Here is an 89,856-nt window from a genome sequence, read left to right on the forward strand (position 1 = left end):
CTGCAGCAGCAAACGCCGGCGGATGGTTTGCGTGTCGTTCATGTCCTTGTCTCCTCGATGGTGGTCAGACGGTGAGATAGCCCCCGTCCACGGGCAGGGTGATACCGGTGATGTAGGCCGCGGCGGGCGAACACAGGAAGGCCACGGCCTCGGCCACGTCGGCCGGCACGCCCCAGCGGGCCAGCGGCGTGCGCTCCATGATCCGGCGGCTGGCCGCAACGTCGGCCTGCAGGTCGGCCGAAAGCGGGGTGCGGATCCAGCCCGGTGCCACCGCGTTCACCCGCACCTTGGCGGGCGCATAGGCCTGCGCCAGCGAGCGTGTGAGCTGCACCACGCCGCCCTTGCTGGCGGCGTAGGCGGGCCGTTCGGCGCTGCCGAAGGTGCTGAACATCGAAGCGATGCTCACCACGCAGCCCTGCGCGTGGATCAGCCGCGGCGCGGCGGCCTTGCAGACGCGCATCAGCGAGGTGAGGTTGACCTGCAGCACCTCTTGGAACACGTCCAGTTCGTATTCGTGCCGGTCTCGGCTGATGCCGGCGCAGTGCACCAGCATGTCCAGCGCGGTCCGGCCGGCGAACAGGCCCGCGAAATCCTGGGTCTGCGTGACGTCGAAGGCCTCGCAGCGCACCCGTGCGTGGCGTGGCGCGTATTCGCCGTGCGGATCGAGGCCCACCGCCGTGACCTGCGCGCCGAGCTGCGCCAGCCGCACGGCGGTCGCCGCACCGATGCCCGAGGTTCCTCCGACGACCACGGCGCTGCGGCCGACGAACAGATCGGGCAGGAAGCTCACGCGGCGTCCTCCGCCAGCGCCGCCTGCGGTGTGACCAGCACCTTGACCTGAGCCTTGTCCTGCAGCAGCGCCTCGAACCCGCGCGGCACCGCTTCCTCCAGGCTCACCACGCGGGTGACGATCGCGGCGGGATCGAACTCGCCGCGTGCGGTCCAGTCGATCAGGGTCGGAAAGACGTCGCGGTAGCCGACGCTGGTGGACAGGCGCAGCTCGCGGTTGACCATGTCGAAGGCATCGAAGCGCGCCTCCCCCATCAGGCCGACGAGCATCACCTCGCCGCCCTTGCGCACGGCGCGCAGGCAGCCGTCCAGCGTGGCCTGGCTGCCCACCGCCTCTAAGGCCACGGCAGCGCCGCGCCCGCCCGTGGCCGCCAGCACCGCCTGTACCGGGTCCGCCTGGCGCGCATCGACCGTGTGGCTGGCGCCCAGCGCGCCGGCCCGCTCCAGCCGCTGCGCATCCACATCCACGGCGACGATGCGGCCGGCGCCGCATTTGCGCAGCAGCGCCACCAGCAGCAGGCCGATGGGGCCGAGGCCGAATACCACGCAGTCGTCCCCGGCCTGCAGGCTGCTGCGCCGCAAGGCATGCAGGGAGACAGCCGCCGGCTCGAACACCGCCGCCTGGCGCAAGCTCACCGCCTCGGGCAGGACATGCGCGGCGTACGCGGGCACCACGGCGGTGTCGGCCATGCCGCCGTCACCCATCAAGCCGATGAAGCCCATGTGGCGACACAGGTTGTAGCGGCCGGCGCGGCATTCCTCGCACTGGCCGCAGCGGTACTCCGGCTCGATGGCCACTGGCGTGCCGACGTTCACGCCCGGCTGCGCGCTTTCGACCACGGTGCCGCAGAACTCATGGCCCAGTGTCAGCGGCGCCTTGCGCTGCGAAAGCGGGTGCGGGCTCTCCACGGGAATCGCATGCGGCCCGTTCGCGTATTCGTGCAGGTCGCTGCCGCAGATGCCGCAATAAGCCACCGACACGCGCAGTTCGCCCGGCTGCAGCGAAGGCTCGATCAGCTCCGTCAGGCGCAGGTCGCGCGGCCCGTGCCAGCGCAAAGCTCGCATCTGTCGCTCTCCCTTCAACCGCGGAACAGCGTATCGACGTAGGCCGCGCCGATGCCCACCTTGTCGTAGTGCGCGCGGCACAGCGCGATGTAGTCGTGCACATCGAAGTGCCCCACCGAATTGCCCTCCTCGTCCAGCCACAGCAGCGGGCCCTTGACGATGAAGAACACCCGCATCGGGTCGGGGTGGTGGTGCGCCACTAGCGTGTGGCCCTCGCCAGGCGTCTCGTACACGAAGTCGCCGGCGGTGGCGACCCAGTCGTGCTCCAGGTAGCCCCACTTGCCGGAGATGGTGTAGGCAAACACCTCGTGGGGGTGGTAGTGACGGTTGACCAGGCCGGGGCCGCTGGCGTACAGCACGTCGGCCCACATGTTTCGTCTGGGCGAGATCCACAGCGGCCGCGAGGAGACGGTGTCGCTGAAGGGAACGTAATAGCGCAGGTCGCTGGTGGGCGCATCGGCGATGTGCACTTCCGGTTGAGCGTCGGGCTTGAACACGTCCTTGATCGGGGCGATATCACGCCAAAATTCGGGGGAAAGCGAGGTGGGCGGCATGATGTCTCCTGCGGTTGTCATCGATGGCGGCAACTGTAGGCAGGGGCCCCGCCTTGCGCTTTCGTGCGCTGGACAAGCTGTTTTCCTGATCCCGACAACCGGTGCCCGGTTCATGGTTTTCCCTAGCGCCCCCCTGTGGCCGGCAACAAGGCGCACTGCTAGCATCGATGCTCGACCTGCTGCCCTGTGCAGACATCAGAAGGCAGAATGCACCCCTCGCTCGTGCCCGTCGTCGAAGCATCGACAGACTTCGTTCCCCCCTCGCAGCGGCTGGAGTACTGGGAGTCGCACAACGCCAACGAGCTGATCGGCCTGCGCTGCTCGGCCTATTCGCCCCAGGGCCTTCGCGCCCGGGAGCGCAACTTCGATCTGGCCACGCTGCGCATGGCCGAGATCAGCGGCAACGAGCATGTGGTGGAACGCGCCGAGCCCATGCTGCGACGCCACCCCAAGGATTCGGTTTTCGCCTGCATCCTGCTCAAGGGCGAAGCCTTCTTCTACCAGGCCGGACGCTGCGTGCCGGTGCAGGAGGGCGACCTGATCCTCTATCCCACGACCCTGCCCTACCTGTACGGCTTCACGCGCGAGATGCGGCAGGTGCAAGTGGACATCAGCGCAGACCGGCTGTTCGGCGGCGGGCGGCTGCGGCGTCTTGAGGCCCCCGTCAAGTTCGAAGCCGGATTGCGCAGCGGGCGGCTGCTCGCGTCCACGCTGCGGGAGACGATGCTGGATTTCATGAACCAGCCGCTGGCCGAGCATGCGGAAGGGGCCGCCTCACAGGTGCAGACTCTCATGGAAGCGCTGCTCACGCTGGGCTCGCCGGCGGCACGGATGAACGAGTCGGCCGCGGTGCGGCTGCTGCGCGCCGAGGCTTTCATCAGCGAACACTTGGGCGAGCCCGAGCTGGATGCCGCGGCGGTGGCCCGGCAGATGGCCATGTCGGTGCGCAACCTCGACCGCCTCTTCGAGCAGCACGGTTGCACTGTGACGCAGTGGATCTGGCGGCAGCGCCTGCTGGCGGCGCGGCGGCAGCTCGAGGACCCGGCGCGCGCCGGCGTGACGATCGGCGAGATCGCGCTGGCCTGCGGGTTTTCGACCCAGGCGCACTTTGCCAGCGTGTTCAAAGCCGCATACGGTTTGACGCCGACACAGTTCCGGCGCGATTTGGCTGTCCCCAAAGCGCCCGGGCCCGCGGAGTAAGCTGCGGGTTGCCTTGGGAGGACAGGAAGCCGCGCGTAGGCCGAAAAAGGCCGCTGCGGACTTGCCAAAGCACTTCGGCTGGGAGAATCCCAAAGTAGTTCTTTTCACAGGCCCGTCAGCCTCGCACATGACGTCCATCGCGCTTGTTGGCGCCACTGGCAATCTCGGCCGGCACGTCGCGGCGCAAGCCCTCGCCGCAGGATGGCGCCTGTCTGTCGCTGTTCGCAGCCGAGCGCGGCTGCTGCCCGAGATCGCGGCGCATGCCCAGGTGTCGGACATCGATCTCGCATCCGCCGCTTCAGCGCAGATCGCGTCGTTCGCCGCTGGCCACGATGTGTTCGTGTCCTGCGCTGGCGTGGTGACTGAAGGAGAAGCCTTTGTCGATCTGGTGGAGCGCATTGCCACCGCTCTGGAGTCAGTTGGCGAGAACGAACGGCCGGTGTGCTGGTTCCTCGCGGGTGCGGCACTGCTTCCGCTCGACAACAGCGGCAGGCTAGGCGTAGATCTTCCAAGGGTCCGCAGCACCTACTGGCCTCATCGAAAGAACTACGAACGTCTGCAGCGGTCCCCACTCGACTGGCGCCTTCTGTGTCCGGGGCCAATGGTCGAAGAGCCGGCCATGGGACTGAAACACCTTCGCATCAGCCTCGATGCGCTGCCCGCGCCGCTCCCGCCGATCACCCAGGCTTTGCCGGCACCGCTGGTTCTTCCGATGTTTGCGATGAAGATTCCAGAGATGATCATTCCCTATGCAGATGCCGCATCTGTCATGCTCGCGAACGCCTCGCCGGAGAACTCAATGGCGAGGCGGCGGGTCGGGGTGGCCTTGCCCGCAGGCATGAAGGGCAAGAAGGCGCAGTGGGCAGCCCAGGCGAGAGGTGCAGGCTGAGCCCTCGGTCGACGCCAGCTGCCAGCTTGCCGCGGGAGTGCCGATGGCGTGCATCTCCGGCATTTGGAACGGCGCCTCCTCACGTCCCCAGAACAGCAGAACGCGGGGCGCCAGCACCGAGCACCATCGCGGTACGCGGCGCCGCGCTCACCCAGCGCCGGCCAGCTCCGGGGTGAAGCCCGCCTTGGTCAACTCGAGCTTGTATTGCTCCCAGCCGGAGCCGGGCACGGTCTCCTCCGCGCGCGAGCGAATCTCTCGCAGGCGCGAGCGAACCGCCAGCGCCGCATCGGCCGCATCGCCGACGAACACGCCCTGCGTCATCGTCACGTGCGCGCACTCGAAGCTGCCGGCGCCGGCCAGCAGGATCATTCGGGTGGGCGCGTCGTCGCCAACCAGCGCGATCAAGCCAGGACTCACCCTCTCCGGCGCAAGGCCCGCGAGTGCGTCTTGCGGCAGCACGCCCTCGGTCATGCCGGTGGCAGCGCTGGGCGCCAGGCAGTTCACATGGATGCCGTGCTTCTCGCCTTCCAGCGCCAGCGTCTGCATGAGGCCGACCAAGGCCATCTTGGCCGCGCCGTAATTGGCTTGGCCGAAGTTGCCGTACAGGCCGGACGACGAGGTGGTCATCACGATGCGGCCGTGCTTCTGGGAGCGCATGCGCTCCCAGACGGCCTTCGTGCAATGCACCGCGCCCATCACGTGGACCTCCAGAACCTTCCGAAAGTCCTCCAGCGCCATCTTGGCGAAGGACTTGTCGCGCAGGATGCCGGCGTTGTTCACGAGGATGTCCACGCGGCCCCACTTGGCGGCAGCGGTCGCGACCATCGCCTCCATCTGCGCGGGGTCGCAGACATCGCCGCCGTCCACCAGCGCCTCGCCCCCTGCGCGGCGGATCTCGTCGGCCACGGCGCGCGCGGACGATCCTTCCTGGTCGCCGCGCAGGTCGTTGACGACCACGCGCGCGCCGTGGCGGGCCAGTTCGAGCGCGTGCGCTCGTCCCAGGCCGCCACCGGCGCCGGTGACGATGGCCACCCGGTTGTGCAAATACTTCATGTCCAGTTCCTCAGAAGAATGAAAGTCTCAAGTATGGGAATAGAGGACGGTACCCTTGGCGAAGCCCTTGGCCCGGAAGATCCACGATCCCTCCCCCCCGTCCGCGTCGTTGGTCAGGATGACCATCTCGTTCGTCCCTGGCACGAAGCCAACGCTGGTCGAGCGCATGTTGTGCCCGCTGTCTCGCTTTGGCAGCAGGATCTGGCCGATGGCGATGCCATTCGGGTTGAACGCCAGGACTCGGCCTTGCGAATACATGGCCACGTACACGTTGCCATCGGAATCGGATCGCATGGAATCCGGCGCGAACCCGCTGAAGTAGTAGGGAACCGCCGTGCCGAACGGCGCGATCTTGGTCGCGTCCGCCATCTCCACCTTGTGAAGACGCCCGGCGCTCAACTCCGTGGCCCAGAGCACCTTGCCGTCAGGGCTCAGGCAGACACCGTTCGCGATCGCCATGTGCTCGAGAATCGGCGTGATGGTCTTGAAGTCGGGGGAGACGTAGTAGACGCCGCCGATGGGGTTGGTCGTGCTGCCCCGGAAGTCCGTGAAGTAGAAGCCGCCATTGGCGTCGAAAACGAGGTCGTCGGGCAAGTAGCCTGCACTGGCCGGGACGATGGTCGTCAGGCCACTGCCGTCGGGATTGATCCAGAAAACACTGCCCGTATCGACGAAGTTGCCCAAGCCAGCCACGAAGATGCGCCCATCCTTGTGGATCGCCAGCCCGGCCGCACCACGGTTGTTGGCGGGCAACACCGTGCTCAGGGACTTGGTGGGCGACAACTTGAAAATCGTGCCACCGAAGACATCGACGAACAGCAGATTGCCATCGCGGTCGAACGACGCACCTTCGAGCTGCAGGCCCTTGTCGGAAACCTGAAAGTACGGCTCGGCCGTCACGGTGGGAAGGCCGCGTTCGTTCTGCGGGATCGGGAACGGCCCCTGGATATCGGGCGTGTAGACCAGACCGGACCCGGTTGCCGTGGCCGCGACCGGGGCCGAGGCATAGCCCCCGCCGCCGCAAGCTGCGAGGGATGCGCCAACGCCGAGCAGGCCGGCATAACCGACAACACGCCGAAGGCACGCTCGGCGATCCATCGAAGCCGAGCCGAAGGAGACGCCCGCAGGGGGACGACGAATGATCATGTTTTCTCCTGTGATGGTGAAGATCCGTGCCGGCATTGGTTCTCCTCCGGGCCCGGCACGGGGTACCGCCGGCTCAGCCGGCTCTGGACTTGCCCGGGTTCGGAGCAACCGGCGGAACCGGCCGAACCAGCTGGCAGGACGTGGGGGTGCTCGCCATCCATGCGCATGGACACGTCGGCGTCGATGCGGAAGTGCCAGAAGCTGCACTTCTCGTTGGTCAGCGCCGGATCGATCGCGGCCTGGTTGGCATAGATGACCTCGCAGCCGGGATTTGCCTCGTTGTGCCTGGCCACGGCCTCGGAGATCGCCAGAGCCACCGCCGAGCCGTTGCCCTGCACGATGAAGCGCGCGCCACGAGCGATCGCGGCCTGCACCTGCGTCACGGCTTCAGCGGCGCTTCGCTTGCTGTCGAGGCCGAACACCTCGTAGCGGGGTTCGCTGCCGCTCCGACTGCGGTTCAACACGCCTGCGAAGAACTCCGCGGTCTTGAACTGATTGACGCCGGTGACGGCCGCGGGACCCGAGAGCGGGTCGATGACGGCGATCTTCACCGTCTCGGTCTTCTGTGCTGCTGCCATGCTTGCCGCGAGGCAAAGCGCCAGGCCGGCCAGGAGTTGTCGTGAAGCGTTCATCTGGGTGTCTCCTCCGTCATCAGAAAGCCACGGCGCGCGCACCCTTGAGCCCCAGCATCGCGCGCGCCTCGTCGGGCGTGGCGATCTCCAGCGAGAGCTCTTCGAGGATGCGGCGGATCTTTCGCACTTGATCGGCGCAGCTGCGCGCGAGCTGGCCGCGGCCGAGGTACAGGCTGTCTTCCAACCCCACGCGCACGTTGCCGCCCAGCACGGCACCCACCGTGAGCAGGGGCATCTGGTGGCGCCCCGCACCCAGCACCGAGAAGCGGTAGCGGTCGCCGAACAGACGGTCGGCCGTGGTCTTCATGAAGACCAGGTTCTCCGGATCGGGGCCGATGCCGCCCAACACCCCGCCGATCATCTGGATGAACAGCGGCCCCCGCACCAGCCCTTCATCCATGAAGTGCGCCAGGTTGTAGAGGTGGCCAACGTCGTAGCACTCGAACTCGAAGCGCGTGCCGCAGTCCTCGCCCAGCACTTTCAGGATGTGCCGGATGTCGCGAAAGGTATTGCGGAAAATCAGGTCTTCCATGCCCTCGATGTAGGGCTTCTCCCACTCGTAGCGCCACTCACGGATCTTGCGGGCCGCCGGGTGGATGGAGAAGTTCATCGAGCCCATGTTCAGAGAACACATCTCCGGCTTGGCTTGCAGCGGGAAGGCCAGGCGCTCTTCCAGCGTCATGCGCGTGCTGCCACCGGTGGTGATATTGATGACGGCATTCGTCGCATCGCGGATGCGTGGCACGAACTGGTCGAACACTTTGGGGTCCGCCGTCGGCCGTCCGTCGCTGGGATCGCGCGCGTGCAGGTGCAGGATGGCGGCACCCGCCTCGGCCGCTTCGATCGCCTGCTCGGAGATCTGCTGCGGCGTGAGGGGCAGGTACGGCGACATCGCCGGTGTGTGCACCGAGCCGGTCACCGCGCAGGAGATGATGATCTTGTCTTGGGTCTGGGCCATGGTCTTTCCTTCGGCGTCACACCGCCAGCCAGTCCGCCAACAACTGATCGTCCTCGGCCAGCTGCTGCGGGGTTCCTTCGAAGACGATCTGGCCGTGGCCCATCACGCACACGCGTGTCGAGACCTTCAGCGCGATCGCCAGCTTCTGTTCCACCAGCACCACGGACACGCCCCTGCGGTGCATGTCGCGGATGCATTCCCCGACCTGGGCGACGATCTTGGGCGCCAAGCCTTCGGTCGGCTCGTCGATCAGAATCACTTGCGGGTTGCCCAGCAGCGAGCGGCAAATGGTCAGCATCTGCTGCTCGCCGCCGGAGAGGCTGCCGGCCTTGGTGTTGCGGCGCTCCTTCAGGCGCGGGAAGTAGGCGAACATGTCGTCCATCGTCCAACGCGTGACGCCAGGCAGCGCACGCTGCTCGCCCATGCGCAGGTTCTCGTCCACCGTGAGATTGGCGAATACCTCGCGCTCCTCGGGAACATAGGCGATGCCCGCGCGGCAGATCGCGTACGGCCGCGCGCCGGTGATGTCGCGGCCGACCAGACGGATGGCACCGCCGCTGGGCGGCACCAGGCCCATGATTGCCTTCATCGTGGTGGAGCGGCCAGAGCCGTTACGCCCCAGCAGGCTGACCACTTCGCTGGCGCCCACCTCGAAGGTCACGCCGTGCAGGATGTGGCTCTTGCCGTAGTGCGCGTGCACGCCTTCCAGCGTCAGCAGCGCGCTCATGCTGCCACCTCTTCGCCCAGGTACGCTTCCTTCACCGCCGGATTGGCGCGAATCTCCTCGGGCGTACCGGTGGCGATGACCTGGCCGTACACCAGGACGCTGATGCGGTCGGACAGCGAGAACACCACCTGCATGTCATGCTCCACGATCAGCAGCGCGCGGCCGCGCGTCACCTCGCGGATCAGCTGCGCGGTGTACGCCGTCTCCTCGTTCGACATGCCCGCCATCGGCTCGTCCAGCAGCACGACCTTGGGATCGCAAGCCAGCGTCATTGCGATCTCCAGCGAGCGCTGCTGCGAATACGAGAGCTCGCCCGCCAGCGTGTCCGCGCGGTGCTGCAGCCGCACCTGCTCGAGCAGGCGCTCGGTCTCCTCGCGCACCCCGCGGTGCCGGGCGATGAGCGTGACCAGGTGGTATTGCAGCCCGTGGGGCCGCATCACCGCCAGGCGCAGGTTCTCGAAGACCGTGAGCTTGGGGAAGATGTTGGTGATCTGGAACGAACGCGCCAAACCCAGGCGATTGACCTCCTGCGGCTTCTGGCCATCGATACGGTGGCCATCCAACACGATTTCGCCGGCCGTCGGCTTCAGGTTTCCGGACACGAGGTGGAACACCGTGGACTTGCCTGCGCCGTTCGGGCCGATCAGCGCATGCCGCTCGTCGGGCTTCAGCGCGAGGTCCACGCCGCGGATGATCTCGGTTTCGCCGAAGGATTTGCGCACGCCGCGCAGGGTGAGGATGGATGTGCTCATGCGGTGCTCTCTCCGGTAGGCAGGGCGGCGCTCGCGACCGCCGGTTCGGCCGGCTCGCCCGCGCCGATCCCGCGCAGCGTGCGTTGCACGCCCAGCAACACGGCCCCGCCGACTGCGAGCAGCAGCACGGGGACGGCCCATGTCGATGCGGCCGCGGGCAGCCAGCCATGGCCAAACAGCGTGATCGGTGGCCACGCGCCGCCGGGCTGCGCCGCGGCGAGCGCCCGGTAGTCCTGCGAGAACATGCGCTGCAGCAGTTCCACAGCGAACGCGGTGCCCGCCGCCAGCAACACCGCGGCGGCGAGGCAGGCGGCCAGCACGGGCAGGAAGCGCGCCGTGCCGATACGGCGACGCAGGCGGGCCGCCGCACCGAACAGACCGGCCAGCCCCTCGGGCATGAACATCATCACCAGCACGAACAGGAGGCCTTGGTAGAGCAGCCACGACTGGGTGAGGTCGGACACCGCATAGCCGAAGAACGTCATCAGCGCCGCGCCGAGCGCCGGACCGAGGAATACCTTCACCCCCCCGATGTAGGTGTTGAGCACCACGGCCGCTGACAGGTGGGCGTCGAGCACCACGTAGTTGGCCGCTTCGTTGCTTACCACCTGAAGGCCGCCGGCGATGCCGGAGAACATGGCGGAGATCGCGAACACCAGCACCGAGAGGCGGTGCACGTCGTAGCCCAGGAAGGCCAGGCGGTGCCCGTTCTCCCGCAGGCCGAGCGCGAGCCGACCGGTGGGCGTCAGGGTGAAGAAGAACAGGAGCGCCAGGCAGGCCAGCACCCAGGTCAGGGTGAGGTAGTAGACGTGCACGGTCGAGCCGAAATCCAGGCCCAGCGATGGCATGCGCATGGCGGACACGCCCGCCTCGCCGCCGAACCAGCCCTTGAGGTGTGGCGCCAGCGCGTGCAGCAGCTCGGCGATGGCCAGCGTGATCATGGCGAAGTAGGTGCCGGTGCGCTGCGTGGCGAACCAGCCGGCCACGGCGCCGAGCAACAGCCCACCCACGCCGCCGGCCAGCGGCAGCAAGGGCGTGGGTAGCAGGCCCGCGCCGCCCACGGCGTTCATGGCATGCACGGTGGCGAACGCGCCGATGCCGAAGTACGCGGCATGGCCGAAGGACAGCATGCCGGCCTGGCCGCACAGCACGTTGTAGGCACTTGCGAACAGGGCCGCGATCAGCATCTGGATGGCGGCGTTCACCAGGCCTTGGGACAACAGCAAGGGGACCGCCGCCAGCAGCAGCACCGCGATGGCGATGGCGATGAGAAGATGTCGTTGCACGGCGATCAGCCTTTCTCGCCGAGCAGTCCACCCGGGCGCACCAGCAACACCAGCAGCATGAGCGCGAAGGGAATGGTGGCGGCCAGGCTGGACACCTTCAGCGCCAGCAGCCCGCCGACGCCTTGCGCCCAGCCGCGCGCGCCCAGCAGTGCGAAACCGTCGGCCAAGGTCGCGTCCACGGCCACCGCCAGCGAGGTGATGACGCCGATCAGGATCGACGCGAGCATCGCGCCTTCCAGCGAGCCGAGCCCCCCGACCACCACCACCACGAACACCATCACGCCGAGCTCCAGCGCCATGTTGGGGTTGGTGGTGTAGAAGGCGCCCGCCACCGCGCCGGCAAGGCCGGCCAGCGCGGCACCCACGCCGAATACACCCATGAAAACGAGTGGCACGTTGTGGCCGAGCGCCTCGGCCATGCGCGGCCGGTAGATCGCCGAGCGCACCACGATGCCCACCCGCGTGCGGGTGAGCAGCAGGTAGATGACGACGAACATCGCCACCGCCACACCGCCCATCAGCAGCCGGTAGGCCGGATAGTCGGCGCTGCCCACGGTGAAGGCGGCGAAGTCCAGCGACTTCGGGATGCGGTAGTTCACCGGGTAGTTGCCGAAGAACAGCTTGACGCCCTCGGCGATGATGAACGAGAGGCCGAAGGTGAGCAGTAGCTCGTGCGCATGGCCGTGGTGATGCACCCGCCGCAGGAAGAAGCGCTCCACCACGATACCTACCGCACCCACGAGCAGCGGCGACACCAGAAGCGCCCCCCAGAAGCCCAGGGCGCCCTGCAGCGCATACGCGAAATAGGCGCCCAGCATATAAAACGAGGCGTGCGCGAAATTGAGCACGCCCATCATCCCGAAGATGAGCGTGAGGCCGGCCGAGATCATGAACAGCAGCAAGCCGTAGATGACCCCGTTCAGCAGCGAAACGGCGAGCGTGTCCATGGTCTCGTCGCGGCTGCGCTCAGGAAGGACGCTGCATCTTGCAGCTGGCCTGCGCCGGCGTGGCCGCTTCGGCGGCGCTGAACACCTTCACCGGCTTGAAGCCCATGTCGGTGTCGTCGGCCTTGAACTTCGCGTCTTTGGCAACGGTGGACACCACTATCGGCAGCAGGGCCTGGTGGTCGGCCGCGCGCATGCTCATCTCGCCCACCGGCGTCTTCACCTTGGCGGTCTCGATCGCCTTGGCGAGCGTGTTCACGTTGAGCTTGCCGCCCTCAGGCTTGGTACGCTTGAGCGCATCGGCCACCATCGCCAGGCCGAACACGGTCTGCGGTTCGATGAACACCGGCACGTGGCCCGCCTTGGCCTTGTAGTCGGCCACGAACTTCTCGCCCTCGGCGCCCGCCGCCTCGGCGCTGAAGGTGTGGGCGATGAAGTGGCCCAACGTCAGCTCGCCGCCGTTGGCGATGTTGCCCGGCTGGTCCAGGAACACGGTGCCGAAGCGCGCGTTCAGGCCGGCGGCCTTGGTGGCCTTCATCAGCAGCAGCAGGTCGTTGGACCAGTTGCCGGTGATCACGGTGTCGGCCTTGGCGGCGCCGATCTTGGCAACGTAGGGCGCGAAGTCCTGGATCTTGTTGACGTCGTGCAGCGTCTTCTCGACCAGCTGGTAGCCGCCCAGCTGGGCGCTGGCCTCGATGGCCTGCTCCATGTCCTGGCCCCAGGAGTAGTTCTGGTTGATCGCGTACACGCGCGAGCCCAGCGCGTTGGACTGCTTCATCGCCAGCACCAGCGCCTTGGTGCGCACCTGCGCGTTGCCACTGAAGCGGAAATGGTGGAAGTGGCACTTCTCGCCGGTGAGCTCCAGCGCCTCGGCGCCGACGTTCACGTAGATGATCGCCTTGCCGGGGTTGCGCAGGTTGTGCTTGCGCACGTCTTCCGTGATCTGCCCGCCCACCGCGGAGGAGGCGCCCTGCACCACCAGGTGCACGCCGTCGGCGATGGCGGCCTTGAGCTTGTCGGCGGCGCCGGCCGGCCCGCCCTGGTTGTCGTACTCCACCAGTTGTACGGGCTGGCCGTTCCAGCCGCCTTCGGCGTTCATGCGTTCGATGGCGTATCGCGCCGCGGCGCGGTACATCAGGCCCGAGGCCGCCTGGGGCCCCGACAAGGTCTCGATCAGGCCGATCTTCACCGGGTCGGCGAGCGCGCCCCCGCAGGTCAGGATAGCGGCGGCCGCGAGGGCGGCGAGGCGAAGGCTGGGATGGCGTTTCATGCGGATGTCTCCTGGTGGGTTGTCAGAGGTACTCGGTGTTGGCGTCCACGCTGATCGCCTGGCCGCTGACGTTGCGGGCCGCGGGCGAGCACAGGAACAACGTCATGGCCGCCACGTCCTCGGCGGTGACCATGCGGCGCAAGGAGGTCTTGCGGATGTAGTCCTCGCGCATCGTCTCGGGGCTGACGCCTGTGGCCGCAGCGCGTGCGGCGATGACGCCATCGATGCGCCCGCCCTCCACCGTGCCGGGCAGCACGGCGTTGACGCGCACGCCATACGGGCCGAGCTCGATGGCCAAGGACTTCATCAGCCCGACCACGGCCCACTTGGTGGCCGCGTACGGCGTGCGGAAGGCATAGCCGAGGCGCCCCGCGACCGAGCTCATCGCCACGATGCAGGGGTCGGCCTGCGAGTCCTTCAGCATCGGGACGGCGCGCCGCGCGAACAGGAACTGGCTGTTCAGGTTGACATCAACGGTGCGCTCCCACAGCCCCGGCTCCAGAGCCTGGACGGGCCCGGTAGGCCCGGCGATACCGGCGTTGTTCACCAGCACGTCCAGTCCGCCCAGCGTGCCGCGCACGTCGTCGAAGACAAGATTCACATCGCGTTCGATCGAGGCGTCGGCCGCACTGCTGCTGATGCCGGGCACCTCGGCCGCCAGCCGGTCGAGCGCGGCGCGGTCGATGTCACAGACGTGCACGTGAGCGCCGGACTCGTAGAAGGCGCGGGCGATGGCGGCACCGATGCCGCTCGCGCCAGCGGTCACCAGGACCTTGAGGCCGGGTCGTGGCCGGAGCGAGTCGAGAAGGGTGCTCATGCTGTGGGTCCTGCGGTGCGATACGTTGGACATGACTGTCGCGGGCGGGCTCCGCAAAACCTATGTGTCGCCCACACACTGGATGCGCCGATCTGATGTAGGCACCTCACTCGGTAGAAACCCTAGGGAATGTGGGCGCCGCAGCGACTAGCCTGGGCCCCCGGGCTGCTGTCGACGCCTGGAAAGGAGCGATTCAGATGGCCGTGGAGCTCGAGGCGGAACCTGCGCAGGCGATGGCCTGGGACCTCATCCGGATGCTGCACCAGGGTGCCGCCGCGGAGGAGTTCGCCGCGCGCCTGGCCGAGGCCGAAGCACTACCGGAGCGGGAGCCCGCCAAGCCCGGTCTCGTCGAGCTGGTGCGCATGGCGATGGCGCTGCGCAACCGGTTGGACCTGTCCCAACAGCGCGAGAGCGGAATGCTGGCGGTGATCGAATCGGCCCGCGACCTGTCCAGCCGCCTCGACCTGAAGGAGCTGCTGCGCGCCATCGTCTCGCGCGCGCGCAACATGCTGGGCTCGCAAGTGGCGTGGATTTCCGCGTACGACACGGCGCTCGGCGCCTTCCATGTGCTCGCCACCGACGGCGCGCTGGCCGGCGGCACCGGACAGATGGTGGCGCGCAACGACCTGGGCATCGTCAGCGTGGTCTTGAAGACACGCCTGCCCTTCACCACTTCCGACTACCTGAACGACACCCGATTCGCGCATGACGCCACGCTGGACGCGACCTTCCGCGACGAAGGCGTGGCCGCCGTGGTGGGCGTGCCGCTGCTGTGGGAGGGCGAGGTGATCGGCATGCTGTTCGTCGCCGACCGCTACCACCGCACCCACACGGCGCACAACATCTCCATCCTGTCGACCCTGGCCACGCACGCCGCCGTGGCGATCAAGAACGCGAAGGCTTTCGAACAGGCGAGCGCCGCGCTCGCCAGTGCCGAGGCCGCGCACGCGGCGCTGGAGCATCACTCCCGCAAGGTGCAGGCAGCGGCGGAGGCGCACGAGCAGATGACGACGCTGCTGGCGCGCGGCGCGTCGCTGGGCGCGCTGTGCGAGGCGGTGGCGGCCCTGATGGAAGGCAGCGTGCTCGTGCTCGACGAGGCCGCCCAGGTGATCGCCCGCGGCGCCGCCCCCGGTTACGCCAGCGAGGCTGCGACCGGCTACGAGCCGCACGGCGGCCACAGCAGCAACTTGGCCCGCGCGCTGCGGCACAGCCGGCAGGTCGGACGTTCCGTCGTGGCCTACGAATCCGGCGGCGAAACCTGCCACGCCAGCGCCGTGATCGCGGGGCACGAAATCCTCGGTTCGGTGCTGCTGTTCCGCAGCGGCGAACTCGACGAGATGGCGGTTCGCACTTTCGAGCGCGGCTGCGCCATGGTGGGCATCGTGCTGCTGGCCCGTGAGCGCATGGAAGCCAGCCAGAGCCGCGACCAGTCCGCGCTGCTGCGCGCTCTGGTCTCGCCGGTGCAGGACGATCTGCCGGTGCTGTGCGAACGCGCGGCGCGGTTCGGCCTGGACCTGTCGCAGCCCTGTACGCTGCTGATGGTGGATCTGGGTGATCCGCTGGCCAGCCACCTGGCACGGCGGCTGCGGGCAACGAAGGACCTGCCGCAGGCCGTGTTCGACGAGACGGATGGCGTGCTCACGGTGCTGTGCACCACCACGCAGGCGGCGGACGCGCGCCGCATCCTCACAGACCTCGCGCGCGCCAATGCGGATGGCCGGCTGCGCGGCATCCTGTCCCGGCCGGTACCTGAGCCTGCGGGCCTGCCGGCCGCGTTCTCCGTGCTGCGTCGTGCCCTCCCGGTGCTGCGCCGCCTGGGAGTGCAGGGCCGCATCGTCGCTCAGAACGAAATGGCGCTGTACTCAACGCTATTCGAGACACACGACAAAGAAAGCCTAGCGGCATTCCTGCAGGCGACGATTGGTACGCTGACTGCGCACGACGACAAGCGGGGCTCCGAGCTGACGGCGACACTGCTCGCCTACTTCGACAGCAGCCAGAACGCGACAGCAGCTGCGCAGCGCCTGGGCATCCACGTGAACACCATGCGGCAGCGGCTGATCACCATCGAAGACTTGATCGGGCATTTCGGCGACGCGACCCGCTCACTGGAGCTGCACGTCGCGCTGCGCTTGTGGAATCTGACGCGCCCCATGTCCTGAAGCCAACCTTCTCACCGAAAGGGTCAGTCTCTCGGCCACTCCCGCAGCGCGGCATTCACCGCCTGCGGCTGCTCCATCGGGCTCATGTGGCCCGAGTCCTCGGCGAGCACCAGCCGCGAGCCGGCCACCATGGCCTGCATCTCCTCGTGGCGTGCCAACGGGCTCCAGGCATCCTGGCGCCCGCACAGCAGCAAGGTGGGGCGGCGCAGCGCCTGCAGCACGCCCGACCGCTTCGCGGCACAGCTGAATGCGCTGCTTGACCGCCCGGACGCGCGACCGGTCTTCACTGCCCTCATGGCCGCACAAGGACTTTGCCCTCGGAATTCCAGCGTCGAACTCACCTCGCCGTTTCGCGGCTCCGGAGCGTTGCCGTCGATCGACAGCCCGAAGGCCACCATCGATGTTCGGCATGCCGAACATTGCGGAGGTGGACGGAACGATCCCGCCCTCGAAGCCGTACAAAGACTCTGCCCCCGAAGTTTCTACGTCGTCCTGCCACCGCTGCATCCAGGCTGCCGAAACCGAAAATTCAATCCGCTCGCAGAGCACGTCCACAAGGCCGCTGCATGAATTTCCTCACGGCTCCATCAAGCGGAAGACCTCCGCTGTCGATACCCGTTCGAGACTTTCGGTGTTCGGCATGCCGAACACCGAGAAACAGAGCCAGACAGAGAGGTGAATTCGGCACGTAGCGAATTCGGGGCGAACCATCGGATGGGCATCCGCGTCACCCGCGCAGCGCGGCAGGGCCGCCAAGAACAGCCTACTCTCGCAGCGTGAATACCACTGAGAGGTAAGAGACCGGCTGAGTCTGAATGGCCTCGATCCCATGCAGTGCAGTCGCATCGAACAGCAGCGAGTCCCCTGCCCTCACCTCCGCAGTCCTGCCGCCATAGCGGTAGCTGACCTCCCCGGACAGGAAGTACAGGAACTTGAGGCCCGGGTGCTGGAAGGTCACGTAGGGATCGGCACCGGGCAGCAACGTGACCAGGTACGGCTCGACGAACAGGTTGCCCGACAGCAGGTGACCCAGCAGCTCGTAGCGGTAGTCCGCCACTGCGCCGATCCGATCGACCAAGACACCATGTCCTGCACGCACATGGCAAAAGTCCGTGCGCCGCGCCTGATCACTGAAGAAGCGCGACGCCGGCACACCCAGACCATTCGCGAGACGCTCCAAGGTCTCCACCGATGGCGAGACCAATCCGCGCTCGATGCGAGAAAGCATCGAGGCAGAAATCCCCGAGGTCTTGGCCAGTTCGCCGCCAGACACCTCGGCCGCCATGCGCAGCGCCCTCACCTGCGCGCCGATGCGAGCCGCGGACAGGCTGCGCACGACAGGTGCGGGCTGCCGCGGCCGGACACGCGTCACCGACGCTGGCAAGCGCAACGGGCGAGCCGTTGGCAGCGGCGAAGCAAGCTCTCTACGGGCCATCTTGAATCTCGCACATGAGAATGGTCAGTTAGCACCTTGTGCAAAGCATCTGGGAACGAGTGCGACACACAATAACTCGTCATATACTTTGTAGCTCTATGCCATTCTATATGTGGCAATCAGGCGGTGCCAAGCCGCCGCGCTCCCCCTGTTCCGCCACCCAACTTTCCGCGTGCCTTTCGGACTGCGCGGGTCGCGGTAGGCATCCCGCAGGAGGCCTTCGACACAGTCTCATCTCGGACTTATGTCAGCATTCTTGAAAGAGGCGTGAACGTCCCTACGCTCACGAAGATCGATGCTCTGGTTCGGGTTCTGGGCCTGCACCCGTTGACTGTGCTCACGCTCGCCTACGCAAGTTCGCCGTCGTCTGAAGAAATCGGCAAACTCCAAGATCTGGTGGCAGGAGAAATCGCGAGCCTTGGGTTGACGGCGTTCTCGCCAAACTCACTGCCAAGAGGCAAGACTCGCAGCACCAAATAAGAAATTTGGGCATACGCGTCAAACAGATCGAAGATCTTCCCATGACCACAAGCGCTGAGCTGTACCAGCTCAGCTGGGTCATCGAGCAACTCATGGCTGACCCCAGGCGCATCGCGCTTTTAGCTGCACATAGGCCAACTGGTGAAGTACTGGGACTGGGGGACCGGCAAGCTGCGCGAGGCTCGCATCGCGGCGATGAAAGACCGACCGGTCACGCTGCTCGATGAGCAAAGCAAACAGCGCTTCAGCGTGCTGTATGCGGCCGTTGTGCCTGCCGATAAACAGCAGGCAGGCGCGTCACCCTCTCCGGCGACTGCGCCGCCGCTGAAGCCGCCGCCGGAGAACCATCACAAGCAGGACTTCCGCGTCGGCCAGCGCGTGAGCTCTACCGACCAAAGCGTGAGGCGACAGGTCAGCTCGGGTAGCAATTCCGACGAGTCAATGCGCCGCTCAAGATAATTGTCGTCCTCCAGCGTTTGAAGCCACAGTCGGACAGCAACCGGTCGCGCGAGAAGAACCCGAATTCGACATGCCGAGGCTGAAGCAGTCGTTGAATGCAGAGCAGCACGTTCGTCATACATCAATCACCCTTCTTCTTCGCGAACCCAAGCACCTTCATCGGCCCGGTGAGCGTCTGCTTGGCCTTCCAATAGCCCTCCCAGGGGTCCTTGGTCTGGAATGACAGATGCTCGCGTGCAGTGGCGATGGTCCATTGCGCACCGCTTTTCAGCGTGGCAAGGTCGTCCCAGCTGACAGGCACGGACACGCCGAGGCCCGGCCGGGCGCGCGCGGAGAAAGCGGCCGCGGTGGTCGCACCGTGCCCGTTGCGCAAATAATCCACAAACAGCTTGCCGACCCGGTTGGCCGGACCGCTCTTAGCGACGAACCGTGAAGGTATCGCGCGCGCGAGGTGCTGCACGACCGCCTGCGAGAACGCCTTGACCGTGTCGTAGTCGAGTCTTGGCGCCAAGGGCACGACGACATGGAGCCCTTTGCCGCCGCTCGTCTTCAACCAGGACGCCAGGCCCAGCTCCGAGAGCAGCGTGCGCACGAGCGTGGCGGCCTCCTGGACATGCGGCCAACTCGTGCCTTCGCCCGGGTCGAGGTCGAAGATCAACCGGTCCGGCTTGTCGATGTTCTTCGCGAGCGAATTCCATGTGTGGAACTCGATGACGTTCATCTGCGCCGCATTCGCCAGCGCCTGCGCCGTGCCTACCTCGAGCAGCCCCGCGTGCCCGGGCCACAGCTTCTCGTCGAGCTGCTTGACGCCGGGGATGCTCAGCTTGTCGTCATGCTTCTGGAAGAACAACTCGCCTTGGACGCCGGTTGGCCCTCGGACCAGCGAGCAGGGGCGGCCTTGGAGATGCGGCAGCATCCACTCGGCCACCGACTCGTAGTAGCGCACCAGGTCGAGCTTCGTGAGGCCCGTGCTCGGGTCGATGACACGTTCGGCGTTGCTGACCTTGTCCGCTTCGTACCCCTTAGCAGACGTCGGTGCCGCAGGAGGCAAACTCATTTAACGGAGAAAGGGCGGAATTTACAGGCCTGGCTTGACCCGGCTAAGGCCGCGTCACTAGCGCAGCCTCGAGATTAAGTGGGTTCGATGGATTGAGGTGACGAGCCTTACGCTTGAAGCGGTGCTTCCCAGAGGGGAGACGTCATTGTGCCACTGCCAAAAGTGCGCGCGTGGTTCACACGTTCTGAGCTAGGTGCGGGATTGTGTTCTTTACAGGCTTGCACGGACGGCGCCTGAAGAGCGTTCCCCGGCTGTGCCGAAGTAACTCCCACCCTTGAAGTACCAAAGCAGTTTCTCAAGGAATGGGACTGCATCTTCTGGCTTCAGCGCCACGAGTTGCTCATCGGAAATGAGTCCCCTGAACCGGCGGCCGGATGCGGTGAATGCCTCGTACTCGACGTGGTAGCGCAGCCATTTCTGCCCACAGTGAACGCAGGTCTCGACCGAGACATCGCCATAGCGTCCCTCGGTCTCGTCAACGCCCACCGGCGCCGATTTAAAGCTGAGGTAGTGGAATGGTGGGCTGTGGCAAGGACAGTTGGACATGCGGACTCAGAACGGATCGTTTCACCAAGCGGTTAGACCGTGCTTGTCGCTTCCGCCGTCGCGTAGAGAAAACCTCGCCCTGTGCCGGGGTGCGCCACGTGATTTCCGGCGAGAGCGAGGTACTTTGACGGAACAGCCGCTACGGGCGCAGGTGGTGGACAGGCTCTCCGACGGCGAACTGCAAGGCGTGGTGGCTCTGAATACGGCTGGCCGAAGAACTGTTCGCGCATCGATCGAGCTAGCACCTCGGCGAGGAGGCTTGGCACGGCGTTGCCGATTTGACGTTGAACCTCAATCCGACCTCCAGTGACCGTGATGTCTGCCGGGAATGTTTGCAGGCGAGCCATTTCTTGGGCGCTCAGCCTTCGGTTTGACCAATGGAAAGGTCCTGTGGCAGGTCCGGGCTGCGCTTGGATCGTCCATGCCGGCCTGTCCTTAGCGAGCTTCAGCAAGAAATTCCAATAGCGACGTCTCCAACCAAACAGCGGCTCTCCGCCCATACGATCCGTGTGCCACAGGTAGTTCATCCCCTCGGGAATGGACGGCAGGAGGTCGGCCCACTTCCCTGAGATCGTTAAGTCCTCGTCAGAGCGAGGCAAAGCCCCACCGAGCGCGTCCCAGGCTGTCATCCAGCGTTCAAGGCCGGCGCCCTTGTCGCCGACTTCGGCGTGGCTCGGCGGAGGCGCAACAAATCGCTTGCCGTCGCGCGATGCGATGACGAATACGCGCGTTCGGGTTTGTGGGACGCCGTAGTCCGCCGCGTTAAGGGTAATCACGACAGGGCGGTACTTCGACTTGGTTACTGCGTTGATCCGGTCAACGGCCGCTAAGAGCAATTGGAGGCCCTCGTCCTTTCCAGAAAATCCTAAGCCCTCCACGTTCTCCAGCAGGAACGCCTTCGGGCGAACTTCCTCGAGAACCCGAAGGTAGCCCGAAAGCGTGCTTGCCCTTGGATCGTCTAGGCGGAGGCTTGAACCGCTTTTCCACCAACCGCTCTTCGAAAATGGCTGACACGGAGGACCGCCGATCAAAACGTCTACCGCATTGGCCTTTAAGCGCCCAGTCTGCAGAATCTGCTTCGTCGGAGTTGCGAGGAGATCTGCTTCGATGACCGGCCAGTCCCTACTCGCTCGCAGGCTTTCGCAGCACTGATGGTCGAACTCGAGAGCCACACGAGTCTCAAAGCCAGCAGCCTCAAACCCATAGTCAAGACCACCAACGCCAGTAAACAGGCTGAGAACAGAAAGTTGTTTTGTCACGGAGTTGCTACAGCACGGAATACATTGACGGGGTTCACGGCCCACTCCGGACCGACTCGTAAGTTGCTTTGGATTCGACCCGCACAGGACTTGTGATTAGGCAGATCGCTTGTCACGATGAAACGGAATTCCCACTTCTCCGTGATCGAATGGAGGCAGGCAGCCAGAATGTTGAAGTCGTCCGGCCGGTAGTAGCGTGAGCAAGGGTCGCTCTTAGAAGCACGAGTTCGCTGAAAATCGACGCGAGGCGTGCCGTCCTTGGCGACCATGCGCAAGGCGTTCTTGCACTCGATGAACAGCGGGCGACTCCCCCTATACCGTAGGGACACGTCCGGTTGACCTTCCTCGTCCAAGCGCCTGCACTCCTCAACGCCTTCCACCTTCGCCAGCATCGCTTCTAGATGATGTTCAGCGACCCAGCCTCTCACCGCCATCTTCAAGCGCCGAGCACCTTGAATGAGATCAAGGATCGCATCTCCCGACAGCTCCAGTTCTTTCGCGAGAGTGTGTGGAACGACTGTAGTTCGGAGCGCAGGGTTGCCGAGTAATTGCTCAGCGAGTAGTTGTCTGTGACCAGCATCGAGACCCACTGCCAAGCGTTCAAAGCGGACGAAGTCAGCGACTCGTCTTTGGCGAACTCCTACAAGCACCTCTACTGGCTCTCCTTCGCGGCGAGAGCTGTCGCGTTCCCAAGCATGCCATCCGTGTCGAACTACTGCTTCGACCTTCGCCCGCTTGAACTCCAAGCTGATGAACATCTTGGTGCCATCATGGAGCACCGGATCAGCGCCAACCATCACGCCTCGTTCCAAGTCAATGCCAACGAAAATCGTAGTGATCAGTTGAGAGGGATCGCGCTCCAGCGGCAGGATCGCCTTGGCATCACTCCCGTACTTGATCTGAAAGCGGTGCTCATCAGCAGGTCGATTCTTGGTTAGTTTGGAGTTCGCCAAGAATGCATAGGCAAGTACGCCATGCCGCTCGCCCAGTTGGTTCTCAAAAACGATGAAGAACGGGGCTTGGCTTGCGTCGGAGGCCCAAAGAATCGTACAGCCGCTGGCCTTGAGGCCCTCGATCAGAAAGTCCAGTAACGGCGCTTTAGAAGCCTTCTGAACACCCCATTTTTTGTAGTCGAACTCGAGCATAGGCCGTTGGGAGCGGAGTCAGGAAGTGAACGAGTGCTGGATGGATTCCCAGTATACGCGGTTTGCCGTTCCCCGCCGCTTCGGGAGCCAACCTCATTAATCGCTTGACTAACGAGCAAAGCCGCTAGATAAGCGCAACTCTTGGAGGAGGACGGCATGACAGAAGAAAAAAAGGTCAACCATCTCAGCATCTTCTTGATAAAAGATGCCTATGCGACCTATGAAAAGGCGTTGAAAACCGAGGCCTGCGCCTCAGCTCTTTCAATTGCCATCGCAGGACACGGGGAAGGCCAGTTGCTGATAAAAAAAACACCACCCTCGCCGCCGAAATGGTCAGCACTATTCAAGGAGTTCATCGACCCCAAAGACCTTGCAACTCCGGGGATCGCAGCTGCATTCTTCATAGTGGTTGATGGCAAAGCCTTTGTGTTGGCCTTCGGGCAGGGCGGTCGATTTCTCCTGCGGGATGATGTCATCGAAGAGCGATTCGGACTGTTATGCGCGTTGAACGCCGTCGATCCGAAGACGTTTCGTTGTGTCGATGTGCAATCGCTGAACGCCATCGAGAGCCACATGCGGATTCAGTCAGGGCAAGAGACAACGCCGGATCAGTTCGGACTTAGCGTTGAGCAGGACATGCTCAAAGCCATTGTTGGCACGCCCTCAAATCCGGCCCTCGGCAATCGGATGGCAGGGAGTGACGCCTTGGCGGTATCCGTCAGGCTGGACCTCACTGACCTGCCATTTCTTCTGGGTCAGTACCGCCAGCTTTTTGAAGCCGAACTGAACGCTGAGGATTACCAGTGGGTTAACAACATCTCGACTACCAAGAGCGCGGCAATCATCAACGCCCTTGAAGGTGCTCTTCAAGCGCGGCTGGCAGCGGATCAGTTCGATGGCATCTGGCTCTCCATTCCGGAAATTCTCGAATGGACAACAGTCAAAGGGTTCATGTATTCGCCACACGGCAACGGGGTACTTCATCCGGACATCAACATGCAGGGCTTTCGAAAGACTGTTGACGGTCCGGTCAGCCTCGACATTCTTCGTGAGCGGAGAGTTCACTGTGCTGACGCAGATCACAAGAAGGTCTTCAAGTCGTGGTCAGTGTTCAAGTGCCTATACGCAGAGATTGAACTTGATGGCGTCACGCATGTCCTCAATGATGGCAAATGGTTTAGTGTGGCGAAGGATTTTGTTCAACGAACGAAGCAGGACTATGCGGCAATTCCCACATCGAGCCTCAAGCTCCCTGAGTATCAAGGGGGTGGGGAGGGCGAATACAACGCCTACGTTGCGGCGCTTGAGCCCGGTGTTTATGACCTGCTTGACGACAAAAAGAAGGTCATGCACGGCGGCGGTCACGGCCAAGTTGAAATCTGCGATCTGCTTTCGATTAAGCGTGAGTTGATCCACGTCAAGATGTACGGTAAATCCAGTGTGCTGAGCCACCTGTTCGCACAAGGCTTTGTATCGGGACAATTGATCCAGATTGACTCTGAGTTTCGAAAGAAGGTGCGTGCCCAACTATCGCCCACGCATGCGGAATTACTTGACGTCGATCCCAAGCCCGCACATGAATCGTTCACGATTACGTACGCGGTTATTAGCGATTCTCCGGGGGCCGAACTTCATCTACCGTTTTTCTCCAAGGTTAATCTTGTGAATACTCGCAAGGTTCTTCGAGGTTTTGGCTACAAGGTCGAGTTGTTGAAGATTCCCGTGAATGAGGTCTATGCAAAAACGACATTGATTCCTCCGAAAAAGGGCAACAGAAAGGCGTAGGGCGAGAGTTTCTGGCGCTGTCGATGCTCAACCGCGTGAAGGCGAAATAAAACGCACGCGATTCTCGCCTTGAATGCGGCGGCAGCATGGATACTTTAGTGTCTCGGCGCTCGCGGGAGGCCCAGAGGGGCTCTCGTCGCGATCGAAGCAGCTCCCAAGACCAGTGAGATGAGCGAGGCGGCCATGAGCCATCTTGAGGATCTCGCCGGCCGGAGGCCTACAGAGCGGTCAGGCGTTTGTTCGGCGCAATGGTCCGCAACCAGTCTGAGGGGATCTCGGCAAGCGGCGGCCGCGCAGGTTTCTATGCCGCCAGCCTGTGCTCGTAATACGGTCGCTCGCGGTCATCGAGGATCGCGTAAGAAGCCTCAAGATTCGCGCGATTCGGCTTCAGCCAGGCGTCGACGTTCTCCGGCTTGATCGGGATGATGCAGCGGTCGTGGCCAGCCGCCGCGATCTCTTCCGGCGGGTCATCGGTGATCGCCGCGAACGAGAGCAGGTCCGGCTCGCCCGGGCCCGACCACTCCGACCAGAGGCATGCCACAAGCATGTCCTGCTGCGGCCGCGGTCTGAATTCAAGCACTACATCCTCGCCGTCCCGCTTGACGTGCTCGTAGAAGGCATTGACGACCATGATCCCGTGCGAAAAGCCGAAGACGTCCTTCCAGAACCCCTCCAGGTTGTCGCGCCGGGCGTTGTAGGTGCCCGGATAGAGGGCGTCGTATTTCGCGGGCTTGCCGGCGGGGCGGCACTGATAGCGCATCGGCTTGACCACCCGCTGGCCGTCCTCCCAGATCATCACCGGCGCGTACACCCCCGGAAAGATCCGTGCATCACGCGGCTCGGGCTCGGTCCGCCTGAGATCCGCCAGCTTGCCCAGTCCCCATTCGACCTTCGCCGTGGCGATCCGCACGTCCTCCGTCGCCTTCTTCGTCGTCTTGACCTGGAGCTTGCGCTCGGCGTCGCCCAGACGCTTGCGCTGCGTGAAGAGCTCCTGCTCGAGCTTCGTGGCCTGCTCGGCATTGAAGGCATCGATCAGGCCCTTGATCTCCCGCTCTTCATCGGACTCCGGGTTCATGAAGGCCGCATCCATGGCCTTCGGAATCTTGATCCTGGGATTGCCCTGGCGCTCGTAGTACAGCTTGGCAAAGGCCCGCAGCGACAGGACGCCGCCGAACAGGCGGAAGAACCGCTTGTAGTCCGCACGGATCTGGGCTGAGTAGCACATGCGGCCCATTGTGGCGAGGAGGCCGTTCGGCCGGGACCGGGTTTCATCTAGGCGATCGCCGGGGAGATTTTTTCACCTGGCGAGATCGCAGACAGAATTTTGTAAACCTTCTTGCTCACTTCTCTGGCCGGAAGGATACTGTATATCCATACAGTTATCGGAGTCCTTGTGGCCATCCCCCTGTCATGGGCCGATGGCAGCGAAGCGCCCTCGCCCGCTCAGATTTCCTCTCGGCCAGCGCAGCCACGGCGTCCGTCGGTCGTGCTGCCCCACGCCATCGAATCCGCGATCTGGCGCGGCGATGCGCTCGGCACGCCGGTCACTTCGGCCGTGGGCACGGGGTTCGAACGCCTCGACGCCGAACTGCCGGGCGGCGGCTGGCCCTGCCAGTCCCTGACGGAGGTGCTGCAGGTCCAGCCCTCGGTCCTCGAATGGCGCCTGCTGGCGCCCGCCATGCGCACACTGGTCGCGCAAGGCAAGCAGATCGTGGTCATCGGCCCGCCGAAGGCGCCGCATCTGCCGGGCCTGCGCCACCTGGGCCTCGACGAGCGCCACCTGGTCTGGATCGCCGCCGACAAGCCGGTCGAGCGCCTGTGGGCGACCGAGCAGCTCATCAAGGCCAATGCCGCCGGCATGCTCGTCAGCTGGCTGCCGCAGGCCCGCCAAGAACAGATCCGCCGCCTGCAGGTCTGCGCCCAGGGTTGCGACGGCCCCGTCATCCTGTGCCGGCCGGCCGCCGCCGAGCACGAGGCCTCGGCCGCGCCCCTGCGCCTGCAGGTGCGCTTCGGCGTCGACTGGGAGCTGCGCGTCCACCTGCTCAAGCGCAAGGGGCCGCCGCACCAGGGGGAGCTGATGCTCCCCTCGGTGCCCGGCGGTCTCGAGGCCATCCTGACGCCGCGCCTTCGCCATCCGAGCCGCCTGATCGCGGCGCGCCAATCCCGGGAGCTTTCCCATGCTGTGGGCAGCCCTTCTTCCCGACAGCCTGCCGGCCGACCCGCAGCCGCGCACTGAGGCGCTCGATGGCCTCGCGACGTGGTGCCTGCAGTTCACGCCCCGCGTCGCGGTCCTCGAAGCGCTGCTGCAATGCCCAGCCGTCGTCATGGAACTCGAACAGAGCCTGCGCCTGTTCGGCGGCAAGCGCCGCCTGGTCGAGCGCGTGCGCGAGGAATGTCCCGACCTTGGCGTCCGGCAGCTGAGCTGGGCACCCACGGCTCTGGCCGCGCTCGCGGTGGCGAGGGCGGGCTTGTCGAATGGCTTCGCCAAGCCGCTCGCCCAGTTGCTCGATGCGCTGCCCCTCGAAACCCTGACGCAGGTCGCCGCCCACCAGGCGACGCTCGCCCGCCTCGGCTGCCGCACGCTGGGCCAGGTGCGCGCCTTGCCGCGCGGCGGCCTGAGCCGGCGCTTCGACGCCCAGCTGCTCGCGACCCTCGACCAGGCCTACGGCCTTCGCCCGGAGACCTACCCCTGGGCCCAGCTGCCGGAGACCTTCCGCGCCAAGCTCGAGTTGATGGCGCGCGTCGAGCATGCGCCGGCCATGCTGTTCGGGGCGCGCCGCCTGATGCTGCAGATGGCCGGCTGGCTCATGGCCCGGCGATCCGGCGTGACCGCCTTCACCTTGCGCTGGTGCCACGACGCGATGCGCGCCAAGGCCGCCGGCGACGGCGGCGAGCTCACCGTGCGCACCGCCCAGGCCACGCGCGACACCGAGCACCTGATGCGGCTGCTGGCCGAGCACCTGGGCAAGGTCGAACTGCTCGCGCCCGTGGGCGATCTGGAGCTGCTGGCGACCGAGGTGCAGTCGCTGGAGGAGAAGAGCCTCTCGATGCTGCCGGAGGCAAGGCAATCGGGCGAAAGCCTGGCGCTGGTGCTCGAGCGCATCGCGGCCCGCCTCGGTCCCGATCGCGTGCTGCGCCCCGTCATCCTCGAGGACCACCGCCTGGAGTGGATGTGCCGCTGGCGCCCGGCGCCCGAGCCCGCGCCGCGCGCGGCGTGCCGCATGGTCGACGTGCCCCAGCCGACCTTCATCCTGCCCAAGCCGCTGCGGCTCGCGACCCAGCACAACCGTCCGATCTACCAGGGAGTCCTGCAACTGCTCGCGGGTCCGCACCGCGTCGAGGGGGGATGGTGGGACCGCACGACCATCGAGGGCGAGGGGAACACCGGCGCGCAGGAGACCACGCGCCAAGCTTCGCGCGACTACTGGGTGGCCGTGAGCGAGCATGCCGGCGTGCTGTGGATCTTCCAGATGCGCTTGGCGCAGGACGAGACGGCGTGGTTCCTGCACGGCACCTTCGCCTGAGAGACCTCCCATGGACCTGCCCGACTACGCCGAGCTGCGGTGCGTGAGCAATTTCAGCTTCCTGCGCGGTGCGAGCCAGCCGCACGAACTCGTCGAGCGTGCCAAGCAGCTGGGCTACTCGGCGCTCGCCATCACCGACGAATGCAGCCTGGCCGGGGTGGTGCGCGCGCACGTGGCGGCCAAGGACCACAACCTCAAGCTGCTGATCGGCAGCCAGTTCCTGGTCGAGCCGGATGAGCGGGTCGACGGGGATGCGCCGCCGTTCACGCTGACCGTGCTGGCCTGCGATCTCGATGGCTATGGCAACCTCTCGGCTTTCATCACCAAGCTGCGCCGCAGTTCGGAGAAGGGAACGTACAGGCTGCCGCTCGCGGAGATCCGCGGCGCCGAACTCACCGGCTGTGTGGTGCTGGCTTCGCCGAAGCGCATGGCGACGGCTGCCCAGCTGGCTTGCCTCGGGACCTGGCTGCTGCGGGAGTTCCTCGGCCGCTGCTGGTTCGCCGTCGAGAAGCTGCGCCTGCTGGACGACGAGATGTGGCTGCACCGGCTGGGCGAGATCAGCGCGGCCACGGAGATCCCGCTCGTGGCCGCAGGCGACGTGCATTTCCATGTGCGCTCGCGCAAGCCGCTGCAGGACGTGATGACCGCGACGCGCCTGGGCAAGCCGCTGACCGACTGCGGGCTCGAACTGCAGCCCAACGCGGAGCGGCATCTGCGCACCCGGCTGCGACTCGCGCAGACCTACGCGCCCGAACTGCTGGCGGAAACGCTCCAGGTGGCGGCGCGCTGCAGCTTCAGCCTCGACGAGCTGCGCTACCAGTACCCCGACGAGGTGGTGCCGGCGGGCGAGACGCCTGCCGGGTACTTGCGCCGCCTCACCTACGAGGGAGCCGGCCGCCGCTGGCCCGACGGCATCCCGGCCAGGGTGCAGGGGCAGATCGAGCACGAGCTCGCGCTCATCGCCGAGCTGAAGTACGAACACTACTTTCTCACGGTGGCCGACATCGTGATGTTCGCGCGCTCGCGGCACATCCTCTGCCAGGGCCGCGGCAGCGCCGCGAACAGCGTGGTCTGCTACTGCACGGGCGTCACCGAGGTCGATCCGGGCCGCATGAGCGTGCTGTTCGAGCGCTTCATCTCCAAGGAGCGCAACGAGCCGCCGGACATCGACATCGACTTCGAACACGAACGGCGCGAGGAGGTGCTGCAGTACCTCTATGCCAAGTACGGGCGCGACCGCGCCGCCATCACCGGGGTCGTGATCAGCTACCGGCCCAAGAGCGCGATCCGGGACGTGGGCAAGGCGCTCGGGATGTCGCTGGAGACGGTGGACGCGATCGCCAAGGGCCACCAGTGGTGGGACGGGCGGGCGGTGATGCCTGAGCGGCTCCAGGAGGTCGGTCTGTCGGCGGAGTGGTTGCAGGTGCAGCAGCTGCTGCACCTGACCGAGCAGCTGATCGGCTTCCCGCGGCACCTGAGCCAGCACACGGGCGGCTTCGTGCTCACCAAGGGGCCGCTGTGCCGCATGGTGCCGATCGAGAACGCCTCGATGCCCGACCGCACGGTGATCGAATGGGACAAGGACGACCTCGATGCGCTGGGCCTCCTGAAGGTGGACTGCCTCGCGCTCGGCATGCTGACGGCGATCCGCAAGGCGCTGGATTTGATCGGGCTGCGCAAGGGCTGCGTGTTCGGCATGCAGGACATCCCGGCGGAGGACAGCGCTACCTACGACATGATCTGCAAGGCCGACACGATCGGCGTGTTCCAGATCGAGAGCCGCGCGCAGATGAGCATGCTGCCGCGCCTGAAGCCGCGCTGCTTCTACGACCTGGTGATCGAGGTCGCGATCGTGCGGCCGGGGCCGATCCAGGGCGGCATGGTGCATCCCTACCTGAACCGGCGCCAGGGCAAGGAGCCGGTGGTCTACCCCAGTGAGGCCCTGAAGGAAGCGCTCGGCCGTACCCTGGGCGTGCCGGTGTTCCAGGAGCAGGTGATGCAGATCGCCATCCTCGCGGCCGGCTTCACGCCGGGCGAGGCGGATGGCCTGCGGCGCTCGATGGCGGCCTGGAAGCGCAAGGGCGGGCTGGAGCACTACTACGCGAAGATCGTCGACGGCATGACCGCGCGCGGCTACGAGGAAAGCTTCGCGAAGGCCATCTTCGAGCAGATCAAGGGGTTCAGCGAGTACGGGTTTCCGGAAAGCCATGCGGCGTCGTTCGCGCTGCTGGTCTATGCGAGCTGCTGGATCAAGTGCCACCACCCGGCGGAGTTCCTGGCAGCCATGCTGAACTCGCAGCCGCTGGGGTTCTATTCACCGTCGCAGCTCGTGCAGGATGCCAGGCGCCATGGCGTCGAGGTGCGGCCGGTCGATGTGATGTACAGCGACGTGGACTGCACACTGGAAGACTTGGCGCACGAACCGGCCGTACGGCTCGGGCTGCGCATGATCGGCGGGCTCCAGTCGGCCTCGGCCACGCGCATCGTCGACGCCCGCGCGCACCAGGTGTTCGACAGCACGGAAGACCTGGCGCTGCGTGCGCGGCTCGAACTGCACGAGATGAAGCTGCTGGCGGCGGCCGATGCGCTCGCGAGCCTGTCGGGCCACCGGCGCCAGCAGGTCTGGGAAGCGGCGGGGCTGCGTGCAGCGCCCGAATTGCTGCGCGGCGCGCCAGTGGAGGAGGATTTCCTGGAACTCGACGCGGCACCCGAAGGCGAGGAGATCGTGTTCGACTACGCATCGACGGGACTGACCTTGCGCCGGCATCCGCTCGCACTGCTGCGCGAGCGCCTGGCGCGGCGCGGCCTGATGACGGCGCGGGATCTCGACGGGATCAAGAACGGGGGACAGGTGAGCCACTGCGGCATCGTGACCCTGCGCCAGCAGCCCGAGACCGCGAAGGGCACGATCTTCCTGACGCTGGAAGACGAGACCGGCGTGGTGCAGGTGATCGTGTGGAAGAGCCTCCGGGACGCGCAGCGCCAGGAACTGCTCGGTGCGCGGCTCATGGTCGTACACGGCACATGGCAGCGCGAGGGGGCGGTGAAGAACCTGGTGGCGATGCGGCTGGAGGATCTGACGCCCTTGCTGGGGCGGCTGGCGGCGGCGACGGTGAGCCGGGATTTCAGGTAGGGAACACACCAGAGGTGCGGATGGCCTGGTAAAGGTCACAGGGAACTGCGCCCTCACTTCCGATCGTTTGCGCCGAGCCAATGCCGCAGGGTGACCGGCTCCTATGCAGCGAATGCGGACAACCTGAATAAGCTCTGAAGTTCTGCAATTGGTGCAGCAGCAGACGTTGGCATACCCATCAAAGCAATGTTCGCATCGCCCGACAGGCGAGGAGCTTCTCTCACCAAGCCCGTCCAGGGAGGGCGCCCTGCGACCTCGCAAGCTCAAAAAGCTGAGCGAAAACGGTTGATGGGCTCAGCGCGACGTGAACTTGTCGGCCGTGCTGCCTGCAATTTGCCACCCTGCGCGAAGGTCAGCAATTCCCCTCCGGCCCTATACGTTCCACTCGGCTTGTGAGCTCGCCCCGCCTGCCGAACTCGCGATGGCCTGGGCTTTTGCTCTGAAACCGCAGGTCCAGCTCAGTTGCCGAGCACTGCCTGGCTCCAGCAAGCTTGCAGCGTCTTCACCCAACCATCCTGGCAGCACGGTGACCGGCTCGATACACAGATAGTCCCCGCTCATTGGCCGATGCATGACCAAGTGAGGACTGCCGGTGCATGCAACCTCGATCGCGCCTTCGCCGCGGACGCGCAAGCTCGATTGGCCCCTCCAACCGCTGAAAGCCGCAGTCTCGCCGGGTGCCATGTCGAAGACCGGCGCTGACGTGTGCAGCGAGGCGCTCGCCTCTGCGTCCAAGTCGTGCCGAGCAATCGCATCAAAGGTCAGGTCGCGACTGCGGATGGAGCTGTCCGTGGGATGGTACGGGTGCCAGCCCATGCTGAGAGGCATGGGTTCGGTCGAGGCGTTGCGCACCCGCATGACGACGCTCATGCCTATGTCGCTAAGCGAAACGTCCATTTCTGCAGACCATGCCCAAGGCCAGTCGGGCGTGGAGTCCATCTCCAGCTGCATGCAGGCGCGCTCCGCCGACACGTTGAGGAGGCGCCATGTTCTCCTGTGCGCGACGCCATGCTGCACGATGCCGCTGGGTCCCGGCTCCGGCCGCACCAGCCTGTTGCCAAAACGGAAACCCGCGGCGGAAAGGCGGTTGGCAAAGGGCAGCATGGGGAAGGCCCCGGCCTTTGGCCACACGTGCTCGGCAAACGCAGCGCCGTCCCAGGCTTGGAGCAAATCCACGCGCCGAGATGCATCCGACCAAGACAAGGACCCGACGCGTCCACCGGCTGAGGGCGCGAGCGTCGCTCGGTAGGCGCCCGACTGAAGCTCAACCACTTCCATACAGGCCAGATTCACCGACTTCAGTCGAGGCGCGCACCGGAGAGCTCAACGCCTTCCTTCCAACGCGCCATCTGCTGCGTCACAAACTCAGCGAACTCCGCTTGCGTGGTGCGACGCACCTCGAAGCCGAGGGCGCCCAGCTGGTCACGCACTTCTGGCGTGTTCAGTACGGCGTTAATCTCGTCGTGCAGGCGGCTGACGATCTCCGGCGGCGTGCGCGCAGGCACGTGGATGCCGTTCCAGCCTGCACTGCCGGAGTCTGCCAGCCCGAGTTCGGTCAGGGCTGGGACGTTTGGCAGAAAGCTGGAGCGGCCCTGCGTTGTGACGGCCAGGGCGCGCAGCTTGCCGGCCTTGATCTGCGGTGCAACTTCCGGGAAGCCCGACATCATCGCGGGCACGGTGCCGCCCAGCACGTCGTTCATCGCCAGGGCGCCGCCTTTGTACGGTATGTGATTGATGCTCAAGCCCGCCTTCTTGCGCAGCAACTCGAGCGCCAGATGTTGCGCGGAGCCGTTCCCAGGCGTTGCGACCGGCAGCGGTTGAGCGGGGTCGCGCGCGAGCTTGAGGAAAGCCTGCATCGTCGACGCGGATACAGAAGGATTCACGACAAGCACGCTCGGTGTGTTCGCGATCTGCGTCACCGGAACGAAGTCCTTGACCGTGTCGAAGGGCAGCGAACGGTACAAGCTCGGATTGATCGAGAACGGCCCCGAAGAAAGGAGAAGCGTGTAGCCGTCAGGTGCGGCTCGTGCGGCTTCGGCCGTGCCGATGTTGCCCGACGCGCCAGCCTTGTTGTCCACGATGACGGGCTGCTTGAGGCGGTCGCCCAGATTTTTTGCCACCAGGCGCGCTGCGGCATCGGACGAGCCGCCTGCTGGCCAGGGGACGATCAAGCGAATGGTCTTCTCAGGCCAAGCGGCTGCGGCGTGAAGGCTGGCGCCGAAGAGCAGCGCGGCTGCCATGCCTGCGAAAAAGCGTCGGGTCTGCATGTTGTCTCCTTCAGGTCTTATTCGAATCACGCGCTCAAGCCGAGCCGCGTGAAGTATTCCAATGGGGCGTCGTTCTTCTTCATCAAGCGCACGATCTCGCCACAAAGGCGTGCGCGCACGGCTTCGTCCGTGATGGGGCGCTCCTGCCCCGGGTCACTGGCGAGGTCGAACATCACGGTCACCGTATCGTTTTGCGATGCTGGCCCGTGCAGCTTGTAATTGGGCGACTTCGGTGTGGCAGGCACCCGCAGCACGGGTGCGCCCTTGGTGAAGGGCAGCGGCGGCGCAAGTTGCGCTTCCTGCAGTTCCTCCACAGCGAACATCTCCTTCATGTGCATCGGCATGAGCGTGTACTGGTTCAGACCGGCGCGATGCATTTCAGGCGGATACAGGAAGAGCGTGTAGCGTCCGTCGGTCACGTTGACGGCACTGCCGAACACACCGTAGATCGCAGCTTCGCGCACTGTCGTTTCACGCTCCAGGAGCGGCATCACGGAAACGCCAGTCACTTCGGGGGGGATGTCCATGCCGTGCATCTCGAGCAGCGTCGGCATCAGATCCCCGGTCTGCGTCAGGCCTTGCCGCCGCGTGCCGGCCTGGGTGCGGTAGGCCGGATGGTGGATGAAGAGGGGGATGTGCGCCACCTCGTCATAGCAGGGCATCACATTCTTGGACCACCAGGAATGCTCGCCGAGGAGAAAGCCATGATCGGTGGTGACGACCAGTGCGGTGTCATCCCACATGGCGTGCTCGTCCATGTAGTCCAGGAGACGGCCGAGCTCGTGGTCGCACAGCGCAACGATCGCCGCGTAGTTCGCTCGCAGTTCGTCACACTCCTCGATCGTCTCGCTGACCCGCTTATAGGGTGGAAAGTCGAAGATCGGGCCCTTGTAGTCCGTCGGGTAGTCCTTGCGGAACTCCGTGGGCGCATGGAACGGCTCGTGGGGGTCGAACGTTTCCAGATGCAGTAGCCAATCCTGCGCCGTGCGATTGCCGTCCAGGAATTCAAGGCCAGCATCGAAGCAGCGCACCGACGGAAAGTCCTTGTACTCGCGGATCGACTCGCGGTTGATCATGTGTGCCGAGTGCTTGTGGCGACGCTCCTGCGTGACCTGCTTCGGGTGGTACATCTCCCGGAAGCGCTCCCAGGGCGGTTGCACCATGGCCTTCCAGGGGTCGCGTTCCTGCCCTCGGATGAACTCATAGGTGTCGTAACGGTTGTGGTATGTGGCGCCGCCGTCGCCCCAGTAGTGGTAATGGTCGGACACCAGGTGCGAGTAGACGCCCTGCTTGTGCATCAGCGCCGCGAAGGAGTTGTCGAAGGGCTCCAGCGGGCCCCATCCTCGGTGCAGGAAGTTCAGACGACCCGTGTGCATGTCGCGACGCGCGGGCATGCACGGCAGGCTGCCGACGTAGTGGTTGTCGAAGGTCACGCAGCGCTCGGCGAGGCGCGTGAAGTTCGGTGTCTTGATGTTCGTGCCGCCGTACGGCTGCAGGCTGCGCCGATTGAGCGAATCGAACAGGAGAAAGATGGTTTTCATAGGTGTTGCGCCTCATACTAGGTCCGCGTCGTGCATGCAACAAATCGAACATCCTTGCTGAGTTATTGATTCAAATGATTTATCCAAATCCTCGCCACCTGCGTGCTTTTGTCGCGCTTGCAGACACGGGGTCGTTCAGCCTTGCTGCAGAAGCCGTGCACCTGGGCCAGCCGGCGCTGAGTCAGGCGATCGCCAAGCTGGAAGACGTGGTGGGGGTGCGCATGATCGAGCGCACGACACGCTCAGTGCGGCTCACCCCAGCTGGCGAAGAATTTCTCGTTCAAGCGCGGTGGGTGCTCGAGGCGTACGAACGCATGATGCTGCGCGGCACAGAATGGGCACAGTTGCGCCGCGGACGTGTTGAATTGCTGACGGTGCCTTCGATCGCGCACCGGTTGCTGCCCGCTCTGGTGCGAGAGTTCACCACAGCACACGACGGCGTCAGCATCGCGCTCCATGACCACGCAGACCCGATCCTGCGCCAGCGGCTGGAACGCGGCGAAGCGGATCTGGCCATCCTGACCCAAAGCGGACCCGCATCGTCGCCTACGCTCTTGCCCTTCCTGCGGGACCGGTTCCGGGTCGTGCTTCCACGTCACCATCCGCTCGCAAGCAAAAGCACCATCGAATCTTCACAACTGGCGGGCGAGCGCCTGATACTTCTGCGGCGGGGCGCCTTGCTCCGCTCTTACATGGATGCAGCGATCAGCGGCCTTCCGTTCGCACAGGAGCCGATCGAGGTGGATCAGTCCAGCACGCTTGTCGGGATGGTGGAGGCAGGCCTCGGTGTGTCGCTCTTGCCGGCGCTCTCTTGCCCGAGCCCCGCACTGAAATCCGTCGTGAGCCGCCCCCTCGAGCGCCCGGAGGTGTCGCGCATCCTGGCATTTGCGCTGCCGCCGGACCGGGAGCCAATGCCAGCGGTGCAGGCTTTTGTAAGGAGCGCTTTCGACTACCTCGGAGGCAACCTGGACCAGCTTCCGGAGGGCTGCGAGTTGTTGCCCGCGAGCGCGCAGCGCGTCCGAAAGTTCTTGGCCGCTCGCGCCGCCGCTCCCAGCGTGCGCTCGGCCCGGCCGGTCAAGGTATGACTTCGAGCGTCACTGGGACGGAGGTGATGCTCCCCGCCTGGTTGAACACGGTGACCGTGTAGGTCCCCGCGTCGCCCGTCGTCACAGGCGGCAGGCGCAGCGCTGCTGTGGTCGACTCGTTGTAGCCGTTCGGCGACATGACGACTTGGCCATTGCGCTGCCATTGATACCCGAGGCCGATGCCTTCCGCCAAAACGACGAATCCCACGGGTGTCCCTGCGGCCACGCGGACAGACCGGGGTTGTGCAGTGATGATCGGAGCCGTGAGCGGTGTGGCGGACGTGGAGAGGAGCATTTCAGCCCCCGCAAGCACCGTCGACTGGCCTGCCTTGAAGGCAACATACTCACCGCTGCGCAGCTGACCTTTCTTACCGATGGCGACGCCATACCCACCATTGGTGGCGGTGGTACTGAGGCTGAGCGTCACGCGTCCGCTGCCCTCGAACGTTTCCGGCAGGTTCAACGGCACGTTCTCCGGCGCCCATGCAACCGTTCTGGGATCAATCAGCCAACTGTACGAACGGCCCTCGGGCAACTGGAGGCGTGCGAGCAGCGGTGCATCCACATTCGGCTCCTGGATGATTGCGGTGGCTGCGGAGCTGGGCGACTTGTCGGGCGTACGTTGGAAGACCGCGATCAGCACGCTGGCAAGCGGCTCGCCAGCCTCCACTTCCCAGGCTTGGGACACCGACCGAGTGTTGTCGATGCCCAGATTCGCCTGGTATGCCGGCGGCGCCGTTGTTGCGACAGGCTTGGCGAGAGGGAATTCGTGGGTGGGCGCGGTGCTCAATGGCAGGATTCGACCGTTGGCATCGAACTGCAGCGGAACTGTGTACCAGCCGGACAGGGCGAGATTGCTGTCGCCTGGTTGGTTCACGCCGGTCCCCGGTGCGCCCGTGGGGCTGGACCGGTAGTGCGTTCCTGGCAACAGGATGTTCATCTCGCCTTTCTCGTCGGGCAGGACGAACGGTGCCTTCATCTGCGCGAAGCCGGAGTCCGACGACAGTTGCACCGGCTGCAGAGGCGTCACGGCGGAGTCGTCCGCCGGACTCAGCCAAGGACCGTGGGGATCCTTCGCGCGCAAGTAGTACAGCCGCGACGCGAGGCAATTGCCGCAGGTGTTCGTGCCCGTCAGATACCACCAGCCGCGGCGGTAGCTCAAGCCGATTCCCCCGCCGATCACGTTTCCTGCGACGGCAATGTCGGTATGGTCCACGGTCCCGGTCTTCTCCTCGTTGAGGAGCATGGTGTTCAACACACCGTGCGACGTTGCCATGTAAGACTTTCCATCGGGTCCGGTTGCGAGCGCGAAATCGACCGGCCCTGCGTCACCGGATGCAATCGTCGGCTCGAACGGCGTGCTCCATGGTCCGAATGGCGTGGGCGACTGGGCGATGAAGCGCTTGCCCGTTTTTCCTGACGATCCAAGCCCTGCTTGGCCGTTCAGGAACCACATGTTGTAAAGCCCCGTCTTGGGCGAGTAGATCACCCTCGGCTTCTTGACGTAGTAGTGCTCGCCGGACACGGTGTCCTGGATGTACTGATGCCCTCCCGTGAGCTTCCAGTTCATGAGGTCATCGGACACGTACACGGTCAGCCCGCAGTAGCGATACGTCGAGTTCGGAGTCGTTGGAATCAGCGGACCGGTGTTCACGCCCGGTGCGTAGTTGAAGGCTCCGCACGAGAAGGAAGGTCCATACAGGTAGTACTTGCCTTCGAAGTACTGCAAGTCTACCTCGTCGACGGCTTGGATCGCGTTTCCGTCTACGTCCATGCCAATCGCGATCGGGCCGTAGGAAACCGTCTGCGCCGGGGATGCCGGCAGCCCGTTGTCCCCTGCAAGGGGATCATGGGCAATGAAATTGATCAGCGTGGCAAGCTTGGTGCTCGCCACTGCGGGAGGTGGCGCGACCGGCGTTGCGTCGCCACTGCCACTGCCACCGCCGCCACCGCCACCGCCACCGCCACCGCAGCCGGCCAGGATGGCAAATGCTCCCATCGCAGCAATTCTAAAAGGCCACTTCCCCAGCCTATCAGCGTGGGTTGTCTCTATATTCATGAATGTCTCCACGTTTATGTACCGCTGCACCGGACGTGCATCCGCGGCGCCACGCAGGGTATGTGGAGGTCGGCACTCTGTGAATTTGATTCTTCTGTGTGATTTATCGAACTTCTGAATAGCCGCCGATCCGCTCGATTTCTTGGACGGCTTCAGCCTTCAAAATTCAGAGAATCTGGGGGGCAACGCTGGTAGAGCTTCATCCGATGTGGCTGTAGTCAACTTCAGATTTCCGTGCGACGAGCAGCTCACGTCGACCGCTGACTTAAGTTCCACTGACCTGCCCCCTTCTGCCGTGCCATTCATAACGAGGAAGTCCGGTGTTGCAAGATTAATTGATCTCGGTGGTTGTTGAGCTGGATCGAGCTGCATCGCCAGCGCTGGCGATGCAGCTCGGCGAACTTCGACGGAGGCACTCGCTGGCAACTGCTGTGCGGCCTGACCTCGTTGTAGTCCTGGCGCCAGAGCGTGATGGCCGATCGGGCCTGCTGCAGCATCTCGAACCACTGTTCGTTCAGGCACTCGTCCCTGAACTTGCCGTTGAAGCTCTCGATGTAGCCGTTCTGCATGGGCCGTCCCGGCTCGATCAGGATGTGACGGATGCCGTGGACCTGCGCCCAGCCCATGAAGGCGCGACTGGTGAACTCCGGGCCATTGTCGGTGCGCACAGCCAGCGGGTAGCCTCTGAACACGGCCGCTTGATCCAGCAGTCGCGTAACGTATTGCCCCGAGATTCCCCAGTCCACCGAGATGCTCACGCACTCGTGGCTGAAGTCATCGGCCACGGTCAAGCACTTGATGCGCCGTCCCGTGCTCAGGCTGTCGCTGACGAAGTCCATGCTCCACACCTCATTGACCGTCGTGGCCAGTTGCAGCGGCACGCGTTCGTTGGTGGGGCGTTTGACCTTCTTGCGCTTGCGCACCGCCAGGTTGGCCGCGCTGTACAGGCGGTAGACGCGCTTGTGGCTCACGCCCGGGAAGTGTGGGCGCAGCATGTCGTGGATGCGCCGATAGCCGAAGCGCCGACGTGCATGCGCGATCTCGACGATCTTGCTGCTGAGCTCTTGCGTCATGGCATCGGCCTCGGGTGGGTTGCGGTAGCTGTCGCGGGAGAGCCCCACAAGCCTGCAGGCGCGTCGCTCGCTCAGATCGCATTCCCCGATCATGATGGCGACGGCCGCGCGCTTGGCTTGCGGGGCTATCGCTTTACCCCGAAGGCCGTGTTCAGCGCGTGGATGTCCAGGTGCGCTTCGGCCAGCAGCTTCTTGAGTTTGTTGTTCTCGGCCTCGAGCTCACGCAGGCGCCTGGCATCGGGCGCGTCCATCCCGCCGTATTTGGCGCGCCATTTGTAGAAGGTCGCATCGCTGAAGCCGCCCTTGCGGCACAGATCTTTGATCGGCAGGCCGGACTCGGCTTGCTTGATGAAACCGATGATCTGCTCCTCGGTGTATCTGCTCTTTCTCATGTCCGTCATTCTCCAAGTTGACGGACTTCACTGCCATTACGCTGGTACGGTCGGGAGGGGGCAGGTCATGAGCACGAACTGGCTGGACTGCACCGGGTAGCAGCGCTGCAGCAAGCACTCGACCGTCATGCTCTTCAGCAGCGAGGCGGTCAGCGTCTCGTCCTTCATGTGCGCAGGTGAGTGCGGCAGTCGCGCGGCCGGATAGTTGCGGTGTGTCGCGCAAGCGCCGAGCGCCGGCCCGCTGCCAAAACCGAACGAGGATGTGTGACTAGTTGACGGCTACCGAGCTTCTCAATCGGCCTTTGCTTCGGTCCCGAGTTCGCGGTTGCCGCTGACGGGAACGTCCACGGTCAGCGCCAGCGCCTGGTAGCCGTCCTTCTGGGCACGCTCGACGATCTGGCTCGCCATCTCGCGGCGCATGACGTACAGCTGCATCCACTGCACGCCACCCGGTGCGGCGGCGCGTACATCCTCCAGCCGCATGTTGGAAGCGGTCGACAGTGAAAAAGGAATGCCCGCTTCGCCGACCGCGGCCGCCAGCAGGCGGTCGCCTTCCGGTCGGACCAGGCCGTTGAGCCCGGTCGGCGCAATGCCGAAGGGCTGCGCCCATTTCCGGCCGAAGACCTCGACGGAGGTATCGACCTGCGTGGTGTCGCGCAGCACGCGCGGCGTGAGCTCGATGGCCGACAGATCACCCGCATTTCGACGCATGCAATGGCCATCGTCGGCAGATCTTTCGATGTAGTCATGGACGAATCGCAGCAGCACCGCGCAGGCTCTGCGCCGATAGTCTTCGATGTTCAACAGCATGACCGAGGGGCAGTGAGCGTGTCTTGTATCGCTTGCGGCGTCAGGCGTTGGCACGCGTTTCCGCAAGGCGCACGAGAGACAGCAATGTCTCCGTAACAGGCAGCTTGATGTTCAGGGGGCCGGCCAGTGCCACGACGGCGCCGTTGATGCTCTCCACCTCGGTACGGCGACCGGCCAGCACGTCCTGCAGCATGGAGGGCTTGTGGCCCCTGTGCCGGGCGATGGCGTTCGCCACGTTGCCCCAGCATTTGGCGGGATCGACGTCGATGCCCATGCGCAATGCGACAGACAGCACTTCCGTGACGACGTCGTTCGCGAGGCGGCTGCCATCGGGCACTTTGCCGAGTTCGTCGACCGTGCAGCCGGATACGGCGCAGATGCTGTTCAGCGCGGCATTGAAAGCGACCTTCTCCCAGATCGCCGCCCACACGGTGCGGTCCGAGGTGCAATCGAGACCGGCCTTGGTGAGCACTTCGGCCACTTGGGAAACGAAGGGGCGCTCGATGCCGTCGGCCGCCATGAGCCGCACGACGCCCTTGCCGTGCGACTGCACGTGGCCGGGGCCGACCATGTCCGCCGGCCACGTGGTGACACCGATCAGGACGCGCTCCGGCGGCACGAACCCGGCGATCTTCTCGACGTTGCCCAAGCCGTTTTGCAGCGACAGCACATGCACGTCGGGTCCGATCAGATGTCCTACCCCGGACAGGGCCGCACTGGTGTGCAGCGTCTTGGTGAACACCAGGAGCAGATCGGGGAAACCGACAGCATCTTCCGGTCGCAGGGCCTTCAGCGACGTGACCTGCCGTTCGCCGCCGTCGGTCGCCAGGCGAAGCCCCTCGGTGCGGACCGCACCGATGTGCGCGTCGTTCACGTCGATCAGCGTGACTTCGTTGCCCGACTCGGCGAGCAAGCCACCGAACAGGGACCCCATCGCCCCCGCGCCGACGATCGAGATTTTCATGATGACCGCTCCTGTGAAATGTTTTGCGGCGGCAAGACGCCTGTGTAGCCCTGATCTCGATCGCGTCGCAGCAGCGCGTCGCGCCCGGGAATGTGCCGGCGCACAACGAGCAGCGCGACCATGGCGAGGAACATCGCCGAGCCCAGCAACGCCAGATACGCCATGGCCCCGCCCGCCGTGATCACGGCGGCCCCTGCGAAGGCGCTCAGGATGGCGCCGAGGCGCCCGAATGCCAGTGCGGATGCAGTGCCCGTCGCCCTGACGCTGGTCGGGTACATGAATGCGCACAGCGCGTACATGGTGGACTGCACGGCGTTCACAAACATGCCGTGCACGCCGAATCCGAAGATGAGGAGGCTGGTCTCCTTTCCGACGTTCAGGGTCTGCAGGGCGAACGCGCTTGCGGCGGCGCCGGCGCAGCACAGGACCAACGGCCAGCGCGATCCGAAACGGGAGATCGCCACCGCGCAGGCCAGCGCGCCGATCACGCCCCCGAGGTTGTAGGCCGTCAGTCCCGAACCGGCCACACTCATCGAAAGCCCCTCCGAGGCAAGCATCGTCGGCAGCCAGCTGAAGGCGGTGTACACGGCCGTCAGGCACATGAAGAACGCTGCCCAGGTCGCGAGCGTGTCGCGGGCCAGCCCGTTCGAGAAGAGCGCTCCGAAGCCGGCCCGCTTCTCGACGGCCTGCTCGGCCGCATCGACATAGCTGACATCCCGACCCATGGGACGTCCCATGCGTGCGAGCAGCCCGCCCAGTTCGCCCCAGCGCGCCGGGTGCCGTGCAAGGAAGCGCGGCGACTCCGGCAGCGTGAAGAACAGGAGCACCGCCAGGGCCATCGGGAAAGTGCCGCCGATGAAGAACAGCGCGCGCCATCCAAAGGCGGGCAGCACTTGTACAGCGAAGAGGCCTGCAAGCATGCCGCCCAGGGGCACGCAGACGATCGTGGCCGTGACGGCGAGCGTCCTTCGGCGGGCCGGCGTGAACTCGGCCGTGACCGTGGTCGAGCTCGGCAGCGCACCGCCGATGCCCAGGCCGGCAATGAATCGAAGCACCGCCACGGTCAGCACGTCGGGCGCAAGGCCGATCGCGCAGGTGGCCGCGCCGAACAGGAAGACGCTCGCGATGACGGCCATCCGGCGGCCGAAGCGATCGGCGAACAGCCCCGCACAGGCGCTTCCGATGCCCATGCCGATCAGGCCCGCCGCCACCGCAGGGACAAAGGCTTCGCGCGTGATGCCCCACTCCTTGATCATCGAAGGAATCGCGAACCCGATGAGCTGGCCGTCGAATCCATCCATCACGATCGAGAGGGCGGCCAGGAAGACCACGAGCTTCTGCATGGTCGTGTAGGGTCCGTCGTCCAGCAGCCGGCCGATGTCGGCATTGCCCTTGAAGGCTGCAGCGGTGGCGTTCATGGGTGCCCCCGGAAGCCGGCTGCGATCGCCGAAGAGAAGTGATGGTTCATGTCTTGTCTCCAGGTGGAGCGCTCGGCATTGCCTGGCGCTCAGGGGTGTGTCGACTGTCTTGCTTCCGCCTCTTGGTGAGCGGTGGTGCACGGGTCAATGGGCGATTTCGTCGAACGGCAGGCCGACGTAGTTCTCCGCCAATGCGGTCGACGCGGCGCGCGAGCCGGTGACGTAATCGAGTTCCGCGATCTGCACCTTGTGCTGGAATTCGTCGGCACCCGGGAAGCGATGCAGCATCGAGGTCATCCACCAGGAGAAGCGCTGCGCCTTCCAGATGCGCCGCAGCGCGATGTCGCTGTAGCGTTCGAGCAGCTCTTCCCGGCCCGACTCGTAGAACTCTCCGAACGCACGCGCGAGCACCCGCACGTCGGCGACTGCCAGGTTCAACCCTTTCGCGCCGGTCGGGGGCACCACGTGCGCCGCGTCCCCTGCCAGGAAAAGACGGCCGTACTGCATCGGTTCGGTCACGAAGCTGCGCATCCCGACGACGGTCTTGCTGAAGATCTCGCCTTCGATGGGCGCCCAGCCGTCGCGGGTGGCCAGGCGCGCGCGGAGCTCGCTCCAGATGCGGTCGTCCGACCAGTTCTCGATCTTGTCCGTCGGCTCGCATTGAAGGTACATGCGCTGCACTTCGGGCGAACGGGTGCTGACGAGCGCGAAGCCGCGCTCGCTCAGCGCGTAGATCAGCTCGTCGGAAGACGGCGGCGCCTTGCAGAGGATGCCGAGCCAGCCGAACGGATAGAGTCGCTCGAAGCCCTTCAACACGCTCTTCGGAATCGAGGGCCGGCTGACGCCCTGCGTGCCGTCGCAGCCGGCGATGAAATCGGCCTCGATGGTTTGCAGCTCGCCGCCGGGCTGCCGAAAGCGAACGCTCGGCGAGGTGGAGTCCAGCCCGTGCAGGCTCACATCCGACACTTCGAACCGGATGTCGCCGCCCGAGGCCAGGCGCACCGCCACCAGGTCCTTGATGACCTCGTGCTGCGCATAGACCATCACGGCCTTGCCGCCGGTCAGCTCCGGAAAATCGATGCGGCGGTCGATGCCGTCGAAACGCAGGATCGTTCCTTCATGCCGGAAGCCCTCGCGTTCCATGCGGGCACCCGCGCCGATCTCCTTCATGAGATCGACGGTCCCCTGTTCCAGCACGCCGGCGCGGATCGTGGCCTCGATCGCCTCGCGGCTGCGCGTTTCCAGGACGATCGACTCGATGCCCTGGAGGTGGAGGATCTGCGAGAGCATCAGCCCCGCGGGGCCTGCTCCGATGATGGCGACTTGCGTTTTCATGAGATGGACCTTCAGTCGAGGCGGATCTGGTTCTTGCGGATCAGCGCACCCCATCGCTCGCGTTCCGCATGCACATAGGAAGTCATCTGCTGCGGCGTGCCCGGCAGTGCTTCGAGCGACAGGGTTTCCAGCCGCGCCTTCACCGGCGTGGAGGCGAGCGCGGCCTGCAGCGTCCTGTTCAGGGCGGAGACGGTTTCGGGCGGAGTGCCCTTGGGAACGACCAGCCCCTGCCAGGCGGATGCATCGAAGCCGGTCAGGCCCTGCTCGGAGAGCGTGGGGACGTCAGGGAAATTCTTCAGGCGTTCCTTGCTGGCCACGCCGAGCGCCTTGAGCTTGCCCGACACCACGTACTGCTGGACCGTGGCGCTGTCCATGAGCGCGAACGGGATCTGGCCTCCCACGAGGTCGATGACCGCCGGCGCGCCCCCGCGATAGGCCACGTGCTGCAGCGCGAGACCGGTGCGTTCCCTGAACAGCTCGGCCGCCAGGTGCTGGGGACTGCCGGCACCCGCCGATGCGAAGTTCGCACCGTTGGGGTTGGCCTTGGCCCATGCGATGAATTCCTTCAGGTTGTTGGCGGGGTTGCTTGGATGAACGACCAGCAACAGAGGGAATCTGGCGAGCATGCCGACCGGCACGAAGTCCTTCTCCGCGTCGTACGGCAGCTTGGCGAACAGTGCCGGGTTGGCCGCCAGCGTGGCGAAATCGGCGGTGAACATGATGTTCCCGTAGTCCTTCGATTTCGCCACGTAGTCGGCGGCAATGTTCGTTGCGGCACCGGGCTTGTTGTTCACGATGATCGTGCGCTTCAACGACTTGCCCATCTCCTCGGCGATCGTTCGTGCCACGGTGTCGGAGCCGCCGCCGGCGGCATAGCCGACGACCCATTCGATCGGCTTTTGATCCTGTGCGAGCGCCACGGTGGGCGCGGCGGCCAGGGTGATCAGGGCGCAGGCGAGTGCCCGGCGGCTCATCGAACCAAACTTCATTTCTCTTGTCTCCGGTTTTAGGAATCGGGGTGCGGCGGCTTCGCTGCCGCATGCTTTCTCTCGTCCACCTCGGCGCTTTGCCGACGGTGAGATGACGCCCGGCGATGACGCCGGTGCGCCGATGCGCCGATGCGCCGATGCGCTTGTTCGTTTCCTAGAAGGGGTATTGGCGCGGCGTGGTCTGCACCGTCAGCCAGCGCAGCTCGGTGAATGCCTCCACGCCGGCCTTGCCGCCGAAGCGGCCGATGCCGCTGCCCTTGACGCCGCCGAAGGGCATCTGTGCTTCGTCGTGGACGGTGGGGCCATTCACGTGGCAGATGCCCGACTCGATGCGCCCCGCCACCTGGATGGCGCGCGCCACGTCGCGGCCGAACACTGCTGCCGCAAGGCCGTACTCGTTGTCGTTGGCGCATGCAACGGCCGCTTCCACGCCGCGGACCCGAACGATGCCCTTCACAGGACCGAAAGCCTCTTCCCGGAAGATGCGCATTTCCGAGGTGACGTGATCGAGCAGCGTCGCGGGCATCAGCGTGTCCTTCGCCTTTCCGCCGATGACGAGCTTGGCGCCCTTGGCAAGTGCGTCGTCGATCAGTTCGTTGCAGCGGTTGACCGTGCCCATGTCGACCACCGAGCCGAGCACCACCGGTCCCTGTCGCGGGTCGCCCAGCGGAAGGCTCGCAGCCCGGGCGCCGAGCCTGGCGACGAACTCGTCGGCGATGCTCTCGTCGACGACGATGCGTTCGGTCGACATGCAGATCTGTCCGGAGTTGGCGAACGCACCGAACACCGCCGCGTTGACGGCTGCATCTACATCGGCGTCGTCCAGGATGACCAGCGGAGCCTTGCCGCCGAGTTCGAGCACGACGGGCTTGAGGTACTTGGCGCAGGTGGCAGCGATGAGCTTGCCGACGTGGGTCGAGCCCGTGAAGTTGACGCGTCGAACCGCGGGGTGGGCCACCATCGCTTCGACGACGGCGGCGGCGTCCGCGGGCGCGTTGGTCACGAAGTTCACCACGCCCTTGGGCAGCCCGGCCTCCTGCAGCGCCTCGATGATCAGCCCATGCGTGGCGGGACAGATCTCGCTGCCCTTGAGAACGACCGTGTTGCCGCAGGCCAGCGGCGTCGCAATGGCACGCACGGCCAGGATCACCGGCGCGTTCCAGGGAGCGATGCCGAGGACGACGCCTGCCGGCTGCCGCACGGCCATGGCCAGGTTGCCCGGCACATCCGAGGGGATGACCTCGCCGCTGATCTGGGTGGTGAGCGATGCGGCCTCCAGCAGCATGCCTGCCGCGAGATGGACATTGAAACCTGCCCAGATGGCGGATGCGCCGGTCTCGGCGGCGATGGCCTCGGCGAAGGCCTCCGCCTTGGCTTCCAGCGCATGCGAGGCCTTCATGAGCAGCGCCCGGCGTTCGCCGGGGCCGGTGGTCGACCAGGTCTTGAAGGCCTCGGCCGCGGCATCCACCGCGGCGACGGCGTCTTGCGGCGCGGCCGCGGGGGCGGTCGTCGCCACGCTGCCGTCCAGAGGATTGCGCCGCTCAAAGGTTGCGCCGTCGCGAGCGTCCGTGCGCTCGCCATTGATCAACATCGAAATCTTCATCGGCTTGTCTCCGTAGGGTGGTTTGAAAAATGCGTCGCGCGCTGGAACGGGAACGAGCGGCGAGGTCAGGCGACCCGGACCTCCACGACGCCGGGCGCGTCGCTGGCCAGGGCCTCGTCGAGCGCCTTGCGCAGATCGGCCGGGTCGGTCACGCGCACCGCGGTGCATCCCATTCCCTTGGCCAGCGACTGGAAGTCGAGGTCGGGCAGCTCCGTGCCCTGCACGACATCGGTGGGCGAGAAGCCGAACACCGGCGCGAAATCCTGGAGTGCGGCGTACCGCCTGTTGTTCAGGATCACGAAGATGATCGGCAGCCTGTTCTGCGCCGCGCTCCAGAGCGCCTGGATGGAGTACATGCTCGATCCGTCGCCGATCAGGCAGATGACCCGGCTGCCGGGCTTGCCCAATGCAACGCCCACGGACGCGGGCATGCCGTAGCCGAGGCCGCCGCTGTCCATCGTGTAGAAGGTCTCGCTGCGGGTGAACGGCAAGCGGGCCTGCATCACGGGCCGTGCGCTCGGCGCCTCTTCGACCACGATGTGTTCCGGCTTCCTTGCTTGCGCGAGCGTTTGCAGCACATAGGCCACCGACATCAGCGGGGTCGGCTCCGCACGCGGCGCGGCTTTTCTGGCGGGCGGAAGCGGACGCGTCTTCCTCGGCGGCACGGCGAGCAGGTCCAGCAATCCCAGCCGGATGCTGCCGACGGCCGAGATGCCGACGGGCGCCCATGCCGCGGTATCCGGGTCCTCGGTCAACTGGCACAGGGCTGCGCCGGCAGGCACATGAGGACCCGCGCCTTCGACGTGGTAGGCGAAGGCCGGCGCGCCTATGGCGAGGATGAGATCGTGGCCCTCGAGCAGTTCGACGATGCGCTCGCGCATGGCCGGGAGGAAGCCGGCGAACAGGCGATGGTCTTCCGGAAAGCTGCAGCGTCCGGACATCGGCGCGACCCACACGCGGGCGTTGTGGGCTTCCGCCAATGCGACGACTTCGTTCCACGCGCCGTCCCGATCGGCGGCGGCGCCCACCACGAATGCCGGGCGCTCGCTTGCCTCCAGTGCGGTCGAGATCCGGGCAAGGAGCTCGGGCTCCGGACGCGTCCGGGTGCTCACGGCCCGGGTCGGAACCAGCTCGGTGTATTGGTCCCAGTCGTCCACGGGTACCGACACCAGCACCGGACCGCAAGGCGGCATCATGGCCAGGTAGTAGGCCCTGGCAATCGCGAGCGGCACGTCTTGGGCGCGGGCCGGCTCGATGCTCCATTTGACATAGGGCTTCGGCAGTTCGGTGGCCTGGGCCGACGACAGGAACGGGTCGAAGGGAAGGATCGAACGCGCCTGCTGCCCGGCTGTGATCACCATGGGCGTGCGGTTCTTGAAGGCGGTGAAGATGTTGCCCATGGCGTTGCCGACGCCGGCCGCCGAATGGAGATTCACGAACGAAGCGTTCCGGGTCGCCTGCGCGTAGCCGTCCGCCATGCCGACCACGCAGGCCTCCTGCAGGCCGAGGACGTAGCGGAAATCGCTCGGGAAGTCGCGGAACATCGGGAGCTCGGTTGACCCCGGATTCGCGAACACGGAGGTCATTCCGAAGCGGCGCATCAGGTCGAACACGGCCTCGCGAACGGTGATGCTGCTGGCGGCGGTGGCGGGGTGTGCGGGCGTCGCGGCAGCGGCGTGCAGTGCGGATCCGGTCATTGCGTGTTTCTTCCTGCTGTGCACCGCGAACTCGCAATGCTGTCTCGATGGCGGGAGTGTGAAATGGCATCTCCATCTTGAAAATTGCCTTTTCGAGAAAAAGTCATTACCGTTTGGCATGACTTTCGATCTGCAGCAACTCGTCGCCTTCAACGCCATCGTTTCGTCGGGAAGCCTCGGGCGAGCGGCCGACGCGCTCAACATCACCCAGCCCGCGCTGAGCCGCACGATCCGCAGGCTGGAAGAACAGGCAGGGGCGCCACTGTTCGAGCGCCATTCGAAGGGAATGCAGCTCACCGACGTGGGCCGCGCGCTGCAGCCGCATGCGCTGCTGCTGCAGCGCGAATCGGAGCACGCGAGCGAGAACATCAAGGCCATGCTCGGTCTGGCGAAGGGCACGATCCGCGTCGGCGCGGTCGGCAGCATCGCCTGCCTCGTGCTTCCTTCGGCCATCGGCCGGGCCTGCAGCAAGTGGCCGAACCTTCAGGTCCAGATCATCGAAGGCGTCTGGGACCGGCTGGCTGACGCGCTCGTCTCGCACGAGATCGACCTGGCGCTCGGGGTCGACACCGAGGACACGGCAGAGATCGTCGCCGTCAAGGACTGCAGGTGGGAGGACACCAGCTACGTCGTAGCTGGCCGCCACCACCCGCTGCGCAAGAAACGCAAGCTGAAGCTGTCGGACACGCTGGGCGAACGCTGGGCGATCCTTCCGAAGGGAACGGGGCCGTTCGAGCACATGAAGAGCGTGTTCGCGCGGCAGAACCTCGCGCTGCCCAACGTGGTCGTCGAGACGCGCTCGGTCATGGCGCTCAAGAGCCTGATCGGCCACTCGGGCTTTCTCGGCTGGATGCCCGCGCCGATGTACGACGCCGAGCGAAAGGCCGGGCTGATCGATGCCCTCGACATCCCGGGCGCGAGCGACAAGAGAATCCTGACCGCCTTTCGCAGGCGCGCCGGCATGCTGCCAGGCCCCTCCGTCAAGCTGCTCGAGGAGCTTCGCGTGCTGACGGCGGTCTGAAGCGACATGAGGCACGCATCGAGCGAAGATGGTCAGACGACCATGTGCTGCTCGATCCGCTCGCGGCCCAGGGCGGCGAAGCTGCCCTGCAGGACAACCTCTCCGTGGTCCAGGACCAGGACCGTGTCGGCAAAGGCCGCGACGAACTCCAGGTTCTGCTCGACGATGATGAATGAATCGCCACAGGTTTTCCTGCGATTGACCATCGCGGCCATCCGGTCGATGTTTTCCGGCTGTACACCTTCGGTAGGTTCGTCGAGCATCGCGAGCTTTGCCTTCAGCCCCATGGTCCGGGCGAAGGACAACAGCTTGCGCTCGCCGCCGCTGAGCGACCCCGCCCGCTGGTCGAGCCGGCGCTGAAGCAGCGGGAAGTGCTGGAAGACCTCCTCGTACCGATCGGCCTTCCGGTCGTCGAGGTGCAGCCACAGGTTGTCCGCCACCGTCAGCTCGCCGAACACGACGTTCTCCTGGGGCGCGAATGCGATTCCCAGGCCAAGCCGGGCGTGCAGCGGCCTGTCGCCGAGCGCCTGGCCGTTCCAGTCGATGTCGCCGCTGGTGAGCGGCAACTGGCCAGCCAACGCCTTCAGAAGCGTGCTCTTGCCGACACCGTTTCTTCCCACGATGGCGAGCGCATGGCCGGGCCGGACTTCTCCGGACACCCCACGGACCACAACGGTGTCGCCGTAGCCGCATACCAATTCGTTGAAGACCAGAGTCATTTGCGGCCTCCCGCGTACACCGCCCGCACCGCCGCGCTGGACTGGATGTCCGCGAGCGAGCCCTTGTCGAGAAGACGCCCCTGGTGCAGCACATACACATCGCCGCCCATGGCATCCACGGCCGTGATGTCATGCTCGATCAGCAGCGCAGCCGCACCGATCTGGCTCACCAGGGTCTTGATGGCATCGATCATTTGATGAGTCTCGCCGGGCGACAGTCCCGCGCAGGGTTCGTCCAGCAACACCAGCTTCGGCTCCGGAAGGAGCGTCATCGCCAGTTCCAGCGCTTGCCGATGCCCTTGCGCCAGCGTGCCGGCCGGAGCGTCGAGTTGCGACGCGAGGGCGGGAAACTCTTGCAGGATGTCGGCGAGAAGCCCGGTGTGCCATCCCAGCGTGGTCCGCTTCAGCGTGTCGACGGCGGATGCCCGCCCGGCCCAGACAGCCAGGCCCAGGTTCTCCCGCACCGTGAGGTCGGGAAAGACCGACGGCACCTGCATCTTGCGTCCGATGCCCTTGCGCGCCACGCGCCACGCAGACAGCCCACCGATATCGTGGCCGTTGAGCCTGACCCCGCCGCCGAGAAGCGGAAGCCGGCCCGTGATGACGTTGAACGAAGAGGTCTTGCCTGCGCCGTTGGGACCGATGACGCAGCGGATACCGGGCCCGCTGAGGGCAAGGGAAAGCTCGTCAAGGATCGTCACGCCCGACTGGGCCGTCTTCACCCCGTCGAGGGTCAAGGAGACGGGGGCCATGGACGTGGCCGCCTCATGCGCAGAGGGAGCCGGCGAATCCGCGCCGTGGCGCGGGTCGGCCCGGCGTTTCAGCAGACCCGCGACCCCGTTCGGCAGGAACAGCACCACGACGATGAAAAGCGCCGCCACAGCGACCTCCCAGTAGAGGAACTGCTCCCGAAGCTCGGCGGACGCATAGCCGACCACGGTGGCACCGAGCAACGGCCCCAGCGAGCTCCCCTTGCCTCCGACGGCGGCCCAGATCACGAACTCGGTCGAGAGGATGAAGCTCATCGCCTGCGGGGTCACGATGCCCTGGTGCACGGAGAACAAGGCACCTGCCGCCGCGGCGAGCAAGGCGGAGAACGCATAGGCGTTCGCCTTGACCCGGTCCGTCGCATAGCCGAGCAGTTGAAGCCGCTCCTCGTTCTGCGCCACTGCTTCCCAGATCACCCCGATGGGCCGGGCCGCCAGCATCGCGAGAACGAGCGTCGAGACGACTGCGACCGCCGCCACGAGCCAGTACAAAGTCTCGTACCGGGACGTGCCGGGAATGTCGGGAATGTTCGCCATGCCGTTGAAGCCGCCGGTCAGGCCGCTCCATTGCTGCGCCGCCAGGAAGCCCAGCATCGTCAGCGCAAGGGTGATGAGCGAGAAGTAGGGCCCACTGCGCGAGCTTCTGGCGAAGACCAGGCGCGCGATGACGTAGGCGAGCAACGCCGGCGCCACCACGGCGACCGGCAGCGCCAGGTACAGGGCGGGGTTCGACTCCGCGCCCTTGAGCATCCCGCCGAAGAGGTAGGCACCCAGCCCGAAGAAGAGCGCGTGCCCCAGGGGCAGGAATCCGAGGCGTCCCCAGCAGAGGGCCACGCCCTGCGCAGCGATCCCGTAGATCAGGAACAGGGCGATCTGGTACGCCACGAATTCGCTGGACGCGAACGGCAGCGCAACCAGTACCGCGGCCAGGAAGGCCGCCGATTTAGCGTCGCGAAAAAAGGCCATTGGGCTTGAGCCACAGAAAGATGATGGAGAGCATGAGCACCACCGCGTAGCCGCTGGTCTGCCCTGCCACGCTGCTGACGATGGCCTGCGAGCCGCCGATGATTCCGACACCGCCGAACATGCCGCCCAAGGTCCCGAGCCCGCCCACGACCAGCACGAAGAACGCGTCCAGGAGGTAGTCGACGCCGATGCCCGGTTCGATGCGGATCAACGGCGCAAGGAGCACCCCGGACAGGCCGGCGAACACGACTCCGATGACGAACGCCTGCGAAGCGAGCCGGCGGGTGTTGATGCCCAGCGCCTGCGCAAGAACGGGATTCGCCGTCATGGCGCGCACTCGAAGGCCGGCCGCACTGCGCCGATACCAGAGGAAGAGCCCCGCCATCACGACGAGCGCCAGAACGATCAGCGTCAGGCGATAGGCCGGGTACTGCGAACCGAAGACCATCATCGGTTCCGCCAGCGTCGATTCGACGTTCCGGTACTCCCTGCCGAAGACCGCTTCGACCAGCTTTCTCAGAAGCATGGCGAGCGCCCAGGTCGCGAGCAGCGTATCGAAAGGCCGCGAATAGAGCGGCCGTATGAGCCAGCGCTCCACCACGTAGCCGAGCGCGCCGCACACCACCACCGCCAGGGGAACCGCGGCCACCAGCGGCAGCCCCAGTTTCTGCACCGTCACCACCGAATAGGCTCCGAGCATCACGAACTCCCCGTGCGCCATGTTCATGACGCCGAGCAGGCCGAAGACGATCGCCAGGCCCAGCGTCGTGAGTGCGAGCGTGGCCAGTTCGTAGGCCAGGTTCAGGCCGTGCAGCAAGATGTTGCCATCGAGCATGGTCAGACCTTGCAAGTCTGGCCGGCGCCGACGTTCGGGAAGGTCTTCACCACGCGGAAGCCCTTGTCCGTGACGTCGGCCACGTAGATGTCCTGCTCCACGTGGCGCGCCTTGACGGTCACCGCGCCTCTCGGACCACTGTAGGTCGTTCCTTCGGAGGCGGCATCGAGCTTCGCCGGGTCCAGGCTCCCGGCCTTCTTCGCGAGCGCTTCGAGCATCAGGAAGCCTTCGTAGGTCGATTCGGCCAGGCCGTTCAATGCCGGTGCATTCGCGCCGTTGGCCTTGGCATAGTCCGCAGCAAACGCCTTCGCTGCGGACGTGTCGATGTTCGCGAAGTAGCCGGCGCTCGAATAGAGGTTGCGCGCATTGGCGAAGCCGATGCCCGCGAGGGTGTTCTCCTCGATCAGCGTGCCCAGGCGAATCGCCTTGTCCGAAAGGCCGAAGCTCGCAAACGACTTGTTGAAGGTCACCGAAGCGCCGCCGACCAGCGACACGAGCACGGCGTCCGCGCCGCTGTCGCGAATACGTGCAAGGCTCGCATCGAAGTTGTCGACGGTGAAGGGAAGGTACTCGTCCCCGACCACCTTGGCACCGGTCTTCTCGATGTAGGCCCTGGCGGTGGCATTGGTGTTGCGACCCCAGATGTAGTCGTTGCCGATCATGTACCACTTGGTCGGCTTGCGTTCGGCCGCCAGCCATGGGATCACGGGCTCTAGCTGCTGCTGGGGCGTCTCGCCCTTGACGTACGTACCCTTTGCACACTCCCCGCCTTCATAGACGGGCGTGCACAGGTACGGCACCTGGCCCTTAAACAGACCCACGAGCGCACCGCGCACCGCGCTGTCGTGCATTCCGATGACGGCACCCGCCTTCTGGCCCTTCCAGAGCTTCAGCGCGGCCTGGCCTGCTTCCGCGGGAGCAAGGCCCGCATCCCCGTACAGAAGCTCGACCTTGCGGCCCAGCACGCCGCCACGGGCGTTCAAGGCACTGGCGGCCATCTCGGCGCACGCCTTGCACGACGGACCGAACAAGCCGCCGGGACCGCTCTGGGGAATCATCACGGCCACCTTGAGCGGGTCGGCCGCGAAGGCTTTGGGCAGTGCGGAAGCTGCCCCTGCGGCCAGCGTTGCTTGCAGGAAATGACGACGATCCATGGAATGCTCCTTCGGGATTTCAGTTGGGAGTTTCGAGTTGAGCGGCAGGCGGAAGCGCTGACTGGACGGCTTCGGCAATCGCCAGAAGCCGGCGGTCGGAATCGATGGGGCCGTCGAGCGCGAGGCCCACCGGCAGGTTGTTCGCAAGGCCCAGCGGGATGGTTGCCCCGGGCAACGATGCATTGCTTCCGGGGTCTGTATTGCGAATGAATGTCCCGAAGGTCGGCTGCTGCGTGCCGTTCAGGTCGACCGTCTCGTCTTCACCGATGAAGGCTGCAACGCGCGGAGTCGTCGGGAATACCAGCGCTTCGATCCGATGCAATTCGAATGTCCGCTTGTAGAGAGCCTGCATCTGCCGTCTCGCCTGAAGAGCGCTCTCGTAGACGTCTTCGGGAATGCTCCCGCCGGTCAGAAGCGTACCGACCGCACCGCGCACGTCCGGACTTCCGACGGCTGCAATCATCTCCTCGAGCGTCACGCCACGACCGCGCACCTCGAGGTACTCCCGCATGTCACGCACAAACTCGAAGAGCGCCACCGGCAAGCTGACACTGGCACTGAGTTCGCTCAAGGCAGGCATATCGACATCCACGAGCTCGATACCCACTTGCCGCAGTGCATCGAGGGCGGATTCAGCCACCTGTTCAAGTTCGGGCTCCAAGTCATTCCAGAACGGAAGCCTTGGGACACCAAGGCGCAGCCCCTTGAGCGCCACCTTCATTGGTCCGCTCTTCGCGCCCGTCATCACCTCATCGAGAAGAGTGCAGTCCGCAACGGTGTAAGCCAGCGGCCCTGCGGTGTCACGAGTGAGCGAAATTGGTGCGATTCCCTGTGCCGACACGCGTCCCACAGTCGGTCGGAAACCGCTGACCCCGCAGAGGGCCGCCGGGACGCGGACCGACCCGCCCGTGTCCGTTCCGATGGAGGCGGGAACAATGCGCGCACCGACCACGGCGCCCGAGCCCCCGCTGCTGCCCCCGGGAATCCTGGTGCGGTCCCAGGGATTTTTGACGGCACCGGTGACCGCGTTGTTGTTGGTGATGCCGAACGCCAGCTCGTGCATACCCACTTTGCCCGCAATCACGGCCCCCGCCGCCCGCAGGCGGGCGACCAGCTCCGCATCCGCGTTGGGCTTCTTTCCGCTCAATGACGCCGTGCCGGCCCCACAGGCCATGCCGGCTGCCTCGATGTTGTCCTTCAAGGCGATGGGAATACCGAGCAAGGGGAGCCGCTCGCCGGCGGCAAGACGGCTGTCCGCATCGCGCGCTTCTTTCCGCAGTGCTTCGGGATCGAAGCTGACCCACACGTTGAGGTCCCTGCAGGCTTGCGACCGCGCGATGCAGGCCTCGGCCAGATCCAGGCTTGAGACGGACGCTCCATCAAGGAGCTTGCGAATGGCAGACAGAGGAAGGTCGATCGCGTGCATGGTTCGTTCAGCGTTTGGTGACGATTCAATGTACGCAGCGTGGTTTTGTCGGGGACCTATAGAAATCGTTAGGGGCCGCTCGCCGGGCGCTATGTAGGGTCAGACCCGACTGGCGGAAACCACGGCACTGCCTAGCATTGGCGCCCCGCGCATGAACCTTGCTTGGAATCGACCATGCACCTCTCCACCATTCAGACCAGGGCCCTGTCGGACCTCATGCGCCTGGTCGCGAACGCGACCGACGGCGACGAGCTGCGCGAGCGCATGGCGCTGCCGATGCTCGACCTCCTTCGTGCCGACACCTACGTGTCGATGGTGTGGGACGGCGAAAGGCAGCGCTTCGGCCGAACGACCGCGCTCAACATGTCCGAGGAGAACCTGCGGTCCTGGGACGACTACTTCCGCTTCGTGGACCCGCTGACCTACCCCATGATGCAGCGTCGCAAGCCGACCTTGGCAACGCAGGTGCTCTGCCAGAGAGACCTGTCGCGCACGGAGTTCTTCAATGACTTCCTTCGTCGCGACCGTATGTACTGGGGAGTGAATGTCTATTTCTACGATCAAGAGCGGTGCGTCGGGGACGTTCGCATCTGGCGCAATCGGGAGCGGGGGAATTTCGATACGGGAGAAATCGAGATCCTGAACCTCGTTGAGCCAGCGATCACCGCCGCGCTTTCACGGCTGGGCTGGAAGGAAACCGCACCTACCATCGAGGAGGGTGAATCCGCCGAGGCAACCCTTCAGCGCGAGGGACGCTTGAGCAAGCGCGAGGCCGAAGTGGCGTGGCTTGTCAGTTGCGGCTGTCCTGACAAGGAGATCCAGAGCCGGCTCGGCTTGGAATATCCAACGGTCCGCTTCCATCTAGGCAATGCCTTCAAAAAGCTGCGGGTCACCAACAGAGCCGCGCTTGTGGGTCGAGTTCGAGCCTTGCTGGCGCACCAGGAGCACGGAGTTACCCCGACGGGCATCGCGATGCCTGTCGCACCAGCAGAAGACGCAGTAGCCCCTTCTGCACTGCACTCTACGTTCGCTACCTAGCGTCGCAAGTTGATGTCCCTGGAAGTGGTGTAAGTCTTCTTTCACTCGCTGCGCGGCAAGGCGCGTAGGGCGTAGCCCGAAGCGGCTTGCCGCGCAGCGACCGCTCCCTTCGGGGGTGGCCATCGTGAAGTCCGGATAAGTTTGGGGTGCGACCCACCAAACCTGTCCATAAAGGAAATCACAATGACCACCGCCACTATGGCATTAGCCGAGCTCGCCGAGAAGGGAGCCGATGTCGACGTCCTGCGCCAGATGGTGCAATTCATGGCCCAGCGCCTGATGGAACTCGATGTTGAAGGCCGCTGCGGCGCAGCCTACGACGAGAAGAATCCCGCCGAGCGCCTCAACAGCCGCAACGGCTACCGCGAGCGCACCTGGGACGCCCGCGCCGGCAGTGTCGAGCTGAAGATCCCCAAGCTGCGCCAAGGCAGCTACTTCCCCGAGTTCCTGGAGCCTCGGCGCACCGCCGAGAAGGCGCTCACCGCCGTCATCCAGGAAGCCTATGTGCAAGGCATTTCCACGCGTTCCGTGGACGACCTGGTGAAGTCGCTGGGCATGAGTGGCGTCTCCAAGAGCCAAGTCAGCCGGCTGTGCGGCGAGCTCGACGAGCGCGTCAACGCCTTCCTGGGACGACAGATCGAGGGCGACTGGCCCTACCTGTGGGTCGATGCCACCTACGTGAAGACGCGCGAAGCCGGGCGCATCGTGAGCGTGGCGGTGATAGTGGCGGTCGGGGTCAACACCGACGGACAGCGTGAAGTGCTGGGTTTGAAGGTCGGCGCCTCGGAAGCCGAGCCCTTCTGGACCGAGTTCCTGCGCAGCCTGAACCGCCGTGGGCTGCGCGGCGTGAAGCTCGTGATCAGCGACAGCCACGAGGGCATCAAGGCGGCGGCTGCGAAGGTTCTGAAGGCGACTTGGCAGCGTTGCCGGGTGCACTTCATGCGCAACGCCCTGGCGCATGCTGGCAAGACCCAGCGGCGCATGGTCTCGGCCGCCATCGGCACCGTGTTCGTACAGGACTCGGCCGATGCAGCGCGGGCGCAATGGCGCTCGGTCGCCGACCAGCTCCGAGATAAGTTCCCTAAGCTCGGCGCACTGATGGACGACGCGGAGAACGACGTGCTGGCCCTCATGACCTTCCCTCGAGCGCACTGGACGCAGATTTACAGCACGAACCCTCTGGAACGGCTGAACGCCGAGATCAAGCGACGTACGAACGTAGTGGGCATCTTCCCCAACGACGCCTCGATCACGCGGCTCGTCGGCGCCATGATGATGGAGCAGAACGACGAGTGGTCGCTCAACCGGCGCTACATGCAGTTGGAGGGCTTGCAGACCCTGAGCGATACTGCGCCCACTCGGCTGTCCGCAGTGGCACGCTGAGTACCGTGCAGCTCAGCCTTCTCCGGGCTGTGGACCTACACCACGGAATGGGACGCGACCCGTTGCAAATATCAGAATCACATTCGTGGCTCGTGGACGAGACCATATATGGGCAGAAGCGAACTTCGGCTTTATGCCGATTGTGTTGAAAAACTCGCCTCCAAACTTGCTTGCATTGGCGATCGCACAGGGTTTGCAGTCAAGTTGACGAAGCGAGAGCGCGCAGCATGCCTCGCGACTCACCTCACGCGCTCTTCACGATGGCAACACTTTCTCGGAGTTTCAGAGCTTTAACCCGCTTGCCGGACTGGTCGTAACCTGCGATCACGGAAGCAGCATGCCCGTCGCTTTAGTACCCTGTTGGGATCCCGGTGAGGTTTGGAGCAAGATCGTGAACGAAATCGAGATCACACCAAGCCGATTGGATCGCGGCCTTCTTATCGGTCGCCAGTGCATAGCGGCGTTAGCGCAGGTAGTCGCGAGCTTGCCTACGCCGTCCGGCTCGCCATATAACCAACCACCGATAACCACAGGCATGTAAACGCCTGGTTATCGATGACTAGCTTCCCTGGCGTTCGACCTGCGAAAGGCGAACTTCCAGAGAGGGCGAGCCAACGCCCGGAAAGGAGCACGGCAGCATTCAGGCTATCCAGCAGTGACGGACGACAATCATCTTGAGCGACGCCGCTCAAAGTAGTTGACGCCGGGCACCAGCAGTAAGCATTGCAAATGCCCCGAGGCCACAGTCTCAAGGAGCTATCGAAGCGGACGCAGGTGATGTTCCTCACCCACCACGACCACCTCATGCCCCGGGTCGAGCAAGTCTTCGGGTTAGGGGTCAATGTTGTGCAGTTGCAGCGATGATGCCTGAGGGCGCCTGACGCGCCGCTATGCAGCATTTTTGAACGGTTTGCGCAGCTGATGTTGCGCGGAAATGACTTGCGCGGCTAATCAGTTGACTCCGCCAGTGTGAAGTGGCCACTCGGGACAGGCGTCGTTCAATGACTGGTGTTGGCGCTTGCTGCCGTTCAGGTTCTGGACTGTGAGTGACTCAGGTCAGTCTGAAGCAGGCATACCCGAAGGCTGCTAAACGGCTGAGGTCGGCGCGTCTTGCCAAACAAACGGCGGCGGTGTTCAGATGGGATTGGAATCGGCTAGCGAATTCGCAGGGGAACCATCGAATGAGCATCCGCGTCGCCCCGCGCAGCGCGGCAGGGCCTCCAAGGACAGCCTACTCTCGCAGCGTGAACACCACCGACAGGTAAGAGACCGGCGGGGTCCGAATGGCCTCAATCCCATGGAGTGCGGTCGCATCGAACAGCAGCGAGTCCCCTGCCCTCACCTCCGCTGTCCTGCCGCCGTAACGGTAGCTGACCTCCCCGGACAGGAAGTACAGGAACTTGAGACCCGGGTGCTGGAAGGTCACGTAGGGATCGGCGCCGGGCAGCAACGTGACCAGATAGGGCTCGACGAACAGGTTGCCCGACAGCAGGTGGCCCAGCAGCTCGTAGCGGTAGTCCGCCACTGCGCCGATCCGATCGACCAAGACACCATGTCCTGCACGCACATGGCAAAAGTCCGTGCGCCGCGCCTGATCACTGAAGAAGCGCGACGCCGGCACACCCAGACCATTCGCGAGACGCTCCAAGGTCTCCACCGATGGCGAGACCAATCCGCGCTCGATGCGAGAAAGCATCGAGGCAGAAATCCCCGAGGTCTTGGCCAGTTCGCCGCCAGACACCTCGGCCGCCATGCGCAGCGCCCTCACCTGCGCCCCAATGCGCGTCGCCGACGGGCTGCGCGCCGCATGCGTCGATCGGCGCGCCTTTGCGGGCAATGCGGACGTGGGGATTCGTACTGGTCGCGCGGTTGGCAATGGTGACGCTTGATAGATAGCCATGACCGGTTTTTCTATGCAGTGTATATGCCGTCGATTCTAGGGCTGCAAAGAAAGATCGTCAGCATGTATGCCCATTGCCGCCAAGAGATCGAACCTGCAGGCTCCAACGCACAGAGAGCCCATTTCGATCGCACTCGGCAAGCGTCTCAAAGAACTTCGGATAAGAGCAGATAGATCTCAGACCGAACTCGCCTTCGATTGCGAACTTGATCGGACCTACATATCGCTCATCGAGCGAGGACTAGCGAATCCATCGCTGTGGACTCTTGGCACACTGGCATTCGCGTTAAGAACGACAGTCCCGGATCTATTGCAAGGCAATACGTATGTCGTTGAGCCATCCATGGGTGAACAAAGCAGAAAGCGTCGAGTGAATCAGGCCTCCCACGAGTCAAAACTCGCCACCGGCAGCAGGCGTTCGCAGCTGCGTTGACGGCTTTCTCGATGGGTAAGTTGGCGATCGATTGGGGGCGACGCGTATCAACACCATCCTTTGAGGTATGCCTGGCTTTAATCGCACGTGCATTGCGGTGGGCGTTGGTCCGCACCTCATAGACCAGCCGATAGCTCGCGTGTGGGATCAGCTCGCGGGTGCCCGGAATCTGTCCTGTCCGTCCTAGCAGGGGTGCTCGGCCAACCGGCCGACGGCTGCCGAGAAAGTCTCATCCATGCGGATGGCGGCAAGCGGGTTGTCCTGAGCAATGAAGTCGACGATGTAGGCGCGGTCTTGCTCGGCGGACAGGTCACAGGACCCTCATGCGTCGCCGCCGCCGGCTTTGGCCCGCAGTGCAGCGCGACGGGGCAGCAAAGCGAGCCTCGACGCCGGCATCACCGGCGTATTGACCGGATGCGATCTGCGCACGCGCCGTGTCGACCTTGGCACGCAGGAAGGTGTCGCATTCACGGGCGTGCCGTTGACGCTCGATGAACTCACGCATCAATTCGCGCACCACCTGCGACGCCGGGCGGTGGCTGGCCTCGGCCTCGGCCATGAAGGCGTCGCGCAACTCTGGTTCTGGCTTCATGGTGACCATGGCTTCTTTGGACATGACCGGCTCCAGGAACATTGATACCAACGAAGTATCTACAACATCAATACCCTTTTGCCACACTGCCGCCGCTGATACGAGCTCGCCGGTGGCGGCGCGGTGGCGAGGCGCAAATCGATGGGCTCACCGCAAAGCGGCCGCTCCATACCCCCGAGCGCGCCGCCAGACACGCTCGCGGGCACCGACTCGAATTGCCCGCGATGCAATGTGCGCTTCCCCCGGCACGCTGGCCCCTCTGCGCCCGAAGGGTGGTCCTTCGAATGGGCAATTGCTTCCGATGCAAGCATTGCGCACACTCCGAAGCTCCTCGACGATTCGCGCATCACAACGATTCGTCTCGGAGACAATGTCCATGCGCTTCCACGCTTCGCTTCCCGGCTTGCTTCGCCGGCCCCTCTGTCTGGCGCTCTTCTCATGCCTCTGGATGGCTGCGGCCAACGCCCAGGGCAGCTACCGCATCGCGACCGAAGGCTCGTACCCGCCCTGGAGCTTCAAGGACTCGCAGGGAATGCTCCAGGGCTGGGATGTCGACATCGCACGTGCACTGTGCGAGAAGATGAAGGCCAAGTGCGAGATCGTCGCACAGGACTGGGATGGCATCATCCCGGGCCTTGTCGCCCGCAAGTACGACATGATCGTCGCGAGCATGGCGATCACGCCGCAGCGGCGCGAGCGCGTGGCCTTCTCGGCCAAGTACAAGGATACCATCTCGCGCTTCGTCGCCCGCAGGGGAACACCGCCGAACGTCGACCCCGCGGCGCTCAAGGGCAAGACCATCGGTGTCCAGCGCGGCTCGGTCCAGGCAGCCTACCTCGTGCAGAACTACAGGGACGCCGACCTCAAGTTCTACGACACGCCGCAGGCCGCCGAACTCGACCTCGTTGCCGGCCGCGTCGAGTACATCCTCGGCAACATGGTCACCTACCACGTCGGTTTCCTGAAGACGCCCGAGGCCAAGGACTTCGCGTTCGTCGGCCCCGAGCTCAAGGGCGGCATCCTCGGCGAAGGCAACGGCATCGCTGTGCGCAAGGACGATGGGCAGACCCTGGCGAGGATCAACGCCGCCCTTGAAGCGATCCGGGCCGACGGCACCTACGACCGCATCACGGCGAAGTACTTCCCGTTCAAGCTGATGTAGGCGCCGCGACCCCTGATGAACATCCTCCATGGTTTTGGCGGCCAGTTGCTCCTGGGCGCGCTTGCGACGCTGCAGCTCGCGGCCGCCGCGCTGGTGCTCGGCACGCTGCTCGGCGCAGCCGTCTGCGGCCTGCAGCTCTCCGGCCACCGCGTTCTGCGGGCCGCCGGTGACGGCTACGCCGCGGTGGTCCGGGGCATTCCCGACCTGCTGATCGTCTTCGCCGTTTTCTTTGGCGGCTCGCTCACGCTGGCCGCGCTCACCGGCCGCTATGTCGAGATCGACACCTTTCTCGCCGGTGTGGCCGCGCTGGCGCTCTCGTTCGGCGCCTATGCTGCCGAGATCGCGCGGGGCGCACTGATGTCGGTCCCGAAAACCCAGCGGGAGGCCGCAAGGACGCTCGGACTGTCGCGCGCCCAGGCGCTGTGGACCGTCGTGCTGCCGCAGGCGGCCCGCTTCGCGCTCGCCCCGTTCGGCAACCAGTCGATCGTTCTGCTCAAGCAGACGTCGATCGTCTCCATCGTCGGGTGCGACGAACTCATGCGCAAGGCCGCAGAGGCGTCCGGCGCGACGCGCGAGCCGTTCACGATGTATCTCGCCGCCGCCTGCATCTATCTTGCGCTGACCGGCTTCGCCACGCTGTGCCTCGAGTGGGCGGAGCGCCGTGCCGCGCGCCCGTTGGCCGCCTGACCCGATGTTCGACATCACCCTTCTGTGGTCCGTGCTGCCCGCGCTGGTCGAGGGCGCCTGGCTCACGCTCAAGCTCACGGCCTCTGTCATCCTCCTGGGCACGACCTTGTCGATCCCCGTCGCCCTCGGCAGGAACGCGCGGGCCGCCGGTCTGCGCGCGGCGGCCCATGCCTACGTGCTCTTCTTTCGCGGGACCCCCGCGCTGGTCCAGCTGTTCCTGCTCTACTACGGGGCGGGCCAGTTCGACGTGATCCGGCATTCCGTGCTGTGGCCCGTGCTGCGCGATCCCTACTGGTGCGTGGTGATCGCCCTGGGACTGAACTCGGCCGCCTACTCGGGCAAGACGCTGGGCGCCGCACTGGCCGCGATCCCGCGGGGGACGCGCGAGGCCGCCCGCGTCCTCGGGCTCGGCCGCGTCCAGGCCTTTGGCCTGATCGACCTGCCGCTCGCGGTGCGCACGGCGCTGCCGGCCTTCGGCAACGAGATCATCCTGACCTGCAAGGCGACATCGCTCGCCAGCACCGTCACCCTGCTCGAGCTCACGGGCAGCGCCCGCCTGCTCACCGCCGAGACCTACGCGCCTTACGAGATCTTTCTCGGCGCAGGCCTCGTCTATCTCGCCATCAACTACGTCCTGCTGCGCGGCGTCCGCGCGCTCGAGGTCTCGTTGAATCGTCCACACTGAACTAAGCAACCGCATGAGATTCCTCACCCTGGGCCCGGCAGGCAGCAACCACGAATTCGTGACCCGCCGCTACCTCGACTTTCACGGCCTTCGCGACACCGCGATCCTGGACCTGGTCTCCGATTTCGAGCGCGGCGCCGATGCCGTGCTTCGGGGCGAGGCCGATTTCATGATCCAGTGCGCGGTGCATCCCGCCGCGGTGTCGACGGTCGCGAAGTGCTTCGTCGGCCTCCACCTGATCGACACCTTCATCTCGCCGAGCCAGGACCTGGCCATCCTCCAGCGCCACGACGCCGCGCAACCCACGTCCCTCGCGGTCATGCGCCCGACCCTGCCGTACATCGACCGCCGCCAGTGGCCGCAGATCGAATTCGTGGAGACCGTCGCCGAGGTCACCCAGGGCGTGCGAGACGGGAAGTACGCGGTCGGCCTCGGCTATGCCTCTGCCGCGGAAAAACACCCCGAACTCCTGCATGTGAGGCAGTTCATCGGCACGGTCGACGATGCCTGGATGGTCTTCGGACGCACCCGCGTGAGCATGGGACGACTGAGCGCCTGGCGCGAGAGCCCGGCCGCTGATCTCTTTCGGCAGGGGACTTGAGCATGGACATGGCCACCTCCTCTGTCGCCACGATGGTCTCGGTCGCAGGACTGACCAAGCATTTCGGGTCCCACCAGGTGCTCGGCGACGTCGATCTGAGCGTCGCAGCCGGTGAGCGCGTGGTCGTGTGCGGCCCCTCGGGTTCGGGCAAGTCGACGCTCGCGCGGTGCATCAGCGGACTCGAGAGCTACGGAAGCGGCACCGTGTCGGTCAACGGTGTCGTGGTCTCGCCGCGCATGCGCCACGCCGACCTGGTACGGGCCAACATCGGCATGGTGTTCCAGCAGTTCAACCTGTTTCCGCACCTCACCGTTCTCGAGAACTGCACCTTGGCACAGCGATGGGTCCGGCGCCGCTCCCGGCAGGAGGCCCGGCAGACCGCACTCGCGTACCTCGACAAGGTCCGGCTCGCCGAGAAGGCGTCAGCCTATCCGGCTCAGCTCTCAGGCGGACAGCAGCAGCGCGTCGCCATCGCGCGGGCACTCTGCCTGAATCCTTCCGTCATGCTGTTCGATGAGGCCACGTCTGCACTCGATCCGGAGATGGTCAAGGAAGTGCTCGAAACCATGATCCTTCTGGCGCGGGACGGCATGACGATGATCTGCATCACCCACGAGATGGGCTTCGCGCGGGCGGTCGCCGACAAGGTCGCGTTCATGGACGGCGGGCGCATCGTGCAGGCCGGGCCGCCCGGCGAGTTCTTCGGCAACTGCGCGGACCCGCGGATCCAGCGATTCCTCAGCAAGGTCTTCTGACCCGAGGGCTTTGCTCGAAGTTCGTGCGCTCACTCGGCGCAGACGCGGGCCAGACCGCGGTCCAGCCCGATGGCGAACAGCGGCGACAGCCCCTGCGAGTCGACGTGCCGCGCGGTCGCATGCGTCAACCGCTCGCGGCAATCCGGCCGCTCGCGCAGCGACCGGGTCGCGACGAGTTCGTCGATGAACCGGGGGCGGAGCCGATCAAGCGCCGGACGGAGCTCGTTCTTCAGGTCTGCGCGAGGTTCCGCCGGCGCTCCTCCCTCCCGCCGCCAGCGGGCCATGAGCGCGAACTGGACGAGTTTGCTCGCTTCGATCTGGTCGGTGAAGAACGCGGTCACCAGGTCTCCTGGCAAACCGCGCGCGCCCGCCTCTTGCGCAGCCGCCGCAACGACTTCCTGCTCGCGCGGATCGCCCGGCGGATCCGCGACCGGCTGGCGGCTGTCCCATTTGGTCAGCGCCACTTGCCGGGACAGATCGAGCCGCGCCGCGCTCAGGGCCACGAGGGTCGAGAAGCCCTCGGACCGATCGGGTCCGGTGGCATCCGAAGCACAGGCGAGTGTGGCCAGCGTGACGGCCATCGCGCCGGCCGCTCGGAAACAACGAATCAGAACGCGCATGTGCATCGGGAACCTCCGGAAGTCCAGCGACGCGATCCGGGCTGCCTGCCACCGGACCGACCGGAGGCAAAGACTAGTGCGGGGACGATCGCGCGTCGCCTGTCAACATGCACAGTTGCGCACCGCCGGGCGCGCGCAACCGTGCCGCCGCTCCGGCAAGCCTGCGCACCCATGAAGCGACATGCGCCGGACCCACCGGCAACCCGCCTGCAGTCTTGGCTTCTTGCGGCTGACCGCGCGCGTTGCGCGCTCGAAACCAAGGGAGGACTTGATCGGCCTTCACGACATGGCGAAGCACGTCGACTGGATCACCGTGGACCGGAGGATTGGCCTGCAGCTTGATTTCACAGCCACCGTGTGCAAGGCACGCGCTCGCGCCAACGTGGCAGATTCAGCGGACGAACCGATCAGCAAGATCGACAGTGACGGGTGGCAAGCCTTGCTTCAAGGGGACACGGCTGCCCATCGAGCCCGTTCTGTCCTCTCTCGAAAAGGGAATCCTGGAAGATCACGTGCTGGATGAGTATTCGCTCGCGGAGCGAGCAGCCGACCGTCGCGCAGGTTCAGGCGGCGATTTCATGGGGGCGGCGCGCGCACGGGCCCGATGTGTGGCGCATGTGGCGCGGCGGGCGCGACGTTCCGGCATCGATGCAGGCGTTGAATCAAGACTGATCGATACGGCGCGCGGTCCGCACCCCTCTGTTTTCACCCCGACCCTGGTGCGCCGCCGGCCCTCATCCCTTTTCCGTTCCGCCTGCCGCGCGACCGTTCGAGGTCGGCGTGCGGAACGCAAGCGTTGCGGATCCGCCATGTCGATCCGTGAACGCCGGATTCGGGCCACGCGGAATTCGCGCCGGCACGGGCTCCTGGTGCGGCCCGGCCTGGCTGCGAGGCCGGCGTGCGACATCGCCACGCGCCGCCTTCACCCCACCTCGATGCGTCGGCCCCTCACCGCTGCGCGATAGATCCGGACCCGCCAAGCGCAGGCATCTCCCGCGCCAAGATGTACGCGAACGCCTCCTCCGCAAGGCGCGCCGCCGTGAAAATCGCCGTGCGGTCGGCCCTCAGCACCTTCAGCCAGGCGTCGATGTAGGCCGCATGCCCCTCGACCGTGGCGTCGACCAGCCCGCAGTGCCCCAGGAGGAACGCGCTGCCGAGCTCCGCCACCAGTTCCTCGAACGCATAGGCCGCATCGCCGAAACGCCGCCCGAAGCTGCGGTTCAGCCGCTCGGGATGCCCGGTCCAGTGCACCATCTCGTGCAGCGCCGTCGCGCACAGCGCCTCGGCGCTCGTGAACTGCCGCGGCCACGGCAGACGGATCTCATCGAGCGTCGGCAGGTATGCCGCCCGGTCGAACCCGTGCCGGATCGTCGCATTGCAGCCCCCGAGCAGCCGCATCGCCTGCTCCACGGGACCCTGCGAGGCCGCCGGCGAGGCGATGCCCAGGTCCACGACCTCGAGCGGCAGTCCGTCGATCTGCGCCAGGTTGAAGAGCCAGAACGGCCGGCACAGCAGAACCCCGGCGCGTGCACCGGAACGGGCCGTCAGGGCCTCCTCGTCCACGCCGCCTTCCGCGAGGACATCGTCGGTATCGTCAAGGCGCGCCCGTGCCCTGCGCTCGAAGTGCGCGCACAGCACGCCCCGCTCACCCTGGCGGACCTGGGCGCCGAGGCTCTGCGCCTGCCTGTAGGTCAGCCACACATGGGACGCGTAGCCCGCCTCGATCGCCGCCTCCCAAAGCAGCAGCACATTCGCGCCGCGGTAGGGCGCCCCGGTCTTGCCGTTGCGAGGCACCCCGCGCGCCGCCGCCCGCACCCAGCGTTCGCGGAACACGCTGCCGCCCTTCTCCAGCATCGCGATGATCCGGTCCGTCACCATCTGCCGCACGTCCATGCGGTCCCGCCCCCGCACAGCAGCGCCCGCGGATTCGGCAACCCCCTCACCTGCTTTGGGTGAGTCCTCGGGGGGTACGGGGGGAACGCCCGTGGCCGTTTGCGTCCCCGCGTGATGCGGGGTGGCGCTGGACGTTGAATTCGCGTGCATGGCTTGGCCTTTCTGCGGCATGTGCCGCGGTGGTTGAACATCTGCTTTCGGAGCCGCCTCGACGCATGAACAGCGCGCGAAAAGGGCCGATGTCCAGGGACCGCCCGCAAGCCGCAGCCGAGTGCTGCGAGGACCGGGTGAGGACGGTGGCAAAGCCCGCAGCCCTGGACAGCGGCCCGTGCGCGCTATGCGTCGGTCAAGAGGTGGCTTCGAACGCAGAGGCCACACGGACAGGCCGCAGGCACCCGCACGTGACGCCGCGCCGCCCAAGGCGGCGTGCCATCGAGGGCGCTGCGAAGCGCGCGCCTCCAGCCCTGTCGGGAACCGCCGAACGCCGAGGCGAGCGGCCTGGGCGGTGACTGCCGTGCATGCACGGCCACTTGGCGACCCGCGCCGATTCCCCGGTCGGCCGGCCTTCTCCCACCATCGCGCGCATCGGCGTCCAGGCGTCAGCGCCGTCCGCGCACCGCACGCGGGCCAGGCACAGGCAAGATGCGCCGAGCGGCGCAACGGTCGCGCCCCTCGAAGACTGGCGCAATTCGGCCGTCGAGCCCACTGGTCGAAATCAGAGTCGACAGCAGCCTCGGACTTCGTACTTGGTCTCCAGATGCTGCGTTGGCCAACACGATGCTGGATGCGGCCATCGAGACGGTCGCCGACGGCGAGGCCCGGCCCATCGTTCACTCAGATCGCGGTGCCCACTATCGCTGGTCGGGCTGGCTGTGGCGTATCGGAGAAGCGAAGCTCATCCGTTCGATGTCCCGCAAGGGGTGCTCGCCTGACAGCGCCGCATGTGAAGGATTCTTCGGACGGCTGAGAACGAAAATGTTTTACCCCCGGGACTGGAAGGCGACGACCATTGAGTAGTTCATCGAGGTAGTTGATGCCTACATCCGTTGGTACGGCGAGAAGCGGATCAGAATCTCCCTTGGCTCTCGCAGCCCCATCGAATACCGACAAAATCTCGGACTCGCGACATAAAACCAGTCCCAGCTTTTGTCCGCGCCCCCTCAACAGTTTTCCGATGTGTCGGGTCGCACGTACTTGAGTTCGCTCGAGCGCGGCCTGAAGAGTCCGACCCCCAGCAAGGTGAGCGAACTGTGCGAGGCGATGGACGTGCATCCACTCGCTTTGCTGACGCTCGCTTACACCGCCAACGACAGGGGTGCCCGATGGAGCCTGGTCGCGCGCACGACGTGGCTTTGGTGCTCAAGGCATCAGTGGACGCTTATGCGTATCCCGTAGCGCTGGGAAGACGCTGGTTCGAAGCGGCGGCGGATGACCGAAACCGTGCGCGGTGCGCTGAGCACGTGCCTGGAACACACGAACGCAAGGCAATCTCCGTCGCGCGAGCGCGCATCCGCATCGCGGCGCCGGCTGTCGGCCTTGGTTTTCGGCGGTTGCCTACTTCGGTTCAACGGCCGGATGCTTCGACCTGGTGCCCTTTGCCTTCGGATCCGGGCTTGTACGACTATGCTCGGACCCGCCCGCGGGCGCAGGCTTTGGATTGCCTGCCGAAGCTGCAGATCCCTCAGAGCCGCTCGCCGACGGGCTCTGCTGGCGCGCAGCCTCTGGGGTGTCGCCGTTGGTGCTGTCAAGCGACATCAGGAGCTGCCCCCTGCCGGACAGCAACCGGTCGCGCGAGAAGAACCCGAATTCGACATGCCGAGGCTGAAGCAGTCGTTGACTGCAGCGCAGCACGTTCGTCATACATCAATCACCCTTCTTCTTCGCGAACCCAAGCACCTTCATCGGCCCGGTGAGCGTCTGCTTGGCTTTCCAGTAGCCCTCCCAGGGGTCCTCGGTCTGGAATGACAGATGCTCGCGCGCAGTGGCGATGGTCCATTGCGCACCGCTTTTCAGCGTGGCCAGGTCGTCCCAGCTGACAGGCACGGACACGCCGAGGCCCGGCCGGGCGCGCGCGGAGAATGCGGCCGCGGTGGTCGCACCGTGCCCGTTGCGCAGGTAGTCCACAAACAGCTTGCCGACCCGGTTGGCCGGCCCGCTCTTGGCGACGAACCGTGAAGGTATCGCGCGTGCCAGGTGCTGCACGACCGCCTGCGAGAACGCCTTGACCGTGTCGTAGTCGAGCCTTGGCGCCAACGGCACGACGACATGGAGCCCTTTGCCGCCGCTCGTCTTCAACCAGGACGCCAGGCCCAGCTCCGAGAGCAGCGTGCGCACGAGCGTGGCAGCCTCCTGGACATGCGGCCAGGTCGTGCCTTCGCCCGGGTCGAGGTCGAAGATCATCCGGTCCGGCTTGTCGATGTTCTTCGCGAGCGAGTTCCATGTGTGGAACTCGATGACGTTCATCTGCGCCGCATTCGCCAGTGCCTGCGCCGTGCCCACCTCGAGCAGCCCCGCGTGCCCGGGCCACAGCTTCTCGTCGAGCGCCCTGACGCCGGGGATGCTCAGCTTGTCGTCGTGCTTCTGGAAGAACAGCTCTCCCTGGATGCCGCTGGGCCCTCGGACCAGCGAGCAGGGGCGGCCTTGGAGATGCGGCAGCATCCATTCGGCCACCGACTCGTAGTAGCGCACCAGGTCGAGCTTCGTGAGGCCCGTGCTCGGGTCGATCACACGCTCGGCATTGCTGACCTTGACGCTGCCCGCCGCCGCCTTGCCGGCCGGCTTCGACGGCCCCGGGCCCATCTGCTTCGCGGTCTCGCGCACGATGACGCTGGCCGGCTTGTCGGTGCGCAGGGAGACGTACGACGCATGCCGGATCTGCCCCTCGGGCGTCCACTCGGCGAATTCGACCTCGGCGACCGTGACCGGCTTCACCCAACGTTCGCTGCCCGCCACCCGCTTCGACCACCGCCCGGGCTTGCCGGCGCCGGCGGCGAACGGCGGCTTGGGCACTTCGAGCTTGGCGAGCTTGCGCTTGATGTCCTGCGCTTCAGCCGAATCCCAGCCCGTGCCCACGCTGCCGACCGAAACCAGATCGCCGTTCGGCCCGTGCACGCCGAGCAGCAGGCTGCCGATCTGCGGCGATCCGTCGGTCCGGTCGGTGTAGCCGCACACCACGAACTCCTGGCGCTGTTTGCACTTGAGCTTGAGCCAAGTCTCCGATCGCCTGGACACATAGGGGGCGTCCAGGCGCTTGGCGATCACGCCCTCGAGGTTCATCTGGCAGGCCGAGCTGAGGATGGAGGCCGGGTCGGATTCAAAATCGGCGCTGTACCGGATGTGTTCCGTCGCCCGTTCGTCCAGCAGCGCCTTGAGCAACTGGCGCCGCGCGCCGAGCGCCATCTCGCGCAGGTCGTACCCTTCGAAGTACGGAACGTCGAACAGGAACAACACGATCGCGTCGCTGCCGGCGCCGCGGTCGAAGGCTTTTTGCAAGGCGTTGAAACTCGGCAGGCCCTGCTCGTTCAGCACCACGATCTCGCCGTCGAGCCAGGCGGACTTGAGGCCCAGCTGCTTCAGTTCCTGGACCAGCCGCGGCATCCTGGCGGACCAGTCATGGCCGCCGCGGGTGATGATCGAGGCCTTGCCGCGCTGGATCCGGGCCATGACGCGGTAGCCGTCGAACTTGATCTCGTAGACCCACTCGCCGTGGGCCGGCACCCCGGTCGCCAGCGTCGCGAGCTGGGGCGACATGGTGGCAGGCATGGGCGCCTTCTTCGCGCCGGGAACGGCAGATCGCGCACTGGCCGCCTTCTTCGAGCCGGGCGTCGGCGCGCCGGTCTTCACCTTGGCGCGCGGTGAGGAGATTGGCGCCACGGCGCGCAACGGTTTCGCGATGACGCTGTCGGGCAGCGCGGACACGACGTCGTAGTCGGCCTTGGCGCGGGCGAACTCGTCGCGCTTCTTGAACAGCAGCCAGGGCTCCTGCTTCTCGCCGCCCTTGGCGATCTTCACGAGTTCCCAGAGCCCTTCCATCTTCTGGCCATGCATGCGGAAGACCAGCTTTCCCTTGGCGAGGCCCTCGTGCGGATTGCCGACGGGCTCCCACGTTCCGTTGTCCCAGACGATGACCGTGCCCGCACCGTACTGCTTCGGCGGAATCGTCCCCTCGAACGAGCCGTAGGACAGCGGATGGTCTTCCACGTGGATCGCCATCCGCTTGTCGGCGGGGTCGTAACTCGGCCCCTTCGGTACGGCCCACGAGACCAGGACGCCGTCGAGTTCCAGCCGGAAGTCGTAGTGGAGGCGCGACGCATCGTGCTTCTGGATCACGAAGGTCAAGGCCTTGCCAGGCTTGGCGCGCTGCCCGCGCGGCTCGGACGTGACCGCGAAGTCCCGCTTGGCCCAGTACCGGGCAAGCGGGTCAGCGGTGGTGTCGCGAGCGGCCATCCTTGGACTGTGGGAACCGGCAACCGACCTGCAAGACGGTCGCCCGCGCGTTTGGCTGTGGGATTCGCCCTCCAACAGGACCCGCTTCAGTCCGTCCCTGCGCGCCCTTGCACCCCGTCACTTTGACGTCCCGCCGTCGACACCGTCGGCGGATAACGCATGAGCAGGAGACCCACATGGCAGATGACAAGAGCAAACCGGGCGGCCAGGACCGCACACGCATCAACGTGAACGAGGACTACGAGCTGCGGGATTGGTCCAAAAAGCTCGGCGTCACGCCCGAGCAGTTGAAGGCCGCCGTCAAAGCCGTCGGCACCAGTGCCGAGGCGGTCGAAAAGCACCTCAAGGGCAAATAGAGCGGCGGCTAGGCGTCCTCGTCGCCCGGAGGCGCCGGCGCCTCGCGCGTCAGGCGCCGGTAGGCGCTGAAGTGCCGCAACGCGGCCTGGGGATCTTCAAGCTGCTCGTGCAGCCGCCCCAGGTTGTAGTGGGCATCCGCCAACCCGGGGTCGAGTTCGAGCGCGCGGGCATAAGCTTGGGCCGCGGCCGCGAGTTGGCCCGCATCCTCCAGCGCGATGGCGTAGTTGAATTGCACGGGCGCGGAGGCTGCGAGGGTCGGAAGCGCCTGCTCGTACAGCTGGACCGCCTCGGCGCAGCGGTGGCTGTCGCACAGCAGCGCTCCCAAATTCAGGATGGCGTCCACGAAATCGGGTGCTGTCTCAAGGGCAGACCTGTACGCCACTTCGGCGCCTGCCGGGTCGGTCGCCTCCAGCGATGCACCGAGGTTCACGAGGGCCTCGGGGGTCTGGCCGGAGGCGGTGGCGGGGTCGTCGGGGGTCCTCGGATCGATGAACGCGAGCTCCCCACCGTTCGACGTCACCTCGAAATCCATCAGCATCTGCCCGGAGGTCGCTTCCCAGGTGCTGTCCCTTGTCCGCACGGCGACCTCCTCGCCCACGGCGGAGATGCGCAGGCCCGTGAGAGGCAGCTCCCGTGGCAGGGAGGCCCTGAGGCTCTGCAGGGAGCGCAGGATCTTGCGTGGGGGGATGTGTGCCCGTTGGAGGTCGTAGGCCGTGCGCAGAAGCATGACGTCCTGAAATTCGAAGCGATGCTCGTTGCGGCGCCCGCGGGTCGGCGACACGAAGCCTGCACGCACCAGGCGATCGATGATCGCCCTCGAAATGCCCAGCATTTGCTGAACCCGTCGAACGGTGTAGCCTGCGGTCGCCTCGGATTTCACTTCTTCGCTCGTGCGCGGGACGGGGCCGGAGCGGGTGCCGGGGCGCTCACCGGCGCGCGGCGTGCCGACTTGCGCTCCTTCGCTTCCAGCATCGGCGTGACGTTGGTCCGGGTCGACTTGGCGGTCGGCTTGCCCGTCCGGGCGGTGCCCGAAGCTGCCTTGCTGCCGAGGCTGGCCTTCAGCGCATCCATCAGGTCGATGACCTGGCCGCTGGTGGCATCTTCGCTGTGGGCGGAGGCCACGATCTGCTTGCCGGCGATCTTCTCGTCGATGGCCGCGAGGACCCGTTGCTTCTCCTCGTCCTCGAACTGGGTGGGATCGAACGTGTCCTGCGAGATCTGCTCGATGAGCTGGAGCGCGAGCTGCAACTCGGCCGGCGCGACGGTGACTTTTTCGATGTCGAGGTCCCGCAGCGAGCGGACCTCGTCGGCGTACAGGAGCTGCTGCAGGATGAGGCCGTCCTCGACCGGGCGGACCTGGACGACGTGCTGCTTGGCCTTCCAGGCCCATTTCGCGAGCGCGCAGCGGCCGCTCTTGCGCATCGCTTCGGCGAGCAGCGCATAGGGCTTGCCACCGCGCTTGTCGGGAGCCAGGAGATAGGCCTTGTCGTAGAACACCGGGTCGATGGTCTTGATCGGAACGAAGGCCACGATCTCGATGACGTGGCTGCTCCCCTCCTCGAGCGCCTTCAGCTCCTCAGGGGTGAAGAGAACGAAATGGTCCTTCTCGAACTCGTAGCCCTTGACCATCTCCGCGCGCTCGACCACTTTGCGGGTCTTCTCGGAGATGTACTGCTGCTTCACGCGCTCGCCGTTTTTGGTGAGCATGTTGAAGCGGATCTCGCTGGAGCTCTCCGTGGCGGAGTAGAGGCGCACCGGGATCGAGACCAGTCCGAAGCTCAGCGTGAGTGACGCGATAGAACGAGCGGCCATGCGAACTCCTTAGCGCCTTGGAAGGCGAAACGCCACCTGCCCACGACAGGCGAGAGAAGATGCTAGGTCTCGGTGTTGCGGCGCGTCAATAGAGCGGTCTGCTCCATGATTCGTAGGAAAACTTCTGGCCTCGCAGTTGGCGTGGGTGTAACCCTCTCATGCAGAAATCTCGGGTAGGAAACACGGGCTTCTGCTTGGCAGCGAAAACGGCCTGTCGCTGCTCAAGGCTAGACTTCCGAACTCGGCCAGAACCAGCCCTTTAACTGACCACCTCAATCGCAACAATGCTCGAGCTGAAGCCTTCTGAGTTCAATCGCGTTGCCGCCCTTTTTGAGAATCTCCCGTATGGGGCCAGCATTCCAAATTCAGTCATTGCCGGCGTTGGGCATGGCCGGGTGTTCGTGAACGACCCGGCACAGCCGACTGCTGCCCTTGTGTACAACCACGGCGCTTGCACACTCGCAGGGGCAGCCGATGACATTGACTTCGCTGAGCAGGTAGGTCGATGGCTGCTCGAATACTACGGCTCTGATTACTTCATCCTTTACGCCTACCCCGGAGAGTGGGATTCCGCCTTGGACAGCATCTTCGGGAGCGCCGCTAAGAAGCGACGACGCTTGGACTTCGATTTCAATCGTCCAAGATTTGCTCGGCTTGAGGGCTGGGAGAACGATGTTCCGCCCGGTTATGAACTGCGCCGCATCGACGAGCGACTGATGCAACAGATTCGCGATGTTGCCAATCCCTATAGCCGAAGTTATTGGAAATCAGCTGCTGATTTCGAACAACACGGCCTTGGCTTCTGTGCCGTATATCAAGATTCCATCGTCAGCATGTGCTACACGGCCTTTGCGTGGCACGGACATCACGACATCGACATCTTGACTGCTGACAGTCATCAACACAAAGGGCTTGGCACGTTGGTAGCGTGTGCGTTCATCGACCACTGCCTGAGGCATGGGCTGGTCCCCAACTGGGATTGCTGGACCAACAACCGCCCCTCGGTGGCTCTCGCTGAAAAATTGGGCTTCGAGGCGCGGGTGGAGGTTTCAACCTACCATGGGGTGAGGCGCTGACGGCAGTCGGCTGAGAGCTGACATTCCACCCGCTTTGGGGGTAACGCGCATGCGTACGCATTCGACAAGAAGATTGAGGAACAAGATGCGGAGATTCGTTGTCTGGCTTTGTTCGATGGTTGCGGCCGCCTCTTTTGCGCAGGAGGCGCCGCCATGGCGAATGTCGACACCACAAGAGCAGCAACTCGACGCCGCCACTTTCCGGGGCTTCGATGAAGGTATTGCCACGGCTTTGGGCGATGTCCAAAGCGTCGTGGTCATCCTCCAAGGCCGTAAGGTGTACGAGTACTACCGCGATGGCAACCCCGATGCTCTGCGAGACGCGCAATCCGTCACCAAGAGCGCCATGGCCCTTCTGGTGGGGACCGCTCTACAGCGAGGGCAGCTAGCTTCGTTGGAACAGACGGTGGTCGACCTCATCCCTGAGTGGCGCCCTCTCAATTCAGACCCTCGTTCGCAAATCATCACGCTTCGACACCTCCTCGCCATGACAACTGGCTTTGAGATCGACGACCCCACAGGGACTGCTGAGCCACTCGCTCCAGCAGCAGCTTGGACCCGGCCGGTTCGGACAGCCCCAGGCGAACGGTTCGCATACGACAACAGCGGCCCGCTCATGGTTCAAAGCATTCTCGAACGCATCACCAGCCGCCGCATCGCCGACCTGGTGCACGATCAACTCGTCACGCCACTCGACTTACGGGAGCCCCAATACAGTCACAACAGTGCGTGGATGAGAACGGTGGATATGGCCAAGGTGGGCTATCTGCTGCTCCAGGACGGGCGATGGGCAGACCACCAAGTTCTGCCTCCCGGGTTCGTGGCACAGTTGACTAGACCTCAAAGCGCTGGCGGGCCGCCCATTGGCTTGCCGTACGGACTTGGCTGGTGGACTGCAGCCGGGCCGACGTACATCGCGAGCGGCTATGCAGGCCAAGTCATCTGGGTTCACCCGCCGCTGGACCTGGTCGTTGCCGTGAACTCGACGGTCTCGCCTGAGAGCCAACAACGCGGGCAAGCCATGCGGCTCGCACGTGGTCGCATCTTCCAAGCCGCGCAGAAGCGGTTAGCACTGAATGGCAAGTAGTCGGCATGCGGCCCAACAGCAGTCCTTCGAACTCAACTCAGGATTCGCGGCGCTACGCGCCCGGAGCATCACCATTGCTTATGTTCAAGCGCGGCCTAAACCTGTTTCGCCCTGCTGCTGCACCTTCCCAGCAGACCGACACCGTTGCTCCAGCAAATCCGTCAGAACCGAGCCTCCCGCTCTCGCTGGACGCCCTGTATTTGTGGCAGACGGCAGCCGCGTAGATGTCTGGGAAGGCGACAGCTTCGAGGTCGCGAAGGCGCGGATAGCCGCGGCGCAGGCCGCTCCGCGGCACTAAAACGGCCAAGGGCTACCGTCGGCTGTCGGCGGCCACAAGCAAGCGGTTGGCCACTGCATTCGAAGCGCGTGCGCACTGACCTCGGGTCCGCCAACAATCGGCCACGAACAGACATTCAGAACCGCTGTTGCAATCGACGAGACAGCATCAAGTACTTGACCAAAAAAGATGAGCTACTACACCCGTCTTGAGCTGCAATGGGACGACGCGGACTACACGCTGGGGACTATCACTCCTGAGATGGTCTCCAGTGCGGCCGTGGATTTCGTCGCCCGGAACGAATGGGGACGAGATGTTCTGGATGACTTGCGTGCTTCTGCTGCAGGCGAGGGCTTGGAGCGTCAAGGGTATAACCGGATAGAGGCGGAAGCGTTGGTCGAGATGCTTCGCGAGATTTCCCGAGCGTTCTCAAACGTCACTTTTTTTGCGCGGGGCATCGGCGAAGACATGTTCGATACGTGGATGCGTACCATTCGTGCAGGGGAGATCGTTTCGGAATTTGGTCCGATCGAGCCTTCGGCGTAGAGGGCAACAGTCGGCTCGAAAAGGCCCCCGCTCGGAAGGAGCGGAGGGGCCTGATTGCAGCCCTCGTCTTCGTCGCATTTGGCGTCCTTGGACTGCTGTTTGGGTTTGGCAGGAGCACCAATATGGGTGGAGCATTCGGAACCGAGGTTTGTCGAGCTACTTGCGCAGCTCGGGGCGAGCGAGGCGGCACTCTGGTTCGCCCGGAGCACGCGATGACTGGTCCCCGCGACGGACCGAAGACCTGCGAATGCCGATGACGGTTTCAGCTAGGACAGAATGCGGCCAAAACCGCACGTTGGACATTGCATCAATTCGCATGGATCTTATGGCTACAAAGGACGACCTGTTTGAGGACATGGCGAGGGCACTGGAAGCGTGGACGACAGCCGCGTCGGAAGCCCTCACCGATGCCCAATCCGACCTTGTCTGGGTAGAAACCGAGAAGCCGTATCGCGAGATTCAACACGCCCTTGCCGCCGCTGGACTGGCAAGAGAAACTCTGGCGACGGTCCTATCGGAGTGCTTTCGGGGTCTAGGGCATTCGTTCCTGGTTGCAATGGACGGCGGCACGGCTCTTGCCGAGAAGGGGCGCCTCTACGTGGTTGATGAACACGGGCGCCGAATAGGCGAAGGCCTTCACGATGATTTCGTGGGATATCTCATGGACACCGGACGGCTGCCGAAATAGGACCTCCGCGTGCGGTCAAGAACAGGCCTTCGCAAGAACCCAGCAAACCGATGAACAACTTCCCTGTGTTTGCGCTTCTGATAGCTTTTGTCGCCGCGGCGCTGTTGTTCGCCGGCCTGGTCATCGTTGGCTGCCTTGTCGCAGCGGCGTTGTATCCCCGCGGCCATCCGTCGGCAGACCGACTGCGAGCGTTCGCTGGGCGATTGCCTCACCTGGTCGCCCGTGGTGTCATGCATTTCGAGGGGCTCGCCTTCATACTCGTCTTGGCGATTTTCACGGTTCTGACGGTGGTCTATTCCTGACTTCACCAGTCAGGACGGAATGCGGCCAGAACCCGTCACTCACCGCTGCGGCGAGACTGCAGGAAGCTGATTTGCAACACGATAGAAAATCGATGAAAACAGAGCCGAAGGCTGCTTCGCCATTGCATGCAGAGAAGGACTTCCGAGCATTCCTGCGGAAGCAAGGCATGCTGCTCAAGTTCTTAAAGCTGTGCGACGCGTGGCCTGCAGTACTGGAATTTCAAAACTGAGCCGGCGGCTCTAACACGTAAGATTAGGCGCCGGTCGTCGCCGAGAACGCTACGCCGTTCATCAGACGAAGCGCTGCCTTGATGCGCGGCGCCGGGTCCCATACCGGCACTGACGGCGTCACGCCCAGCGCCATCTGCCGCAAGGGCTCTGCGACGACCATCGACAGCATCAGGTCGCACACCACTTCGGGTTCGTTCACCTGCAGCAGCCCGTTCTTATGCTGGCGCTTGAGCCAGTCGCCAAGCATTCGCCGGCCGCGCTCGACGCCATTGCGTTCATACACTTCCAGCAGATCCGCCTTGAACGGGAAGTCGGTGGTAAGCAGGCGAAACAGGCCGATCGCGTCGGCTGACAGCACGCGCGCCGCGATCACCCGTAATATCTCCGCCAGCGCGGGGAGCACGTCCGCCTGCGAGCGGACTTCGGCCTCCAGTACGGGCTTGAATTCTTCGGTCCAGCTGCGTACGACCAGCGCCACCAGGTCTTCGCGGTTGGCTGCGAACCGATAGAGCGACTTCTTTGCAAGGCCGGCGCGTTTGGCCACGGCCTCCATCGTCGTGGCGGCATAGCCATCGTTCAGTAGCAGCCAGGTGGCGGCGGCCACAGCCGCCTCGCGCATCTCATGCTCGGGCCTCGCCGGCCGCCCGCGTGGCCGGGCAGTGGGTTTCGTCGCGTGATCCATAGGGTCTTTCGTTGCGGTGCTTTTCGGGAGCCTTGTTCATTTTATAGAAACGCACAACGTTTCCTTAATGTAGAATAATTTTCCTCTCCCAAAATGATCGGAAAACGAATGATCGAGTGTCCCTTCCATCCAGAGATTTCCCGCATCGACGACCTGCTGCAGATCCCGCCCCTTCGGCTGGAGACTGGCATCTCCCGCCTGCCCAGCGGCTGCCTTGTCGTGGCCGTGCGCACCGACCTTCATGGCTGCACCGGACGTATGCTCGACTGGTGGTTCAAGTTCTTCGAGACCACACAGCACATCAAGTGGTGGCATCCGCACGACCACGTCGAGCATCGCGGCTGGGACAAGCACTGGAAGAAAGGCGAAAGTTACATCGGCGCGTCCATTCGCGCGGTGGAGTCGCTGGCTGATATTCCGCCGGTGATCGCGCAACTGAAGTTCCACGACCCGCGCGAGCTGTTCGACGCGGAACAGCTCGACTTGGCCTTCGCGCAGAAACGCGCGTCGGCGGCGGTCTATGCGCGCATCGGCTTTGGCGATCACATCGCGCTGGACGCCAACGGCGATCCGCAGGATGGGCAGATGATTCACCTGGCCCGCGACACGCCCTTCGGTTGCGTCTTGCGCAGCCGCTTCCTGCTGGGGCAGTCGAGCGCGCAACCGGCGGTCGACCTGCCGGACGAATTGGGACTGGGGCTGCTGCGCCACTGCTATTCGGAGTTCACGTACCTATCGCGTTTCCTGCCGTCGCTGTACTACGGCGAGCACGCCAACGGCGATGCCGCCCCGCTGCCCTGGTGATCGGGCGCCGTGCGTACGTACATTCGCAAGCGTCGGTTCACTACACTCTTGAACACAGCGACGCATGCCATGTCGAAGACCTGATCAGTGGCACTCGCGCACGTCTAGCAGGCTGCTGAAGTACCAAGCGCGCCGAAGACACACTCTGGGAACTGAATCGACGTTCCGGGGCCGTTCCCATTGCTGTTTTCCCGCTGCGAAGGCGCGCGTTTTCCGCTCTCTCTGACCCTCCACGCGGCCAACGGGCGGACTTCTGCCAAGGTCCGCATGCGCACGAGGTTGTAGGCAGCCATCGTCAGCACGAACAACTGGTCGACCTCCCGATGCGGCGCACCATCACCTGGCTTGCGCTGCGAGATCGCATAGCCCTCGCTTTGAGCGATCTCGTCCACCACTGCCGAGCGGCGTCTCGATTTATTCTGCGCCACGTGCGGGATGACCTTCATGCGATGCAACTCCTCGATGAACTCGGCCGCTCATAGCCCTTATCGGCGCCGAGCGTGACCTCGGTATCTACATTCGCGATCGCTTGGCGTGAGTCCCTATCATGACATTGGCCGCCTCACGCTCGGCAAAGCCATCGGCCCCGCGTGACCATGGCGATGACGACCAGTCCATGACGGTTGTCTGTGAGCGTGGCTCCATGTAGCGCAGTTCACTGCCAGTCTTGCCCTTGCGGTACAGCTTCGAATCGGGATCCGTCTTCGACTCGTGGGTTTCATTGCTGCGTTGATGGCCCTTGAAGTCCCCGCCGCTGTCGTCAGCGTCGTCGCCGTCCTCACGAACGAAGCTCTTGTGTCCGGCCCAGGCTTGGATCAGCGTGCCGTCGACGCTGGCCCGCACTGTGCCTGCTGCCACGTTCGTGGCCCCTGTGTGGATGTTGACTCCGCTCAAAGTCAACGTGCCGCTACCTTCCCTTGGTCAGGAAGTCGGTGCCGCTGATGCTGCCGGATATGCCACCGTCCCAGACGGCCGCCCTCGCCATCGTCCGCGGGCAACGGGAGTGCAACGAAAAAGTTCTTCCTTGGATGAATTGCCGAGCATTCATGGACGAGTTCCTTGAGTGGAACATCCGCAACCATCAAGCAGCTCAGTTGTTGAGGGCGCCCTTTTTCTTTGACCGAGGCACTCCGGAATGTTTGGCCTGGATGCAATTGTCGGGACTGGCCTTAGCGCCCTATCGTTTGGCCGCGCCCGCGCAGTACCGCTACGCCCCAACCGTATTTGTGGCAGAGCCCTAGCTTGAGATTTATGTTCGCAACGCCGATTGAAAAGCAAGTTTCGAGCGGGCAACTCGCTCCTATGCGCCAACAGTGGCAGCGTATTTCGAGGCTGGATACTCGACCTGTGTCATCCCAAAGACGGCTGTGCAGAAGCGCGTGGCCTTTGTCCTCGAACAAGTGGCGAACATATCGCGCTTTATCGTTTGGGGCGGAGCGTGACAATCAGTCGCTTCGGCACTTTCCCGTCGATGTCTTGTGGAAGCCGCTCAGTTTTTTGTAAACCACGCAGTGCTGCCGCATCCCAGTCAAGCCAGCCGCTGCTCTTCGTCAGGACGATTGAGACGATTTTACCGGTTGACGCGAGCGCAATGTCGAACTCCGCCCCTGGGTTGCCGGGGATCTCGTCTGGATTCGCGACGACTATGTTCGGGCGAACAGCCGCAGCGATCCGCGCGCTGTAGCTGCTTGCGGAGTGGGTGGAGGATGGTGCAGCAGAAGGCTCGAGTTTTCGCTGAATGACGGCGCCTGTGACGAGTGTCGGGCCGATGCCGATCACCGCCTGATAGGGCGTGTGCCCGTTCTGGTCGGCGGGTAGACGAAGAGTCTTGCGCAGGGCCAGCGATGCAGCGCGGTCCCAGTCAGGATTTCCGCTCGTGCTGAGCAACGACTTGTCGGTGATGGTGCCTTCCGAGTCCATGAATACGGTGAACTCAGCCGAACGAGGCGGTTTCGAGGCAGTGGCAGGGTAGTCGATGTTTGGCAGAACAGCGGTCGTGAGTCGACGATTCCAAGCATGCGCATGCTCTATCCGAGACGACTGCGTTGGGGGCGTCGAGAGCAATGACGAGCCTGGATTGGTCGCCGTTCCTGGTTGGGATTGCGACGCGCAGCCGCCTAGCATGACGCCGAGGAGGACGGCGCAGGTGCCCCAAGATTTCAACGGGCTCATGAGTTTGCCTAGATTCGAAATCACTGCTGATCGAGGAGTGCTTTAACCGCGGCCTGGCTCGTAGCTTCTCGATCCCGGGAGGCAATTGCCACCGTTGGTGCGACGCCGACACCATGGATTTGATTGCCGGCGGGCGAGGTCCAGTAAGCGCTGGTGTATTTGATGGCGCCGGCATCCGGCAATTGCGTCACTGTTTGGATGCTGGCTCTGCCGTAGGTCGTGCGGCCAAAGATTGCGGCGCGTTTGTGATCCTTGAGCGCGGCTGCCACGATCTCCGCGCCGGCGCTTGTCGCTTCGTCAACCAACACCGCCATTGGCAGCGCCCTAGCCTGATTGGGGAAGTCCGCAAGAGGATCAACTCCAGCTGAACGCGCGTAGTCACTCCTCGTTGCACGGTAGACCTGCCCTGAGTTGGGAGCTCGACCGCTGAAGGTGGCTACGACAACGTCGGGCGGTAGAAACATTGCGGCAACGCCGATCGAAGCTTCAACGAGGCCGCCAGGCGAGCCGCGCAGGTCGAGAATCAGTGCCTTGAATGGCTGGCGTCGCCACTCGTTGCGCACGAGCTCTGTGGTGTCTCGAAGCGTTGCGGCCCGGAAAGCCGGGATCCGCAAGAGGGCGATAGCTGGCACCGGCCGCGATAGTGTGGGCCCGGACAGTGAGAACGCGCGACGTTCCACGGTCACAGAATGCACGGTCAGGCTCGATTCGCGGAAAACGGTGAGCGTTGCCTTTGTTCCTGGTTCGCCTCTGAGCAGATCGATGATCTGATGGGCCTGAAGACCCTGCGTATGCGTGTTGTCGACGGCATAGAGCCGGTCCATGAATTTGATCCCGGCCTGTGCAGCTGGACCATCCTCGATCGGCACGAGAAAAGGCTGACCGTCGCGTGTGCGCATCTCTAGGCCCATCGAGCCGGCGTCTGGACGCATTCGGTCGGTATAGACCCGATATTCCGCCTGGGTGAAGTACTCGCCGTTATCCGGATCCGCGCCTTGCATCATTCCGCGGATGGCGGACGAGATAAGGCTCTTGTCGTCCGGTTTCTCGGGCAGGGACGCCTGCAGAACGCTATACGCGCCGGCGAGGGCCTGAAGTTCAGTCCGAGGCAGAGAGCGGATTTCCGTTCGGTCTTGTGCCGCGGCAAGTGTGGCCGCGGCCGCCAGCAGGCCGAGCGCTACGTTCCTCATGATGATCCCTCCGGGCGTTCTTGTTAATGCGCGAATAGTCACTCTTCGATGTTCGCGTAGGAGCTGACGTACCTCTTCGGCAATTGCGCGATTGTGCCGTACAACCGGATACAAACTGTCTAAGATTCCGAACTTTCAAAAGTTGAATAAGGAGGGCATCTGATGAGCGGCATCACATTAATCAGGCGCCGGATCTCGTCGTCTCTGCATTGCGCAGCTTCGCAATTTGGGCTGCGCTTTATGCCGCCACACGGGTAGGATCCACTGCTGAAAATTCCGGCACTACTGTGCCTTCGCAGTCTTATCCATCACGGCCATCAGCGACCGCTTTGGAGCAAACCTTGATGGCCGCGAAGCGCCCGATGCCGCGGCCCGATGACAGGAACCAGAGGGCCGGACCCGGCCAAGCAGATGTTTATCACGTCCTTAACATTCAAGGGAAGCCAACTGTTGGCCCCACGAACGCACTTGGATAAAGTGACTGGACAGCATGCTCCTTGCGAACAAGCGCTCACAGCATGAACTTCTTTTCGCCAAACATAGCGCTCATGGGCTTCTGCGGGCTGGTTGCGTGCAGTGTTGTGCCGCAAGTTCCCAATACGCCGCAACTTCCCGCTTCTACGGTAACCGGACCTTCAGTCGAACAGACGGCCCTTTCGCGTGGCGCGCGTGCGGCACCGCCCTGGAGCGCATTCGCACCTCCCCCGGGCTCCGCATCAAACTGCGGCGTCCAACCGTCCGACATGCTCAAGGTGAAGATCGGTCACATCGGCCCGCTCACCGGGTTGAATGGTCATCTGGGCCAGGACAACGAACGTGGTGCGCGATTGGCCGTCGAGGAGCTCAACCGGCGCTGCCTGCGGATCGGCGGCAGGACAATGCAACTGGAACTGCTCGCTCTGGATGACGCCGGCGACCCTGCACTCGCCGTCCAAGTCGCCCGTCGACTGGTGCTAGAGGGAGTAGATGGTGTCGTGGGTCATCTCAACTCGGCCACCAGCATCAGTGCCGCTCCCGTCTATGCCCAAGCGGGCATTGCGCAGATCTCGCCGAGCGCGACGAACCCCCGCTTCACCAGACTAGGCTACTCCACGACCTTCCGCCTACTGCCCGACGACTTTCGCGTCGGTGTCCTGCTGGGCCAGCATGCTGGCAAGGCGCTTGGCGCCCGGCGCGTCGTGCTGATCGACGACCAGACCCTCTACGGCAAGGGCGTGGCCGCGGCTTTTGCCTCCGGCGCGCAGAACTCCGGCGCGCGCATCCTGCGCCAGCATGCCGTCGACAAGGTGCCGGGCGACTACACGGCGCTGGTCCAGGCGTTGCGGCAAGACGCGCCCGACTTGGTCTTCTTCGGCGGCGTGGACACCGTGGCCGGCCCATTGATACGGGAGATCGGTCGGGCAGGCCTTTCGTTCCAGATCATGGGCAGTGACGGCATGTGCACGGCCAACATGGCGTACCTCGCTGGCGCGGACGCAGTGGAAGGGCGCGTCCTGTGTGGGGAGCCGGGCGGCGTCCAGCCCGATCACCTGCCGGGGATACAGGACCTAGCTGCACGCATGCGTGCCCGCTTCGACACGCCTCCGCAGTTATACGCGCCGTACACCTACGACGCCGTGCGGATACTGGCGGAAGCGATGGTTCATGCGGGCTCGAACCGACCTTCGGCCTACTTGCCCGCGCTCTCTCACCTGCACTTCGAGGGCGTGACCGGCACAATCCAGTTCGACGAGAGCGGCAATTCTCGCGCAGCTCGCATCACGCTCTTCAAGTACCGCGACGGGCGCCGCGTGCCGATCGCTGTGCTCCAGTAGGACCGCCGGCGGAATTTCTGGCGTGAAGGGCCGCTTTCGAGAAGGGCGAGTGACCATTTTGAGCCACGCGCGGCCGACGGAGCTTTGGCTACAGTCGGCCAGTAGCGGACCTTCGTTGTCGGCTAGCGACAAAGCGGGCATTTGCACGCGTCCGTGCCGAGTTCCAGGCCCAATCGCTCAAGGGCCACGGTACGCTTCACTATTGCATTGAGGAGTACCAATTGGAAGAGCATGCGGTAATCGTTAATTTCGACTACGGGAGTACGGACCTCGGCGCACTGTTTGAAGTGGAGACGCGGCTCGAAGAGGCAATAGCGGCTGCGGATGTAGGTGACTATGACGGGAACGAAATCGCGGTTGACGGGAGCGATGGCACGCTATTCATGTACGGACCCGACGCGGATGCGCTGTTCGCGGCCGTAAGGGAGACCCTACTCAAATCAGCGTGCCTGTCCAACGTCCGTGTCTCGCTTCAATATGGCCCAGTGGACGACGACGATGTACGTCGCACCGAATTCGCGCTCAAGGAATGAGCTGGAATCTGCGCCCCCGTCCCACCACTCGTAGAGCGATGGCGCACGCACTGCGCACCTTTTCGAATGCGGCCAGAAGCGAATGTTTACGGGGCCGGCAGGATTCAGTCCAGGTAGTTTTTCAACCCTTGATCCTCATGCTTTCGAGACAATGAACGAAAAGATTGATTTCACCTGCCCGCATCACGGACGAGCGGCACTTGCTTCGGTTTGTGGTCATCTTGTTCAGAATCACGGTGCACCGGGTACATTTGCCTGCAAGCAGTCATTGACAGGATACGTCTCGCATGCCGGTCGCTTGGTCTTTGCTCACCTTTGCTCCTCCGCCTGAGGCTCTCCAAGAACTCAATGCGTCGTGGGGCTGGCTCCTTCACGAGCCGTTCAAGCCAGTGCTCTTCTCGTCGCTCGGTGATGTGTTCATCGAGCCAGATTCCGGTGGCGTCTGGTGGCTGAACACCGGTACAGCCGAGTTGACACGTGTGGCCGACTCAGTCGCGCATTTCTCCCTATCTGCAGTTCGTCGGATCGTTCGGCCTCATTCAGATTGTCTCGACGTTGTTGGACTTGGTCGCCATGGTGTGCCTCTTTCGTCACGTCCGCAGGAAACCGATCCCAACCCTGGGATTTCGTGTTGCCTTGATAGCCATCGCGCTTCTCTTCGCAGCACGCGCTGCGGTCGTTGTATTCCTGTTGTTGTCAAATCTGCTTCCATGGCAAGGAGGTGCGGAACAATGGGTGGCTTTGTCAGGCTTGGCCGGTGTTTTGTTTCAGACTCCTATGGCGGCGGCACTCATGCTGTATGCGATGGGAAGCCAAGCTCGAGCATCGGAGGCACGGAGGCTTTGAAGCCGATGTGATCGCCGAGGGCTGCGCTCGGCCATAACGAGACCTTGGCTGGCGGCGCGTGAATTGGCTCAGGATTTTTAGCCATTCACTCACGCCAACTCGCGGACAGCGGGCATGATCTTTTGCTTGTTGCGGTCTCTACATCACGTCAGGCTATCGGCCCATGGAAGCTAGTAATCGATTTGGCGTTCTCTCGGTGTACTTCGGTATTGCAGGCTTACTCGCCACCATTGGAATTACGGAAGCCGAGCGCGTGCGCATACCAGGATTCGGCCATCTCCTAACCTGGATGGATCGACTGGGTTTGGTGCGACCGCCGCCTCCAGATCAAGCGCCCGAGTGGCGGCCGCGAGGTCTTCTCGACCTCTCGGACGACCGGGTTCTTCAATGGATTCTTGTGTACTCGGTTTGCTTTGCAATTTGGGCCATGTTGATGGCACTCCTGGCCGAGCATCAACGCGAAGAGTCATCAAGCCTGGGTCTCGGCTTCATTCTGGGAGCGCTGGCACTCTATGTTCATGGCTTTGAGTACGGCATGTCCGCACTACTTGCCGGTGGCGTCGCCCTTGTTCTCCTTCGGCGCGGAGAGACCTGATTTTTTCAGTTGACCGGACATCGTTTCGGTAAGTCGAAGCGGCGCTGGTCACGAGCGTTGGAAGTCCGCTTTCGAAAAAGTCAAAAGACTGCGATGAACCCCTTCGCGAAGGCAGAGCCACCGGCTACAGTCGGCCAGAACCGGCCCTTTCGTCATCCGTCAGGAGGGCTCGCAGCAGCAACGGAATGGCGAGAGCTTGCGCGCATATACCTAGCATCACATGGCTACCCCTGCACCAATTACCTCCCAGTTCTGGAATGAATCAACTGGTCACTGCGACTGCTGCGGACGCACCTCAAAAACGATCTGGGGCGATCTGTCTGACCAATCAGGGGCGCTTGCTGTCTACTTTGTACAGTGGACAGTGAGCGCTCCAGAACATGACCCGATCATCGATCTGATCATCGGCCCTTGGGGGGAAGGCTCGGAGCCCGCAGCAAGAGATCTTGTCTCATTGGCATATAGGCCAAGCACCCGCGGTGGGTCATTTATGGTCGTGGATGCGGTCGGTCGCCGAGCCGATGATCGGAAAATTTGTGGTCGAGCTTTGCGTCGGCACGAGGTCATCAACACATCGCTGGCTGAGCAAGCATTCTCCCTGGTGGATGCTTTGTGGCTGACTGAACCTCGTATCGCAGAAGTTCGCGATCTCAACCGCGTCTCGCGTACCGACGATCAATCGACGGACTGAGTTCGGCCACAACCAGTCACTGGGAAACTGTACTCAAAACCTGTATGACTATCCCTGCCAAGGCGCCCGTTGCGTCCAGCGTGCGTCTGCCATGAATCGAAGGAGCGCCGTCGAAGAACTGCAGCGCGAACTCTGTCGTCGGTTGCCCACAGAATTCTTTGCGGCGCCGCCTACCTGTACGCTTGGCATAGCACTAAATGTTCGCGATGGCATGCTCCCAGTCAATGGTCTGAGGCATCCACCAACCACCGGGACCAGCGGTTGGTACATCTGGGCTGGCGAGGAACTCTCGACTGAGGCCGACTTCTTCAAGCCGCTTCACATCGAGCATCTGGACGGGTGGGCGCCCGAGATAAAGAAATACCTTGGATTGCCACCCGGCTGGCGCTTCTTGATTGCGCCGGGCTACGAAGACATCTGGTTCGACGAGAAGCTCTTGCGACTCGACGGCGAATAGCAGCGCGGCGTACTCACACAGCTATGGCACAGTTCGGCCAGAACCGGACCTTCCGGTTCACCGCCTGTTGAATATCATCAGACCCCATGGCGATATCCGCGTTTGCTGTCAATGTGCCCTCGGCCGAGCCGCTCGTCGGCGACCTTCGGCAGCGCTTCGACGCGACGGCGAAGCTTGGGGTGCCGGCGCACATCACTGTGCTTGGACCGTTCATGGACCCGCAGCAGATCACGCCTGCCGTACTGGACCGGGCGCAACACGCGTTGAATCGGGTCGCGGCCTTTTCCTTTTCGATGGGCAGGGTGGCGCGCTTCCCGGCGACCGCGTATCTCGCGCCGGAACCGCCCGAGCCGTTCATCGCCATGACCAAGGCGCTCGTGGATGTCTTTCCAGATTTCCTGCCGTACGGAGGGGAGCACCAAAGCGTGGTTCCGCACCTGACCGTTGCCCATGGGAACCCATCGGAGGCCGATGCAGCCGCCGCTGAGTTGCAAAAGCGGCTGGATGCATCTGGGGGCATCCTGGCGGATTGCACCTCGGTCGTGCTGATCGAAAACTCGACAGGCCGTTGGGAAGAGTTGCATGTCTTCCCCCTGGCGCCGGCCGATACATAGTCGTTCCTTTCGGCTAAGGTGATAGAACAGAATGCGGCCAGACCCGGTCATCCAAGGCGTCCTCTCATTTCGATATGAACCGCATATGTACGACGACCTCCTGCCGCTGAAAACGCCCGAGAATCTCTTGGGCAACCTTAAGCCCGTCGACGAGACCAAACTCCGCCTCAACCACCCGGACGTCCCAGATGACTATGTCTTTTTCCTGAGTCGTATTGGCGCCGGGATGATTGGGCAAGGCCAATACAGCCTCTATACCGGTCTTGCGGAGCCAAGCTTCATCTACGGCGACCAACCACCTCAACTCGTAGGCGTGCTTCTTTTTGGCGACGACTTCCAGGGATTCAGCGCGGGATTCCGCACCAGCACTTGGGAGGTGGTTGAGGTGGATCCTCTAGACCGAAGCGTGCACGTTGCGGCTACGAGTTTCGAAGCCTTCATCCGGGACACAATCGATAACCTCTTATAGATGGCTATGCGGCCAGTCACTTTCGGCCACAAGCAGAACTTCTACGACAGCCTCCAGCTAACCCGCATTCATAACTCGACCGACCATGCAAGCCCTCGAAGTTCTGCGCAATGGACAGCCCCTGGTGGTGGCGGGCACGGAGGACGCGGTGCTCCTCTCCTTTTCCGTGCACATGAGCATCGATGGCGAGCATCCCGCGACGCTCGACATGCGAGGCATGAGAGACCTTGGCAATGGCCGCCAAGCGCACCTCGAATGGATTCAAGAACTCCCTCTCGGCGTAGGGGACGAGATTTGCGTGACGCTCCTCGAGGTCGAAGAGGTAACGCCGCCGGCTGAAGACATCGCGTCCGACTCGGATGAGCACATCGCCGCGCACGCCGCTTACGAGTCTCAACTTGCATCTGGCCTTCCGGTACCCCGCGCCTTGGAGCGCAAGCAACCCGACGCCTCGCTGGAGATTTTGGTCGGCGACGCGCCGGTCGTCGCCACTTTTGATGGCGGTCGAGAGTTGGTGACCATGCGCGTTGATTGGAATCGGTGGCGTCCGGAGCGGTGCCACCTCTCTTTGCGCAGTTTCTCCGTCAAAGAAGGGCTGGCGCGAGAAGAGGGAAAGAATTGGCTCACCGCATCTGCCGCGAGGGACCAAGTGGTCCTTGTTCGTCTCGGTCCTGGCCACGCCTAGGAAAATCCAACCAACAGCCGTCACCGGCCAAGACCGGTCGGTCGGCCTTGCCTCAGGAATTGCTGCAACGCTGTCGACGGACGCGATGCAGCTTGGTGTCCGAAGCGCGGTAAGCGCACGGTGATCCCGTCTTGAGCTTGGCTCCGGTGTCTATGACGATGGTATCCACCAAGGATTTAGGTGGACACCTATGGAAGACTCCAAGCGCGTGAGCCGGCGGCGCCACGCGGCCGATCTGAAGCGGCAAGTGTTGGCGGCGTGCGCAGAGCCCGGGGCGTCTGTGGCTCAAGTGGCGCTGGCTCATGGCCTCAACGCCAACCTCGTTCACAAGTGGCGCCGCATGGTCGACGCTGGAGGTATCGCCTCCAAGGCCGGTGACCCGCACGCCGAGTTCGTCTCGCTCACGTTGGCGCCAGATCCCACCGTCGCAAATGACATCCACCTTGAGCTTCGCCGCGGTGCCATCGCGGTGAACGTGACCTGGCCGTTGAGCGCGTCAGGCCAATGTGCCGCCTGGTTGCGCGAGATCCTCCGGTGATCCGGGT

At 64.5% G+C, this 89,856-nt stretch carries 87 protein-coding genes and 3 pseudogenes (1 of these 90 only partly in view); 39 read left to right on the forward strand and 51 right to left on the reverse strand.

Annotated elements, in window-relative coordinates:
- The 4 genes in view from FB547_RS25400 to FB547_RS25415 are tightly spaced (at most 22 nt apart) and all read right to left on the reverse strand, a layout consistent with a single transcriptional unit that may run on beyond the window.
- Positions 1 to 42 carry the start of an ABC transporter substrate-binding protein gene (locus tag FB547_RS25400; RefSeq protein WP_145746425.1) on the reverse strand. The gene continues 1,227 nt to the left of window position 1, outside the view, so 42 of the gene's 1,269 nt are visible here — the first part of the coding sequence; the start codon lies at positions 40 to 42; its stop codon lies beyond the left edge, outside the window.
- Between the two features lie 22 nt (positions 43 to 64).
- Positions 65 to 790: an SDR family NAD(P)-dependent oxidoreductase gene (locus FB547_RS25405; RefSeq protein WP_145746426.1), complete on the reverse strand. Its 726-nt coding sequence runs from the start codon at positions 788 to 790 to the stop codon at positions 65 to 67.
- Positions 787 to 1,854, reverse strand: coding sequence for a 2,3-butanediol dehydrogenase (locus tag FB547_RS25410; protein WP_145746427.1), 1,068 nt, complete (start codon positions 1,852 to 1,854; stop codon positions 787 to 789). Before FB547_RS25410 ends, FB547_RS25405 begins: the two co-directional genes overlap by 4 nt.
- Positions 1,855 to 1,868: 14 nt before the next feature.
- Positions 1,869 to 2,408 carry a 2,4'-dihydroxyacetophenone dioxygenase family protein gene (locus tag FB547_RS25415; protein ID WP_145746428.1) on the reverse strand — a complete coding sequence of 180 codons (540 nt, stop codon included), beginning with the start codon at positions 2,406 to 2,408 and terminating at the stop codon, positions 1,869 to 1,871.
- Positions 2,409 to 2,615: 207 nt separating this feature from the next.
- On the opposite strand from FB547_RS25415, the gene FB547_RS25420 reads away from it, so the two are divergent.
- Both FB547_RS25420 and FB547_RS25425 read left to right on the forward strand, forming a co-directional pair.
- On the forward strand, positions 2,616 to 3,608 hold the full coding sequence (locus FB547_RS25420; RefSeq protein ID WP_145746429.1) for a helix-turn-helix domain-containing protein: 993 nt from the start codon (positions 2,616 to 2,618) through the stop codon (positions 3,606 to 3,608).
- A gap of 127 nt (positions 3,609 to 3,735) precedes the next feature.
- Complete coding sequence (locus tag FB547_RS25425) at positions 3,736 to 4,497, forward strand: NAD(P)H-binding protein (RefSeq protein WP_145746430.1); 762 nt, start codon at positions 3,736 to 3,738, stop codon at positions 4,495 to 4,497.
- Between the two features lie 147 nt (positions 4,498 to 4,644).
- Here the strand turns inward: FB547_RS25425 and FB547_RS25430 are convergent, their stop codons facing one another.
- Genes FB547_RS25430 through FB547_RS25475 form a run of 10 tightly spaced genes read right to left on the reverse strand, consistent with a single transcriptional unit; the run spans position 4,645 to position 14,082 of the window.
- Positions 4,645 to 5,550 (reverse strand): SDR family NAD(P)-dependent oxidoreductase, encoded by a 906-nt coding sequence (locus FB547_RS25430; RefSeq protein ID WP_145746431.1) that lies wholly within the window; start codon positions 5,548 to 5,550, stop codon positions 4,645 to 4,647.
- A gap of 27 nt (positions 5,551 to 5,577) precedes the next feature.
- Positions 5,578 to 6,732: an SMP-30/gluconolactonase/LRE family protein gene (locus tag FB547_RS25435; protein ID WP_261380387.1), complete on the reverse strand. Its 1,155-nt coding sequence runs from the start codon at positions 6,730 to 6,732 to the stop codon at positions 5,578 to 5,580.
- Complete coding sequence (locus FB547_RS25440; protein ID WP_145746432.1) at positions 6,693 to 7,328, reverse strand: ABC transporter substrate-binding protein; 636 nt, start codon at positions 7,326 to 7,328, stop codon at positions 6,693 to 6,695. Before FB547_RS25440 ends, FB547_RS25435 begins: the two co-directional genes overlap by 40 nt.
- 19 nt (positions 7,329 to 7,347) lie before the next feature.
- Complete coding sequence (locus FB547_RS25445) at positions 7,348 to 8,286, reverse strand: 3-keto-5-aminohexanoate cleavage protein (protein WP_145746433.1); 939 nt, start codon at positions 8,284 to 8,286, stop codon at positions 7,348 to 7,350.
- 16 nt (positions 8,287 to 8,302) lie between these two features.
- Positions 8,303 to 9,013, reverse strand: coding sequence for an ABC transporter ATP-binding protein (locus FB547_RS25450; RefSeq protein ID WP_145746434.1), 711 nt, complete (start codon positions 9,011 to 9,013; stop codon positions 8,303 to 8,305).
- Positions 9,010 to 9,765 carry an ABC transporter ATP-binding protein gene (locus tag FB547_RS25455; RefSeq protein ID WP_145746435.1) on the reverse strand — a complete coding sequence of 252 codons (756 nt, stop codon included), beginning with the start codon at positions 9,763 to 9,765 and terminating at the stop codon, positions 9,010 to 9,012. Before FB547_RS25455 ends, FB547_RS25450 begins: the two co-directional genes overlap by 4 nt.
- Positions 9,762 to 11,051, reverse strand: a complete 1,290-nt coding sequence (locus FB547_RS25460; RefSeq protein ID WP_261380388.1) for a branched-chain amino acid ABC transporter permease — start codon at positions 11,049 to 11,051, stop codon at positions 9,762 to 9,764. The genes FB547_RS25455 and FB547_RS25460 overlap by 4 nt, the downstream gene beginning before the upstream one ends.
- Before the next feature lie 5 nt (positions 11,052 to 11,056).
- Positions 11,057 to 11,998, reverse strand: a complete 942-nt coding sequence (locus FB547_RS25465; RefSeq protein WP_145746436.1) for a branched-chain amino acid ABC transporter permease — start codon at positions 11,996 to 11,998, stop codon at positions 11,057 to 11,059.
- 19 nt (positions 11,999 to 12,017) lie between these two features.
- Positions 12,018 to 13,265: a branched-chain amino acid ABC transporter substrate-binding protein gene (locus FB547_RS25470; protein WP_145746437.1), complete on the reverse strand. Its 1,248-nt coding sequence runs from the start codon at positions 13,263 to 13,265 to the stop codon at positions 12,018 to 12,020.
- Between the two features lie 22 nt (positions 13,266 to 13,287).
- Positions 13,288 to 14,082 (reverse strand): SDR family oxidoreductase, encoded by a 795-nt coding sequence (locus tag FB547_RS25475; RefSeq protein ID WP_145746438.1) that lies wholly within the window; start codon positions 14,080 to 14,082, stop codon positions 13,288 to 13,290.
- A gap of 197 nt (positions 14,083 to 14,279) precedes the next feature.
- Between FB547_RS25475 and FB547_RS25480 the strand changes: the two genes are divergently transcribed.
- Positions 14,280 to 16,244, forward strand: a complete 1,965-nt coding sequence (locus tag FB547_RS25480; protein ID WP_186454248.1) for a helix-turn-helix domain-containing protein — start codon at positions 14,280 to 14,282, stop codon at positions 16,242 to 16,244.
- Positions 16,245 to 16,267: 23 nt separating this feature from the next.
- Here the strand turns inward: FB547_RS25480 and FB547_RS25485 are convergent, their stop codons facing one another.
- On the reverse strand, positions 16,268 to 16,531 hold the full coding sequence (locus FB547_RS25485; protein ID WP_261380389.1) for an alpha/beta fold hydrolase: 264 nt from the start codon (positions 16,529 to 16,531) through the stop codon (positions 16,268 to 16,270).
- A 113-nt stretch (positions 16,532 to 16,644) separates the two neighbouring features.
- On the opposite strand from FB547_RS25485, the gene FB547_RS25490 reads away from it, so the two are divergent.
- Positions 16,645 to 16,923, forward strand: coding sequence for a hypothetical protein (locus tag FB547_RS25490; protein WP_145746440.1), 279 nt, complete (start codon positions 16,645 to 16,647; stop codon positions 16,921 to 16,923).
- Positions 16,924 to 17,007: 84 nt separating this feature from the next.
- On the opposite strand, the gene FB547_RS25495 is transcribed toward FB547_RS25490, so the two are convergent.
- On the reverse strand, positions 17,008 to 17,580 hold the full coding sequence (locus FB547_RS25495; RefSeq protein ID WP_145746441.1) for a helix-turn-helix domain-containing protein: 573 nt from the start codon (positions 17,578 to 17,580) through the stop codon (positions 17,008 to 17,010).
- A 720-nt stretch (positions 17,581 to 18,300) separates the two neighbouring features.
- Between FB547_RS25495 and FB547_RS25505 the strand changes: the two genes are divergently transcribed.
- Positions 18,301 to 18,618 (forward strand): hypothetical protein, encoded by a 318-nt coding sequence (locus FB547_RS25505; RefSeq protein WP_261380390.1) that lies wholly within the window; start codon positions 18,301 to 18,303, stop codon positions 18,616 to 18,618.
- A 121-nt stretch (positions 18,619 to 18,739) separates the two neighbouring features.
- On the opposite strand, the pseudogene ligD (FB547_RS25510) reads toward FB547_RS25505, so the two are convergent.
- The 4 genes and pseudogenes from ligD (FB547_RS25510) to FB547_RS25525 form a co-directional block, all read right to left on the reverse strand.
- Positions 18,740 to 19,660: pseudogene (gene ligD / locus FB547_RS25510) on the reverse strand (non-homologous end-joining DNA ligase); the annotation flags it as partial.
- A 225-nt stretch (positions 19,661 to 19,885) separates the two neighbouring features.
- Positions 19,886 to 20,221 (reverse strand): hypothetical protein, encoded by a 336-nt coding sequence (locus FB547_RS25515; RefSeq protein WP_145746444.1) that lies wholly within the window; start codon positions 20,219 to 20,221, stop codon positions 19,886 to 19,888.
- A gap of 32 nt (positions 20,222 to 20,253) precedes the next feature.
- Positions 20,254 to 21,480 carry a DNA cytosine methyltransferase gene (locus tag FB547_RS25520; RefSeq protein WP_145746445.1) on the reverse strand — a complete coding sequence of 409 codons (1,227 nt, stop codon included), beginning with the start codon at positions 21,478 to 21,480 and terminating at the stop codon, positions 20,254 to 20,256.
- The gene (locus tag FB547_RS25525) at positions 21,477 to 22,625 is read right to left on the reverse strand and encodes a hypothetical protein (RefSeq protein WP_145746446.1); all 1,149 of its coding nucleotides are present in this window, start codon (positions 22,623 to 22,625) and stop codon (positions 21,477 to 21,479) included. The genes FB547_RS25520 and FB547_RS25525 overlap by 4 nt, the downstream gene beginning before the upstream one ends.
- Positions 22,626 to 22,781: 156 nt before the next feature.
- Between FB547_RS25525 and FB547_RS25530 the strand changes: the two genes are divergently transcribed.
- Positions 22,782 to 24,410, forward strand: coding sequence for a TIGR04141 family sporadically distributed protein (locus FB547_RS25530; protein WP_145746447.1), 1,629 nt, complete (start codon positions 22,782 to 22,784; stop codon positions 24,408 to 24,410).
- Positions 24,411 to 24,711: 301 nt separating this feature from the next.
- Here the strand turns inward: FB547_RS25530 and FB547_RS25535 are convergent, their stop codons facing one another.
- Positions 24,712 to 25,635: an SOS response-associated peptidase family protein gene (locus FB547_RS25535; RefSeq protein WP_145746448.1), complete on the reverse strand. Its 924-nt coding sequence runs from the start codon at positions 25,633 to 25,635 to the stop codon at positions 24,712 to 24,714.
- Positions 25,636 to 25,896: 261 nt separating this feature from the next.
- On the opposite strand from FB547_RS25535, the gene imuA reads away from it, so the two are divergent.
- From imuA to FB547_RS25550, 3 genes are read left to right on the forward strand one after another with little or no spacing between them, the layout of a single operon-like run.
- Positions 25,897 to 26,646: a translesion DNA synthesis-associated protein ImuA gene (gene imuA, locus FB547_RS25540; RefSeq protein WP_261380391.1), complete on the forward strand. Its 750-nt coding sequence runs from the start codon at positions 25,897 to 25,899 to the stop codon at positions 26,644 to 26,646.
- Positions 26,588 to 27,934, forward strand: coding sequence for a Y-family DNA polymerase (locus tag FB547_RS25545; protein ID WP_145746450.1), 1,347 nt, complete (start codon positions 26,588 to 26,590; stop codon positions 27,932 to 27,934). The genes imuA and FB547_RS25545 overlap by 59 nt, the downstream gene beginning before the upstream one ends.
- Positions 27,935 to 27,944: 10 nt before the next feature.
- Positions 27,945 to 31,067 (forward strand): error-prone DNA polymerase, encoded by a 3,123-nt coding sequence (locus tag FB547_RS25550; protein WP_145746451.1) that lies wholly within the window; start codon positions 27,945 to 27,947, stop codon positions 31,065 to 31,067.
- A 372-nt stretch (positions 31,068 to 31,439) separates the two neighbouring features.
- Here FB547_RS25550 and FB547_RS25555 read toward each other — a convergent pair whose 3' ends face one another.
- From FB547_RS25555 to FB547_RS25565, 3 genes are read right to left on the reverse strand one after another with little or no spacing between them, the layout of a single operon-like run.
- Positions 31,440 to 32,345 (reverse strand): hypothetical protein, encoded by a 906-nt coding sequence (locus FB547_RS25555; protein WP_261380400.1) that lies wholly within the window; start codon positions 32,343 to 32,345, stop codon positions 31,440 to 31,442.
- A 20-nt stretch (positions 32,346 to 32,365) separates the two neighbouring features.
- Positions 32,366 to 33,334 (reverse strand): Bug family tripartite tricarboxylate transporter substrate binding protein, encoded by a 969-nt coding sequence (locus FB547_RS25560; RefSeq protein WP_145746453.1) that lies wholly within the window; start codon positions 33,332 to 33,334, stop codon positions 32,366 to 32,368.
- Between the two features lie 26 nt (positions 33,335 to 33,360).
- On the reverse strand, positions 33,361 to 34,875 hold the full coding sequence (locus tag FB547_RS25565) for a sulfatase (RefSeq protein WP_145746454.1): 1,515 nt from the start codon (positions 34,873 to 34,875) through the stop codon (positions 33,361 to 33,363).
- A 2-nt stretch (positions 34,876 to 34,877) separates the two neighbouring features.
- On the opposite strand from FB547_RS25565, the gene FB547_RS25570 reads away from it, so the two are divergent.
- A complete protein-coding gene (locus FB547_RS25570) occupies positions 34,878 to 35,960 on the forward strand; it encodes a LysR family transcriptional regulator (RefSeq protein WP_186454249.1) in 1,083 nt (360 codons plus the stop codon).
- On the opposite strand, the gene FB547_RS25575 is transcribed toward FB547_RS25570, so the two are convergent.
- The 10 genes from FB547_RS25575 to mdlC all read right to left on the reverse strand — a co-directional run bounded on the left by FB547_RS25575 (position 35,950) and on the right by mdlC (position 48,300).
- A complete protein-coding gene (locus tag FB547_RS25575) occupies positions 35,950 to 37,959 on the reverse strand; it encodes a family 43 glycosylhydrolase (protein WP_145746456.1) in 2,010 nt (669 codons plus the stop codon). The two genes, FB547_RS25570 and FB547_RS25575, sit on opposite strands and share 11 nt — an antisense overlap.
- A 362-nt stretch (positions 37,960 to 38,321) precedes the next feature.
- A protein-coding gene (locus FB547_RS25580; RefSeq protein ID WP_410000817.1) for an IS3 family transposase occupies positions 38,322 to 39,484 on the reverse strand; the annotation gives its coding sequence in 2 pieces (ribosomal slippage) (positions 38,322 to 39,235 and positions 39,235 to 39,484; 1,164 coding nt in all).
- A gap of 36 nt (positions 39,485 to 39,520) precedes the next feature.
- Positions 39,521 to 39,652, reverse strand: coding sequence for a hypothetical protein (locus tag FB547_RS33675; protein WP_261380393.1), 132 nt, complete (start codon positions 39,650 to 39,652; stop codon positions 39,521 to 39,523).
- Between the two features lie 123 nt (positions 39,653 to 39,775).
- Positions 39,776 to 40,294, reverse strand: coding sequence for an alpha-hydroxy-acid oxidizing protein (locus FB547_RS25585; protein WP_410000818.1), 519 nt, complete (start codon positions 40,292 to 40,294; stop codon positions 39,776 to 39,778).
- Between the two features lie 40 nt (positions 40,295 to 40,334).
- Positions 40,335 to 41,258: a ketopantoate reductase family protein gene (locus FB547_RS25590; RefSeq protein WP_145746457.1), complete on the reverse strand. Its 924-nt coding sequence runs from the start codon at positions 41,256 to 41,258 to the stop codon at positions 40,335 to 40,337.
- Entirely contained in the window at positions 41,255 to 42,676 is a 1,422-nt protein-coding gene (locus FB547_RS25595; RefSeq protein ID WP_145746458.1) for an MFS transporter, read from the reverse strand. Before FB547_RS25595 ends, FB547_RS25590 begins: the two co-directional genes overlap by 4 nt.
- Positions 42,677 to 42,820: 144 nt before the next feature.
- Entirely contained in the window at positions 42,821 to 44,011 is a 1,191-nt protein-coding gene (gene pobA / locus FB547_RS25600) for a 4-hydroxybenzoate 3-monooxygenase (RefSeq protein ID WP_145746459.1), read from the reverse strand.
- 11 nt (positions 44,012 to 44,022) lie between these two features.
- A complete protein-coding gene (locus FB547_RS25605) occupies positions 44,023 to 45,000 on the reverse strand; it encodes a Bug family tripartite tricarboxylate transporter substrate binding protein (RefSeq protein ID WP_186454250.1) in 978 nt (325 codons plus the stop codon).
- A 154-nt stretch (positions 45,001 to 45,154) separates the two neighbouring features.
- Entirely contained in the window at positions 45,155 to 46,603 is a 1,449-nt protein-coding gene (locus tag FB547_RS25610) for an aldehyde dehydrogenase (RefSeq protein ID WP_145746460.1), read from the reverse strand.
- Positions 46,604 to 46,668: 65 nt separating this feature from the next.
- Positions 46,669 to 48,300, reverse strand: a complete 1,632-nt coding sequence (gene mdlC, locus FB547_RS25615; protein WP_145746461.1) for a benzoylformate decarboxylase — start codon at positions 48,298 to 48,300, stop codon at positions 46,669 to 46,671.
- 118 nt (positions 48,301 to 48,418) lie between these two features.
- Here mdlC and FB547_RS25620 point away from each other — a divergent pair, with 118 nt between their 5' ends.
- A complete protein-coding gene (locus tag FB547_RS25620) occupies positions 48,419 to 49,321 on the forward strand; it encodes a LysR family transcriptional regulator (RefSeq protein WP_145746462.1) in 903 nt (300 codons plus the stop codon).
- 32 nt (positions 49,322 to 49,353) lie between these two features.
- Here FB547_RS25620 and FB547_RS25625 read toward each other — a convergent pair whose 3' ends face one another.
- From FB547_RS25625 to iaaH, 5 genes are read right to left on the reverse strand one after another with little or no spacing between them, the layout of a single operon-like run.
- Positions 49,354 to 50,040: an ATP-binding cassette domain-containing protein gene (locus FB547_RS25625; RefSeq protein ID WP_261380395.1), complete on the reverse strand. Its 687-nt coding sequence runs from the start codon at positions 50,038 to 50,040 to the stop codon at positions 49,354 to 49,356.
- Positions 50,037 to 51,773, reverse strand: coding sequence for an ABC transporter permease subunit (locus tag FB547_RS25630; RefSeq protein ID WP_145746463.1), 1,737 nt, complete (start codon positions 51,771 to 51,773; stop codon positions 50,037 to 50,039). The genes FB547_RS25625 and FB547_RS25630 overlap by 4 nt, the downstream gene beginning before the upstream one ends.
- Entirely contained in the window at positions 51,751 to 52,608 is an 858-nt protein-coding gene (locus FB547_RS25635; RefSeq protein ID WP_145746464.1) for a branched-chain amino acid ABC transporter permease, read from the reverse strand. The genes FB547_RS25630 and FB547_RS25635 overlap by 23 nt, the downstream gene beginning before the upstream one ends.
- A 2-nt stretch (positions 52,609 to 52,610) precedes the next feature.
- Complete coding sequence (locus FB547_RS25640) at positions 52,611 to 53,762, reverse strand: substrate-binding domain-containing protein (RefSeq protein WP_145746465.1); 1,152 nt, start codon at positions 53,760 to 53,762, stop codon at positions 52,611 to 52,613.
- Between the two features lie 19 nt (positions 53,763 to 53,781).
- Entirely contained in the window at positions 53,782 to 55,188 is a 1,407-nt protein-coding gene (iaaH, locus tag FB547_RS25645) for an indoleacetamide hydrolase (protein WP_145746466.1), read from the reverse strand.
- Positions 55,189 to 55,362: 174 nt separating this feature from the next.
- Here iaaH and FB547_RS25650 point away from each other — a divergent pair, with 174 nt between their 5' ends.
- Both FB547_RS25650 and FB547_RS25655 read left to right on the forward strand, forming a co-directional pair.
- Positions 55,363 to 56,226 carry a helix-turn-helix transcriptional regulator gene (locus FB547_RS25650; protein ID WP_145746467.1) on the forward strand — a complete coding sequence of 288 codons (864 nt, stop codon included), beginning with the start codon at positions 55,363 to 55,365 and terminating at the stop codon, positions 56,224 to 56,226.
- A gap of 183 nt (positions 56,227 to 56,409) precedes the next feature.
- Positions 56,410 to 57,609, forward strand: coding sequence for an IS256 family transposase (locus FB547_RS25655; protein WP_145746468.1), 1,200 nt, complete (start codon positions 56,410 to 56,412; stop codon positions 57,607 to 57,609).
- Between the two features lie 1,231 nt (positions 57,610 to 58,840).
- Here the strand turns inward: FB547_RS25655 and FB547_RS25660 are convergent.
- The gene (locus FB547_RS25660; RefSeq protein WP_145746517.1) at positions 58,841 to 59,377 is read right to left on the reverse strand and encodes a helix-turn-helix domain-containing protein; all 537 of its coding nucleotides are present in this window, start codon (positions 59,375 to 59,377) and stop codon (positions 58,841 to 58,843) included.
- A gap of 199 nt (positions 59,378 to 59,576) precedes the next feature.
- On the opposite strand from FB547_RS25660, the gene FB547_RS33680 reads away from it, so the two are divergent.
- Positions 59,577 to 59,942 (forward strand): helix-turn-helix domain-containing protein, encoded by a 366-nt coding sequence (locus FB547_RS33680; RefSeq protein ID WP_145746469.1) that lies wholly within the window; start codon positions 59,577 to 59,579, stop codon positions 59,940 to 59,942.
- A 183-nt stretch (positions 59,943 to 60,125) separates the two neighbouring features.
- On the opposite strand, the gene FB547_RS33685 is transcribed toward FB547_RS33680, so the two are convergent.
- Together FB547_RS33685 and FB547_RS25675 are read right to left on the reverse strand one after the other, a co-directional pair.
- Entirely contained in the window at positions 60,126 to 60,251 is a 126-nt protein-coding gene (locus FB547_RS33685; RefSeq protein WP_225613158.1) for a type II toxin-antitoxin system RelE/ParE family toxin, read from the reverse strand.
- Position 60,252: 1 nt separating this feature from the next.
- Complete coding sequence (locus tag FB547_RS25675) at positions 60,253 to 60,558, reverse strand: antitoxin of toxin-antitoxin stability system (protein WP_145746470.1); 306 nt, start codon at positions 60,556 to 60,558, stop codon at positions 60,253 to 60,255.
- A gap of 424 nt (positions 60,559 to 60,982) precedes the next feature.
- Here FB547_RS25675 and FB547_RS25680 point away from each other — a divergent pair, with 424 nt between their 5' ends.
- Genes FB547_RS25680 through FB547_RS25700 form a run of 5 tightly spaced genes read left to right on the forward strand, consistent with a single transcriptional unit; the run spans position 60,983 to position 64,424 of the window.
- Positions 60,983 to 61,696 (forward strand): ABC transporter substrate-binding protein, encoded by a 714-nt coding sequence (locus FB547_RS25680; protein ID WP_145746471.1) that lies wholly within the window; start codon positions 60,983 to 60,985, stop codon positions 61,694 to 61,696.
- A gap of 15 nt (positions 61,697 to 61,711) precedes the next feature.
- Entirely contained in the window at positions 61,712 to 62,383 is a 672-nt protein-coding gene (locus FB547_RS25685; RefSeq protein WP_145746472.1) for an ABC transporter permease subunit, read from the forward strand.
- A 4-nt stretch (positions 62,384 to 62,387) separates the two neighbouring features.
- Complete coding sequence (locus FB547_RS25690) at positions 62,388 to 63,068, forward strand: ABC transporter permease (protein ID WP_145746473.1); 681 nt, start codon at positions 62,388 to 62,390, stop codon at positions 63,066 to 63,068.
- Between the two features lie 13 nt (positions 63,069 to 63,081).
- Positions 63,082 to 63,669, forward strand: coding sequence for a hypothetical protein (locus FB547_RS25695; RefSeq protein WP_145746474.1), 588 nt, complete (start codon positions 63,082 to 63,084; stop codon positions 63,667 to 63,669).
- Positions 63,670 to 63,677: 8 nt separating this feature from the next.
- The gene (locus FB547_RS25700; RefSeq protein ID WP_315899343.1) at positions 63,678 to 64,424 is read left to right on the forward strand and encodes an amino acid ABC transporter ATP-binding protein; all 747 of its coding nucleotides are present in this window, start codon (positions 63,678 to 63,680) and stop codon (positions 64,422 to 64,424) included.
- Positions 64,425 to 64,453: 29 nt separating this feature from the next.
- Here FB547_RS25700 and FB547_RS25705 read toward each other — a convergent pair whose 3' ends face one another.
- Positions 64,454 to 65,050: a chorismate mutase gene (locus FB547_RS25705; RefSeq protein ID WP_145746475.1), complete on the reverse strand. Its 597-nt coding sequence runs from the start codon at positions 65,048 to 65,050 to the stop codon at positions 64,454 to 64,456.
- 416 nt (positions 65,051 to 65,466) lie between these two features.
- Between FB547_RS25705 and FB547_RS25710 the strand changes: the two genes are divergently transcribed.
- The gene (locus FB547_RS25710) at positions 65,467 to 66,009 is read left to right on the forward strand and encodes a DUF433 domain-containing protein (protein ID WP_261380396.1); all 543 of its coding nucleotides are present in this window, start codon (positions 65,467 to 65,469) and stop codon (positions 66,007 to 66,009) included.
- Here FB547_RS25710 and FB547_RS25715 read toward each other — a convergent pair.
- Positions 65,993 to 66,937 carry an ArdC family protein gene (locus tag FB547_RS25715; protein WP_145746476.1) on the reverse strand — a complete coding sequence of 315 codons (945 nt, stop codon included), beginning with the start codon at positions 66,935 to 66,937 and terminating at the stop codon, positions 65,993 to 65,995. The two genes, FB547_RS25710 and FB547_RS25715, sit on opposite strands and share 17 nt — an antisense overlap.
- A gap of 753 nt (positions 66,938 to 67,690) precedes the next feature.
- On the opposite strand from FB547_RS25715, the pseudogene FB547_RS25720 reads away from it, so the two are divergent.
- Both FB547_RS25720 and FB547_RS25725 read left to right on the forward strand, forming a co-directional pair.
- A pseudogene (locus tag FB547_RS25720) lies at positions 67,691 to 68,068 on the forward strand (transposase); the annotation flags it as partial.
- Positions 68,069 to 68,083: 15 nt separating this feature from the next.
- The gene (locus FB547_RS25725; protein ID WP_145746477.1) at positions 68,084 to 68,332 is read left to right on the forward strand and encodes a helix-turn-helix domain-containing protein; all 249 of its coding nucleotides are present in this window, start codon (positions 68,084 to 68,086) and stop codon (positions 68,330 to 68,332) included.
- Positions 68,333 to 68,800: 468 nt separating this feature from the next.
- Here FB547_RS25725 and ligD (FB547_RS25730) read toward each other — a convergent pair whose 3' ends face one another.
- Positions 68,801 to 71,383 carry a DNA ligase D gene (gene ligD, locus FB547_RS25730; protein ID WP_145746478.1) on the reverse strand — a complete coding sequence of 861 codons (2,583 nt, stop codon included), beginning with the start codon at positions 71,381 to 71,383 and terminating at the stop codon, positions 68,801 to 68,803.
- A 176-nt stretch (positions 71,384 to 71,559) separates the two neighbouring features.
- On the opposite strand from ligD (FB547_RS25730), the gene FB547_RS25735 reads away from it, so the two are divergent.
- On the forward strand, positions 71,560 to 71,739 hold the full coding sequence (locus FB547_RS25735; protein ID WP_145746479.1) for a DUF3606 domain-containing protein: 180 nt from the start codon (positions 71,560 to 71,562) through the stop codon (positions 71,737 to 71,739).
- Between the two features lie 8 nt (positions 71,740 to 71,747).
- On the opposite strand, the gene FB547_RS25740 is transcribed toward FB547_RS25735, so the two are convergent.
- On the reverse strand, positions 71,748 to 72,620 hold the full coding sequence (locus FB547_RS25740) for a tetratricopeptide repeat protein (protein WP_261380397.1): 873 nt from the start codon (positions 72,618 to 72,620) through the stop codon (positions 71,748 to 71,750).
- On the reverse strand, positions 72,617 to 73,552 hold the full coding sequence (locus tag FB547_RS25745; RefSeq protein WP_145746480.1) for a Ku protein: 936 nt from the start codon (positions 73,550 to 73,552) through the stop codon (positions 72,617 to 72,619). Before FB547_RS25745 ends, FB547_RS25740 begins: the two co-directional genes overlap by 4 nt.
- 284 nt (positions 73,553 to 73,836) lie before the next feature.
- Here FB547_RS25745 and FB547_RS25750 point away from each other — a divergent pair, with 284 nt between their 5' ends.
- From FB547_RS25750 to FB547_RS25770, 5 genes are all read left to right on the forward strand, one after another.
- Positions 73,837 to 74,628 (forward strand): GNAT family N-acetyltransferase, encoded by a 792-nt coding sequence (locus FB547_RS25750; protein WP_145746481.1) that lies wholly within the window; start codon positions 73,837 to 73,839, stop codon positions 74,626 to 74,628.
- Between the two features lie 160 nt (positions 74,629 to 74,788).
- Complete coding sequence (locus tag FB547_RS25755; RefSeq protein ID WP_261380398.1) at positions 74,789 to 75,715, forward strand: serine hydrolase domain-containing protein; 927 nt, start codon at positions 74,789 to 74,791, stop codon at positions 75,713 to 75,715.
- Positions 75,716 to 76,181: 466 nt separating this feature from the next.
- Positions 76,182 to 76,538 carry a hypothetical protein gene (locus FB547_RS25760; RefSeq protein WP_145746483.1) on the forward strand — a complete coding sequence of 119 codons (357 nt, stop codon included), beginning with the start codon at positions 76,182 to 76,184 and terminating at the stop codon, positions 76,536 to 76,538.
- 247 nt (positions 76,539 to 76,785) lie between these two features.
- Positions 76,786 to 77,226: a hypothetical protein gene (locus tag FB547_RS25765; protein ID WP_145746484.1), complete on the forward strand. Its 441-nt coding sequence runs from the start codon at positions 76,786 to 76,788 to the stop codon at positions 77,224 to 77,226.
- A gap of 50 nt (positions 77,227 to 77,276) precedes the next feature.
- Positions 77,277 to 77,528: a hypothetical protein gene (locus FB547_RS25770; RefSeq protein WP_145746485.1), complete on the forward strand. Its 252-nt coding sequence runs from the start codon at positions 77,277 to 77,279 to the stop codon at positions 77,526 to 77,528.
- 253 nt (positions 77,529 to 77,781) lie between these two features.
- On the opposite strand, the gene FB547_RS25775 is transcribed toward FB547_RS25770, so the two are convergent.
- A complete protein-coding gene (locus FB547_RS25775; protein WP_145746486.1) occupies positions 77,782 to 78,441 on the reverse strand; it encodes a TetR/AcrR family transcriptional regulator in 660 nt (219 codons plus the stop codon).
- A 108-nt stretch (positions 78,442 to 78,549) separates the two neighbouring features.
- Between FB547_RS25775 and FB547_RS25780 the strand changes: the two genes are divergently transcribed.
- Complete coding sequence (locus tag FB547_RS25780; RefSeq protein ID WP_145746487.1) at positions 78,550 to 79,245, forward strand: DAPG hydrolase family protein; 696 nt, start codon at positions 78,550 to 78,552, stop codon at positions 79,243 to 79,245.
- A gap of 104 nt (positions 79,246 to 79,349) precedes the next feature.
- Here FB547_RS25780 and FB547_RS25785 read toward each other — a convergent pair.
- Positions 79,350 to 80,079: pseudogene (locus FB547_RS25785) on the reverse strand (IS5/IS1182 family transposase); the annotation flags it as partial.
- Positions 80,080 to 80,186: 107 nt separating this feature from the next.
- Here FB547_RS25785 and FB547_RS25795 point away from each other — a divergent pair.
- Positions 80,187 to 80,486 carry an ATP-binding protein gene (locus FB547_RS25795; protein WP_261380402.1) on the forward strand — a complete coding sequence of 100 codons (300 nt, stop codon included), beginning with the start codon at positions 80,187 to 80,189 and terminating at the stop codon, positions 80,484 to 80,486.
- Between the two features lie 178 nt (positions 80,487 to 80,664).
- On the opposite strand, the gene FB547_RS25800 is transcribed toward FB547_RS25795, so the two are convergent.
- Positions 80,665 to 81,417, reverse strand: coding sequence for a TonB C-terminal domain-containing protein (locus tag FB547_RS25800; protein ID WP_145746489.1), 753 nt, complete (start codon positions 81,415 to 81,417; stop codon positions 80,665 to 80,667).
- Positions 81,418 to 81,437: 20 nt separating this feature from the next.
- Positions 81,438 to 82,607: a S41 family peptidase gene (locus FB547_RS25805; protein WP_145746490.1), complete on the reverse strand. Its 1,170-nt coding sequence runs from the start codon at positions 82,605 to 82,607 to the stop codon at positions 81,438 to 81,440.
- A 743-nt stretch (positions 82,608 to 83,350) separates the two neighbouring features.
- On the opposite strand from FB547_RS25805, the gene FB547_RS25810 reads away from it, so the two are divergent.
- The 9 genes from FB547_RS25810 to tnpA all read left to right on the forward strand — a co-directional run bounded on the left by FB547_RS25810 (position 83,351) and on the right by tnpA (position 89,849).
- Positions 83,351 to 84,421 (forward strand): branched-chain amino acid ABC transporter substrate-binding protein, encoded by a 1,071-nt coding sequence (locus FB547_RS25810; RefSeq protein WP_186454251.1) that lies wholly within the window; start codon positions 83,351 to 83,353, stop codon positions 84,419 to 84,421.
- Between the two features lie 221 nt (positions 84,422 to 84,642).
- Positions 84,643 to 84,954 carry a hypothetical protein gene (locus tag FB547_RS25815; protein ID WP_145746492.1) on the forward strand — a complete coding sequence of 104 codons (312 nt, stop codon included), beginning with the start codon at positions 84,643 to 84,645 and terminating at the stop codon, positions 84,952 to 84,954.
- A gap of 1,009 nt (positions 84,955 to 85,963) precedes the next feature.
- Positions 85,964 to 86,395 carry a hypothetical protein gene (locus FB547_RS25825; protein ID WP_145746494.1) on the forward strand — a complete coding sequence of 144 codons (432 nt, stop codon included), beginning with the start codon at positions 85,964 to 85,966 and terminating at the stop codon, positions 86,393 to 86,395.
- A gap of 220 nt (positions 86,396 to 86,615) precedes the next feature.
- Positions 86,616 to 87,086 (forward strand): hypothetical protein, encoded by a 471-nt coding sequence (locus FB547_RS25830; RefSeq protein ID WP_145746495.1) that lies wholly within the window; start codon positions 86,616 to 86,618, stop codon positions 87,084 to 87,086.
- A gap of 211 nt (positions 87,087 to 87,297) precedes the next feature.
- Positions 87,298 to 87,543, forward strand: coding sequence for a hypothetical protein (locus FB547_RS25835; RefSeq protein ID WP_222431252.1), 246 nt, complete (start codon positions 87,298 to 87,300; stop codon positions 87,541 to 87,543).
- 86 nt (positions 87,544 to 87,629) lie between these two features.
- On the forward strand, positions 87,630 to 88,157 hold the full coding sequence (locus FB547_RS25840; RefSeq protein ID WP_145746497.1) for a 2'-5' RNA ligase family protein: 528 nt from the start codon (positions 87,630 to 87,632) through the stop codon (positions 88,155 to 88,157).
- Between the two features lie 85 nt (positions 88,158 to 88,242).
- On the forward strand, positions 88,243 to 88,626 hold the full coding sequence (locus FB547_RS25845; protein ID WP_145746498.1) for a hypothetical protein: 384 nt from the start codon (positions 88,243 to 88,245) through the stop codon (positions 88,624 to 88,626).
- A gap of 85 nt (positions 88,627 to 88,711) precedes the next feature.
- Positions 88,712 to 89,311 carry a hypothetical protein gene (locus tag FB547_RS25850; RefSeq protein WP_145746499.1) on the forward strand — a complete coding sequence of 200 codons (600 nt, stop codon included), beginning with the start codon at positions 88,712 to 88,714 and terminating at the stop codon, positions 89,309 to 89,311.
- A gap of 190 nt (positions 89,312 to 89,501) precedes the next feature.
- Positions 89,502 to 89,849, forward strand: a complete 348-nt coding sequence (gene tnpA, locus FB547_RS25855) for an IS66-like element accessory protein TnpA (RefSeq protein WP_145746500.1) — start codon at positions 89,502 to 89,504, stop codon at positions 89,847 to 89,849.
- Positions 89,850 to 89,856: the final 7 nt, after the last annotated feature.

It is taken from the genome of Variovorax beijingensis (genome assembly GCF_007828835.1).
Taxonomy (GTDB): Bacteria; Pseudomonadota; Gammaproteobacteria; order Burkholderiales; family Burkholderiaceae_C; genus Variovorax; species Variovorax beijingensis_A.

Bases quoted from the DNA above. Each gene is read 5' to 3' on its own strand.
- ligD (WP_145746478.1), bottom strand. From the start codon at position 71,383: ATGGCCGCTCGCGACACCACCGCTGACCCGCTTGCCCGGTACTGGGCC.
- FB547_RS25700 (WP_315899343.1), top strand. From the start codon at position 63,678: ATGGCCACCTCCTCTGTCGCCACGATGGTCTCGGTCGCAGGACTGACC.
- FB547_RS25625 (WP_261380395.1), bottom strand. From the start codon at position 50,040: ATGACTCTGGTCTTCAACGAATTGGTATGCGGCTACGGCGACACCGTT.
- FB547_RS25525 (WP_145746446.1), bottom strand. From the start codon at position 22,625: ATGCTCGAGTTCGACTACAAAAAATGGGGTGTTCAGAAGGCTTCTAAA.
- FB547_RS25590 (WP_145746457.1), bottom strand. From the start codon at position 41,258: ATGAAAATCTCGATCGTCGGCGCGGGGGCGATGGGGTCCCTGTTCGGT.
- FB547_RS25805 (WP_145746490.1), bottom strand. From the start codon at position 82,607: ATGAGGAACGTAGCGCTCGGCCTGCTGGCGGCCGCGGCCACACTTGCC.
- FB547_RS25610 (WP_145746460.1), bottom strand. From the start codon at position 46,603: ATGAAGATTTCGATGTTGATCAATGGCGAGCGCACGGACGCTCGCGAC.
- FB547_RS25715 (WP_145746476.1), bottom strand. From the start codon at position 66,937: ATGGACGTGCGGCAGATGGTGACGGACCGGATCATCGCGATGCTGGAG.
- FB547_RS25830 (WP_145746495.1), top strand. From the start codon at position 86,616: ATGGCTACCCCTGCACCAATTACCTCCCAGTTCTGGAATGAATCAACT.
- FB547_RS25440 (WP_145746432.1), bottom strand. From the start codon at position 7,328: ATGAACGCTTCACGACAACTCCTGGCCGGCCTGGCGCTTTGCCTCGCG.
- FB547_RS25705 (WP_145746475.1), bottom strand. From the start codon at position 65,050: ATGCACATGCGCGTTCTGATTCGTTGTTTCCGAGCGGCCGGCGCGATG.
- FB547_RS25435 (WP_261380387.1), bottom strand. From the start codon at position 6,732: ATGCCGGCACGGATCTTCACCATCACAGGAGAAAACATGATCATTCGT.
- FB547_RS25675 (WP_145746470.1), bottom strand. From the start codon at position 60,558: ATGTCCAAAGAAGCCATGGTCACCATGAAGCCAGAACCAGAGTTGCGC.
- FB547_RS25685 (WP_145746472.1), top strand. From the start codon at position 61,712: ATGAACATCCTCCATGGTTTTGGCGGCCAGTTGCTCCTGGGCGCGCTT.
- FB547_RS25420 (WP_145746429.1), top strand. From the start codon at position 2,616: ATGCACCCCTCGCTCGTGCCCGTCGTCGAAGCATCGACAGACTTCGTT.
- FB547_RS25450 (WP_145746434.1), bottom strand. From the start codon at position 9,013: ATGAGCGCGCTGCTGACGCTGGAAGGCGTGCACGCGCACTACGGCAAG.
- FB547_RS25650 (WP_145746467.1), top strand. From the start codon at position 55,363: ATGCACCTCTCCACCATTCAGACCAGGGCCCTGTCGGACCTCATGCGC.
- FB547_RS25530 (WP_145746447.1), top strand. From the start codon at position 22,782: ATGACAGAAGAAAAAAAGGTCAACCATCTCAGCATCTTCTTGATAAAA.
- FB547_RS25535 (WP_145746448.1), bottom strand. From the start codon at position 25,635: ATGTGCTACTCAGCCCAGATCCGTGCGGACTACAAGCGGTTCTTCCGC.
- FB547_RS25555 (WP_261380400.1), bottom strand. From the start codon at position 32,345: ATGGAAGTGGTTGAGCTTCAGTCGGGCGCCTACCGAGCGACGCTCGCG.
- FB547_RS25680 (WP_145746471.1), top strand. From the start codon at position 60,983: ATGGCTGCGGCCAACGCCCAGGGCAGCTACCGCATCGCGACCGAAGGC.
- FB547_RS25755 (WP_261380398.1), top strand. From the start codon at position 74,789: ATGTCGACACCACAAGAGCAGCAACTCGACGCCGCCACTTTCCGGGGC.
- FB547_RS25850 (WP_145746499.1), top strand. From the start codon at position 88,712: ATGCAAGCCCTCGAAGTTCTGCGCAATGGACAGCCCCTGGTGGTGGCG.
- FB547_RS25690 (WP_145746473.1), top strand. From the start codon at position 62,388: ATGTTCGACATCACCCTTCTGTGGTCCGTGCTGCCCGCGCTGGTCGAG.
- FB547_RS25455 (WP_145746435.1), bottom strand. From the start codon at position 9,765: ATGAGCACATCCATCCTCACCCTGCGCGGCGTGCGCAAATCCTTCGGC.
- FB547_RS25760 (WP_145746483.1), top strand. From the start codon at position 76,182: ATGAGCTACTACACCCGTCTTGAGCTGCAATGGGACGACGCGGACTAC.
- FB547_RS25745 (WP_145746480.1), bottom strand. From the start codon at position 73,552: ATGGCCGCTCGTTCTATCGCGTCACTCACGCTGAGCTTCGGACTGGTC.
- FB547_RS25640 (WP_145746465.1), bottom strand. From the start codon at position 53,762: ATGGATCGTCGTCATTTCCTGCAAGCAACGCTGGCCGCAGGGGCAGCT.
- FB547_RS25795 (WP_261380402.1), top strand. From the start codon at position 80,187: ATGCTGCCGGATATGCCACCGTCCCAGACGGCCGCCCTCGCCATCGTC.
- FB547_RS25585 (WP_410000818.1), bottom strand. From the start codon at position 40,294: ATGCTGTTGAACATCGAAGACTATCGGCGCAGAGCCTGCGCGGTGCTG.
- FB547_RS25465 (WP_145746436.1), bottom strand. From the start codon at position 11,998: ATGGACACGCTCGCCGTTTCGCTGCTGAACGGGGTCATCTACGGCTTG.
- FB547_RS25695 (WP_145746474.1), top strand. From the start codon at position 63,082: ATGAGATTCCTCACCCTGGGCCCGGCAGGCAGCAACCACGAATTCGTG.
- FB547_RS25825 (WP_145746494.1), top strand. From the start codon at position 85,964: ATGGAAGCTAGTAATCGATTTGGCGTTCTCTCGGTGTACTTCGGTATT.
- FB547_RS25575 (WP_145746456.1), bottom strand. From the start codon at position 37,959: ATGGGAGCATTTGCCATCCTGGCCGGCTGCGGTGGCGGTGGCGGTGGC.
- FB547_RS25770 (WP_145746485.1), top strand. From the start codon at position 77,277: ATGAACAACTTCCCTGTGTTTGCGCTTCTGATAGCTTTTGTCGCCGCG.
- FB547_RS25425 (WP_145746430.1), top strand. From the start codon at position 3,736: ATGACGTCCATCGCGCTTGTTGGCGCCACTGGCAATCTCGGCCGGCAC.
- FB547_RS25565 (WP_145746454.1), bottom strand. From the start codon at position 34,875: ATGAAAACCATCTTTCTCCTGTTCGATTCGCTCAATCGGCGCAGCCTG.
- FB547_RS25620 (WP_145746462.1), top strand. From the start codon at position 48,419: ATGACTTTCGATCTGCAGCAACTCGTCGCCTTCAACGCCATCGTTTCG.
- FB547_RS25750 (WP_145746481.1), top strand. From the start codon at position 73,837: ATGCTCGAGCTGAAGCCTTCTGAGTTCAATCGCGTTGCCGCCCTTTTT.
- FB547_RS25735 (WP_145746479.1), top strand. From the start codon at position 71,560: ATGGCAGATGACAAGAGCAAACCGGGCGGCCAGGACCGCACACGCATC.
- iaaH (WP_145746466.1), bottom strand. From the start codon at position 55,188: ATGCACGCGATCGACCTTCCTCTGTCTGCCATTCGCAAGCTCCTTGAT.
- FB547_RS25475 (WP_145746438.1), bottom strand. From the start codon at position 14,082: ATGAGCACCCTTCTCGACTCGCTCCGGCCACGACCCGGCCTCAAGGTC.
- FB547_RS25545 (WP_145746450.1), top strand. From the start codon at position 26,588: ATGCTGTGGGCAGCCCTTCTTCCCGACAGCCTGCCGGCCGACCCGCAG.
- FB547_RS25595 (WP_145746458.1), bottom strand. From the start codon at position 42,676: ATGAACGCCACCGCTGCAGCCTTCAAGGGCAATGCCGACATCGGCCGG.
- FB547_RS25415 (WP_145746428.1), bottom strand. From the start codon at position 2,408: ATGCCGCCCACCTCGCTTTCCCCCGAATTTTGGCGTGATATCGCCCCG.
- FB547_RS25655 (WP_145746468.1), top strand. From the start codon at position 56,410: ATGACCACCGCCACTATGGCATTAGCCGAGCTCGCCGAGAAGGGAGCC.
- mdlC (WP_145746461.1), bottom strand. From the start codon at position 48,300: ATGACCGGATCCGCACTGCACGCCGCTGCCGCGACGCCCGCACACCCC.
- tnpA (WP_145746500.1), top strand. From the start codon at position 89,502: ATGGAAGACTCCAAGCGCGTGAGCCGGCGGCGCCACGCGGCCGATCTG.
- FB547_RS25765 (WP_145746484.1), top strand. From the start codon at position 76,786: ATGCCGATGACGGTTTCAGCTAGGACAGAATGCGGCCAAAACCGCACG.
- FB547_RS33680 (WP_145746469.1), top strand. From the start codon at position 59,577: ATGCCCATTGCCGCCAAGAGATCGAACCTGCAGGCTCCAACGCACAGA.
- FB547_RS25630 (WP_145746463.1), bottom strand. From the start codon at position 51,773: ATGGCCTTTTTTCGCGACGCTAAATCGGCGGCCTTCCTGGCCGCGGTA.
- FB547_RS25480 (WP_186454248.1), top strand. From the start codon at position 14,280: ATGGCCGTGGAGCTCGAGGCGGAACCTGCGCAGGCGATGGCCTGGGAC.
- FB547_RS25550 (WP_145746451.1), top strand. From the start codon at position 27,945: ATGGACCTGCCCGACTACGCCGAGCTGCGGTGCGTGAGCAATTTCAGC.
- FB547_RS25775 (WP_145746486.1), bottom strand. From the start codon at position 78,441: ATGGATCACGCGACGAAACCCACTGCCCGGCCACGCGGGCGGCCGGCG.
- FB547_RS25445 (WP_145746433.1), bottom strand. From the start codon at position 8,286: ATGGCCCAGACCCAAGACAAGATCATCATCTCCTGCGCGGTGACCGGC.
- FB547_RS33675 (WP_261380393.1), bottom strand. From the start codon at position 39,652: ATGAAGGACGAGACGCTGACCGCCTCGCTGCTGAAGAGCATGACGGTC.
- FB547_RS25470 (WP_145746437.1), bottom strand. From the start codon at position 13,265: ATGAAACGCCATCCCAGCCTTCGCCTCGCCGCCCTCGCGGCCGCCGCT.
- FB547_RS25810 (WP_186454251.1), top strand. From the start codon at position 83,351: ATGCTCAAGGTGAAGATCGGTCACATCGGCCCGCTCACCGGGTTGAAT.
- FB547_RS25780 (WP_145746487.1), top strand. From the start codon at position 78,550: ATGATCGAGTGTCCCTTCCATCCAGAGATTTCCCGCATCGACGACCTG.
- FB547_RS25835 (WP_222431252.1), top strand. From the start codon at position 87,298: ATGCTCCCAGTCAATGGTCTGAGGCATCCACCAACCACCGGGACCAGC.
- FB547_RS25430 (WP_145746431.1), bottom strand. From the start codon at position 5,550: ATGAAGTATTTGCACAACCGGGTGGCCATCGTCACCGGCGCCGGTGGC.
- FB547_RS25800 (WP_145746489.1), bottom strand. From the start codon at position 81,417: ATGAGCCCGTTGAAATCTTGGGGCACCTGCGCCGTCCTCCTCGGCGTC.
- pobA (WP_145746459.1), bottom strand. From the start codon at position 44,011: ATGAAAACGCAAGTCGCCATCATCGGAGCAGGCCCCGCGGGGCTGATG.
- FB547_RS25840 (WP_145746497.1), top strand. From the start codon at position 87,630: ATGGCGATATCCGCGTTTGCTGTCAATGTGCCCTCGGCCGAGCCGCTC.
- FB547_RS25635 (WP_145746464.1), bottom strand. From the start codon at position 52,608: ATGCTCGATGGCAACATCTTGCTGCACGGCCTGAACCTGGCCTACGAA.
- FB547_RS25560 (WP_145746453.1), bottom strand. From the start codon at position 33,334: ATGCAGACCCGACGCTTTTTCGCAGGCATGGCAGCCGCGCTGCTCTTC.
- FB547_RS25490 (WP_145746440.1), top strand. From the start codon at position 16,645: ATGTTCGGCATGCCGAACATTGCGGAGGTGGACGGAACGATCCCGCCC.
- FB547_RS25410 (WP_145746427.1), bottom strand. From the start codon at position 1,854: ATGCGAGCTTTGCGCTGGCACGGGCCGCGCGACCTGCGCCTGACGGAG.
- FB547_RS25605 (WP_186454250.1), bottom strand. From the start codon at position 45,000: ATGAAGTTTGGTTCGATGAGCCGCCGGGCACTCGCCTGCGCCCTGATC.
- FB547_RS25515 (WP_145746444.1), bottom strand. From the start codon at position 20,221: ATGTCCAACTGTCCTTGCCACAGCCCACCATTCCACTACCTCAGCTTT.
- FB547_RS25845 (WP_145746498.1), top strand. From the start codon at position 88,243: ATGTACGACGACCTCCTGCCGCTGAAAACGCCCGAGAATCTCTTGGGC.